This window comes from Paenibacillus sp. 23TSA30-6, assembly GCF_014858585.1.
Taxonomy (GTDB): Bacteria; Bacillota; Bacilli; order Paenibacillales; family Paenibacillaceae; genus Paenibacillus.
This window is the reverse complement of sequence record NZ_SLTL01000002.1, coordinates 173,015-288,357: the sequence shown is the minus strand read 5'-3', so window position 1 is coordinate 288,357 and position 115,343 is coordinate 173,015. Positions and strand designations below refer to the sequence as shown.

At 46.2% G+C, this 115,343-nt stretch carries 115 protein-coding genes and 3 pseudogenes (1 of these 118 cut by a window edge); 106 read left to right on the top strand and 12 right to left on the bottom strand.

Annotated features, from left to right (window positions below; translation table 11 throughout):
• Window positions 1–300: 300 nt before the first annotated feature.
• Window positions 301–858 carry a DUF1003 domain-containing protein gene (locus tag E0698_RS03195; protein WP_149095782.1) on the top strand — a complete coding sequence of 186 codons (558 nt, stop codon included), beginning with the start codon at window positions 301–303 and terminating at the stop codon, window positions 856–858.
• A 52-nt stretch (window positions 859–910) separates the two neighbouring features.
• Here the strand turns inward: E0698_RS03195 and E0698_RS03190 are convergent.
• Both E0698_RS03190 and E0698_RS03185 read right to left on the bottom strand, forming a co-directional pair.
• Window positions 911–1,093, bottom strand: a pseudogene (locus E0698_RS03190) (IS3 family transposase); the annotation flags it as partial.
• Window positions 1,094–2,073: 980 nt separating this feature from the next.
• The gene (locus E0698_RS03185) at window positions 2,074–2,643 is read right to left on the bottom strand and encodes a TetR/AcrR family transcriptional regulator (RefSeq protein ID WP_192510573.1); all 570 of its coding nucleotides are present in this window, start codon (window positions 2,641–2,643) and stop codon (window positions 2,074–2,076) included.
• Window positions 2,644–2,862: 219 nt separating this feature from the next.
• Here E0698_RS03185 and E0698_RS03180 point away from each other — a divergent pair, with 219 nt between their 5' ends.
• From E0698_RS03180 to E0698_RS26585, 4 genes and pseudogenes are all read left to right on the top strand, one after another.
• Window positions 2,863–3,219: an NAD(P)H-binding protein gene (locus tag E0698_RS03180; RefSeq protein ID WP_149095783.1), complete on the top strand. Its 357-nt coding sequence runs from the start codon at window positions 2,863–2,865 to the stop codon at window positions 3,217–3,219.
• A 95-nt stretch (window positions 3,220–3,314) separates the two neighbouring features.
• The gene (locus tag E0698_RS03175; RefSeq protein ID WP_192510572.1) at window positions 3,315–3,890 is read left to right on the top strand and encodes a VOC family protein; all 576 of its coding nucleotides are present in this window, start codon (window positions 3,315–3,317) and stop codon (window positions 3,888–3,890) included.
• Between the two features lie 17 nt (window positions 3,891–3,907).
• Window positions 3,908–4,588 (top strand): SDR family NAD(P)-dependent oxidoreductase, encoded by a 681-nt coding sequence (locus tag E0698_RS03170; protein ID WP_134910223.1) that lies wholly within the window; start codon window positions 3,908–3,910, stop codon window positions 4,586–4,588.
• Window positions 4,589–5,305: 717 nt separating this feature from the next.
• Window positions 5,306–5,383, top strand: a pseudogene (locus E0698_RS26585) (YjcZ family sporulation protein); the annotation flags it as partial.
• A 53-nt stretch (window positions 5,384–5,436) separates the two neighbouring features.
• On the opposite strand, the gene E0698_RS03165 reads toward E0698_RS26585, so the two are convergent.
• Together E0698_RS03165 and E0698_RS03160 are read right to left on the bottom strand one after the other, a co-directional pair.
• Window positions 5,437–5,796 (bottom strand): GNAT family N-acetyltransferase, encoded by a 360-nt coding sequence (locus E0698_RS03165; RefSeq protein WP_238353839.1) that lies wholly within the window; start codon window positions 5,794–5,796, stop codon window positions 5,437–5,439.
• 311 nt (window positions 5,797–6,107) lie between these two features.
• Window positions 6,108–7,142, bottom strand: a complete 1,035-nt coding sequence (locus E0698_RS03160) for a C40 family peptidase (RefSeq protein WP_192510571.1) — start codon at window positions 7,140–7,142, stop codon at window positions 6,108–6,110.
• A 250-nt stretch (window positions 7,143–7,392) separates the two neighbouring features.
• On the opposite strand from E0698_RS03160, the gene E0698_RS03155 reads away from it, so the two are divergent.
• The gene (locus E0698_RS03155; protein WP_192510570.1) at window positions 7,393–8,544 is read left to right on the top strand and encodes an iron-containing alcohol dehydrogenase; all 1,152 of its coding nucleotides are present in this window, start codon (window positions 7,393–7,395) and stop codon (window positions 8,542–8,544) included.
• 95 nt (window positions 8,545–8,639) lie between these two features.
• On the opposite strand, the gene E0698_RS03150 is transcribed toward E0698_RS03155, so the two are convergent.
• Window positions 8,640–9,236 (bottom strand): TetR/AcrR family transcriptional regulator, encoded by a 597-nt coding sequence (locus tag E0698_RS03150; RefSeq protein ID WP_192510569.1) that lies wholly within the window; start codon window positions 9,234–9,236, stop codon window positions 8,640–8,642.
• A 247-nt stretch (window positions 9,237–9,483) separates the two neighbouring features.
• Here E0698_RS03150 and E0698_RS03145 point away from each other — a divergent pair, with 247 nt between their 5' ends.
• The 3 genes from E0698_RS03145 to E0698_RS03135 all read left to right on the top strand — a co-directional run bounded on the left by E0698_RS03145 (window position 9,484) and on the right by E0698_RS03135 (window position 12,006).
• A complete protein-coding gene (locus tag E0698_RS03145; protein WP_192510568.1) occupies window positions 9,484–10,608 on the top strand; it encodes an NADH:flavin oxidoreductase in 1,125 nt (374 codons plus the stop codon).
• Window positions 10,609–10,929: 321 nt separating this feature from the next.
• Window positions 10,930–11,352, top strand: a complete 423-nt coding sequence (locus E0698_RS03140; RefSeq protein ID WP_192510567.1) for a MarR family winged helix-turn-helix transcriptional regulator — start codon at window positions 10,930–10,932, stop codon at window positions 11,350–11,352.
• Window positions 11,353–11,424: 72 nt separating this feature from the next.
• Window positions 11,425–12,006 (top strand): NAD(P)H-dependent oxidoreductase, encoded by a 582-nt coding sequence (locus E0698_RS03135; protein WP_149095791.1) that lies wholly within the window; start codon window positions 11,425–11,427, stop codon window positions 12,004–12,006.
• A 170-nt stretch (window positions 12,007–12,176) separates the two neighbouring features.
• On the opposite strand, the gene E0698_RS03130 is transcribed toward E0698_RS03135, so the two are convergent.
• Entirely contained in the window at window positions 12,177–12,644 is a 468-nt protein-coding gene (locus tag E0698_RS03130) for a GNAT family N-acetyltransferase (RefSeq protein ID WP_192510566.1), read from the bottom strand.
• A gap of 192 nt (window positions 12,645–12,836) precedes the next feature.
• On the opposite strand from E0698_RS03130, the gene E0698_RS03125 reads away from it, so the two are divergent.
• From E0698_RS03125 to E0698_RS27590, 3 genes and pseudogenes are all read left to right on the top strand, one after another.
• On the top strand, window positions 12,837–13,274 hold the full coding sequence (locus tag E0698_RS03125; protein WP_192510565.1) for a MarR family winged helix-turn-helix transcriptional regulator: 438 nt from the start codon (window positions 12,837–12,839) through the stop codon (window positions 13,272–13,274).
• Between the two features lie 21 nt (window positions 13,275–13,295).
• Window positions 13,296–14,126, top strand: a complete 831-nt coding sequence (locus E0698_RS03120; RefSeq protein WP_192510564.1) for a DegV family protein — start codon at window positions 13,296–13,298, stop codon at window positions 14,124–14,126.
• Window positions 14,127–14,384: 258 nt separating this feature from the next.
• A pseudogene (locus E0698_RS27590) lies at window positions 14,385–14,484 on the top strand (VOC family protein); the annotation flags it as partial.
• 185 nt (window positions 14,485–14,669) lie between these two features.
• Here the strand turns inward: E0698_RS27590 and E0698_RS27425 are convergent.
• The 3 genes from E0698_RS27425 to E0698_RS03100 all read right to left on the bottom strand — a co-directional run bounded on the left by E0698_RS27425 (window position 14,670) and on the right by E0698_RS03100 (window position 19,218).
• Window positions 14,670–15,464 (bottom strand): BclA C-terminal domain-containing protein, encoded by a 795-nt coding sequence (locus E0698_RS27425; protein WP_443146898.1) that lies wholly within the window; start codon window positions 15,462–15,464, stop codon window positions 14,670–14,672.
• Window positions 15,465–15,896: 432 nt separating this feature from the next.
• On the bottom strand, window positions 15,897–17,120 hold the full coding sequence (locus tag E0698_RS03105) for an MFS transporter (RefSeq protein ID WP_149095794.1): 1,224 nt from the start codon (window positions 17,118–17,120) through the stop codon (window positions 15,897–15,899).
• Between the two features lie 70 nt (window positions 17,121–17,190).
• Window positions 17,191–19,218, bottom strand: coding sequence for a beta-galactosidase (locus E0698_RS03100; protein WP_192510561.1), 2,028 nt, complete (start codon window positions 19,216–19,218; stop codon window positions 17,191–17,193).
• Window positions 19,219–19,357: 139 nt separating this feature from the next.
• On the opposite strand from E0698_RS03100, the gene E0698_RS03095 reads away from it, so the two are divergent.
• From E0698_RS03095 to coaD, 8 genes are all read left to right on the top strand, one after another.
• Entirely contained in the window at window positions 19,358–20,194 is an 837-nt protein-coding gene (locus E0698_RS03095) for an AraC family transcriptional regulator (RefSeq protein WP_149095796.1), read from the top strand.
• 192 nt (window positions 20,195–20,386) lie between these two features.
• Entirely contained in the window at window positions 20,387–22,204 is a 1,818-nt protein-coding gene (locus E0698_RS03090; protein WP_192510560.1) for an APC family permease, read from the top strand.
• Window positions 22,205–22,386: 182 nt separating this feature from the next.
• On the top strand, window positions 22,387–23,505 hold the full coding sequence (locus E0698_RS03085) for an acyltransferase family protein (RefSeq protein WP_192510559.1): 1,119 nt from the start codon (window positions 22,387–22,389) through the stop codon (window positions 23,503–23,505).
• 172 nt (window positions 23,506–23,677) lie between these two features.
• Window positions 23,678–24,310, top strand: a complete 633-nt coding sequence (locus tag E0698_RS03080; protein WP_192510558.1) for a hypothetical protein — start codon at window positions 23,678–23,680, stop codon at window positions 24,308–24,310.
• Window positions 24,303–24,818 (top strand): accessory gene regulator B family protein, encoded by a 516-nt coding sequence (locus E0698_RS03075; RefSeq protein WP_192510557.1) that lies wholly within the window; start codon window positions 24,303–24,305, stop codon window positions 24,816–24,818. The genes E0698_RS03080 and E0698_RS03075 overlap by 8 nt, the downstream gene beginning before the upstream one ends.
• A gap of 5 nt (window positions 24,819–24,823) precedes the next feature.
• A complete protein-coding gene (locus E0698_RS03070) occupies window positions 24,824–24,946 on the top strand; it encodes a cyclic lactone autoinducer peptide (protein WP_014281032.1) in 123 nt (40 codons plus the stop codon).
• 312 nt (window positions 24,947–25,258) lie between these two features.
• A complete protein-coding gene (rsmD, locus tag E0698_RS03065; protein WP_134910206.1) occupies window positions 25,259–25,897 on the top strand; it encodes a 16S rRNA (guanine(966)-N(2))-methyltransferase RsmD in 639 nt (212 codons plus the stop codon).
• Window positions 25,890–26,411 (top strand): pantetheine-phosphate adenylyltransferase, encoded by a 522-nt coding sequence (coaD, locus tag E0698_RS03060; RefSeq protein WP_044644909.1) that lies wholly within the window; start codon window positions 25,890–25,892, stop codon window positions 26,409–26,411. Before rsmD ends, coaD begins: the two co-directional genes overlap by 8 nt.
• Here the strand turns inward: coaD and E0698_RS03055 are convergent.
• Window positions 26,374–27,696 (bottom strand): nucleoside recognition protein, encoded by a 1,323-nt coding sequence (locus E0698_RS03055; protein WP_192510556.1) that lies wholly within the window; start codon window positions 27,694–27,696, stop codon window positions 26,374–26,376. The two genes, coaD and E0698_RS03055, sit on opposite strands and share 38 nt — an antisense overlap.
• Window positions 27,697–27,906: 210 nt before the next feature.
• Here E0698_RS03055 and E0698_RS03050 point away from each other — a divergent pair, with 210 nt between their 5' ends.
• Window positions 27,907–28,938, top strand: coding sequence for a SepM family pheromone-processing serine protease (locus E0698_RS03050; RefSeq protein ID WP_192510555.1), 1,032 nt, complete (start codon window positions 27,907–27,909; stop codon window positions 28,936–28,938).
• On the opposite strand, the gene E0698_RS03045 is transcribed toward E0698_RS03050, so the two are convergent.
• Entirely contained in the window at window positions 28,928–30,163 is a 1,236-nt protein-coding gene (locus tag E0698_RS03045; RefSeq protein WP_192510554.1) for a nucleotidyltransferase, read from the bottom strand. The two genes, E0698_RS03050 and E0698_RS03045, sit on opposite strands and share 11 nt — an antisense overlap.
• A 355-nt stretch (window positions 30,164–30,518) precedes the next feature.
• Between E0698_RS03045 and E0698_RS03040 the strand changes: the two genes are divergently transcribed.
• The 28 genes from E0698_RS03040 to E0698_RS02905 all read left to right on the top strand — a co-directional run bounded on the left by E0698_RS03040 (window position 30,519) and on the right by E0698_RS02905 (window position 56,898).
• Window positions 30,519–31,037 (top strand): YceD family protein, encoded by a 519-nt coding sequence (locus E0698_RS03040; protein ID WP_192510553.1) that lies wholly within the window; start codon window positions 30,519–30,521, stop codon window positions 31,035–31,037.
• A gap of 186 nt (window positions 31,038–31,223) precedes the next feature.
• The gene (gene rpmF / locus E0698_RS03035; RefSeq protein ID WP_007429979.1) at window positions 31,224–31,397 is read left to right on the top strand and encodes a 50S ribosomal protein L32; all 174 of its coding nucleotides are present in this window, start codon (window positions 31,224–31,226) and stop codon (window positions 31,395–31,397) included.
• Between the two features lie 275 nt (window positions 31,398–31,672).
• Window positions 31,673–32,269, top strand: coding sequence for a transcription factor FapR (gene fapR / locus E0698_RS03030; protein WP_134910201.1), 597 nt, complete (start codon window positions 31,673–31,675; stop codon window positions 32,267–32,269).
• On the top strand, window positions 32,253–33,245 hold the full coding sequence (gene plsX / locus E0698_RS03025; protein WP_192510552.1) for a phosphate acyltransferase PlsX: 993 nt from the start codon (window positions 32,253–32,255) through the stop codon (window positions 33,243–33,245). The genes fapR and plsX overlap by 17 nt, the downstream gene beginning before the upstream one ends.
• A gap of 8 nt (window positions 33,246–33,253) precedes the next feature.
• Entirely contained in the window at window positions 33,254–34,243 is a 990-nt protein-coding gene (locus E0698_RS03020) for a beta-ketoacyl-ACP synthase III (protein WP_044644902.1), read from the top strand.
• Between the two features lie 81 nt (window positions 34,244–34,324).
• The gene (fabD, locus tag E0698_RS03015) at window positions 34,325–35,266 is read left to right on the top strand and encodes an ACP S-malonyltransferase (protein WP_192510551.1); all 942 of its coding nucleotides are present in this window, start codon (window positions 34,325–34,327) and stop codon (window positions 35,264–35,266) included.
• Window positions 35,267–35,318: 52 nt separating this feature from the next.
• Window positions 35,319–36,068, top strand: coding sequence for a 3-oxoacyl-[acyl-carrier-protein] reductase (gene fabG / locus E0698_RS03010; protein WP_192510550.1), 750 nt, complete (start codon window positions 35,319–35,321; stop codon window positions 36,066–36,068).
• 109 nt (window positions 36,069–36,177) lie between these two features.
• The gene (locus E0698_RS03005; RefSeq protein WP_007429985.1) at window positions 36,178–36,411 is read left to right on the top strand and encodes an acyl carrier protein; all 234 of its coding nucleotides are present in this window, start codon (window positions 36,178–36,180) and stop codon (window positions 36,409–36,411) included.
• A gap of 225 nt (window positions 36,412–36,636) precedes the next feature.
• Window positions 36,637–37,875 carry a beta-ketoacyl-ACP synthase II gene (fabF, locus tag E0698_RS03000; protein ID WP_044644899.1) on the top strand — a complete coding sequence of 413 codons (1,239 nt, stop codon included), beginning with the start codon at window positions 36,637–36,639 and terminating at the stop codon, window positions 37,873–37,875.
• A gap of 12 nt (window positions 37,876–37,887) precedes the next feature.
• The gene (gene rnc / locus E0698_RS02995) at window positions 37,888–38,586 is read left to right on the top strand and encodes a ribonuclease III (RefSeq protein WP_014281046.1); all 699 of its coding nucleotides are present in this window, start codon (window positions 37,888–37,890) and stop codon (window positions 38,584–38,586) included.
• A 258-nt stretch (window positions 38,587–38,844) separates the two neighbouring features.
• Window positions 38,845–42,414 (top strand): chromosome segregation protein SMC, encoded by a 3,570-nt coding sequence (gene smc / locus E0698_RS02990; protein ID WP_192510549.1) that lies wholly within the window; start codon window positions 38,845–38,847, stop codon window positions 42,412–42,414.
• Between the two features lie 38 nt (window positions 42,415–42,452).
• A complete protein-coding gene (gene ftsY / locus E0698_RS02985) occupies window positions 42,453–43,469 on the top strand; it encodes a signal recognition particle-docking protein FtsY (RefSeq protein ID WP_192510548.1) in 1,017 nt (338 codons plus the stop codon).
• A gap of 137 nt (window positions 43,470–43,606) precedes the next feature.
• Entirely contained in the window at window positions 43,607–44,257 is a 651-nt protein-coding gene (trhA, locus tag E0698_RS02980; protein WP_192510547.1) for a PAQR family membrane homeostasis protein TrhA, read from the top strand.
• Window positions 44,258–44,423: 166 nt separating this feature from the next.
• Window positions 44,424–44,792 (top strand): YlxM family DNA-binding protein, encoded by a 369-nt coding sequence (gene ylxM / locus E0698_RS02975; RefSeq protein ID WP_192510546.1) that lies wholly within the window; start codon window positions 44,424–44,426, stop codon window positions 44,790–44,792.
• A gap of 52 nt (window positions 44,793–44,844) precedes the next feature.
• Window positions 44,845–46,221 carry a signal recognition particle protein gene (ffh, locus tag E0698_RS02970; protein ID WP_014281050.1) on the top strand — a complete coding sequence of 459 codons (1,377 nt, stop codon included), beginning with the start codon at window positions 44,845–44,847 and terminating at the stop codon, window positions 46,219–46,221.
• A gap of 67 nt (window positions 46,222–46,288) precedes the next feature.
• Window positions 46,289–46,561, top strand: coding sequence for a 30S ribosomal protein S16 (gene rpsP, locus E0698_RS02965; protein WP_014281051.1), 273 nt, complete (start codon window positions 46,289–46,291; stop codon window positions 46,559–46,561).
• Between the two features lie 23 nt (window positions 46,562–46,584).
• A complete protein-coding gene (locus E0698_RS02960; protein ID WP_013309863.1) occupies window positions 46,585–46,815 on the top strand; it encodes a KH domain-containing protein in 231 nt (76 codons plus the stop codon).
• Between the two features lie 97 nt (window positions 46,816–46,912).
• The gene (gene rimM, locus E0698_RS02955) at window positions 46,913–47,428 is read left to right on the top strand and encodes a ribosome maturation factor RimM (RefSeq protein ID WP_192510545.1); all 516 of its coding nucleotides are present in this window, start codon (window positions 46,913–46,915) and stop codon (window positions 47,426–47,428) included.
• Window positions 47,428–48,231, top strand: coding sequence for a tRNA (guanosine(37)-N1)-methyltransferase TrmD (gene trmD, locus E0698_RS02950; protein ID WP_192510544.1), 804 nt, complete (start codon window positions 47,428–47,430; stop codon window positions 48,229–48,231). Before rimM ends, trmD begins: the two co-directional genes overlap by 1 nt.
• A gap of 245 nt (window positions 48,232–48,476) precedes the next feature.
• Window positions 48,477–48,821, top strand: a complete 345-nt coding sequence (gene rplS / locus E0698_RS02945) for a 50S ribosomal protein L19 (protein WP_010346403.1) — start codon at window positions 48,477–48,479, stop codon at window positions 48,819–48,821.
• Window positions 48,822–48,922: 101 nt separating this feature from the next.
• Entirely contained in the window at window positions 48,923–49,549 is a 627-nt protein-coding gene (gene lepB, locus E0698_RS02940) for a signal peptidase I (RefSeq protein WP_134910184.1), read from the top strand.
• Between the two features lie 87 nt (window positions 49,550–49,636).
• Window positions 49,637–50,497, top strand: coding sequence for a ribosome biogenesis GTPase YlqF (gene ylqF / locus E0698_RS02935; protein WP_134910182.1), 861 nt, complete (start codon window positions 49,637–49,639; stop codon window positions 50,495–50,497).
• 192 nt (window positions 50,498–50,689) lie between these two features.
• Window positions 50,690–51,358, top strand: coding sequence for a ribonuclease HII (locus E0698_RS02930; protein WP_337916057.1), 669 nt, complete (start codon window positions 50,690–50,692; stop codon window positions 51,356–51,358).
• Window positions 51,359–51,449: 91 nt separating this feature from the next.
• Window positions 51,450–53,588, top strand: a complete 2,139-nt coding sequence (locus E0698_RS02925) for a DNA ligase (protein ID WP_192510542.1) — start codon at window positions 51,450–51,452, stop codon at window positions 53,586–53,588.
• Entirely contained in the window at window positions 53,585–53,884 is a 300-nt protein-coding gene (locus E0698_RS02920; protein ID WP_134910176.1) for an EscU/YscU/HrcU family type III secretion system export apparatus switch protein, read from the top strand. Before E0698_RS02925 ends, E0698_RS02920 begins: the two co-directional genes overlap by 4 nt.
• Complete coding sequence (locus E0698_RS02915) at window positions 53,884–54,267, top strand: YraN family protein (RefSeq protein WP_192510541.1); 384 nt, start codon at window positions 53,884–53,886, stop codon at window positions 54,265–54,267. Before E0698_RS02920 ends, E0698_RS02915 begins: the two co-directional genes overlap by 1 nt.
• Window positions 54,268–54,421: 154 nt before the next feature.
• A complete protein-coding gene (locus E0698_RS02910; RefSeq protein WP_192510540.1) occupies window positions 54,422–54,973 on the top strand; it encodes a nitroreductase family protein in 552 nt (183 codons plus the stop codon).
• 149 nt (window positions 54,974–55,122) lie between these two features.
• On the top strand, window positions 55,123–56,898 hold the full coding sequence (locus E0698_RS02905; protein WP_192510539.1) for a YifB family Mg chelatase-like AAA ATPase: 1,776 nt from the start codon (window positions 55,123–55,125) through the stop codon (window positions 56,896–56,898).
• 267 nt (window positions 56,899–57,165) lie between these two features.
• Here the strand turns inward: E0698_RS02905 and E0698_RS02900 are convergent, their stop codons facing one another.
• Window positions 57,166–57,594, bottom strand: coding sequence for an organic hydroperoxide resistance protein (locus tag E0698_RS02900; protein ID WP_149095819.1), 429 nt, complete (start codon window positions 57,592–57,594; stop codon window positions 57,166–57,168).
• Window positions 57,595–57,741: 147 nt separating this feature from the next.
• Here E0698_RS02900 and E0698_RS02895 point away from each other — a divergent pair, with 147 nt between their 5' ends.
• From E0698_RS02895 to proS, 57 genes are all read left to right on the top strand, one after another.
• Window positions 57,742–58,212, top strand: a complete 471-nt coding sequence (locus E0698_RS02895; protein ID WP_192510538.1) for a MarR family winged helix-turn-helix transcriptional regulator — start codon at window positions 57,742–57,744, stop codon at window positions 58,210–58,212.
• 332 nt (window positions 58,213–58,544) lie between these two features.
• Entirely contained in the window at window positions 58,545–59,705 is a 1,161-nt protein-coding gene (gene sucC / locus E0698_RS02890; protein ID WP_192510537.1) for an ADP-forming succinate--CoA ligase subunit beta, read from the top strand.
• Window positions 59,706–59,754: 49 nt separating this feature from the next.
• Window positions 59,755–60,684 (top strand): succinate--CoA ligase subunit alpha, encoded by a 930-nt coding sequence (gene sucD, locus E0698_RS02885; protein WP_192510536.1) that lies wholly within the window; start codon window positions 59,755–59,757, stop codon window positions 60,682–60,684.
• 229 nt (window positions 60,685–60,913) lie between these two features.
• Window positions 60,914–62,032, top strand: coding sequence for a DNA-processing protein DprA (gene dprA / locus E0698_RS02880; protein ID WP_192510535.1), 1,119 nt, complete (start codon window positions 60,914–60,916; stop codon window positions 62,030–62,032).
• 347 nt (window positions 62,033–62,379) lie between these two features.
• A complete protein-coding gene (topA, locus tag E0698_RS02875; RefSeq protein ID WP_192510534.1) occupies window positions 62,380–64,482 on the top strand; it encodes a type I DNA topoisomerase in 2,103 nt (700 codons plus the stop codon).
• 27 nt (window positions 64,483–64,509) lie between these two features.
• Window positions 64,510–65,850: an FADH(2)-oxidizing methylenetetrahydrofolate--tRNA-(uracil(54)-C(5))-methyltransferase TrmFO gene (gene trmFO / locus E0698_RS02870; RefSeq protein ID WP_134910158.1), complete on the top strand. Its 1,341-nt coding sequence runs from the start codon at window positions 64,510–64,512 to the stop codon at window positions 65,848–65,850.
• 26 nt (window positions 65,851–65,876) lie between these two features.
• A complete protein-coding gene (gene hslV, locus E0698_RS02865) occupies window positions 65,877–66,419 on the top strand; it encodes an ATP-dependent protease subunit HslV (RefSeq protein ID WP_014281071.1) in 543 nt (180 codons plus the stop codon).
• A 36-nt stretch (window positions 66,420–66,455) separates the two neighbouring features.
• Entirely contained in the window at window positions 66,456–67,856 is a 1,401-nt protein-coding gene (gene hslU / locus E0698_RS02860) for an ATP-dependent protease ATPase subunit HslU (RefSeq protein WP_149095822.1), read from the top strand.
• 407 nt (window positions 67,857–68,263) lie between these two features.
• Window positions 68,264–68,671: a flagellar basal body rod protein FlgB gene (flgB, locus tag E0698_RS02855; protein WP_134910154.1), complete on the top strand. Its 408-nt coding sequence runs from the start codon at window positions 68,264–68,266 to the stop codon at window positions 68,669–68,671.
• Between the two features lie 6 nt (window positions 68,672–68,677).
• Entirely contained in the window at window positions 68,678–69,130 is a 453-nt protein-coding gene (flgC, locus tag E0698_RS02850) for a flagellar basal body rod protein FlgC (protein WP_014281074.1), read from the top strand.
• A gap of 39 nt (window positions 69,131–69,169) precedes the next feature.
• Window positions 69,170–69,484 (top strand): flagellar hook-basal body complex protein FliE, encoded by a 315-nt coding sequence (gene fliE / locus E0698_RS02845; RefSeq protein ID WP_134910149.1) that lies wholly within the window; start codon window positions 69,170–69,172, stop codon window positions 69,482–69,484.
• Window positions 69,485–69,519: 35 nt separating this feature from the next.
• Entirely contained in the window at window positions 69,520–71,106 is a 1,587-nt protein-coding gene (gene fliF, locus E0698_RS02840) for a flagellar basal-body MS-ring/collar protein FliF (protein ID WP_192510533.1), read from the top strand.
• Window positions 71,107–71,117: 11 nt separating this feature from the next.
• A complete protein-coding gene (fliG, locus tag E0698_RS02835) occupies window positions 71,118–72,134 on the top strand; it encodes a flagellar motor switch protein FliG (protein WP_025684924.1) in 1,017 nt (338 codons plus the stop codon).
• Window positions 72,127–72,963 carry a FliH/SctL family protein gene (locus tag E0698_RS02830; RefSeq protein ID WP_134910145.1) on the top strand — a complete coding sequence of 279 codons (837 nt, stop codon included), beginning with the start codon at window positions 72,127–72,129 and terminating at the stop codon, window positions 72,961–72,963. The genes fliG and E0698_RS02830 overlap by 8 nt, the downstream gene beginning before the upstream one ends.
• Window positions 72,950–74,269 (top strand): flagellar protein export ATPase FliI, encoded by a 1,320-nt coding sequence (fliI, locus tag E0698_RS02825; protein ID WP_134910143.1) that lies wholly within the window; start codon window positions 72,950–72,952, stop codon window positions 74,267–74,269. Before E0698_RS02830 ends, fliI begins: the two co-directional genes overlap by 14 nt.
• A 10-nt stretch (window positions 74,270–74,279) precedes the next feature.
• Entirely contained in the window at window positions 74,280–74,723 is a 444-nt protein-coding gene (fliJ, locus tag E0698_RS02820; protein ID WP_149095824.1) for a flagellar export protein FliJ, read from the top strand.
• A gap of 47 nt (window positions 74,724–74,770) precedes the next feature.
• Window positions 74,771–75,754 (top strand): magnesium transporter MgtE N-terminal domain-containing protein, encoded by a 984-nt coding sequence (locus E0698_RS02815; RefSeq protein ID WP_192510532.1) that lies wholly within the window; start codon window positions 74,771–74,773, stop codon window positions 75,752–75,754.
• 27 nt (window positions 75,755–75,781) lie between these two features.
• Window positions 75,782–77,254 carry a flagellar hook-length control protein FliK gene (locus E0698_RS02810; RefSeq protein ID WP_192510531.1) on the top strand — a complete coding sequence of 491 codons (1,473 nt, stop codon included), beginning with the start codon at window positions 75,782–75,784 and terminating at the stop codon, window positions 77,252–77,254.
• An 18-nt stretch (window positions 77,255–77,272) separates the two neighbouring features.
• Complete coding sequence (locus E0698_RS02805; protein WP_192510530.1) at window positions 77,273–77,809, top strand: flagellar hook capping FlgD N-terminal domain-containing protein; 537 nt, start codon at window positions 77,273–77,275, stop codon at window positions 77,807–77,809.
• On the top strand, window positions 77,802–78,182 hold the full coding sequence (locus E0698_RS02800; RefSeq protein ID WP_134910133.1) for a TIGR02530 family flagellar biosynthesis protein: 381 nt from the start codon (window positions 77,802–77,804) through the stop codon (window positions 78,180–78,182). The genes E0698_RS02805 and E0698_RS02800 overlap by 8 nt, the downstream gene beginning before the upstream one ends.
• A 105-nt stretch (window positions 78,183–78,287) precedes the next feature.
• Window positions 78,288–79,097 carry a flagellar basal body rod protein FlgG gene (flgG, locus tag E0698_RS02795; protein WP_134910131.1) on the top strand — a complete coding sequence of 270 codons (810 nt, stop codon included), beginning with the start codon at window positions 78,288–78,290 and terminating at the stop codon, window positions 79,095–79,097.
• 60 nt (window positions 79,098–79,157) lie between these two features.
• Window positions 79,158–79,382, top strand: coding sequence for a flagellar FlbD family protein (locus tag E0698_RS02790; RefSeq protein ID WP_014281086.1), 225 nt, complete (start codon window positions 79,158–79,160; stop codon window positions 79,380–79,382).
• Entirely contained in the window at window positions 79,379–79,852 is a 474-nt protein-coding gene (locus tag E0698_RS02785) for a flagellar basal body-associated FliL family protein (protein ID WP_025684933.1), read from the top strand. The genes E0698_RS02790 and E0698_RS02785 overlap by 4 nt, the downstream gene beginning before the upstream one ends.
• Window positions 79,853–79,894: 42 nt before the next feature.
• Window positions 79,895–80,893 (top strand): flagellar motor switch protein FliM, encoded by a 999-nt coding sequence (gene fliM / locus E0698_RS02780; RefSeq protein ID WP_192510529.1) that lies wholly within the window; start codon window positions 79,895–79,897, stop codon window positions 80,891–80,893.
• Window positions 80,883–82,196 carry a flagellar motor switch phosphatase FliY gene (gene fliY, locus E0698_RS02775; RefSeq protein WP_192510528.1) on the top strand — a complete coding sequence of 438 codons (1,314 nt, stop codon included), beginning with the start codon at window positions 80,883–80,885 and terminating at the stop codon, window positions 82,194–82,196. Before fliM ends, fliY begins: the two co-directional genes overlap by 11 nt.
• A gap of 29 nt (window positions 82,197–82,225) precedes the next feature.
• A complete protein-coding gene (locus E0698_RS02770) occupies window positions 82,226–82,591 on the top strand; it encodes a response regulator (protein ID WP_014281090.1) in 366 nt (121 codons plus the stop codon).
• 12 nt (window positions 82,592–82,603) lie between these two features.
• Window positions 82,604–83,137: a flagellar biosynthetic protein FliO gene (locus E0698_RS02765; protein WP_134910123.1), complete on the top strand. Its 534-nt coding sequence runs from the start codon at window positions 82,604–82,606 to the stop codon at window positions 83,135–83,137.
• Window positions 83,134–83,889 (top strand): flagellar type III secretion system pore protein FliP, encoded by a 756-nt coding sequence (gene fliP / locus E0698_RS02760; RefSeq protein ID WP_134910122.1) that lies wholly within the window; start codon window positions 83,134–83,136, stop codon window positions 83,887–83,889. The genes E0698_RS02765 and fliP overlap by 4 nt, the downstream gene beginning before the upstream one ends.
• Before the next feature lie 37 nt (window positions 83,890–83,926).
• On the top strand, window positions 83,927–84,196 hold the full coding sequence (gene fliQ / locus E0698_RS02755) for a flagellar biosynthesis protein FliQ (protein WP_014281093.1): 270 nt from the start codon (window positions 83,927–83,929) through the stop codon (window positions 84,194–84,196).
• A gap of 9 nt (window positions 84,197–84,205) precedes the next feature.
• A complete protein-coding gene (gene fliR, locus E0698_RS02750) occupies window positions 84,206–84,991 on the top strand; it encodes a flagellar biosynthetic protein FliR (protein ID WP_044644860.1) in 786 nt (261 codons plus the stop codon).
• On the top strand, window positions 84,991–86,103 hold the full coding sequence (flhB, locus tag E0698_RS02745; RefSeq protein WP_192510527.1) for a flagellar biosynthesis protein FlhB: 1,113 nt from the start codon (window positions 84,991–84,993) through the stop codon (window positions 86,101–86,103). The genes fliR and flhB overlap by 1 nt, the downstream gene beginning before the upstream one ends.
• 23 nt (window positions 86,104–86,126) lie before the next feature.
• Window positions 86,127–88,160 (top strand): flagellar biosynthesis protein FlhA, encoded by a 2,034-nt coding sequence (flhA, locus tag E0698_RS02740; protein ID WP_192510526.1) that lies wholly within the window; start codon window positions 86,127–86,129, stop codon window positions 88,158–88,160.
• On the top strand, window positions 88,157–89,596 hold the full coding sequence (gene flhF, locus E0698_RS02735) for a flagellar biosynthesis protein FlhF (RefSeq protein ID WP_134910118.1): 1,440 nt from the start codon (window positions 88,157–88,159) through the stop codon (window positions 89,594–89,596). The genes flhA and flhF overlap by 4 nt, the downstream gene beginning before the upstream one ends.
• Window positions 89,593–90,480: a MinD/ParA family protein gene (locus tag E0698_RS02730; RefSeq protein ID WP_134910116.1), complete on the top strand. Its 888-nt coding sequence runs from the start codon at window positions 89,593–89,595 to the stop codon at window positions 90,478–90,480. The genes flhF and E0698_RS02730 overlap by 4 nt, the downstream gene beginning before the upstream one ends.
• Window positions 90,481–90,511: 31 nt before the next feature.
• The gene (cheB, locus tag E0698_RS02725) at window positions 90,512–92,026 is read left to right on the top strand and encodes a chemotaxis-specific protein-glutamate methyltransferase CheB (RefSeq protein ID WP_192510525.1); all 1,515 of its coding nucleotides are present in this window, start codon (window positions 90,512–90,514) and stop codon (window positions 92,024–92,026) included.
• Window positions 92,027–92,059: 33 nt separating this feature from the next.
• Window positions 92,060–94,159: a chemotaxis protein CheA gene (locus E0698_RS02720; protein ID WP_134910112.1), complete on the top strand. Its 2,100-nt coding sequence runs from the start codon at window positions 92,060–92,062 to the stop codon at window positions 94,157–94,159.
• Between the two features lie 60 nt (window positions 94,160–94,219).
• On the top strand, window positions 94,220–94,681 hold the full coding sequence (locus E0698_RS02715; RefSeq protein ID WP_014281101.1) for a chemotaxis protein CheW: 462 nt from the start codon (window positions 94,220–94,222) through the stop codon (window positions 94,679–94,681).
• Between the two features lie 3 nt (window positions 94,682–94,684).
• Complete coding sequence (locus E0698_RS02710; RefSeq protein ID WP_025684945.1) at window positions 94,685–95,311, top strand: chemotaxis protein CheC; 627 nt, start codon at window positions 94,685–94,687, stop codon at window positions 95,309–95,311.
• A complete protein-coding gene (locus E0698_RS02705) occupies window positions 95,304–95,801 on the top strand; it encodes a chemotaxis protein CheD (RefSeq protein WP_025684946.1) in 498 nt (165 codons plus the stop codon). The genes E0698_RS02710 and E0698_RS02705 overlap by 8 nt, the downstream gene beginning before the upstream one ends.
• 2 nt (window positions 95,802–95,803) lie before the next feature.
• The gene (locus E0698_RS02700) at window positions 95,804–96,226 is read left to right on the top strand and encodes a hypothetical protein (protein WP_025684947.1); all 423 of its coding nucleotides are present in this window, start codon (window positions 95,804–95,806) and stop codon (window positions 96,224–96,226) included.
• Between the two features lie 5 nt (window positions 96,227–96,231).
• On the top strand, window positions 96,232–97,020 hold the full coding sequence (locus E0698_RS02695) for a FliA/WhiG family RNA polymerase sigma factor (protein ID WP_134910108.1): 789 nt from the start codon (window positions 96,232–96,234) through the stop codon (window positions 97,018–97,020).
• A gap of 45 nt (window positions 97,021–97,065) precedes the next feature.
• The gene (locus tag E0698_RS02690) at window positions 97,066–98,475 is read left to right on the top strand and encodes a DUF342 domain-containing protein (RefSeq protein WP_149095833.1); all 1,410 of its coding nucleotides are present in this window, start codon (window positions 97,066–97,068) and stop codon (window positions 98,473–98,475) included.
• A gap of 76 nt (window positions 98,476–98,551) precedes the next feature.
• Window positions 98,552–98,872, top strand: coding sequence for a hypothetical protein (locus E0698_RS02685; RefSeq protein ID WP_134910106.1), 321 nt, complete (start codon window positions 98,552–98,554; stop codon window positions 98,870–98,872).
• Between the two features lie 40 nt (window positions 98,873–98,912).
• A complete protein-coding gene (locus tag E0698_RS02680) occupies window positions 98,913–99,536 on the top strand; it encodes a hypothetical protein (RefSeq protein ID WP_192510524.1) in 624 nt (207 codons plus the stop codon).
• Window positions 99,533–100,180, top strand: a complete 648-nt coding sequence (locus E0698_RS02675; protein WP_134910102.1) for an endolytic transglycosylase MltG — start codon at window positions 99,533–99,535, stop codon at window positions 100,178–100,180. Before E0698_RS02680 ends, E0698_RS02675 begins: the two co-directional genes overlap by 4 nt.
• Before the next feature lie 259 nt (window positions 100,181–100,439).
• Window positions 100,440–101,138, top strand: coding sequence for a 30S ribosomal protein S2 (gene rpsB, locus E0698_RS02670; RefSeq protein WP_013309916.1), 699 nt, complete (start codon window positions 100,440–100,442; stop codon window positions 101,136–101,138).
• 132 nt (window positions 101,139–101,270) lie between these two features.
• Complete coding sequence (gene tsf / locus E0698_RS02665; RefSeq protein WP_134910100.1) at window positions 101,271–101,918, top strand: translation elongation factor Ts; 648 nt, start codon at window positions 101,271–101,273, stop codon at window positions 101,916–101,918.
• A 125-nt stretch (window positions 101,919–102,043) separates the two neighbouring features.
• Window positions 102,044–102,772: a UMP kinase gene (pyrH, locus tag E0698_RS02660; RefSeq protein ID WP_013309918.1), complete on the top strand. Its 729-nt coding sequence runs from the start codon at window positions 102,044–102,046 to the stop codon at window positions 102,770–102,772.
• Window positions 102,772–103,326 (top strand): ribosome recycling factor, encoded by a 555-nt coding sequence (frr, locus tag E0698_RS02655; protein WP_025684954.1) that lies wholly within the window; start codon window positions 102,772–102,774, stop codon window positions 103,324–103,326. The genes pyrH and frr overlap by 1 nt, the downstream gene beginning before the upstream one ends.
• Before the next feature lie 84 nt (window positions 103,327–103,410).
• The gene (locus E0698_RS02650; protein ID WP_134910098.1) at window positions 103,411–104,178 is read left to right on the top strand and encodes an isoprenyl transferase; all 768 of its coding nucleotides are present in this window, start codon (window positions 103,411–103,413) and stop codon (window positions 104,176–104,178) included.
• A 17-nt stretch (window positions 104,179–104,195) separates the two neighbouring features.
• Entirely contained in the window at window positions 104,196–104,987 is a 792-nt protein-coding gene (locus E0698_RS02645) for a phosphatidate cytidylyltransferase (RefSeq protein ID WP_134910096.1), read from the top strand.
• Window positions 104,988–105,069: 82 nt separating this feature from the next.
• The gene (locus E0698_RS02640) at window positions 105,070–106,209 is read left to right on the top strand and encodes a 1-deoxy-D-xylulose-5-phosphate reductoisomerase (RefSeq protein ID WP_192510523.1); all 1,140 of its coding nucleotides are present in this window, start codon (window positions 105,070–105,072) and stop codon (window positions 106,207–106,209) included.
• 594 nt (window positions 106,210–106,803) lie between these two features.
• A complete protein-coding gene (locus tag E0698_RS02635) occupies window positions 106,804–108,936 on the top strand; it encodes a peptidase domain-containing ABC transporter (protein WP_192510522.1) in 2,133 nt (710 codons plus the stop codon).
• An 89-nt stretch (window positions 108,937–109,025) separates the two neighbouring features.
• Window positions 109,026–109,244 carry a hypothetical protein gene (locus E0698_RS02630; protein WP_192510521.1) on the top strand — a complete coding sequence of 73 codons (219 nt, stop codon included), beginning with the start codon at window positions 109,026–109,028 and terminating at the stop codon, window positions 109,242–109,244.
• 217 nt (window positions 109,245–109,461) lie between these two features.
• Window positions 109,462–112,605 (top strand): type 2 lanthipeptide synthetase LanM family protein, encoded by a 3,144-nt coding sequence (locus E0698_RS02625; protein WP_192510520.1) that lies wholly within the window; start codon window positions 109,462–109,464, stop codon window positions 112,603–112,605.
• Window positions 112,606–113,265: 660 nt separating this feature from the next.
• Complete coding sequence (gene rseP, locus E0698_RS02620) at window positions 113,266–114,537, top strand: RIP metalloprotease RseP (protein WP_192510519.1); 1,272 nt, start codon at window positions 113,266–113,268, stop codon at window positions 114,535–114,537.
• Between the two features lie 50 nt (window positions 114,538–114,587).
• Window positions 114,588–115,343, top strand: the 5' portion of a protein-coding gene (gene proS / locus E0698_RS02615; protein ID WP_192510518.1) for a proline--tRNA ligase. It continues 693 nt past the right edge of the window; only the first 756 of its 1,449 coding nucleotides appear in the window; it begins with the start codon at window positions 114,588–114,590; its stop codon lies beyond the right edge, outside the window.

Genomic DNA, 115,343 nt, shown 5'->3' with positions numbered 1-115,343 from the left:
TTATCTTGCATGCAGAACGACGCCCCTTCAGTTGAGCTGAGGGGCGTTTTTATTTCAATGTGTTAGGTATTGGCAGTGACATGGTTCCTGTGAGATAAGTAAAATATGGAGCCAACAATACGATATGGGAGAGGGGGGAACCATTCTATGAGTAGTCGAAGTTCGACTGAACCGGATCCAGAACCAGTGAGTCTATTGGCAGTCGGGTTAAAACTAGATCCCGTAATTGAGTATGGTTGTAACTCCTCTCCTACGGGGTAGTATTGGGCCTGACTGCCTTAAAACAAGGAGGCAGTCGACATGTCAAAAATGAATTTTTTTCAAAAAAAGCAGCAAAATAAAAGTGCTGCTCATATTCAAGGCTTTGATATTGAATTGAATCAGGAAAATACTCGTCGTATTGATCGGCTAGTCGATAGTTACGAAAATAGCATTCTTTCTCATTTAGATGAAGCGTACCAAAGAACGACAAGCTGGCAAGATCGTCTTGCGGATCGGATTGCATCATTCGGCGGTAGCTGGAGATTTATTACTTTTTTCGCTATCTTTCTGACCATCTGGATACTCTTGAACAGCTTGCCGTTTACTCGCTTTCATTTCGATGAACCTCCATTTATTTTGTTGAACTTGTGTTTGTCCTTTATCGCAGCATTCCAGGCTCCGGTCATTATGATGAGTCAGAACCGCCAAACTGCAAGGGATAAGCATGAATCGATCATTGACTTCGCGATCAACTACAAAGCCGAACAAGAGATTGACGATATGCAGAGCCACCTTCATCGGATCGAAGGCGAACTGATTGAGATTAAAAAACTCTTACTTGTTCTAAACAACCGAATGAATGAAGAACACAAATGACCCTTTGGATTATATGGAGGCCTCGTAGAAAAGTTGGATTGTCAACACTAAACTAGACAATTTTTTTGTGGTGCCTCTGCTTGAACTCAGCCGGACTCAAGTAATCCAGAGAACCGTGAATCCGAATATGGTTAAACCAGTGTACATAGTCATGTAATTCTGTGGTTAGCTCAGCAAGACTTTCAAAATGACGTTTCTTCACAAACTCCGTTTTGAAAATTTTAAAAGTAGCTTTGTTTATCACATCTACGTATGGAATAGCTTAGCGAGTAAGTCACTGGTTTATTCCAATTCACTGACGATTAATGCGAATATTAGTCAAATTCTTAGTTTCAACATCGTAGGTAATACTTCTTACGAAATTTCTTGTTACAGGCACGGTTCCAACAGATACAGTTATCACGGTATTCGGAACGGATTCATCTGGAAACATGATTCCACATCAAAAAGTGCTGCAAGAAGAACTCACTCAAATTGCCCAACTTAACCCTAAGTTGAAGTAGCCGCAGTTTCTTTAATATAAAAGAGGAGGTCACCATGGCAAACGTACAAATCTCGCCAAGTACTAGTGTTCAGTTTGAGCCAACCATCGCGATAAACTGGCTCACTGTTTAGTCTAGTCAATTTCTTTATTTATACATACTGTATACCGTATCTTATAAAAAGGAGGAGTTCATGTGAGTGAATGTGGACATGAGCATAAGGTAAAACATTTTGGTGCTTTCACATCGCCAGCTGCAATTTTGGTACTTTTTATCCTGTTGGTTATCATCACTAAAGCCTGTTGGATTTAATTTTTAAAGTATCGTGGCGGTAACGTCCAATCCTTGTTTCGGTATAAAAGGCTCTACTGGTATGTAACCGGTAGAGCCTTAGTAATGTTTACTTGTATGCCCTGTCCTCTGACGTATTTGAGCTTATATTTATGTTGTACTGCAAATAAAGGAGGTTCAAGCCAAGAGCGGATATGAAGGGTAATGTAGTTGCTAGATCAATCAAGCTTACAGGCCAGATCGACAGCTCAGAAATGAATGCTTCAGATATAAAGGCCAGTACAGTTAAAGCAAGTACAATACGAGGTAGCAAGTTAATCGGTAATGAGATCGAGGGCGGTATCATTACGGGAGCCTTGTTCCGAACTGCTATTCATTTATTCAGATAAGAATGATACTGCAACATACGAAATTTGATAAGTTAAAGAACGGGATAACTCGCTTAAGAACGGTAAATCTGATTCCTTTCAAACAATCCCCATACCTGCTCTGCCATGTATTTAGGTGGATGAGGCATGTTATTTAAAATCCACCATTCAATTACCCCGGTGAACGCAAAGGCCATAAATTGCGTAATCAATTGCTTGTCATGCCCCTTATTAAGGTCCTCCATATTGACCTGATCTTTTATGTTCCCTGCCACGATCTCCAACATATGCTCCCGAAAAGCAGGGATTCCTTTATTCGAAAGCATGGAAGCGTAAAACGTATGGTTCTGCTCAAAGTATTGAAAAACAGGTAACAATGAATGGATAAAATTAACTTTCTCTTGGTTTGGATCGGTCGAGATGCAAATAGAAATCATTTTGCTCAAATGCTCATCGATGCATTTGTTAAGAAGATCGTATTTATCGGTGTAGTGAAAATAAATGGTTCCCCTATTAACATTCGCCCGATCCGCAATCTCATTAATAGTTATTTCTTCAAAATCCTTCTCCGAGATCAAACCGATAAATGCATTAAATATGGCTTCCTTCGTTTTTAGGATTCTTCGATCGATTTTAACTCCCATAATGTATAGCCCCCAGAAGATATTTAACAAATCATTTGAATCCGTTGAATATTAAACAAAAATCACTTTATTAGCGATTGAAGCAATCATCATATTCCATATAATAATAACCAACGAACGTTATATATTCAACAAAAGTTCGATTAAGTTTTGCTGTAACCTTGATGTTTATTGGGTTAAAAGAGCAATTTAATAATAAAGCATCGAGGTGATCGACTAATGAACATAACGCTTTTTGGTGGTAGTGGTGCGATCGGGAAAATTTTGACTGAGGTAACAATTCAAAACGGGGATAACGTTACCCTTTATGTTAGAAATGCGGGGAAAATTGGACAGAAACATGAGAAGCTAAATGTTGTCGAGGGTCAATTATCTAATCAAGACTTGGTGGAAAAAGCAATATCGAATGCTGATATCGTCATTAGCACATTGGGACCCGCGCTCGATACGTCCAGAAAATTAAAAGGTACCCCTGTTGCGGATGGTCATGAGGTTATTGTTACACTTGCTACTCCAACCTTGAAATCTGATAAGGATCGGAATTTATGCACCATGCAGCTTCAAACCAATCCTTAATTCATCAGATGCCGATTGTATACAACAATTAAGAAAGCCTCCGTTAGGTAAAAAGTAGCTGATTTATTGAGGTCTAAAACTGAGGAGGTGTTCAAATGGCAGAAAGAAGTGAAGTAAAGCATTCCGCTCTACATCATGTCGGTATTACAACAGGTAAAATCGACGAAATGTTGTTGTGGTACAGTAAGGCGATCGGAATGAAAATCAATTTCGAGAAAGTTAATCCAGCAAGTAACCTTCCGGGCGTTAAAGCAGCATGGGTGACGAACGATAAAGCAAACCACCGAATAGCGCTTATTGAAATTCCCGGATTACCTGTCGCTGAAACGGGTAGGCCTCGCTCAAGCATTAGTCACTTAGCATTCGAATACGATTCTCTTGATGATCTTCTGGATACGTATATCCGGTTAAGAGATATCGGTATTAAGCCTGTTGTAACGGCAGGTCAGGGTATCAGTATTGCCTTCTACTATAAAGATCCCGATGGTAATACAGTTGAGCTTACCATGGATATGCTCGGAGATTGGGACAAGTCCACTTCCTTTATGAAGACATCACCTGCATTTGCGGAAATGCCTATGGGGAAATATGTGGATGTTGAAAAAATGCTCAAGGCCAGAGGGCCCCGTAGGCGACTACAAGAAACTGCAAAAGCAGCAGCTGAATTTTAACTAGGAGGATATACAAAATGAAAACACTCGTAATTGTCGGAGCAGGTCCAGGACTAGGTCAATCGTTAGCACGTAAATTCGGCAAAAATGGATTTCAGATTGCCTTGATATCTCGAAACCAGAGTAAACTGGTTGATCTAGTTTTGGAGTTAGAAGAACAGAACATCGCGGCAGCTGGCTTTGCAACTGATTTGTATAGTAAAGAACAGCTGGAGGGTGCTTTTGCAGCAATCAAAGAGAAGTTTGGTTCAATTGATGTCGTGGAGTTTAGTCCAACGGTTGGCAACTATCCACCTACTCCAGCTTGGCAGGTAACAGACGAGAATGCCTTAGACATCTTTAACGGCTTTATGATTGGTGCAATTCGAACCGTCCAATCTGTCTTACCTGATATGATTAAGGAGGGCGAAGGCGCACTCTTGTTTACGACGGGCCTATCTGCAATTTATCCGATGCAAATAATGGGGAACATCGGTATTGCTATGGCTGGTTTACGAAACTATTTGATCAATCTTCATGCTGATCTTGCGCCTAAAGGTATTTATGTCGGACATCTCTCTTTGGGGGTATTCATTAAGCAGGGAACGCAAACAGATCCTGACTACATTGCTGAGGCGTGGTTTGACATGTACACTAGACGAGACAAGGCCGAAGAAACTTTTCCGGTCGGTGTAACCCCAGAAACAATAGTATGGTGATTTGAACTCAGTCTATTTTTTAACGAATAACGATAGTTCAATTCCACTGTAAATTCTTAAGAGAAACGTTCTATTATATATTTGTACCAGTCAATCCCTGAGTCTAATGCGTAGCCTTATATTAAGGACTCCTAATAAGTATTTGAGGTAACTGGTACAAGATTGTGGTTGGATAGCCTGATACAGTCAAACGCGCGTGCCAACCGATGCAGCGGTGTGGAAGCCAACTTAGATGAGCAATACCTTAAAAAACGGGTAGAAATTCTTCTGGAGTGGAAATCAGTGTTATTATGTCTTGCAGAAGGTGAACTGTCCCCCTTTGATAAATGGTGCGCTGAAATAAACTTGTCAGGAAGACCCTGAAGTTGAAAACATATTGAAAAATATCAACAAGACAAACAACCAATCAATGAATGAATGGGACGCTAGAGAAGCTTGAAAAGCTGGCTGAGAGTAATAGGAGTATTGAGCTGAAAGAAAAGCTACTTGGTTAGTTATGGATTCTGAACGGAATAGGAACAAACAATCCCCGCTAACCTTAACTGGTCGGCGGGGAATTTTTTCGTCGAAGTAATTTCCGCTTAGCCTTGCCAAATTTATTGAATGGCACATACGGTGTACGGTATCTAAATAAAAGGAGGAATTCATGTGAGTGAATGTGTTGGAGGAGCTGAGCGTAGGGAAGAGCGTAGGGAAGAGCGTAGGGAAAACTGTTTTGGTGCTTTCACATCGCCAGCAGCAATTTTAGTACTCTTTATTCTGTTGGTTATCATCACTAAAGCCTGTTGGGTTTAATTTTTAAAGCATCGTGGCGGTAACGCCCAATCCTTGTTTCGGTATAAAAGGCTCTATCGGTATGTGATCGATAAAGCCTTTGTAATTATTACCTGTATGCCCTGTACTCTGACGTATTTGTGCATATATTTATGCTGTACTACAAATAAAGGAGATTCAAGCCATGGGTGGATATGAAGGTGGAGCAGGTTATGGTGGACATTTCCTTGATAATCTGGATTCAAAACGTAACCCAATTCTGCATTAGTATCTTTGACATGAATACCAATGCCGCCGATCAGGATTCCATCGTTTTTCAGACAAATGGCTAGTTCGTAATCTTGTCTTGACTGTTCCTGCTGTGAAGCTAGAACTTGTTCTATATACGCCTTTGTATTCGGTCCCCATGCTGTATGCCTGGTGACTTCAGGCAATGAAGTGTACGTATGTATACTTTCCCAATCGGATCTGCAAATATCACGAATGATGAGCCGATTTGTCTCAATTTGTATAACTATTCCTCCTGTCTATATTCAAAAGACTCTGCCTAGTATTTTAAAAGGCTTAACACCTTAACCAATCATTTATGCGTTCGTAGCCTTTAAACGTTATGACCTCCATTTTACAATGAACCCAGACCTTTTGCCGCCTGAACGCAAACCGCAAGGGTGCGTCCGGCAAAAGGCAATTAGAAGATAATGAATGTGGTACTGGAATCCTCCTGTTATTGGCTATCTGGTTCATCCTAAAACAGCCTGCGCGCTGTGACGAAACGTTTTTGCCATTTATCGTCAAACGTGTCAAAATGAACGCCGCGTTCTTTGGAGAAGGTATGCAGCAATGTGTTGTTCCCTGCATAGATCGCCACATGGCCGATCACCAGGCCGCGTGCGCTGAAGAACAGCAGGTCGCCTTTGCGCAGCTCGTTCAGCCCGACCTCCCGCCCTTCTTTAGCCTGATCGTAAGAGACACGGGGGAGGTCGATAGAGAGCGTATGCCGGAACACTTCCCCCACAAAAGAAGAACAATCAAAGGTCGATGTCTGTCCGGTTGCTGCGCCGAATTCATAAGGGGTACTGAGAAATTTCTCACCGTAGGCGATCAGTTCATCTCCCTGCCGTTCCGCCAGGGATGGGCTGGAATAGTTGCTGTATTTTGGTTTTGCCGATATGTATCCGGTCAGGTTGTCTTTAGTACGCACTTCCAGCCAGAGAGCATTGACCTCGCGGATGACATGAACCTTTTCGTCGGCTGGAATAAGCCGCAGGGAAGGGGAAGTTACCGATGAATCCGGTTTGCTGCGCAGGTTGACCCCGGAAAGAACCGTTGTGAAAAAATCGTCCCTGGAGGCAATTCGGATCGTCCGGGTCAAGGCATCCCACTTTACTGTGCTCCCAAGTGCTTCGCTTACAAAACGTAGTGGAATCATCGTGTTGCCCTTAACCATCTGTCCGGGAACATTCAGGGATAGCGTATTGCCATTTAAGGTTGCAGCGAGTTCCCCGATGCGGTAGGTCAGCACCGTGTCGTTTTTGGTTGCCGTTACGGTTTTGCTGGATCCATCCCAGGAAAGCCTGGCTCCTTGCGCCTCAAACAACTGGCGCATGGGGATGAGCGTTGTCCCGTCTAGCAGCAGCGGCTGGGCGGCAAGCTGAAGCGGGCGGTCATCTACATAAACGGTTGTCACCGGAGTCGTCCGTACCGACTTTGCATACGACGGGTTTGCTTGGAGCAGTGATACCGCTAGCAGAGCTAGAAATGCTTTCTTGTTGATTGTCATGCTGTTATCACCTCATTGTGAATGTGTTCATCTAAGTTGTACGAGACTGCATCCGATTAGTTGTGTACCAAATATTGTATTCATCCGAAAAACAAAACAAACAAAAATAAAACTAAATAATATCTGTGTTTTATCATTGACAACAAAATAAAATAAAGATAAAATTACATATGTGAAATATTTCACTTTATAAAATAGTTCCTTATTTAGCGAGGCATCAAGAAGTGAATCCTTTAGGAGGCCGATTTTTATGAGCGCACATGTATTTTTTGTACCGTCTATCAATCTAATGGGAAAAGGCTGTTTGCATGAAGTTGGACCCTATATAAAAGAACTGAATTTAAACAAAGCACTAGTCGTGACGGATAAGTTTTTGATGAAGAGCGGTATTGCAGGCAAGGTCACATCCTTGCTGGATGATATTGGCTTGGACTATGCGGTATACGATGAGGTCAAACCAAATCCGACCTGTAAAAATGTACATGATGGCGTTCAATTTCTGGAAGAAAACAGATGTGACTTTTTAATTTCCATTGGCGGAGGATCACCACAGGATACGGCTAAGGGAATCGGCATTATTGCTACCAATGGGGGACATATAACCGATTATGAGGGCGTTCATAAATCCAAGCATAAATCGCTACCTATTGTTGCTATTAATACCACGGCAGGAACATCCGCTGAAATCACGATCAATTATGTCATTACGGACGAAGAGCGCAAGGTCAAAATGGTTATGGTTGACAAGAATAGTGTAGCTACAATTTCGGTAAACGACCCTGTACTGATGGTAGACAAACCCGCCGCGTTAACGGCAGCTACAGGACTAGATGCTTTGACCCATGCCATTGAAGCTTTGGTTACTCCAGGTTCCTATCCTGTTACGGATGCGACCGCATTGGCAGCAGTAGAGATTATTTTTAATCATTTGGCCCGTACGGTGAGAAACGGTCATGATATAGAAGCACGTGAGCAAATGGTATACGCTATATTCTTGGGAGGACTTGCATTTAATAATGCTGGATTGGGTTACGTTCATGCGATGGCGCATCAGCTTGGCGGTGTATACGATTTGCCTCATGGTGTTTGCAATGCCATGCTGCTGCCGATTGTGGAGGAGGAGAATGCCAAGCATGTACCAGAGAAGTTTCGTGCCATCGCTAAGGTCATCGGTTTTGAAGATAAGGGGAAAACGGATAAGGAATGCGCAGACTATGTAATCAAAAGAATCAAAGACCTGTCGAAGGAAGTTGGGATTCCTTCCAAACTTTCTGAACTGGGTGTAAATGAAGTGGATTTGGATCTGCTTGCCGAGAACTCAATGAAGGATGCTTGCGCTCCGGGCAATCCGTTCATACCTAGCAAAGAACAAGTTATCGAGATGTTTAAGAAAATTCTTTAAATAAAAGCTGATATTATTTTGTTATATACTATAAGGGCTGTCCCAGGAACTGATCGAAGAATACTGGGAACGGCCCTTTTTATTCACATTTTCTGCTAAGAGATTTGTGAGACTAGAGATAAGACAACCCCATTGAATATTAAGGGCACTGCTTTTTCGGCTAAGGCTGCAGGGGACTCTTTTTTTCCTTCCACATTCCAGCGAAAGGTTACACCATAAATGGACCAGCTTAATATGTTCGCGGCAAGTTCTAACGTTCTTTGGTCTGTATTATTGGCTTCTCTTGTTATGAGTTGAAGTATGAATTGCTCTAATTGATTCTTAATATGTTCTTCCAGGATCGGTGCCACTGAATTATATTTATGAACGCATTGGTTACTTGAGTCATGATAGTCACATAACGAAAGAATAAGTTTCTGAATGGTCTCCTCCGACAAACGTGCCTCAGCATCAATCCTCTTGATAACATACTCCAAAAATGCGTCTGACAAAAGGGTTTCAAGCAGTGCATATTTATCTTGAAAATGTGCATAGAACGTGGCACGGTTAATGGTGGCCTTTTTGGTAATGTCATTGATCGTAATCGTGTAGAAGTCTTTCTTATTTAATTGGTCAACGAATGCGTCGAGAATTAATCTACGTGTTCGAATGACGCGCGGATCGTTTGGGTTGGGTGAAGTTACACCAGGCATCCTCAAGACACTCCTTTCAGGTAAATCAAATGATTCCCCCATTATAAACATGTGTTGTTTTGTCAACAAGTGAATTTAGATATACAACAATTTCATAACCCTTTTGGTTAAGCAACAGAATGAACATTTTGTCGGTTGAATGATAAATTAAACATTGCTAACATTTTACTTGCACCCCGTTTGATGATGCACGAGCCTTTTATATAATCCTTTTAAAACGATAAAAGAAAATGAGGAGGTACAATCCTTGAGTAATCAACCGCAAAATGTCCATTCAACAGAAGCTTTATTTCAACCTTATACCATTCATAATCTGACCTTACAGACTCGTATTGTAATGCCGGCAATGGGCCGCGCTTTTTCACCAAATGGTGTGCCAGGACCGGATGTAGCCGCTTATTATCGCCGTCGCGCAGAGAATGATGTAGGTCTTATTATTACTGAAGGCGCAGTGATTGACCATCCGGCTGGAACAAGTGAGCCGAGGATACCTAATTTTTATGGGGAAGCGGCTTTAAACGGTTGGGCTGAAGTGGTCAGACAGGTTCATGAGGTCGGAAGCAAAATTTTTCCACAGCTTTGGCATATGGGGATGGCTCGTCCTTTGGGATCTCAGCCGAACCCGGAAGCGCTGTCGATTGGTCCATCAGGGCTGGACCTGGAAGGAAAAAAAGTAACCGAGCCGATGACAGAAGAAGAAATCGTCAAGGTCATTGGGGCCTATGTCGATGCAACTGCGAATGCAAAACGACTGGGCTTTGACGGCGTTGAAATTCACGGAGCACACGGCTATCTGGTTGATCAATTCTTTTGGGAGAAAACGAACCAACGTACGGATCGCTATGGTGGCGATATCATAAAACGTGCTCAATTCGCCATTGAGCTTGTGGAAGCTATTCGTGCTGAGGTTGGCCCTGACTACCCTATTGCCATGCGCCTATCCCAATGGAAAATGAATGATTACAACGCAAAGCCGTTCGATACACCGGATAAACTGGAGCAATTCCTGAATGTATTAGTACAAGCGGGCGTGGACATCTTCCATTGCTCGGCACGTCGCTTTTGGGTACCTGAATTTGAAGGCTCCGATCTGAGTTTTGCCGGATGGGTGAAGAAGCTGACTGGAAAAACCACGATTACGGTTGGCTCTGTAGGCCTGGATGAGGATTTTGTAAGTCTCTATACGGAAGGGAAAGGGGCAGGACACCAAGATATTAATGAACTTCTGGAACGGATGGACAACAATGAATTTGATCTGGTAGCTGTTGGGCGTGCGCTTCTGGGCGATCCTGCATGGGCTACGAAAATACGTGAAGGCCGAATTCAAGATCTTCAAACTTTCACACCTGAGGTACTTAAAACGCTCAACTAAAATATCCCATGCTTCGAATATCTCTTCATTTCATAAATAAACAATGTAAGCCAAAATACTCAAAGTCATAGGAACTTCGGGTATTTTGGCTTTTTAATGTGTCTGCAACAGCAGTCCACCATCAACCATTTTGAATTAAGTCATCACAGATTCCCACTTGCTCACTTTTTTACTCAAGAACTTTTGAAGCTCCTCTTTATTGTTGCTTAGCTTATACAATAAAGAAAGGGCAACTTGAAGCATTCATACGTTAAACTTAGAACCAGATCAGGCTGACAAAAAATACTTGATATATATAGATGTCTATGTAATAATGCTTGTATGTTAAAAAATAATGCAGCTGCACTGATAGGAACCATTAGAGACTCGATCAATAAATTGATTGTGTCTGAGCTCGAATCGAATGGAATTGAAGGGATTGTACCTACCCATGGTGGAATCCTAATGTTCCTTTATCAAAAGGACGGGCTTTCCATTAAGGAATTGACGCAAAAAATTTCTCGTCAGCAGCCAACAGTTACTGTTTTGATCGACAAGCTAGTGAAGTTGGGGTATGTCGAAAGAAAAAAGGAAAGGGAGGATAGCAGAGTTACCCTGATATATCTGACCGATAAGGGAAGAAAGCTGGAGCCTGTGTTTGAGGCGATCTCCAATAGATTAAAAGAAACCATTTATGGTGGTCTCAAAGACGAAGAAAAAGAACAACTGGAATATCTGCTGGAACATGTAAAAAACAGATTATAAATTTTTTTGAGTAAATGCATAGATATCTATATTAATGTCAAAATAACAATAAAACATCTGGAGGTTATTAAAATGAAACATCTTATCATCTATGCTCACTCTAACGCTGAAAGCTTTAATCACGCGATACTGGAAACCGTTGTGAATACCTTGAAAGAAAAAGGTGACGAAGTCGTTGTACGCGATCTATATGCTCTTGATTTTCAACCCGTATTAAAACCTGAGGATACTGCTGCTATGAGAGCTGGGCAAACTCCGGCTGATATCAAAGTAGAGCAGGAATACATCTCACAATCGGATACGATTACATTTATTTCTCCTATTTGGTGGACAGGTCTTCCTGCTATCCTGAAAGGTTACGTTGATCGTGTATTTGCCTACGGCTTTGCATATACGTCTGGTCCGGAAGGGATTAATAAGCTGCTTACAGGTAAAAAAGGTTTTATTGTGAATACACACGGTACTCCCAACGCGATCTACGATGAAATCGGTATGACCGCAGGATTGAAGATCACTTCGGATACGGGGATTTTTGATTTCGTTGGGATTGAATCCGTCGGTCACTTGCTGCTTGGAAGTATCGGTTACCTTGATGAAGATGGCTATAAAGGACTATTGAAGCAGGTCCAAGACACCGTCAAATCGGTGTTATAACGAAACTATATTATCACATTGAAAGGCTGTTCTTACCGTTAAGAAATGTACGGCAGTCTTCAAATGATGAGGTCAACCAGCATTTACTGGTTGGCCTTTTCTTCTATATAAGCTGACTCCGAATGCGCAGTGGCAATACATGAAACCTTTAAGTTCAGTTTATATAGATGCTAATATCCTTCGACGGTTTTGGAATTTCCCTCTACGATTAAGGACATGTAAACGTCAATAGGATCCTCACTTTCAACTTTAAAACCAAACCGTTCATAAAGACGTCTGGCAGAGCTTCCTTGCAGGACATTTAAGGTTACACGGTTTCCTTTTACATCATTTTGTTCAAGTAGATTTCTTAATACTTGACTGCCGACCCCTTTACCTTGGTAATTGGGGTGAATATAAAAATGCTCCAATAAATAACCATCTAACGTCGGTTTAAAAGCTATGCAACCAACAAAAGAAGAATCCACTTCGATGATCCAGGTATGTACAGAGTCGAATGCATCACGGAAGCGTTGCCGAACTTTTTCTTCATCAAATCTTCCTAACCTGGTTAAATCGTTACGCAGTACAATGGCCCGTAAATGAGCTATGGTTTCAACATCGGAATTTTGGGATTGGCGAAGAGTAAAAGGTTTCATCTAATGTAACAACTCCTTTATCGTAAACAGGCAAGAGGTGACCAGCATATTTTTTTCTTATTCGACGCTGAGTTCTCATAACCCTTGTATTAAAATTCACAAATAATTCATTGTTATTATCGTCAGCAATTCATTATAGTACATAGTATTAATAGTTAACTATATGTATTATGTGTTCTACGGAGGTTCACTATGAAAGATTATGAACTAAGGGACGAATTGAGAGAATCCGTTAACCGGATTTATGACATGGAATTATTCGGTAGCCTGACGGAGCTTGTTCAGGGGGAAAACCACGTGCTTCAATATTTAGTTCAGCATCGAGATGATGAAATTAATCCATCCTTACTCAGTGACCACCTGCATGTATCCAGATCGAGAATTACGGCAGCGCTTACGGGATTAAGGAAAAAAGGCTATGTGACCATGGAAATGTCTGAGCATGACAGACGACGAATGTGTGTAAGGCTTACACCAGAAGGTGCATCCCTGATTAAACAGAAACAAAAGAGAATTGAAGGCTATTTTGAAGCGCTGGTAGGGGATCTGGGTGAGGACAATGTCAGGGAATTTATACGATTGATCGAGCTTTCCATTCGTATTATGAATGCGGAATCTACTGAAAAATAACATAATGTGAGGGTGTACAGGATGAAGTATAAAATAATAGCAGATAGCTGCTGTGATTTAACGAGAGAGCTTAGAGAAGAGATGCAAGTTACTACGATTCCGTTAAATATGACGCTGGGAGATAAATGCTTTGTAGATGATGAAACGCTAGATTTACCTCAGTTTATGGAAGAAATGAAAGCCTGTACAACCAAGATCGGATCGGCTTCACCGTCACCTATGCTGTATAAGGAAGCATTTCAAGGTGAGCATACTTCTTTCGCCATTACATTATCCAGCAATCTGTCCAGTTCGTATTCAAGTGCATTAGTTGGCAAGGATATGGCGGAGGAAGAAGGGGCTAATGTTCATGTATTCGATTCGAAAAGCGCGTCGGCTGGACAAATATTGTTAGCTCTAAAATTACGCAAGCTGATCGACGAGGGGTATCATAAAGGAGAGATTATTTCTTCACTGGAAAGCTTTATCACGAAGATGAAAACCTATTTTGTCCTAGAGAATCTGGACAATTTGGTGAAGAACGGACGAATGAATAAAATTACAGGAAAGATACTTTCATTCCTGCATATCAGACCCATTTTGGGTTCAGACAGTGACGGAAATATCGCATTGTTTACCCAAGCGCGTGGTCAAAATCAAATCATTGAAAAGCTGGCAGATACGATCGAAAAAAGTGGTCGGGCTACGGAGGGGGAAAGCATTGTGATTACCCACTGTAATAATCCCGGGCTTGCGGAGAAACTGGTGAATGCGTTGAAGAACCGATATCAATTTAAGGATATTCTGATTGTGCCCACCAGAGGAATCAGTTCGATGTATGCCAATGACAAAGGAATTATTATGGCGTTTTAAGCTATTGGAGTGAATGGTACTCTCTTATTAAATCAAGGTTTATGCCAATTCGAGCCTGAGTTGGTGTAAGCCTTTTTGACATGCTGATAAACACATTGAAATACTATGAATAATATGGAGCAGGGAAAAATATGACTCGTACGAGTACAAACGAAGTCATACGCAGGAATTTCAGATTCACCCGGAAGCACGGGTCGGTTGGATGACATTGTAACAGATGGAAAGCTGCCCTCAGGAACGGAAAAGTTTGATACCGCGTTATTTGTGCCCGCAGGCGGGTATCATCACCATATTGGCGGCAATGTATGGAATGGAGAAGGTAACCCCCATCCTCCCGCTCATGCGACAGGGGTTAAGGAAATTATACTGCTGCTTCCTGACGATGGATCTTTGTGGAAGCTAAAAAACACATAGAGCTTGACGGCCATGCAACCCATGGAGAAGTGAATGGATTTTCTGCCATGACCCAAGCGGGAAACAAGCTGGTGTTTGATATTAGCAGATGAGCAGGTCAGCCATACGTTAAACCGGATGTATCCATGTCTAACTTAATTTTTTAATAACCACGGAAGCATTTACGTTGGCTTGGGTACCTCCAGCCAAGGTTTGCAGGGTAACCGCAGCGGCAGAGCTATGATTTCGCAGGGTAAGGACATCACCGGATGCTAGAGCGAGGATGGCCTGCCCTGTGTTTTGCTGCGTACCAGCTCCTGAGCCGTATATGGTTCCTGCTGCCAGAGTGCCATTAATAAATATGGCAAATTGGCCTGGCTCTACACCCGATACTGAAAAGTTAACTTCATAGTTCCCCGCATCGGTAACTGCAATCTGCGTAGTACCGGGAGCATGGGTAATTCCAGGTGTAAGTATACCGTTCGTATCGAAAATGACATCTGCTTCTATTGGAACGACTTGGGATCCTAAGTTGTAGATATAACCAAACTGAGCTATTCCACCTGCGGTTCCTGTAGCTCCCGTAGCCCCGGTGGCCCCCGTCGCTCCTGCGGTACCCGTAGACCCAGTGGCACCTACCGCACCCGCAGGACCTGCTGGACCGACAGCCCCTGCAACGCCAGCAGGACCTGCTGGACCAACTGCCCCTGGAATGCCCGCAGGACCTACGGGACCTGCTGGTCCTACCGCACCCGCAGCTCCAACTGCGCCCGCAGTGCCCACAGCCCCCGCTGCGCCTACATTTCCGGCAGCCCCAACGGTGCCCGCAGTGCCCACAGCCCCCGCTGCGCCTACATTTCCGGCAGTCCCAACGGTGCCCGCAGTACCCACAGCGCCTGCAGCGCCCACATTTCCCGCAGTTCCGACGGCTCCAGCAGTACCCACAGCGCCCGCTGCACCTATAGCTCCAGTTGCGCCTGTTATACCTAAAACATTTTGGGGTATATTTACACGGACGATTTGCTTTCTGACGACGATTTCCTTGCAAAAGCACTTTCGTTTCGAATGGCATTTTCTCTTCGGACGTTTTTTACTAAACCAAGAGCGGATAAAAACGTCTTTTTTACGGCCTTTCTTTCGTTTCAATTCGGGACGACCCAATACAAACACCTCCATATCGATTTGTTGTATACTACTCCATTCATCCATGGCAGGCATGGACATCTGTCCTGTCGTTGATAGGCAATGATCTATTTTTGGATAAAAATAGGTCTTTGTACAGGTACATTCATCTAGTTATATAAAAATAGCGCCCCCGGCTGTTACCTTGGTTCACACCAAGGAACAGCCGGGGGCGCCAGAAGAAGCGCGCCGTAATTATGAAGCGGTTTGAAGCCGCTTTTTGCGCATGTATATAGCGTACAAAATGCCGCCTAGCAGGCACAAAGTACAAGCGAAGCCTGCCAGCAACCAGGCTGAATCGACAGCCCCGCCGCGATCCATGCTGTGTCCGAGCCATAATGGCAGCAGAGCGCCCCCGACTCCACCTGCGCCAATAAGCAGGCTGGTTGTGGATTCTTCTGTGCCGGGCATCATCTTGCTGGCAAAGACGAGTGCGATCGAAAAGATACCGGACATGCCTAGCCCTAGCAACGCGATAAGCACAAAGGCACCAGCAGTTCCCTTGACCAGCGGGAACACGCAGAGTAGCATAGTCGCAGCAAGCGAGCTAAGGGCAACAAAGACACCATAGCCGTATCGGTCGGCAATGTTTCCTGCGAACAGTCGCCCGGCCGCCATTGCCAGCCAGAAGCAGGTAACACTGAGTGCCGCCTCGGCTTGGGAAAGGCCCAGCCGTTCAATGAACATAGAAGGTAGGAAATTGGCAAGGCTCATTTCTGTCCCTACATAGATAAAGAAAAAGATGATAAACAGTGCCAGCAGCCGCCAATTTCCCGCAGCGTTCACTTTAGAAGCTCCCTTGGATGAAGAATGTGGGGCCGAGCCGGAATGCGTATGCCTTTCCCTGGGACGCCCATATTCGTCCAATACGGCATCCAGCTTGCCGAAGGACCCCCGTAGCCAGGCTACGACTGCCACCGCCGCACAGACGGAGATGACAGGGAAGGCCAACCGCCACCAGCCAAGGGCGATCAACTGGCTGGCAACCGCAGGCATAGCTAACGCGCCGATCCCGAAAAAGACCTCCAGACGGCTCATCGCCGCACCCGTTCCTTCGGTAATACCGCTAATCACGATGGTTCCGATGACCGCTTCCACCATGCCGAAGCCAAAGCCAGCTACCGCTCCGACGGCATATAGCCAACCCCATGGGGGCAGCAGTGAGTAGAGCACTTCCGCCGCACACAGCAGCAGCAAGGCGAATACCAGCGTCCGGCGTTTGCCAAACTGCCTTGCAAGCCATGGCGACAGCAGGACGCCAGCCAGAAAACCGGAAAATTGGGCGAAGATTAGACTTCCGCCCTCCGTATAATTCCGGCCATAGTGCTCCAACAGCACGGGCAGCAGAGATCCTACAACCACGTGCGCCAGGCCAATTAGAAAATAAGACAAGCTGCCAATGCATAGCAGTCGTTTCATGATGAACTCCTTTGATACCTGAAATTGCACTTATACCGTAAAGTGAACGACAATGTAAGGTATTAAATATTTATGATAATTCCAGCACGTGAAAGCCATAGCCTTCGATGGTAACATCTCCTTCCAGGAATTCGCCGCTGAGCAGCTCATGTCCTTTTTGTTCATCCAGATGATAATTCTGTTTCTCGGCGTTATGGTTCAAGATGAACAAATACGATTTTCCATCCTTGGAGCGAACGCTGGCCTCCACACCCGCAGGAGCACGCAGCAAGAACGGAATCTCTTTTTCCTCACAAATATAGACCAGCAGACCGTCCAGGAAAGCTTCTTCAGGGTCCGAAGCCACATACCATGCTTCACCTTGACCAAAACGATTGCGTGTCAGCACAGGCATTCCCTGATAAAAATCATCGCCGTACTCTGCCAGCACCTCGGCACCTTCGCTATGCAGCAGGTCGCAGAGTAAGCCGCATTCATATTCCCCTTGTAATGCTCCCACCTGTTCCTTCAATACGATCCGATTGCGTGACTCCGGCAGAAGTGCGTCAATTTCTTCTACCCAAACTCCGAGAAGCTTACGTAGCTTACCCGGATATCCTCCGGTTGTGACCAGATCGTTTTCATTCACAATTCCGCTGAAAAAGGTGGTGACAAAGGTGCCGCCATGTTCAGTAAATTGTTCCAGTTTTTCCGCTGTACCCGGCTTGACCATGTAGAGTACAGGCGCGATAATGAGATCATATTTCTGGAAATCTGATTCCACGGAAATCAAGTCTACCTGGACGTTACGGCGGAAGAGGGCGGCATAGTATTTATGCACCTGATCGACGTAATTCAGTGCTACAGAAGGACCGCTTGATTTTTCCAGTGCCCACCAATTATCCCAATCGAACAAAATGGCTACTTTTGCGTTCACGGTGGCATCCAGCAGCGTATTACCTAATGTGCCAAGCTCGCTGCCGAGCTGTGCCACCTCCCGGAATACACGTGTATTCTCATGACCGGCATGCTCAATCACAGCCCCGTGGAATTTCTCACAGGCTCCAATGGAACGGCGAAGCTGGAAGAACATGACCGTGTCCGCGCCATGCGCTACCGCCTGGTAACTCCATAACCGCATGACACCAGGCCGCTTGAGCGAATTGTACGCTTGCCAGTTTTGCTGGCTCGGTGTTTGCTCCATCAGCATAAACGGCTGCCCATCCTTTAGACCGCGCATCAGATCGTGGGCCATCGCGGTATAGCTCGGTGGGGTATTAGCCCGCGGATAGCTGTCCCAAGACACAATATCCATGTGCTTTGCCCATTTGAAATAGTCCAGTTGCTTGAAAAAGCCCATCAGATTGGTCGTTATGACAGCTTCGGGGATATGCTTTTTGATCGCGTAATACTCCAGCAAATAGCATTCCAGCATACTGTCTGAATTAAAGCGTGCGTAATCAAGGGAAATGCCCTGAAAGGTGGAGTGGTTTTCGCCCCAATGCTCGCTCAGATTATTGGGGGGTACAATTTCATCCCAATCATAGAAGGTGTGTCCCCAGAACGAAGTATTCCATACCCGGTTTACTTCTTCCAGTGTTCCATATTTTTGTTTGAGCCACACTCGGAATGCAGCAGCACAGTTATCACAATAGCAATCCCCGCCGTACTCATTGGACACGTGCCACACGAGGATCGCGGGATGGTTTTTGTAGCGTTCTGCCAATCGGTCAGCCATGCTCTCCGCATATTTGCGGTAGGTGGGACTGTTCGGACAGGAATTGTGGCGTCCGCCGAATTTTCGTTTGCGCCCGTCGACATCAACCCGGAGAATATCCGGATATCGAGTCGCCATCCAGGCAGGGTGAGCCGCAGTGCTGGTGGCAAGACACACAAAGACACCGCTTTCATATAAACTGTCGATGAATTGATCCAACCATTCAAAATGATATGTGATTTCATCGGATTGAATTTTGGCCCAGGAAAATACGTTGACTGTGGCGATATCAATTCCTGCCAGCCGGAACATCCGTAAGTCCTCCTGATGTGTGGTGTCATCCCATTGCTCAGGGTTGTAATCTCCGCCGTAAAATACTTTAGGCAGTTTACCGCTTATCATGCCAATCACCTCTATATATAAGAATAATTCTATCTTATAATACAAGTAAACGCTTTTAAATATAATAAAATGAACATGGATATAACAATATGGATCAACATTAAGGAATACATAACCGCGTGCGCCGGAGGTGCTTTTTATGATTTTAACTCCCCATCATTTGCGATTTTTTCTGACTACGCGTGAGCATTCTTTGCCGCTTTTTATCGAAAGTATCGGATTTAACAGCAGGCAGGAGGATGTATCCCGGCCGGAGGGATATCCCTGCTTTCACTGGATTCAGACGGTGTCCGGGGAAGGGGTATTCACGTTCAAGGGGGGCTCTTTCCGTTTGGGAGAACATGCCGGAGTTCTGCTGCTGCCGGGAGAGTCCCATGCTTACAGCCGGGCGACGAAAGTATGGCGAACGCTGTACATTACGTTTGATGGACCGATAGCCGCTGCTGTGCTGACCGAACTCGGATTGAAGCACACGCGCGGGTATCATTGGGACGCTCATAGTGAACTGCACAGCTTCGGAGAAAGTATGCTTCATTCTATGGCGAGTGAACGGGATTTATCAGGGCTGGACGCTTCGGCCAATATGTACCGCTTTCTAACTTTGCTGCGCAAACATGGTCAATACAGCTCTATGCCTTCCTTGTCTCATAATGTAGAACGTTTGGGGCCTGTGCTGGCTTTTATGGAAGAAAATTATGCCAGCCCGGATATCGGCCTGTCCGATATGGCGGTGATGATGAATGTCAGCGCCCGTCATTTGAATACATTATTCAAGCAGGCATTCGGTGTGACCTCTTACGCTTATCTGATCGTCATACGTCTGCGCAAGGCTAAGGAAATGATGACTGATTTCCCGCACTTAACGGTAAAAGAGATCGCCGAGCGGGTAGGGTTCCGTGATGTCAGTCATTTTGTGGCGACTTTCCGCAAGGCCGAAGGAATTACCCCTGAAAGATTCAAATTATTGTATTTATAAGGGTATTTTATCGAAATACTCTTTCTTACTCGGGAATGCTCATTATAGGAAGCATTCCTTATTGTTTTTTTCAGGATGAGGGAGTATAAAATAATAGTTCATTTGTTTCATCAATCTGATGTTCAGGTGACATAATAACATATGATCCAAAGTTCTTCTGCAAAACCCTCATCCAAAGAAGGAGTTAACGAAATGCTGAGTAAAGTCAAAAGATTACTAATCGGTCGTCCACGAAAATCGACGGCTCTTGAAGATGAGAAACTAAACAAGCTTAAGGCTCTGGCCATCCTGTCCTCGGATGCGTTGTCCTCTGTAGCTTACGGAACAGAGCAAATTCTGCTTGTTTTGATTACAGCGGGCTTCGCTGCCCTATGGTACTCCATTCCTATATCCATCGCGGTATTGGGGTTGCTGATCATTCTGATCCTGTCCTATAGACAGACCATTTTTTCCTATCCTGGTGGCGGGGGAGCATACATTGTTGCACAGGACAATTTGGGAAAGGCTCCGAGTCTGATTGCAGGTGGCTCTTTGCTGGTCGATTATATTTTGACGGTAGCAGTCAGCTCGTCGGCGGGTACAGATGCTATTACATCGGCGTTCCCATCATTGCATGATCATCGGATCGCGATTGCACTGATCATGATCATCTTTTTGACCATTATGAACTTGCGCGGGGTGACGGAATCCGCCTCGGTGCTGGCTGTACCGATTTACTTATTTGTTGTTGCCATTTTTGTTCTGATTATTAGCGGTATCATCCATTACGTGGCAGGAGGAGCCCACGCTGCGGCACCGCAATTTGGAGCTACGGTATCCAACGTCAGTCTGTTTCTGCTGCTGAAGGCGTTCAGCTCAGGTTGCTCGGCGTTAACCGGGGTAGAGGCTGTCTCGAATGCCATTCCGAACTTCCGCAAGCCTGCTGCCAAAAATGCGGCAACTACGCTGATGATGATGGGCTTGATTCTCGGGTGTATGTTTATCGGAATCAGCCTGCTGGCTTATTGGTACGGTATTCGTCCTAATCCGCATGAAACGGTCATTTCGCAAATTGCGAACGCCACTTTCGGGCGCGGTGTGATGTATTACATCATTCAAGGCGTGACGGCGATGATCTTGTTTTTGGCTGCGAATACAGCTTATTCGGCCTTTCCGTTGCTCGCATTTATGCTGGCCAAAGATAAATACATGCCGCATATGTTCATGGTTCGCGGAGATCGGCTTGGTTACTCGAACGGTATTCTGTTTCTGAGTATTTTCTCGGCATTGCTGGTCATCGTATTTGGCGGCAATACGGGAAATCTGATTCCGCTTTATGCTGTAGGGGTATTTATTCCGTTTACGCTTTCCCAACTGGGAATGATGATTCGCTGGATTCGTCTCAAGCCATCAGGCTGGGTCGTCAAGCTTGCTATTAATACCATTGGAATGCTGACCACGCTGTCCATTACGCTTATCTTTATTTTCACCAAGTTTAGTCAGGTGTGGATGATTTTTATCTTCCTGCCGCTGGTTCTGTATTTCTTTATGAAGATCAATAGACATTATAAAAATACGGCTGAGCAGCTGCGGATAGATATTACGAAGGATAAACCTATGGTCAAAGGCAATACAATCATTATTCCGGTAGCTGGTATTACACGGGTCGTGATGAATACCATCAGCTATGCCAAGACCTTGTCGGATAATGTGGTTGCTGTATATGTAGGTGTTGATGATGAAGCGATCCGCAAGATGGAGCAAAAATGGGAAGAGTGGGATGTAGGGATCCGATTGGTGGTGCTGAAATCCCGTTATCGGAGCATTATCAATCCGCTTCGCAAGTTCATTGATACGGTGGAGTGGAAAAAAGCGGACGAAGATCATATTACCGTCCTTATTCCGCAATTCATCACGAAGCACTGGTGGGAAAATATTTTGCACAACCAGACCAGCCTGCTGATGAGAGCTTATTTGATCAATTACAAAGACGTTATTGTAACGACTGTTCCTTTTCATTTAAACAAATAAATCGTATAAGAGTCCTTGCAAGGGGACAGGCGTTTATAACATGAAAAAATGAACATCTTTTGGCCGCATGTCGTTGCGGCTGGAGGGTGTTTTTTTCCATACCGACATATTTACTTTAACGATACGTTTTGTGTATTATAGATACAAAATGTATCATTAAAGAACCGATATGGAGGGATACGATGCCCGTAGCCAAGGGTGAAACGGAACATAACAAGCTGCAATTTGTAGATACGCTGAGAGCATTGGCGATTATGGGCGTGTTGCTTGTCCATGTCAGCCAGCACGTAGAGGGACTAAACGGATGGTTGCAAAAGGGTTTAAGTTTGGGAGCGAAAGGGGTCGCTTTATTTTATCTGGCTAGTTCTTTTACGCTCTTTCTGTCTTTGAGCAGACGTATGGGCGACGGGAAAGAGGGGGTCTCGGCGTATCTGGTGCGTCGTTTTTTTCGTATTGCCCCGTTGTATTACGTTATGCTAATCATCTATTTGGTTGTGAACGGGACAGGGCCCCGTTTCTGGCTTGGGGATCAGGAAGGGGTTACCGTTGCCAATATCGCAGCCCATATTTTGTTTCTGAATGGCCTGAACCCGTACTGGATCAACAGCATTATCGGTGTGGAGTGGTCCATTGCGGTGGAATGTATTTTTTATCTGTGCGTGCCGCTATTATTTAAGCTCATCCAATCGATTCGGCATGCTGCCTGGTTTGTGACCGACGCGCTTGTACTGAGCTTCGGACTGAATACGGTGTTTGCGTATGCTCCATGGATCAGTGATCACTCGTTATGGGGACATTATCTGTATTTATGGTTTCCCAACCAACTGCCTGTTTTCGGACTGGGGGTATTGCTGTTCTTCATATGGAAAGACGAGCGGCATTGGAAAAGTATGGATCGATTCAGCGGGGGATTGCTGCTTGGCTCCGTACTGTTTTCTCTTTGTACGGGGATGACGGATTATCTCATCGGTGTCCTGTTGCTGCTGGCAGCCTATGCTTTGTATCACTGGCAGCCTGTGTGGCTGCTAAACCGGGGATGGTCATGGATCGGCTGCCTTAGCTACAGTATGTATTTGACGCATCTGCTTGCTCTGGAGATGGTCAATCAGATTGAGCTACCCTTTTCCCCTGTTGTTAATATGACTCTGATGTTTATCATGACACTACTGTTGACTACAGGTCTGTCTTGGCTCACCTATTCTTGGATCGAGCAACCGGGCATACGTTGGGGAAAAAAGATCATATCACGTATGAAGTCTGTGCGCTCACAGAAAGATTCGGTCAAGGAAAGTGTTGCCTGAGCTGGAGCTTTTTTCTCCATCCGATAACATTTCGTTGAAGTGCTTAAAGAAATCTATCAAATCATTGAAAAGACCTCTTGAAAAGTAGGCCGCAGCCCTCTATATTCGATGTACATCCAAGTTTTTTGAAAACACCGATGAGATTTGTTGGAATTGAAAAGGAGATGCATGTATGCTTGTGAAGCCTTTCGGCTTTTTAGTATTTTCCACGTTTGAAGGAGTGGCAGTTTTTGCGCTCATTCTTAGTATTTTTAAAGTTAAAATGACTCCTTATGTATGGCAAGCGATTTTTGTGAACCTGATTATGAACTTGCAAAGTTATTTGCTGAGAGAGGAATTTTCCCTCGCTTATCTGGTGCCTGTCATTAACATGCTGCTTTTTATCTTTTTGCTCGCTACGATGGTGAAAATTCCGATTGTATGGTCAGGTATTATGACGGTTACCGGTTATTTTGCTTATGCGGTCATTCAGTCGGTGCTTTTAAAAGCGATGTTCGAGAGCCTGCCAGTCTCTGAGCTACAGGACGGTTCCCTGAAGGGCTATCTGCTGCAAATGGTAAGTGCGGTGGCAGGACTGCTCATTTCATTTATTTTGTATCGAAAAGGCATCGGGTTTGCCGTTAATTTCAAAAAGCTTAAATTTAGAGCTGAATACGGCATTGTGATTACACTCATTATTTTATCCTTCATATCCACCTCTATCGTGCTGTACTACAACGAGGTATGGTTAAATATGATGTTTTTTGCACTGGTATCGGGATTCTTCATCCATTATGCGGTTGGAAAGGAATATCGGGATGATTGAAACGATGGCTTTCAAGCTTGCTAACCAGATCAAACGGACTGTGCCGGATCATCCGGCTTCTATCCCGGTACTTAAATATGCACTGGCTCTTATTATAAATGCCTCCATGATTATTGTGCTGACGCTACTCGCCTCATTCTTCACCGGGCGGACGGCAGAGGCTGTGACGATTCTAGTGGCTTTTGCCTTGTTGCGCCAAATGTCAGGAGGGATTCATCTAAAAACAGGGATGGCATGTATTGTGGCGACCTCTGTAGCTTTTACAGCCATATCCTTTATCTCTTTACATAGTTGGTGGACAAACGTGTTCACCGGATTATCCCTGCTTCTTGTCTTATGCTTTGCCCCGTCCAGAATTGAAAAGCAGTCGCGCATTCCATCCCGGTTTTATCCCCTCCTGCGACTTTTAGCATCTCTGCTTGTATGTACTAATTTTGTAATCGGTTCCTCTGTAGTGGCTGTTGCTTTTCTAGTCCAGAGCCTGACGTTGATTCGGAAAAGGAGGTGAGGAAAATGGTGAAAAAAATCGTATATGGTCTGGCAACATCGTTGTCTATGTTTGCTGCATTTGCTGTGTCGGTAGCGAGTTATGTGTATGTCTATCAGGGAGATACGCCCGAGGAGCTGCTTAAATAGTATAACTTCATTTCCTTATATACATAGGCTGCCAGCGAGCAGCTTCTTTTTTTGCAAAAAAAAAATCAGGCGCTCCATTAAGAGCGCCCGAATGGGAGAGGAGAAACCGGACGAAGAGCTTATGGGGAAACGTAAGTCTTCTCCGCGGTTGTCTACGACATTGGTTGAATGCCGATATCTTAAGGATGCCCACGATATGGTTTTTTATACCTCCTCAAACCCTACATTTTTCAAACGGCTATGCATGTGGTACGATAACGTCATAATCTTTATATGGTTATCAACACATATAGAAAATAGGTGAGTTTCAGCGTGAGAGTGGTATCGGGTAGTGCCAAAGGAAGGCCGTTAAAGGCAGTTCCCGGCACAGGGACGCGACCAACCACGGATAAGGTCAAGGAAGCGTTATTTAGCATGATAGGTCCTTATTTTGATGGGGGAGTCGCGCTTGATCTGTTTGCAGGCAGTGGCGGCCTGGGTATAGAGGCGCTCAGCCGGGGAATGGACAAGGCAGTCTTTATTGATATGGAATCAAAAAGTATTGATGTCATTAAAGAAAATTTGCGAAAAACCGGATTGGAAGAACAGGCTGAAGTGTTCCGCAATGATGCCGGACGAGCGCTCAAGGTGCTGGCTAAACGTGGAGCTTTTTTTGATGCTGTTTTTCTGGATCCGCCCTATCGTCTCAAGCATGGTGATGAATTGATGAGCCGTATGGCTGAACTGGACTTGCTTCGTTCCGAGGCAGTCATTGTGCTGGAGTATGAGTCGGGACATAAGTACCCGGAAAGCTTTGGGCCGTTCGAACAGGTCAGAAAAGCGGTCTATGGCGAAACAACGTTATCTATCTACCGCTTTGCAGCAGAGCAACCGGACGATGCAGAACATACGGAGGCCGGAACGGAAACATCCGGTATAGCCGAATCAGGCGGGGAGGACCATCATGACTGAGCACAAACCACGTATTGCCGTATATCCGGGAACTTTTGATCCCGTGACGATGGGGCATCAGGATATTATTCAAAGAGCGGCGAGGCAGTTTGATCTGCTGATTGTCGCGGTACTTAACAATATTAGTAAAAATCCACTGTTTTCTCTGGAGGAGCGAATGGAGCTACTGCGGACGGTAACCCGCGATATTCCGAACATTGAGGTGGACAGCTTCCGTGACCTGACAGCCAATTATGTACGTGAAAAAGGGGCTCAGGTTATCGTCAGAGGAATCCGGTCGGTGACAGATTTTGAATACGAGCTGCAATTGGCTTCCACAAACCATAAGCTGAACCCGGATGCCGAAACGATCTTTATGATGACGAACCCGACTTATTCATATCTGAGTTCCAGTATGGTGAAGGAAATCGCCCATTTTGATGGCAAGGTCGTAGATCTGGTAGCCCCTGAAGTCGAGGATGCGCTGCGTGCCAAGGTCAACGCCAAGCGCGGCGACTCCACCATGAAGTCATAAAGGAAATGACGAGCAGTGTAAGTATAATCGCGCCTAGAAGCACAATAGACAACACGGTCAGTTGCCAGGGATACAGCGACGGACTTTCCAACTGTGTCCACAGGTTGCTGCTCTCTGCCATAACGGAATGCGCGGCTGGATCATAACCGCCTTCAGCGAAGGAAGAAACAGAGCTACGGCTAACATAAGCGGGAAGTGTATTGCTTGTCATACGGCTAAGAGGCGTCCATGCGACGAGTGTAAGGACAAAGGCGATGATGCCATGAAGCACCCTGGATATGGTGAACGTGATGCCTTTGTCCGATGGTTTGGTGACAGCTGTGATTTGGAGCCAGCCGCATAGCCCTCCCCAACCTAGTACGGCGCTGATCAGAGCCGCTTGTGTGCGGAGATCATACGGCAGGCGGCTGATTTCATAGGAACCGAGATGGATTTCCATCCACGCGGGCCATATGAAAGAAAATATTCCTTGGCCTGAGTACATGGATAGCAACCGAATCAGCACGGAAAAGAAAATAATGAATCCACCTGTCATCATAAGCGTCTGTACAGCATGGGATACGGTTTCGCCCAGCAGCTTTCCGAAGCTGCGGCCGTCCCGTTCTCTGGCAGAGCGTGTGGCGTCCCAAGCGGACCGGATGAGAGTGGTAGAAGTACGGGAAACAGAGGTTCGCCGGAGGGCAACTGGCGTTTCCCGTTTTTGCGATTCTTTTGAGGAAGCAGTCAGTCTGACTGTAATCCATCCCGCCAATAGGCCGGAGATCCAGTGAACGGCAAGCAGCATGACGCCTACAGCAGCATTATGCAACAATCCTGTTCCGATAACGAGCAGGATGGTAATCGGATTGCAGAAATGAGCGATAGCGGTCAGTCGTCTAAGCTGGCGCTTGGTCATATCTTCCTGCTGTGCCCATTGGCGCACAGCTTCCGCAGTAGCCGGAAATCCGGCGGTCAGGCCTAGGGCCAGCACCCAGCCGCTTCGCCCCGGAAGACGGAACCAGGAGCGCATGAACGGCTCCAGAAGGACGCCAAGCCCATGCACCAGACCAAAGGCGACAAGCATTTCGGACAGCATCAAAAAAGGGAGCATGGCCGGGAAAATAATGCTCCACCATAGCTTAAGCCCCTGGGCGGAGGCTTGAAATACCTCTTCCGGTGAGGAGACAACAGCCAGCACGAGCAGAATGGCACCAAGTCCTAGGAACAGGGTTGTCCAATAAGAAGCAGAATGGGCTTCCTTTTGTAGCAAAGGGTTCACCTTCTTGGAAGTGATTTGATTTAACATTTAAAAAACGAATCTCATCGTGCATAAATATAGTAGAGTTCACCGTATGTTGTTTCTAGCGCCTGTTCGCGTTTGTTTGTAATCGGCCGAGGTGCTCGTACGCGCTGTCGGTAATTAATGTATGCTTTTTTGTAAGAATTGAGAACAGGCAGGGCACAGGGTGGATTTGGGTGAGATAGGAAGAAGTTAAGGCTGTGAGGGGGAGAAGCGATGAAACGAATTAACCGGAACAGAGCTTTTTTTACAACCGGATATGTTCTGTTCCTGGCCGCTATGGTCTATGTGCTGGTATATATGCCAACCCCGTATCTGATCTATGGACCCGGCGGGGCGAATGAAATCAAGCCGATGGTTACCGTCCAGGAAGGCGACCGTAGCGAACGGGGAACTTTTATGATGACGACGGTATCGGCGCGTTATGCCAATTTCATTATGCTGGGTATATCGAAGCTGGATGCCAATTCGGAGATTCAGCGTAAGGAGGATCGACTGCACGGCAGGAGCGAAGACGAATATGCAGCAGAGCAGGTGTGGTATATGGGAGATTCCCAGTCTTCTGCGATGGAGGCTGCTTATACGCGGGCCGATATTTCTTATCGCATTGTGCCGGATTATGTGTACGTTTTTAAGGTGCCCAGTTCGAACAGTGTATTTCATCCCGGAGATGAAATTCTGGAACTGAACGGGGGAAGGGTGACAGATAATCGTTCCATTCGAAATGCCCTAGAGGATGAAAAGGCGGGAACGATGGCCAAAGTGAAGCTAAAACGTGATGGCAAGCTGCTGACGGTGCAAGCTCCATTAATGACCATCACGGACAGCGAAACAGGCAAACAGCGTCTCGGCTTTGGAGTCAGCATCGCTACCGTTCAGAAAGTAGAGCCGAAGGATGAACGTAAAACGATTCATTTTACGTCAACGGATGTGGGCGGGCCTTCGGCTGGTTTGATGTTTACGATGGAAATTTATAATCAGCTGACACCGGGCGATCTGAGCAAGGGATATCGTGTTGCCGGTACGGGTACGATTGATAAGAATGGTAAGGTGGGAGCTATCGGCGGTGCAAAGTATAAAATTGTCGCCGCTGACCGTCAGGGTGCTGAATTGTTTTTCGTCCCGACGGACAATTATAAGGAAGCCCAGGCCAAAGCCGAGCAAATCGGAACCCGAATGAAGCTCGTTCCGGTTCGCAAGCTTGACGATGCGTTAACTTATATGGAAAAGCTCCCGATCAAATCATGACGGGCGGCCGCAAGTAATCGGCATACATGTCACGGATGGCGGGACGGGGCATTCCGGCGGCGTGTATGGCGGCTGCTGCGGTGTCCCAGTCCAGATGAGGATGCGATCCGGCTGACGGCTTAACCCATACCGGTAGGGTCGCTGTCTGCTTCATTCGGGCCAGCAGCTCGCGTCCGGCACCGTTAAAGCCGAGCACGCGGATATAGCCGGGGCCTTTCGCCAGCTCGGAGGGGGCCATATCTGCTTTGGCATGATTCAGCAAAATATGGGTGAACATACGCTGAAGCTTCGTACGCGTGTAGCGCTTCGTCTTGACAGCGGTGAGTAATGCCTCTACGGAGGGCTGGGGCAGCGTGTACAGCGATTGCCGCAGGCGATGCTCCAGCCCTTCGGTCACCTCGTGCAGCTCCGCCAGCTGCTGCAGACTGCGCGTGATCAGGGCGTTCAGCAACGGTTGGCTGAACGCTTCCCAATGCAGCGGCGCGCGTCGGGCTTGCCATTCGCGCCGCAAAATCTCCAGTGTCGCCGCAGGCACGTACGGCGACGCGGCCTCCGGCCCGCCGTCGAGGAGGAGACGGCGGATGGCCGTGGCGCTGGCGATGACTCCGTCCGCGGGCGCCACGGCTTCGTGGTAGCCCGCTCCCGTGCGGGCTACGGTGAAGGGCTGGATTGCGCTGCCCAGCCGTTCCAGCGCAATCAAGTAATGCAGCCCCAACGTATTGTTGGGCTGCTGCATGAGGGCGGCGAGCGCAGCGCCGTCCGCCCCTTCGGCCGCCAGCTCGGCTGCGGCCCCCGCGTAGGCGGCGGGGTAGCTTGCGCCGCTGCTCAGGCGCTGCGCGATGCCGGCCTTGAGCTCGGCCGGCTCCGCCGCCAGCACGCGGGCCAGCGCGCGCAGTGGGGCGATGTCGCCGCTCTCGCTGCCGAAGCAGAGCGCGTCGACGACGCCCGTGGCGCGGAGCAGGGCGACCGCCCCGTGGGCAAACCATTCTGCGGGCTGGACGGCATAGGCCACAGGCAGCTCCAAAACCAGGTCCACACCCATGGCAAGTGCCATTTCGGTGCGGGACCATTTGTCCACAATTGCGGGTTCCCCCCGCTGGAGGAAGGGACCGCTCATCACAGCCACCGTGCGCTGCGCGCCTGTGATGCGAACAGACTCCTTCCAGTGATGCGTGTGACCGTTATGTAGCGGGTTGTATTCTACAATAATACCGAGGGTTTTCAAGGCTATACTTCGGCTCCTTTCTGATGTCGCCAATCTGGTGACTATCCTGAAAATGATGGTTATCCATCAGTTAATGATTGTTCTTAGGGGCAGCGATGCTGCTTTTTCGTGATGGAAATGAACAAGCCATTGAGACCTGAAGAAAAAAGCTTTATACTCGCATTATTGTACACGAAGAGTGGCGGGGGTACGAATACTCACAGGTACATGATCCATGCAACGTATTTTCGCTTTGGCATAAAACTTGCGGAACCATTGGAAAACCGATGGATTTGTGAGAGGTGTAAAGTGAAAGGTGTTGACAAACGACTCGATCAGTCGGTATAATAATTTTTGTTTGTTTGGAGTGATAGCGATGCAACTATTTTTTCGCAAAGTAGCAACAAGTGATGGTCCTTTTCCGATCCGTGAAGCTCTTAATGTGAGTGAATTGGTAGATGATCGTCCTGATGTTACGGCCGTTTCCCCGCTGGAGACCGATTTGGTCGCCGTTAGTCTGGGTCAAGGCTTAATGAGCGTGGAAGGCACGTTGACCGCAGGTCTGGACATGCTGTGCTCACGCTGTTTAAGTCCGATGCACGAGGATTTGAAGATTGAATTCCGTGAACGGTTTAAGCAAATCTCTTCGGTTGGCGAAGAGAAGGATGAAGATGGCGAATTTATCGCAGTGACGGGGGATTCCTTCGACATTGCACCGTATTGTGAAGAGCTGTTTGTACTGCACGTGCCGTTTGCGCCTGTGTGCAGTGAGGATTGTCAGGGGATCGCTCCTGCGGCCGGACAAAACTGGAGCGTTGGCTCCGAGGACAGTGACGATGGCGATACGAAAAAGATTGATCCGCGTCTGGCAGGGCTTAAGGATTTTTTTAAATGAGAATTGAGTTCAATTCTGACAAATCATCATCCACTTGTGCAGGGGAGTTACAGAACCGACACATGGATGTTGCAGGCTTGATTCACCGGCTGTGAGGTAGCTGCTTCCGGCAGTTTCCTTCAGTCTTGAATGAGATAAGAAGTCACGCCCGTTATACGGGTTGATCTGGTTAAGGAGGTGGGAATAATGGCAGTACCTCAACGGAGAACATCCAAAACTCGTCGCGACAAACGTCGTACTCACTTTAAACTGGCAGTACCAGGTATGGTGAAATGCTCCGAATGCGGCGAATTGAAACTTGCTCACCATGTGTGCAAAGTTTGCGGAACGTACAAAGCTAGAGAGATTATCTCTCAATAATGTCCGATAAGCGGATTCTTTGGAATCTTCGCAGGAAAAGTAGCGCTTCACTCTAGTGAGGCGCTACTTTTTTTGTCTTCATACTTTCTTTTTACGGCGGCATGCTATATACTGTTTTAGTACCAGGTTCTAAGAAGAAGGGCCGAAGGGGTTCTTTATACATACAAGATGACAAATCGGCATGAAGCATTCGCCGCTAGCACGTGAAGTAACCCGAACCGCCGGCTGAACGGTAATTTATTGCAGGGAAAGGAGGCGTCACTGATATCGAACGTTTGCCAAAGAGACAGAGACAGCAACGGCTGACTCAATTAATTGATGAGAATCCGTTCGTAACGGATCAGGAGCTGACGAGACAGCTTAAGGTGAGCATTCAGACGATTCGGCTGGATCGGATGGAATTGGGTATCCCGGAGCTGCGGGAGCGACTGAAGCTGATGGCTGAGCGTTCCTACGATCAGGTTCGCTCCCTGCCTTTACATGAAGTGATCGGGGATATCGTGGATCTCCAGTTGGACAGAAGCGGTATTTCCATTTTTGAAATTAAAGAAGAGCATATCTTTTCACGCACTGGCATCGCGCGGGGGCATTATGTGTTTGCCCAGGCCAATTCTTTGGCTATTGCCGTGATTAATGATGAGATAGCGTTGACCGCTTCGGCGGACATCCGCTTTGTCCGCCCTGTTCATTTGGGAGAAAAGTGCATTGCCAAAGCATATGTGCGATCAAATCCCGAGCAAAAAGGGAAAGCCAAAGTAGAAGTGTTTGCTTACGTGGGAGAAGAAATGGTGTTCCAGGGTAACTTTGTCATTTACCGCTCCACAGAGGAAGAGTATAGCGAAGGAGGAAGTCAGCATGCGGATCGCCATTGATGCCATGGGGTGGGACAATGCTCCCGAGGCGACAGTAGAGGGCGCGTTATCTGCGGCGGCGGAATGGAAGGATACAGACATTACGCTGGTTGGTGACCGGGAACGAATTGAATCGGTGCTGAACGGCAGAGCATTGCCTGCGAATCTCAACATTCGCCATGCATCCGAAACGATAGATGCGCAGGATGAGCCTGTGAAGGCAGTACGACGTAAAAAGGATGCCTCCATGGTCGTAGCTGGCCGAATGGTCAAAGAAGGCGAAGCAGATGCCATGATATCGGCAGGTAATACGGGTGCGCTGATGACAACAGGTTTGTTGGTGGTTGGGAGAATGGCAGGTATTGAGCGTCCTGCTCTTGCACCGATGATTCCAACGATTGACGATCAGGGTGTGCTGGCGCTGGACTTGGGAGCTAATATGGACGCCAAGCCTGAACATCTTGCCCAATATGCGCTGATGGGTAGCTTGTACCGCCAAAAGGTTCATGGTGTGGCTTCCCCCAGAGTGGGTTTGCTGAATGTTGGGACGGAAGCCGGGAAGGGCAATGAACTGACGAAACTGGCTTATCCTCTGATTGAGCAGTTGTCTGTTAACTTTGTAGGTAATGTGGAGTCTAGAGATGTGCTGACCGGGAATTGCGATGTGCTGGTGTGTGACGGATTCGCCGGAAACATCATGCTAAAATCGCTGGAAGGTACGGCGGGTGCGATATTCTCTCTCTTAAAGGAGCAGTTTAGTAAATCCTTAAAAACCAAACTGGCAGCGGCTCTGATTATGTCTGAGCTTCGCAGTTTGAAAAATAAACTGGACTACAAAGAGCACGGCGGCGCTCCCTTACTGGGACTGAGCGGACTCGTATTGAAAAGTCACGGTTCATCTGACGGCATTGCCGTCAAAAATGCAGTAAGACAGGCCCGTACGGCCTTGCAAAACCAGTTGGTGGAAAGTATATCCAAGGAAATCAGCAGGAAGTGAGTGACGATATGAATAATTTGCGGTCAGTTGGTGTTATCGGAACAGGGAAATACGTGCCTGAGAAAATATTGACGAACAAAGATTTGGAAGCAATCGTAGAAACAAGTGACGAATGGATTGTCAGCCGTACAGGAATTCAGGAGCGCCACATTGCGGCTCCAGAGCAGGCTACGTCCGATTTGGCTTATGAAGCAGCGATTAAGGCATTGGCATCCGCAGGTATGACGGCACAGGATTTGGATCTGATCATAGTTGCTACGGTTACGCCGGACATGGCATTTCCTTCGACTGCCTGCATTCTTCAGGACAAGCTCGGAGCCAAAGGCGCAGCAGCTTTTGATTTGTCTGCGGCATGCTCAGGGTTTGTATATGGGCTGGCAACTGCGACGAGCTTTATTAAGACGGGCATTTATAATAATGCGTTAATCATTGGGGCAGACTGTCTTTCCCGGATCACGGATTATACAGACCGCAATACTTGTGTTCTTTTTGGAGACGGTGCAGGGGCGGTAGTAATTGGTGAAGTACCTGAGGGTAGAGGATTCCAATCCTTTGATCTTGGTGCCGAAGGAGCAGGAGGCGGATTGCTTAAGCTGGAAGCTGGCGGTTCACGTTTGCCTGCAAGTGCGGATACCGTAGAAAACAAGCAACACTATATTTATATGAACGGACGCGAAGTGTTCAAGTTCGCGGTACGTGTTATGGGAACGGCAACTGTCGATGTGCTTGAAAAAGCGGGGCTTTCCAAAGATGATATTGATTTGTTCGTTCCGCATCAAGCCAATATTCGCATTATCCAATCGGCGATGCAGCGTTTGGATCTACCGGAAGAAAAGGTTATCATTAATGTTCATAAATATGCGAATACGTCCGCGGCATCGATTCCTCTTGCGCTTGTGGAAGCAGCCGAGGAAGGCCGCATGAAGGAAGGCGACCGGGTATTAATGGTGGGCTTCGGCGGCGGTTTGACTTGGGGCGCGTCGGTTCTTGTCTGGTAAGAAAGCGGCGGGTTTGATACAATATTGAATTTGTCTGGTACTTTACAAGACAAGCATTGGATACAGAGAGGTGCATACACGATGGGCAAAACGGCATTTATATTTCCCGGTCAGGGTTCACAAGCTGTAGGTATGGCTAAAGATGCTTATGAAGCAGTTCCTGCGGCAAGAGAAGTGTTCCGCCAAGCGGACGAACGGTTAGGTTTTGCGCTAAGCTCACTGATTTTTGAAGGTCCAGATACAGCCTTGAAGCAGACATCCAATACGCAGCCTGCGCTGTTGACGGCGAGCATTGCGTTGTATGAAGCGTTCAAGGAAAAGGGCATTTGCCCTGATTACGTGGCTGGGCACAGTCTTGGAGAATACAGTGCGCTCGTTGCTTCCGGCGTACTTGCCTTTGAAGATGCAGTTGAGATCGTTCGTACTCGTGGCGAGTTCATGGAACAAGCTATTCCTGACGGACAAGGAGGGATGGCTGCTGTATTGGGAGCCGACCGTGAAGCATTGGCGACACTATGCCGTGATATTACGGAATCCGGTCAATTGGTCGAATTGGCGAACATCAACTGCCCGGGGCAGATTGTCGTATCCGGTGCGAAGGAGGGCGTAGCCGCTGTTGCTGAACGCGTAAAGGAAGCAGGTGGCAAGCGTGCTATTACTTTGGAGGTCAGTGGTCCTTTCCATTCTTCGCTGATGAAGGAAGCAGCGACCAAGTTGTCCGGCAAGCTGGAAGACGTAGCTTTTTCCAAAGCTCAGGTTCCGGTTGTAGCCAATGTCACAGCGAAACCTGTGCGTGAGGGTGGCGAAATTCGCCAGCTACTGGTCGAGCAGGTCTATTCCCCGGTATTGTGGGAAGACAGTGTAGCATGGCTGCTGGAGCAGGGAGTTGACACTTTTGTTGAGTTCGGACCGGGCAGTGTTTTGACTGGACTGGTTAAAAAGATCGACAAAACGGTTAAGCTGTATAATATAAGCAGCCTGGAATCGCTTGTTTCGGTAACGGAAGCCTTGGAGGCCCGTTAAAAGTAGCAATTATCGCCTTAACGGTTATATACTTGCAAGGGGAGGCTGGATGATGTCTAAGCCATTAAGTGGAAAAACGGCGCTCGTTACAGGGGCGTCACGGGGGATCGGCCGCAGTATCGCATTGGCGTTGGCTGAAGCAGGCGCTAATGTAGCGGTAAACTACGCTGGTAGTGAAGCGGCTGCGGCAGAGGTTGCGGAGCAAATTCGTGCCAAAGGCGTGGAAGCTATTACGGTTCAGGCTAATGTCGGTCGCGCCGACGAGGCAGATCGGTTAATGAAGGATGTGATCGGCGCTTGGGGCAAGATCGATATTCTGGTGAATAATGCCGGAATAACAAGAGATAATTTAATCATGCGTATGAAGGAAGAGGAGTTCGATCAGGTGATCGAAACGAATCTGAAAGGTGTGTTTAATTGCCTCAAGGCAGCGACTCGTCCGATGATGAAGCAGCGTTCCGGTCGGATCATCAATATTTCTTCCGTTGTCGGCGTACTCGGCAATGCAGGACAAGCCAACTATGTGGCTGCCAAAGCAGGAGTGATCGGTCTTACCAAATCGTCCGCGAGGGAGCTTGCTTCGAGAGGTATTACAGTCAACTGCGTAGCCCCGGGATTCATTGATACCGAAATGACACAGGTGCTTGCTGATGATTTGCGTGACAATATGCTCAGCGGTATTCCGCTGGCCCGTCTCGGACGGCCTGAGGAAATTGCGGATGTGGTGCTATTTTTGGCCTCTGATGCTTCCTCATACATGACGGGCCAGACTTTGCATGTGGATGGCGGCATGTACATGTAGCTACATGTAGCTAATCCGCATGCCCCGAAGAAGAGTAGTGATTGAAAACTCTCTTCTATGGCATTTTAATTGTAATTTTCGTATAATACCTAAGGAGGAGGTGAGCCGGATGTCCGACGTATTGGAGCGCGTAAAGCGCATTGTCGTTGACCGTTTGGGAGCCGACGAAGCCGAAGTTACACTTGAAGCATCTTTCAAAGATGATTTAGGCGCTGATTCTCTCGATGTAGTTGAATTGGTTATGGAATTGGAAGATGAGTTTGATATGGAAATCTCTGATGAAGATGCAGAGAAAATTACAACCGTAGGTGAAGTTGTAAAGTACATACAATCTCATACCTAATTCAAGTCAACAAAAGTCCCGTTCTGTTACAGGCGGGACTTTCTCCTAATCATACAGATTGAACTAAAGACGGAATTGTCGCGTGTTCTTGAGCTTGGCTCGGCATGACTTAGTCAAGGGTGGGAGTATGTTGCATTACTAACTTTAGTTGATTCTATATTATTTTTGCACACAAGAGCGTACGGCTTGAAATACAATATGCAGTAGACATAGAGGTGATTATCTTTGAAACAACGTGTTGTCATAACAGGAATGGGTGTAATCACTTCGCTGGGACAGGATTTGAACACACTATGGGATAATCTGATGGCTGGAAAATCCGGCGTCAGTGAAATCGAAGCTTTCGATACCAGTGAATATACAACGAAAATTGCGGCTTCTATTAAGGATTTTAATCCTGAGGATTATATAGAGCGCAAGGATGCCCGTAAAATGGACCGTTTTGTCCAATTCGCCGTTGCCGCCAGTAAATTGGCACTTAAGGACAGCGGACTCGTAATCGGAGAGAATGCCGATGCCGAGCGTGTGGGTGTATCCGTTGGTTCCGGTATTGGCGGATTGGGTACCTGGGAGGATCAGCACAATGCGCTGATTGAAAAAGGACCTAAACGCGTAAGCCCTTTCTTTATCCCGATGATGATTGCTAATATGGGTTCCGGCCAAGTGTCGATTTCACTCGGCGCTAAAGGACCGAATACATCACCGGTTACGGCTTGTGCAACGGGTAGTCATGCTATCGGCGATTCGTTCCGCATGATTCAGCGTGGTGATGCTGACGCCATGATTTGCGGCGGGGCTGAGGCAACTATTCGTCCGATTGGCATGGCTGGCTTTTGTTCGATGCGGGCGATGTCCACTCGTAACGATGAGCCTGAGAAGGCAAGCCGTCCCTTTGATACTGACAGAGACGGATTTGTTATGGGTGAAGGCTCCGGTGTTCTGATTCTGGAATCGTTGGAGCACGCATTGAAGCGTGGCGCACGTATTTACGGCGAAGTGATCGGCTATGGTCTGTCGGGCGATGCACATCACATGACAGAGCCAGATCCGGATGGCGCGGCGCGCTGTATTAAAATGGCGATCCGCGACGCAGGGTTGAATCCTGAGGACATTGATTATATCAATGCGCATGGTACATCTACACCAGTCGGTGACAAATCGGAAACAGAAGCAGTTAAGAAAACGCTTGGAGACCACGCCTATAAGGTGGCCATCAGCTCAACCAAGTCAATGACTGGACACTTGTTGGGTGCAGCTGGAGGTGTTGAAGCCGTGATTTGCGGATTGGCTCTCCAGCATCAGACCATTCCGCCGACGATTAATCTGGATAATCAGGACCCGGCTTGCGATCTTGATTATGTACCTAACGAGCCGAGAAAAGCGAAACTGAATGTAGTGATGTCCAATTCCTTCGGTTTTGGTGGTCACAATGCTACGGTTATTCTAAAAAAATATGAAGCGTAAGGGGTCAGTTCGTTGAGTGGAGACTTGAAGCAATTACAGCAGAAACTTCATATTCAATTCAACAACCGGCAGCTTCTGAAGCAGGCCTTTACGCACGCTTCCTACGTAAACGAACATCGGTTCAGTCAGCATGCAGATAATGAGCGGCTTGAATTTTTAGGCGACGCAGTTCTGGAGCTGACCGTATCCGAGCAATTGTACAATCAGTACCCTAACCGGCCGGAAGGCGAGCTGACCAAGCTGCGTGCAGCCATTGTCTGTGAGCCTTCCCTGGTGAAATTTGCTGTCGGACTTGAGTTCGGGCAATATGTACTGCTTGGCAAAGGTGAAGAGCTGACAGGCGGACGTACTCGTCCGGCTCTGTTGGCCGATGTATTCGAAGCGTTCGTAGGCGCGCTATATTTGGATCAAGGTCTGGATGCCGTCCGGTCGTTTCTGGAACGTTATATTTTTCCTCAAATTGTATTAAACGGTAAGCTTCAGATGAGTGATTTCAAAACAGAGCTTCAGGAACTGACGCAGCATCATAACATGGGGATGCTTGAATACAAGATTGTGGAGGAGCGCGGACCTGCCCATGAGCGCGAGTTTGTAGCTGAGGTATATATGGACAGCGAACGGCTGGGTACAGGTACAGGACGCTCCAAAAAAGAAGCTGAGCAGCAGGCGGCGGCAGTAGCCTTAAACCGTTTGAAGCTGGCAGAATCGTAATCGGTACCTGAGCGGCCCGTACGGGTTACACGAGCAAGGGGACACAAAGTAAGAGCAAAGGGCAGTCCGCGGGGAGTCCCGGCCCGCAATGGCGAATGGACTGCGTTTTGCTCTTTTTTCGTGGCTTTGCTGCTGTAGCTCTGTATGTCGTTGCCTTGCTTTATCCGAAGTAGTCTTGTGCTACAATAGGAATAATTCTTGTGAGTCAGGTAAACGGTGGTGTACAAGCATATTTAAATGTTAGAGGTGAGATTGAGTATGTTTTTAAAGCGCATTGAGCTGGCGGGCTTCAAATCGTTTGCAGATAAAACGGAGATGGAATTTGTCCGCGGCATTACAGCGGTCGTCGGACCCAACGGAAGCGGAAAGAGTAATATATCCGACGGTATTCGCTGGGTGCTGGGTGAACAGAGCGCCAAATCACTGCGCGGCGGTAAAATGGAGGACATTATTTTTGCGGGTAGTGATGCTCGTAAGGCTGTTAATTACGGTGAAGTGTCGCTTACGCTGGATAATGAGGATCAGGCGTTGCCGCTTGATTTTGGAGAAGTCACGGTCACGCGGCGTGTGCATCGCAGTGGAGATAGTGAATATTTTATTAACCGACAATCATGCAGACTCCGTGATATTACCGAGCTGTTTATGGATACAGGTATTGGTAAAGAAGCATATTCCATTATCGGACAGGGGCGCATTGAAGAGATTTTGAGTACCCGTTCCGAGGACCGCCGGGGGATTTTTGAGGAAGCGTCCGGTATCGTGAAATATAAATCACGTAAAAAAGACGCGGTTCGCAAGCTGGATGACACGGAGCAAAATTTGCTTCGGATTCATGATTTGGTCAGTGAGCTGGAGGATCAGATCGGACCGCTCAAGGAGCAGTCGGAAAAGGCAATTCACTTTAAGGAGCTGCGGGGTGAACTGAAATCGAAGGAAATTTCGATGTATGTCCATCAGATTGAACAGATTCATACCTCGTGGAGCGATGCGACTTCCAAGCTGGCTTTGTTGCAGCAGGAGCAGCTACAGCTGTCTACAGTGGTGTCCCGTCATGATGCGATGCTGGAGAGCGATCGTAATGAGCTGCGTCAGCTGGAGGAGCAAGTGGAACGGCTGCAAAGGGATCTGTTGCAATACAGTGAAGCTACGGAAAAGAGCGAAGGCTACGGCGAATTGTTAAAAGAGCGCACACGCAATCTGGAGGCAAACCGGGAGCAGCTCATTTTATCGCTCAGCACAAGCGAATCACGTCATTCCGAGCGCAAAGGTGAGCTGGATCTACTGAACGAAAAACTGTCTGCATTGACTGTCGAACTTGACGAGCTACGTGAACGGCTATCCGACGAAGAGGCGAAGCTGATTGGTGTCACAGGTGGAATCAGCCAGGAGCAGGAGGAAAGCCTAAAGGGCGGACTGCTGGAGCTGATGAATCAGATGGCACAGGCGCGTAACGAAATCCGTTATACCGACCAGCAGAAGGAAGCGCTGGAACGGCGGGTGACTCGCGTAAGTGACGAATCTGGCAAATGGGAAGCCCAGAAAGCCGAACTGGAACAGCGTAAAAAGGGTTTGGAAACGGCTGTTCAGAAGCTGGGTCAGGAAATCAGCAGTCTGCGTAGCGGATATATTCAGGGAAGCGAAAAATACCAAGCGCTGCAAAAGCTGCTGGAAGAAAGCCAGGGTACTGTCCGCAAATGGGAACAAAAACGTGAGGCCCAAATTTCACGCCGAGATACGATGAAGGAAATGCAGGATGACTTCGACGGCTTTATGCTGGGCGTTAAAGAAGTGCTGAAGGCGGCACGCAAAGAAACCCTGCATGGCGTGCATGGAGCTGTAGCAGAGCTGATCCGGGTACCTGAGCATTTGGAGCAGGCGATGGAAACGGCTTTGGGCGCTTCGATGCAGCATATCGTGATGGAAAATGAATCGGTGTCCAGACAGGCGATCAGCTTTTTGAAGCAGCGTCAGCTGGGCAGAGCGACGTTTTTGCCTATGGATGTTATCCGTCCGCGTCAAATTGGGGCGGGTGAACGCCAAATCGTGGAAGGCGCCGAGGGTTTTGTCGGAATCGGTGCGGATCTTGTTCAGTATGACGAACGGTATGCTGGCATTGTAGGCAGCCTTCTGGGAAATGTGGTTATTGCCCGTACGCTGGAAGATGCGAACCGTATTGCGGCTCGTTGCCAATATAGATATCGCGTCGTGACGCTGGAAGGCGATGTCGTCAATGCAGGTGGTTCCATGACAGGTGGTAGCCAATTCAAGAAAAATGCCAATTTGCTTGGACGTAAACGTCAGCTGGATCAGCTTGATCAGGATATTATCGATACGGAGCAACAAATTGCGAGGCTGCGTCAGAGCGTGGTAGATGCAAAACGTCAGTTGGAAGAGACACAGACCCGTTTGGACGAGCTGCGTCAGGGCGGTGATGTGAAGCGCGGCGAAGAGCAGCAGGCAGCAATGGAACTCAAGCAACTGGAGCATGAGCTTCGTCATGTTCTGGAGCAGGTGGCTGCATCTGGTCAGGAGAAGAAGGGTTTTGATCAGGAGATCAAGGAACTGGAAGCTTCCCGTGAAGAGGCGTTGCTGAAATTAGCTGCACTGGAGGAAGAAGAGAAGAAAACCCACCAGGCTATCCATGCCGCTGAATTTGCCCGTAAGGCCAACGAATCTGCCAAAGAACAGCTACAGGGAGAACTTACGAATCTCAAGGTAAGAGAAGGAAAGCTGGATCAGGAGCGTTTTTCACTGGAAGAGCAGTTGCGTAGACTACGGGGCGATTATGATACCCTTGGCAAGGATTCCAGACAGAACAAGACCTTACTTGCTTCCATCGAAGCTGATCTGCTGACCAATGAACAGGAAAGCGTGAAGCAGATTGAAAACCTCAATCAGTATCGGCTTAAAAAGGAAGAGGCTTCGCAGCAATTGGAATTCAAGCGTGCTGCACGCAGTAGCTTGTCCAAAAAGCTGGAAGTGGCCGAAAATGAGACGAAAGAGCAACGCATTCAGCTCAAGTCGGTCGAGGAGCAGCTACGCCAGACAGAAATCGGAGTGAACCGGCTTGATGTAGAGCTGGAGAACGTCCTGAAAAAATTAAGTGATGACTATGAACTCAGCTATGAACTGGCCAAGCAGCGTTATCCGATACCGGAAGATATAGAAGGTACGCAGGCCGAAGTGCACAGGCTCAAACGCGGTATTTCAGCGTTGGGCGAGGTAAACCTGGGTGCCATTGAGGAATACCAGCGGGTGCATGAGCGTTATACGTTTCTCGATGAGCAGAAGTCTGATCTGGTCGAGGCCAAGACAACGCTCTATCAGGTCATTCGTGAAATGGATGATGAAATGTCCAAACGCTTCAAAGCCACTTTCGATGCCATCCGGCGCGAATTTGGTACGGTGTTCTCCAAGCTGTTCGGGGGCGGGCGTGCCGATCTGGTACTGCTTGACCCGGAACGTATGCTGGAGACGGGAATTGATATTGTGGCCCAGCCGCCAGGCAAAAAGCTGCAAAACTTGCAACTGCTGTCAGGAGGAGAGCGGGCGTTAACGGCGATGGCGCTATTGTTTGCCATTTTACATGTCAAGCCTGTCCCATTCTGTGTGCTGGATGAAGTGGAGGCCGCACTGGACGAATCCAATGTGGTGCGCTTTGCCCAATATTTGCGGGAATTTTCCGAGCAGACACAATTCATTGTAGTTACACATCGCAAGGGCACGATGGAAGAAGCCGATGTGCTATATGGAGTTACGATGGAAGAAGGCGGGGTTTCCAAGCTCGTATCCGTCAAGCTGGACAATGAGGAAGCCGAGATTGCCTGACATCAAATAACATACTTTCAGATCAACGGAGGGAACCTATGAGTTTCTTTAGGAAATTGAAGGAAAGCATTGCAAGCAAAACCGAATCTGTTACCAAACAGTTCAAGGACGGTCTGGAAAAAACACGCAAAGGTTTTGTTGAAAAAGTATCGGATCTGATGATTCGCCGCAAGAAGATTGATGAGGAGTTTTATGAGGAGCTGGAAGAAATTTTGATTGGTGCCGATGTTGGCGTCAACACAGTTATGAACCTTATTGAAGACCTGCGGGTAGAAGTGAAAAAACGCAAAATCGAGGACGCATCCGAGCTACAGCCTGTATTATCGGAAAAGCTGTCTGAGCTGCTGCGGGGCAATGACAACAGTCAGCTTCAAATGAGCCCTGACGGGATTACAGTCATTCTATTCGTCGGTGTCAATGGTGTCGGCAAAACAACAACCATCGGTAAACTGGCGCATCGTTTTAAACAGGAAGGTAAAAAGGTGTTGTTGGCCGCCGGGGATACATTCCGTGCTGGTGCGATTGAACAGCTGGAGGTATGGGGTGAACGGGCAGGTGCAGAGGTCATTAAGCAGCAATCCGGTTCTGATCCAGCGGCGGTTATGTTTGATGCGGTACAGGCTGCCAAGCAGCGTCAGGTGGATGTGTTACTGTGTGATACCGCAGGACGTCTCCAGAATAAAAGCAATCTGATGGAGGAGCTGAACAAAATTTTCCGCGTGATCCAGCGTGAAATTCCCGATGCTCCCCATGAAGTACTGCTGGTACTCGATGCGACGACCGGACAAAACGCGCTCAATCAAGCCAAAATGTTTGGCGAGAAAAGTGGCGTAACCGGGCTGGTGCTGACGAAGCTGGATGGTACAGCGAAGGGTGGTATTGTCGTGGCGATCCGCCAAGAGCTGAATTTGCCAGTGAAGCTGGTAGGCTTGGGTGAAAAAGTGAATGATCTCCAGCCATTTGATTCCGAGCAATTCGTTCATGCGTTGTTCGCTGGGTTGATTCAGGAAGAAGGCGTAGATGAAACCGCTCCGGATGAAGAAGAACAGGCCTAATCAGGCTTGGGGCTAAGTATGGTCTGGTTGCTGCGTGAGATCACAGGGATGTATAATGAAAGAAGAGGGTCTGTCGGCGCCGGATATGAATTTTTTTGGATGTAAAAATATTTCACAGGAAGCCGGGTGAAGAACCAATGGCGAATACCTATACTTATTCCCGCAGGGAAGAAATAGCCAATGCGATCACACATGGAATTGGAGCCGTTTTAAGTGTGGCGGCACTTGTGCTGCTCATTGTTTTTGCAAGCTTGAAAGGGACCACTTGGCATGTCGTCAGTTTCACGATTTACGGAATTACGATGCTGCTGTTATACACCAATTCCACGTTGCTTCATAGTCTGCGCGAAGGAAAATTGAAGGATTTGTTCGAAATATTCGATCATTCTTGCATTTACCTGTTCATTGCAGGCAGCTACACCCCGTTTATGCTCGTTGCACTGCGCGGGACATTAGGTTGGACGCTGTTTGGCGTTATTTGGGGAATCGCCCTGTTTGGTGTGCTATTCAAGGCATTCTTCACCAAGCGCTTCCTGTTCATGTCTACCGTGTTCTACATCGTGATGGGCTGGCTCATCACGATTGCCTGGAACCCGCTGGTGGCGGCTGTTCCCGCCGGGGGCATGACGCTATTGTTCCTGGGCGGTCTAATGTATACGTTAGGCACAATCTTCTATGTGTGGCGGGCGTTTCCGTATCATCACGCGATCTGGCATCTGTTTGTTCTGGCAGGCAGCGTACTTCATTTTCTGGCTGTTCTGCTGTATCTTACCCCGGTAAGAGTTTAAACCCTAGTAGGCAAAAAGCCGATTCGCACTTCCGTTTAAGGGCAGTGAATCGGCTTTTTTTTGGTTGACAAGGGATAACGCTTGACATCTTCTTTTCTTTTATGTATGATAAGGATCGTTGAAAAGAACTGTAAAGTGTTTTTCCTTGACGATGGAGGTATACGCGATGAGTCAGGAGAATCGGCTGGAAAAGACAAACCGGATTAACCGACTGTTTGACTTCTATGAACCTCTGCTTACGGAGAAGCAACAGATGTTTTTGAAATATTACTTCCATGATGATTTTTCTCTGGGAGAGATTGCTTCGGAATTTCAAATTAGCCGTCAGGCTGTGTATGAGCATATCAAACGTGCCGAGCAGGTACTGGAAATGTATGAGGAAAAGCTCGGGTTGCTCAGTAAACATGAGCGCAGAAGCCGAGATCTGGAAGAATTGAATATAGCGTTGTATGAGGCGTTCGGTAAAATCGGTAAACCCGATGAAGGCACTCTGCAACATGTTCATCAAATTGTAAATCGCCTGCAGGAATTGTAGGTCATATAGATTAGTAAACAAACAACCCTGGTAGACAAGGAGGTGCGAAAATATGGCATTTGAAGGATTATCGACCCGCTTGCAAAATGTATTTAGTAAACTGCGCGGCAAAGGAAAAGTGTCTGAGGATGATGTAGCTCAGGCGATGCGCGAAGTACGATTAGCTTTGCTGGAGGCGGACGTTAACTTCAAGGTTGTAAAGGACTTTATTGCCAAGGTGAAGGAGAAATCCGTCGGCAAGGAAGTGATGGACAGCTTCACGCCAGGTATGGTAATCATCGACATCGTGAACAAGGAACTGACCGAGTTGATGGGCGGCAGTCAGGCCAAGCTTGCCAAAGCAAACAAACCGCCTACGGTCATTATGATGGTGGGTCTCCAGGGCGCAGGTAAGACGACGACGTCCGGTAAGCTGGCGAAGTTGCTGCAAAAGCAAAATCATCGCCCCTTGCTCGTAGCTGGTGATATATATAGACCGGCTGCGATCAAGCAGTTACAGGTACTTGGCGAGCAGATCAACGCTCCTGTATTTACGCTCGGCGATCAGACAAGCCCGGTGGAAATTGCAAAACAGGGCTTACAGCATGCCAAGGATAACGGTAATGACTACGTTATTATAGATACTGCCGGTCGTCTTCACGTGGATGAAGAGCTTATGGAAGAGTTGCGCCAGATTCATGCGAATGTGAATCCTGACGAAGTTCTGCTGGTTGTTGACAGCATGACAGGTCAGGATGCGGTAAACGTTGCGGAGCACTTTAACACGAGCTTGGAGTTAACAGGGGTTGTACTGACGAAGCTGGACGGCGATACCCGCGGTGGTGCGGCCTTGTCGGTTAAGGCTGTGACTGGATGCCCGATCAAGTTTGCTACATTGGGTGAAAAGCTGGATGCAATGGAGCCGTTCCATCCGGAACGGATGGCTTCACGGATTTTGGGTATGGGTGACATGTTGTCCCTGATTGAAAAAGCGCAATCCAATATCGACGCGGATAAGGCGAAGGAAATGGAACGGAAAATGCGCAATGCTGAATTTACCTTCGAAGATTTTCTGGAGCAGATGGATCAAGTTAAAAAGCTTGGCCCGATCGACCAGATTCTCGATATGATTCCCGGCATGGGCAATATGAAGCAAATGAAAGATGTTAAAGTGGATGACAAGCAGATGGGCCGGATTGAGGCTATCGTTCATTCCATGACCACACAAGAAAAGCAAAACCCGGACATGATTAATCATAGCCGCCGTAAACGGATTGCTGTAGGCAGTGGAACATCACTGGCTGAGGTAAACCGCCTGATCAAGCAATTTGACGAAATGCGGCGCATGATGAAGCAGTTCTCAGACATGATGGGACCTAAGGGTGGCAAAAACAAAGCCCTGAAGCAGTTGAAGGGTATGGGTAAAGGTATGAAGTTTCCTTTCCGTTAAGGCCATTAGGCCGTTGGAATTATAGGATAACAATATACAGTCTACTTTTTGAAGGAGGTGAATTTTCGTGGCAGTTCGTATTCGTCTGAAACGTATGGGTGCACATAAAGCTCCTTTCTATCGCGTCGTGGTATCGGATTCCCGTTCCCCGCGTGACGGTCGTTTTATCGAAGAAATCGGTTATTACAACCCTATTACAGTACCAGCAGTTGTAAAAATTGATGAAGATAAAGCGTTGAAATGGTTGCAAGATGGTGCACAAGCATCCGATACAGTCCGCAACTTGCTTAGCAAAGCGGGCGTAATGAAAAAGTTTCATGAGCTTAAACAACAGAAATAAGGTGCTGATACGGAGGGTCAACCATGGAAGAATTAGTGATAATCATTGCTAAGGCTTTAGTCGATCATCCGGAAGATGTAACCGTGAAGACCTTGGAGAAGGATCGGCTTGTCGTATATGAGCTTAGCGTGCATCCTGAGGATGTAGGTAAAATCATTGGCAAGCAGGGTCGTATCGCCAAGGCGCTTCGCACTGTGGTTGCATCAGCAGCCGTTAAGATGGATAAACGGGTTACCGTAGACATCATATCTTAAAGATATACGAAAGTGGGTTAGGATGTATGTCCTAACCCTTTTTCGTACATGATGAAGATGATATGGAGCGGGACCGATTACATGCAGGAGGAACACGATGCAGCAATTGTTTAATGTCGGGAAAATTGTGAATACACATGGAATCCGCGGCGAGCTTAAAATATTAACGACGACTGATTTCCCGGAGGATCGTTTTGCCAAAGGCAGTGAGTTGTTGATCATTCCTGCGGATGGTAAAGCGCCGATCCCTGTAACTATTGAAATAGCACGTTTTCAAAAAAATATGGTTGTAGCCAAATTCAAGGAATATCATAACATCAATGATGTTGAAAAGTATAAAGGCAGCTTATTGAAGGTGTCCGCTGAACGGCTAGGCGAACTAGAGGAAAATGAGTTTTATTTTCATGAAGTTGTTGGCTTGGATGTAGTGACAGAAGATGGAGAAAAGCTTGGCGTGGTGAAGGAGATTTTGACACCAGGAGCTAACGATGTATGGGTAGTCACAATGCCGGATGGCAAGGAACTGCTGTTGCCGTATATAGAAGGTGTCATTTTGGATGTAAACGTGCCTGAAAAACGGGTTACGGTACGGTTGATGGAAGGACTACTATAATGCGGGTGGATGTGCTGACCCTGTTTCCCGAAATGTTTGACGGTGTATTTAATGCAAGCATTCTGGGAAAAGCAAGGGAGAAGGGAATCATATCACTGCAAGCGGTTAATTTTCGCCAATATGCTGGGAACAAGCATGGTCAGGTGGATGATACACCCTATGGCGGCGGGGGCGGGATGGTATTAAAGCCTGACCCGATTTTCGCGGCGGTGGAGGCGTTATTGGATGAGTCAGAGCGTCCAACCCTATTGGGGAACACAGACGAAGTTGTTCGAGGTGAAGAGGCCGGGTCGAGTGCAGGTTTGAAAGCACCACGTATTATTTTGATGTGTCCCCAAGGTGAGACTTTTACGCAAAAGAAAGCGGAGGAGCTTGCTAAAGAGGACCATCTTATTTTTATATGCGGGCATTATGAGGGCTATGATGAGCGTATTCGCGAGCATTTGGTGACGGATGAGCTTTCTATCGGAGATTATGTGTTGACTGGTGGGGAACTGCCCGCCATGGTCGCTATAGATAGTGTGGCACGGTTGCTGCCTGGAGTGCTGGGCAATGAAACGAGTGCGGTAACGGACTCTTTTAGTACAGGTCTGCTGGAGTACCCGCATTATACCAGACCTGCTGAGTTTCGGGGCTGGAAGGTGCCTGAGGTGCTGTTGTCAGGACATCACGTTAATATTGATGCATGGAGACGGCAGGAGGCACTGCGTCGTACGATGGAACGTCGACCGGATCTGCTGGAGCAGGCTGAATTGACAAGCAAGGAACGGCTATGGATAGAGGAACAGCGCAAGATGGATTGATCATGGGAAGAGTGTATTAAAGCGCTGTAGCAATAAGGGGAATTGAAAGCAGGTGCTAACCTGTTTTATAATGTAATTAATTAAATATAATGTTTGGTCAAATCCCTTTTCTTGTTGCAATGCGGTATCCTCCATGATACAATACATCTGTTGTGTGTAATACGGTGGTCCTCTGTGGATGATGAAGGAAACGGATGTGTTTCCAGAAGATGCATGAACACCTGTACGGAAGGAGGGAGTCATAGATGAATATCGTCCAAGCGATCACTGAAGAACAACTGCGTAAAGATTTGCCTAACTTTCGTCCCGGTGACACTTTGAAAGTGCACGTGAAAGTTATTGAGGGAACTCGTGAGCGTATCCAGTTGTTTGAAGGTGTTGTAATTAAACGCCGTGGTGGCGGAATCAGTGAGACTTTTACAGTTCGTAAAATTTCTTACGGTGTAGGTGTGGAAAGAACTTTCCCGCTTCATTCCCCGAAAATCGATAAAATCGACGTGGCTCGCCGTGGTAAAGTGCGTCGTGCGAAGCTTTATTATCTTCGTGAACTGCGCGGTAAAGCAGCGAGAATTAAAGAAATTCGTCGTTAATACAACGAATAACGAAAGGGGCTTGATTACAAGCTCCTTTCGTTTTTTCTACGTACATAGGGAACTGTGGATTATTGACCGTAAAGAGAGGACAGTGAGCTATGGAGCAAGAAGTAGGACAAGGAGCTATACAGCAGCCGACCGATCAGGATGGTACGCCCAAGCGTAAACCGAAAAATGAGATTTTTGAGTGGATTAAGGCCATCGTTATCGCATTAGTGTTGGTCTTTTTAATCCGTTGGTTTCTTTTTAAGCCGTTTATTGTGGATGGCCCGTCGATGCAGCCTAACTTTCATACCGGAGAACGTGTCATTGTAAATGAAATTTTGTATGATTTCCGTTCCCCAAAACCGGGAGAAGTAATCGTGTTTCATGTACCGGATGAAGGAAGAGACTTCATTAAGCGCGTCATTGCCGTTGAGGGCGATACGGTTAAGGTAGAAGGTGACACGATTACGGTGAATGGTAAACCTATTCAGGAGCCTTACTTGAAAACTCCGTTGGAGGAAGCGCATCAGAATGGTGAGCTTTACAACAAGTTTACAAATTTCCCGAATGAAAATTTTAAGGATGGTAAAGTTCCAGCAGGACATATTTTTGTTATGGGGGATAACCGTTCCAACAGTACAGACAGTCGGATGATTGGATATATTGATTTGAAAGAAATTGTCGGCCGTGCTGATGTTATTTTCTGGCCGGTGAAGGATATGAAGTGGATTAACCACTAGAACAACTAATATGCAGCATAGCTGCCGTAATCCTGACGCATAACCCTGTGGGAAACGTTAGGAGTTACGATCAATGAGGTGATGACGGTGACGATACAATGGTTTCCTGGTCATATGACCAAAGCGCGCCGCCAAATTGAAGCAAAATTAAAGCTGATTGATTTGGTAATTGAGTTGATTGATGCTCGATTGCCGCTTTCCAGCCGAAATCCAATGATTGATGATATTTTGCAGGGCAAGCCGCGAATGATTATTTTAAATAAGGCAGATTTGGCGGATCCGGTAGTATCACAGCAGTGGATTGCCTACTTTAAGGAGCAAGGGCATATCGCTTTTCAGGTGGATGCTACAACAGGCACAGGGATGAAAGAAATTCCGGTTCAGGCCAAGTTGCTGCTTAAGGAAAAGATAGATCGGCAGATTTCTAAAGGTATGAATCCTCGTCCTATGCGTGCTTTGATTGTTGGTATACCGAATGTCGGTAAATCGACCCTGATCAACCGTATGGCAGGACGTAGCATTGCAGCTACGGGCGATCGTCCTGGGGTGACGAAGGCACAACAATGGATCAAGATTGGTGAAATTGAGCTGCTGGATACACCGGGTATTTTGTGGCCCAAATTTGAGGATCAGAATGTTGGTTATCGTCTGGCGGTTACAGGCGCGATCAAGGAAGAGATTTTGAATGTTGAGGATATCGCTTTTTTCGCGACAAAATATTTGGTTCAATATTACTGGGATGAGCTGGCAGCGCGCTTTGAGCTGACTGAGCGTCCCGAGGATACGGAAAATGCTGATGAAATTGTCAGTGTCATGGAAGCGATTGGACGTAAACGCGGCTGTATTGTCAGCGGTGGACGTGTAGATCTCGAAAAGTCGTCAAAAATCATTTTACGAGAGCTGCGTGCAGGTAAGCTGGGACGTTTCAGTTTGGAAGCTCCTTACTGATTCTGCCAGATGTACCGGATACACAACATAGCATAATGTGGCAAGGAAGAACCTTCCCCATCTCTCCGGAGAGAGGAAGGTTTTTTGGTATGTGAAGGCAGGTTAACGAAAAGGGTTTTGGGATGGACAGGTCTGTGTTAAGCTGAATAAAATTGTGCAGAACTATGGCGTGAATTAAGCGCCAAACTACATATAGATAGGCGGGTATGGAGTATGGAAGAAAAAGTGGTAGCGGTAACGGACATGCTGCGCTATGAAAAAGAGTGCTGGGAGCAATCCTATGAGCGCATCGCTGGTATTGATGAGGTAGGCCGAGGGTGTTTGTTCGGGGATGTTGTGGCAGCGGCGGTCATTTTGCCGAATGGTGAGCTGCTGGAGGGCGTGGATGATTCCAAAAAGCTGACGGACAAGAAGAGGGAAACCTACTATGAGCTGATTATGGAGAAGGCCATTGCCGTAGGAGTTGGGTATGTGGACGCACGAACGATTGATGCCATCAATATTAAGCAGGCTGCTCGTTTGGCGATGAAGCAGGCAGTTGAGGCATTACGGGTATCTCCTGATTATTTGCTTGTAGATGCAGAAAAGGTAGACTTGTCTATTCCCCAGCTCTCTATTATTAAAGGAGATGCGAACAGCCAGTCTATTGCTGCGGCTTCTATCATAGCCAAGGTAACCCGTGATCGACTGTGCAAAGGTGAATGGGATGCAAAGTACCCGGAATATGGGATTGGCATACATAAAGGTTACGCTACCAAGCTACACAGGGAACAAATTTTGGCGCTGGGACCTACAGCGATGCATAGACGCAGCTTTCTTGGGAATTTGTTGATCGAGCAACCGACGTTGTTTGACCTGTAAATACTTATTATGAGTCGGGACTGTGCCGATATAATGTATACCCAATAAAATAGAGCCCTTGAATATGGGGCATAAAGAGAGGAGGGACCCTATGAATATCGGTTCTGTATTTCGAGGATTACTTGGTGATGCGAAGGCGGGAGAGACTAAAAAGCTCGATATGCAGCCAGGTCAGGTCGTTCGGGGCGTCGTATTAAAGGTGTCTGAGGACGGCGGTGAAGCTGTACTGCAAATTCAAGGTTCCCAGGTCAGGGCCAAACTGGAAACTCCTCTTCAACCTGGACAGTCTACATTACTTCAGGTTCAGCCAGCTTCGCCCAGCGGAATGACTGTGCTTAAGCCTTTGAACGATGCTGCCAACACAGGACAGCAGACTGTAGCGTTGGCAGATGTACTGGATTCGGTGGGGCTACCGGATACAGCGCAGAACAGAGAACTGATACAGGCGATGCAAAAGAATGGTGTACCGTTGACATCGGAAAATGCGGCTTCTTTACGGGACGCTTTGGCGAAGCAGCCGGGAAAAGTACAAATGGAGATGTTTGTACAGGCAGCAGCGGTTGCCTTTCAACGTGGCTTGCCATTGACGGCGGAAAGTATAAACGGTTTGCGACAGGCGATGTTTGGCCCTCCTTTAAATGATCTTTTGTCTTCGCTGGAGCAGGAGCTTGAAGCAGTATTCAAGCAGCAAGGACAAGGAGCTTCTGCTGACCGTACGTTGGGAGAAGCTACAGCCTTAAAGGCGGGTGATCGAGTGTCTCCTGCTCCATCAGGTGCTTCTTCGGCTGTTGTTGCAGATGCACCAGAAGGCCAAGTTCCTGTATTGTCCAAGGATGCCGCTGCTGTTGCTACAAAGCAGGCAGAAGCGGCACGGGCAGCAGGAGGCAAGGAGACACTGAAAGGGACTCAGGCGGCAAATCTTGCTGCTATGGTGGGTGAAGCGGGCGCTTCGGCGACTGACTGGGATGCTCCGACTGGAACTGCTGCACCTGTAGCTAAAGGTACGGTCTCTGGGGAAGCAACGGTAGCTAATGGGCGTGGAGCCATAGCCACGGAGGTGGTGGATTCTGGTGCAAATGTGCCTGAATCGGGCGCTGATGCACTAAGGGCTTCACGAGCCGGAGCGGAGCAGCCTCAAGCTGCTACGGCGGGTACACAACAGCCCAAGGGTGCCGAAGGCACTCCGACTGCGGCAACGGCGGAGCTTGCCGGGGCGAAGCCCGCTGCAAACGCCGCTACGGCCGACCGTGCCGCCGCGCAGCTAGCTGGCGGCTCTGCGCCGCAGGCCGCTGCGGGCAACGCGGCCACGCCGGAGGCGCCTCTCCAGCGGCTGCGCACGCTGCTGCAAGAGCTGCGCGCGGCGGTGCCCCCCGCGCTGGGCACGGCTGCGCCGGAACAGCCCGCAGTAGAAGCGCCGCAGCCTACGGCTGGCGCTCTGCGGGCTACGGACACCGCTGCTGCGCAGCCAGCGGCGTCCGTGGCGTCCAGCACGCAGCTCACCCCCACGGAGGACCCGTGGGTGGGCCGCGTGCTCAAGCTGCTCGGTGCAGAGCACGAACAGCAGGTACACCGCGCGGCTGCACAGACCGCGCAGGGAACGGCGGCGGCCCGTATGGAGCCGCCGGAAGGGACGCAGCCGCTGCCGGGATTAGCGGTTGCGGCGGGCGGTACGGTGTCAGCGGACGCCGACACCGTAAAGGGGGCGCTGCTCCAGTTGATGGGCAGCGATGACCTGCCGCCTGCCCTGAAAGAGGCGGCGCAGCAGGTCGTGCAGCACCTGACGGGTCAGCAGTTGCTGCTGAATACGGACCGTACGGCCCCTTTTGCACAGGTACACATGTTTATTCCGTTTGTCGGACCGGATGGTCGTGAAACAGCTACGATCCAGATTCAGTCTCGACGCGGTAAACGCGGGGAGCTGGATGCATCCAACTGCCGACTTTGGTTTGATTTGGACATGAAGGCGCTCGGGCCAACATTGGTGGATGTGCAAGTCGTGGACCGGATAGTGAGCCTCAAGCTCCATAACGATCAAGATTGGGCTGCTTCGCTGTTGACCAGCGGGCGTGAATCCATTCATACGGCGCTGGAATCGCTAGGCTATCAGCTTTTATCCCTGCGCACCGAACCGATGCCGGTAAGGACTGGACAGGAGAGCAAAGGTCTGGTCTCTTCGGAGGTACAAAGCTATGTGCCTCAGCCGTATAAAGGAGTCGATCTTAAAATATGAAAGAGCCGTTAGAGGCTCCTTCTCCTTCTAGGAAGAAGGCTGTCGCCCTTAAATATACGCCCGGTGAGAGCGAAGCCCCTATCGTCGTTGCCAAAGGCAGTGGTCGTATTGCGGATAGCATTTTAGAAAAAGCCAAAGAGCACGGCGTTCCCGTTCAAGAGGATGCCGCACTGGTTGAGGTATTGTCCAAGCTTGACTTGGATGAACAAATTCCTGCTGAGCTATATCAATTGGTGGCAGAGGTGCTCACCTATATATATCAAATGGATAAGCTTGCTCCAAGGGATGACACCTGATGAGGAACGACATGAGGACCGGAGGCAAGGATCAACGAAAAGCCAAAGGAGCTTTGGGTGAACATGCAGCGGCTTCGTTTTTGGAAAATCTGGGGTATCGTATCATAGAGCGTAACTGGCGATGTCGTAGCGGAGAAATGGATCTGATTGCCGCGCAGCATGATATTCTCGTGTTTATTGAAGTACGCAGCCGAAGTAGCTCCAGTTATGGAACGCCCGCGGAATCAATCACTGCACGTAAAATAACCCAAGTTCGCCAGACAGCCGCTGTTTATTTGCATATGAACGGAATTGAGGATGTTCCAATCCGTTTTGATATGATCTCTGTACGATTGATTGACGAAACCGCGGTCGTCACGGACCATATAATCGAGGCATTCTAAAAGAGCGATAAATTTTTTGAAGGTTCATTTCGAATTTCATATGCACAGGTTGACAGGAAGGAATGCTAAAGGTATATTTTATTGAGAATGGTTATCATTTCGTTTTATAGTTATAGTGAACATCCACGAGCTATTCCTACGAAGGAGGATATACGTGACAGAGCATACCTTTAGTGAACATGTCATAGATGTAATTCAGGAACGACGGACCATTAAACGGTTCAAATCCGACCCCATTCCAGTAGATACCATTAAAGAACTGCTGGACGTTGCTGTATGGGCTCCCAATCATAAAATGCGTGAGCCATGGCGTTTTCTCTTGTTTGCTGGCGACGGACGGAAAAAGCTCGCTAAAGCTATTGAAGCTGATATTGGCAAGGATAACAAATTCGAAAGCGGCATTTTACACAATCCGATTCAGCTTTTAGTTGTGTTGGAGGAAGACCCTCGTCAGGCAGTTTGGGATGAGGATTTTGCAGCGGTTAGTGCCCTTGTACAAAACTTTATGCTTGCCGCATGGAGTAAAGGAATCGGAACGTTTTGGGTCACAAAGCCTTTTCTTTATTCACCGAAATTCCGCAAACATTTGGGAATTCAGCCTGGTGAGAAGATCATCGGCATGGTGTATGCAGGTTATCCTGAAGTTATTCCAGAGCCAAGACCACGTATTCCAGCAGCGGATAAGCTAACCCTGTTTGACAAATAATCTTTTGTCGAATAACCTTGATTAGACAGTTTGGAAATTAAAGATGTAACATTATATTTGCAACAGATGAAAATTTGGAAGCACCTTTTTTCATATATGCAATGCTCCTAGGGGGAGACATTTCAGTATGAGGAGAGGTGTTTTTTGTTATGTATGGAAAATTACATGGAGCTTGTCTTTATGGAATAGACGGTGTTCTGATTGAGGTGGAGACGGATTTGTCGAATGGGTTGCCTCAAACTGCGATTATCGGATTGCCGGATTCGGCCATTCGAGAAGCCGTGGAGCGCGTAAGAGCAGCGATCAAAAACTGTGGTTTCAAATATCCGTCCCAGCGTGTAACCATAAATTTGGCTCCTGCTGATTTACGTAAGGAAGGCTCATCCTTTGACTTTGCTATCGCTTTGGGACTGCTGACAACCAGCGGACAAGTCGTTTTACCTGCGGGGGAACGGACGCTATTTATCGGTGAACTAGCGTTGGACGGCAGTATTCGCCCCGTGAACGGGGTATTGTCTATGGTTGATTTGGCCAAGCGAGAAGGATTTCATTCGGTACTGCTTCCCGAGGAAAATGCAGGTGAAGCACGCCTGATCACGGGTATACGTATTTACGCTGTTCGTCATCTGATGGATCTCATTCCAGCAAAAAATCACGGACAATACGCTATTGAAGGCCAATCAAAAGATCCGAATTCTAATTACCTATCTGATCTAATTAATGACGAGCTCACTAACCAAGTCACTAATCAAGTCACTAATCAAGTCACTAATCAAGTCATTAAGAAATCTAATGATCCAGCTCCTATTCCAGTCTCGAATCAAGCTGAAAATCATGATCAAGGCAAACGTATTACTGCTAGACAGCAGATCATTATCCATGCTTATGACCATTTGCCTCAGGCAGATCAAATACCTATGGGTGAGGTCAAAGAGATAATTGACGCTATGGAGGATTACAGCGATGTATTAGGTCAGCTACACGCTAAACGAGCGTTGGTTATCGCTGCTGCCGGGATGCACAATATTGTCCTTATCGGGCCTCCAGGTGCCGGAAAAACGATGCTTATCCGCAGGCTGCCATCCATTCTGCCGCCCTTGACCGAAAAAGAGGCACTGGAGGTTACCAAAATATACAGTGCTGCTGGAAAATGGAAGGAGTCGTCGCCTCATTTGATGAACATTCGCCCCTTCCGTTCACCTCATCATACGATTTCCGCCGCTGGGCTTGTGGGAGGAGGAGGAATACCCAAGCCAGGAGAAATTAGCCTTGCGCATCGGGGTATTTTATTTTTGGATGAGTTGCCTGAATTTAGTCGTCATGTGCTAGAGGTGCTGCGCCAGCCATTGGAAGACCGCAATGTGACAATCAGCCGTTCACGTGCAGTTTTTAAGTATCCTGCGCATTTTTTACTTGCAGCTTCTATGAACCCGTGTCACTGCGGCTTTTTCGGAAGTGATACGCAACATCAGCGTTGTACCTGCTCACCTGCTGCGGTAGCCCGCTATCGTTCACGTATTTCTGGTCCGTTGCTGGACCGGATCGATCTTCAGCTTGAGGTATCACAACCGAAGGATTGGCGGGAGGAAAAGGAGTCACTGTCTTCCGCTGAAATGCGAAGACAGGTACTAGCTGCTCAAGCGATACAAATCCATAGATACAGCAAGCTTCCTTTTTCATGGAATAGCGAACTATCCGGTCAAATGCTCCGTAAATATGCGGTATTAGAACATAACGCGGCAGAGCTGCTTGATCAGACGATGGATGCACTCGGTTTAAGCATGCGTGCGTATGATCGAATTCTCAAACTGTCACGCACCATTGCAGACTTGAATCAATCAGAGAAGATCACAATGTCACATGTAGCTGAAGCCATTCAATATCGGAATATGGACAGAGCACATGCCAGTTTTTCAGAAGAATAAAACGGTATAGAAATAACGCTATGTCCATATTTTTTACGTAAGACAAAAAAAAGCTCCAGACGCAAAGTTCTGGAGAAGAAAAAAAGATTATGACAACGTGATTATACACTAAGTATATCAGTTTCGTATATACGATTATGCATCATCTGCCATGTTACTTGATGGAAGAAAAACCAGCTGTCAATCCTTTGTTGTGAAGGTGTAGCTGAAAGTATACAAAGCCTCCGAACCAGAAACTGCTCGGAGGCTTTTTTTATATAATTCGGATTAGAGCACGTTTAGCTTCACTTCGATATTACCGCGGGTAGCGCGGGAGTAAGGACACTGTTCGTGTGCGCCTTCTACCAGTTTTACCGCTGTTTCATGGTCAACACCTTTCACTAGAACATCAAGGTTCACTCCGATTCCGAAGCCGCCGTCTTCAACTTTACCGAAATTGACCGTTGCTGTTACTTCGGTACCTTCATGTTTAATACGCTGCATGCGGGCAACCATATTCAAAGCACTGTCAAAACACGCTGAATAGCCTGCTGCAAACAATTGCTCCGGATTCGTACCCGTGCCGCCTGCACCCCCCATTTCTTTGGGTGTATCAATATTTAAACGAAGTTCAGGGGAAGAAGACTCGACATAACCATCACGTCCTCCAACTGCTTTCACTGTGGTTTCATACATTTTTTGTTGAATGGTCATCATAATTCAATCACTGCCTCTCGTTCAATTTGTATTTTACACAATTTAATTTATCAAAATAATTATTGTTTGTAAAGTATTTTGTGCAATTAGCATGCTTTTTGTTATATAATGTGATAAAATAATGGCGAAAGTAGGTGATCTGACAGCATGGACAACAATCATAATGAAGGCGCAACATTAAAACTTGATAATCAATTATGCTTTGCCATATATGCGTGCTCCAGAGAGATTACGAAGCTATACCAGCCTTATCTGGAAAAGCTTGGTGTGACATACTCACAGTATTTGGTGCTCATTGTGTTGTGGGAGCGCGAGGAATGTACAGTGAAGGAATTAGGCGAGGCGTTGTATCTGGACTCAGGCACACTAACCCCGTTATTGAAAAGATTGCAGAATGCCGGACTCATTGACCGGAAGCGTTCGACTCAGGATGAGCGTAAGGTGCTGATTTCTTTGACTCCTGAAGGAAGTACATTGCGGGAAAAAGCGCAATCTGTACCAGGATGTATTCAGGAAAAAACAAGCATGACCCACGATCAATTCGGCTCGCTCCTGCTTCAGTTCAACGATCTGCTGTACCGAGTTCATGAAGCGAATGTGCAGGTTGAAAAATCATAATAGGCATTTCCGGTTACTTTTAAGAATCTTATTGTTATGTAGCCGCCTGTAACTGGGTGAAGGAATGCTCGGATGAACTGAAGTACCTCTCATACGGATTTAATAAATCCCGAACTTGAAGAGGTACTTTTTTGTTTGTATTCTATTAAAATGAATATCCATTAATATCCAAGCATTCGATTTTGGGAATGATATTGATATCAAAATACTGTAATTCATAACGTTAAATTATAAGGAAAGCGTTTTAAAAACATGTTACAATGATGTAGGTTTAGTATAGATTTCCTTGTGAACCGCCCTTGTTGCAGTCATGTTGATAGGAGGATTCCAGAATGAATATCCATGAATATCAGGGTAAAGAAGTATTGAAGCAGTACGGAGTGGCTGTACCGAATGGTAAGGTTGCCTATACGGTGGAGGAAGCCGTTGCTGCGGCAGAATCGCTTGGAAGCGCTGTTACGGTGGTAAAGGCGCAAATTCATGCCGGTGGACGTGGTAAAGCGGGCGGTGTGAAGGTTGCCAAAAACTTGGATGAAGTGCGCACCTATGCTTCTGAAATTTTGGGTAAGGTGCTGGTGACACATCAGACCGGGCCTGAAGGTAAAGAGGTTAAACGCCTTTTGGTAGAGGAAGGCTGCGATATTCGTAAAGAGTATTATGTCGGTGTTGTCGTGGATCGTGCGACCGGACGTGTCGTGATCATGGCCTCGGAAGAAGGCGGTACGGAAATCGAAGAGGTAGCTGCGGCTACTCCGGAGAAAATTTTTAAAGCGGTTGTTGATCCAGCGATTGGGCTTCAGGTTTATCAGGCTCGTAAGCTGGCTTATGACATTAACATCCCCAATGAGCTGGTGAACAAGGCGGTTAAGTTCATGCAGGCGCTCTATGAAGCTTTTGTGGACAAGGATTGTTCGATTGCAGAGATCAATCCGCTGGTCGTTACAGGTGACGGGAATGTGCTGGCGTTGGACGCCAAACTGAATTTCGACTCTAATGCGTTATTCCGCCACAAGGATATTTTGGAGCTGCGTGATTTGGACGAAGAAGACGAGAAAGAAATAGAAGCTTCCAAATACGATCTGAGCTACATCGCATTGGACGGAAATATTGGGTGTATGGTCAACGGCGCAGGTCTTGCCATGGCGACGATGGACATTATCAAATATTACGGCGGCGATCCGGCCAACTTCCTGGACGTAGGGGGCGGTGCGACGACGGAAAAGGTAACCGAAGCATTCAAAATCATTTTGTCCGATCCGAAGGTAGAAGGCATTTTTGTGAACATTTTCGGCGGAATTATGCAGTGCGACATCATTGCGAACGGTGTGGTGGAGGCTGCCAAGCAATTGGGGCTGACCCGTCCGCTTGTTGTCCGTCTCGAAGGTACGAATGTCGAGTTGGGTAAACAGATTTTGGCGGAGTCCGGTTTGAATATCGTGGCGGCTGACTCCATGGCGGACGGTGCCCAGAAAATCGTCGAACTTGTTCAATAGCCTGTTTGCATTCCGATATGCCGAATAAACGATAGGGGATGTGAAGATCGTGAGTATTTTGGTCGATAAGCATACAAAGGTGATTACACAGGGGATTACGGGAAAAACGGCGTTATTCCACGCCAAGGGTGCGCTTGATTATGGCACACAGATGGTAGGAGGCACCTCTCCAGGCAAGGGCGGCACCGAGGTGGAAATTACGCTGGAGAACGGACAACAGGTCAAGTTGCCCGTGTTTAATACGGTGAGCGAAGCGAAGGCTGCTACAGGTGCGACAGCGAGTGTTATTTATGTGCCGCCTGCTTTTGCTGCGGATTCCATTTTGGAGGCTGTAGATGCAGAGTTAGACCTCGTCATTTGTATAACCGAGGGTATTCCGGTGCTTGATATGATTAAGGTCAACCGCTTTATGGAAGGTAAAAAGACCGTTCTGATCGGTCCTAACTGTCCAGGCGTAATTACACCGGGAGAGTGCAAAATTGGCATCATGCCGGGTTACATTCATCTACCGGGTCATGTAGGTGTTGTGTCACGTAGCGGAACGCTGACCTATGAAGCGGTGCATCAGCTGACTACCCGGGGCATCGGACAATCCTCTGCGGTTGGTATCGGCGGTGATCCGGTTAAGGGCTCGGAATTTATTGATATTTTGCAGCGCTTCAATGAAGATCCTAACACGCATGCTGTCATTCTGATCGGAGAAATCGGCGGTACGGCCGAGGAGGAAGCTGCCGAGTGGATTCGAGACAATATGACGAAACCGGTAGTCGGTTTTATCGGCGGTGTGACTGCGCCTCCAGGCAAACGGATGGGGCATGCAGGCGCCATCATTTCCGGCGGAAAAGGAACAGCCAAGGAAAAAATCGCTACGCTTGAAGCCTGTGGTATCAAGGTGGCACCGACTCCTTCGGAGATGGGCTCGACGCTGGTCAGTGTGCTGGAAGCACGTGGTATTTTGAATTTATGTACAACACATTAAATCGTGTTTCTTCATTAATATACAAGCTGTAAAATGGCATCGAAATTTGCCGCCTGCTAGTGTATAATGAAAGAAAGGTAAGCAACCTTTTTGTCTTCTGAAACAGGGGATGAAAAGGTTGCTTTTTTTTGCGTTGGGACAAGCTTTTCAGGGAAACGCTTGCAAAATGATACGTTGTACCACAAAATAAGGGAGGGTTCACTCTTCCCGTGAATGGGGGAATCGCAGTTTGGAAGAAAGATGGCTTTTGCTGGGTTTGCATGAATTAGAGGGTATCGGTAGAAAAACAATTCAGCGTATTTGGTCGAGTGACTACCAATTGCATGAACTGCTGCATTTTAGCGAGCAGAAATGGATTGAGGTAGGATTAAGTCCTGCTCAGGCCCGTGTAGCGATGCAACGTTACGACGAAGATTGGGTACATGAAAGATATCGGCGGGTTCAATCCGGCGATATCGGAGTGATAACTTATGTGGATGAAGATTATCCCCTATTAATGAAGGAAACGGTAGACGCGCCTTGGGTATTGTATACGAAAGGGGACATTTCACTTCTGCATACATGCTCTGTAGCTATGGTGGGGACCCGCATTCCTACGGCTTATGGACGCAGAGTGGCCGAAATGCTGACAGAGGGATTGTGTGATGCGGGTATTACTGTAGTCAGTGGATTGGCGAGAGGAATCGACAGTATTTGCCATGAAGCTGCTCTGCGCCGGGGAGGCAATACGATTGGGGTGCTTGGAACGGCGATTGATCAAATTTACCCGTCCCAAAATGCATCTTTATTTGCAGAGATGGCGAGCAAAGGCCTGATTGTATCTGAATATCCACCAGGAACCAGATCGCATCCGGGAATGTTTCCACAGCGTAACCGGATCATTGCCGGTCTGACACAGGGAACCGTTGTCGTGGAAGCAGATGTAAGAAGCGGTTCCCTAATTACAGCCGATGCTGCGTTGGAGGCGGATCGAGATGTGTTCGCCGTTCCGGGGCCGATTACATCACCGAAGAGTAGAGGTACGTTAAGCCTGATTAAGCAAGGCGCTAAAACGGTCACCGAAGCTTCAGATATTGTAGAGGAGTACGTAGCCGATTTGCGTATAAGGGATGTTTCTTCATACAATAGAGAGCAGGGTCTGGATGTGAATGGGGTCTCCAAAGCACCAGCGAGTGAAACACCCGAGGAAAAGCGTGTTGTGCTTTTGCTGGAACAAGGAACCATGACACTGGATGAACTGCTTGAAGCAACTGCATGGGATTTTGGACTTTTACACTCAGTTCTGTTATCGTTAATCATAAAAAAAAGGATCGCCCAGCTTACGGGTACAAAATACAAACTTATTTAATAGTTAATTTTGCAAATCCTTAATGTAGTAATTGTACAAATTCAATATTAAACATCCGGGGATGGGAGTTTAGATATTTATCCGCACAGCGGATTCCTGCTCCCTCCCTACTTCCTGAAATGTGTTGGCTTTATAGCTCGTAGCAGCGGAGCAAGGGATTTGAATCCGGAGAAGCGATAGCGCTCGCCTTTGCAACGGAATTCCAACCTTGTCACACTTTACTTATAAGGAATTCCGTTGCAACAGCGATTGTAGGATCAAATCCATTGCGGAGCGTCTCCGCGCTATAACTCACCACATTTCAGGAAGTCTATCCTATTGTACGTAATTGAGAGGAGGAAGAGCCTATGGCGGATTCACTCGTCATCGTGGAATCGCCTTCCAAGGCGAAGACGATCGGCAAATACTTGGGCAGTAAATATATCGTCAAGGCTTCCATGGGTCATATCAGGGATTTGCCAAAGAGTCAGATCGGCGTAGAGGTCGAAAATGATTTTAATCCCAAATACATTACCATTCGAGGTAAAGGCTCGATTTTGAAAGAATTAAAGGATGCCAGAAAAAAAGTAAAAAAAGTATATCTAGCGGCTGACCCGGATCGCGAAGGCGAAGCTATCGCTTGGCATTTGGCGCATGCGCTGGATCTGGACGATACAGCAGACTGCCGCGTTGTATTTAATGAGATCACAAAGCAGGCGGTTAAGGATGCATTTAAAACACCACGCAAAATCAATATGGATTTGGTCAATGCCCAACAGGCACGGCGGATCCTTGATCGGCTTGTCGGCTACAAAATCAGTCCATTGCTTTGGAAAAAGGTAAAGAAGGGCTTGTCCGCAGGGCGCGTGCAGTCGGTTGCCGTGAAAATTATCCTGGACCGGGAAAACGAGATTAATGAGTTTGTACCGGAAGAGTATTGGACGATCACAGCTAAACTGGCGATTAAGGACAGTACCTTTGAGGCGAAATTCCATCAGCTTCGTGGCAAAAAGAAAGAGCTCTCCAGCGAAGCGGATGTACAAGAAGTGCTGGAGACTATTGGCAAGTCGTCTTACAAGGTTCGTGATGTGAAAGAGAAAGAGCGTTTGCGCAATCCTTCTCCACCATTCACGACTAGCTCCTTGCAGCAAGAGGCGGCTCGGAAACTCAACTTCCGTGCATCCAAAACGATGTCCGTGGCCCAGCAGTTGTATGAGGGTGTGGACTTGGGCAAAGAAGGAACCGTGGGTCTGATTACGTATATGCGTACGGATTCCACACGAATAGCTGTTTCGGCCCAAGAGGAAGCGAAGGAATTCATTATTCAGAAATATGGCGAAGCTTTTGTACCTGAAAGTCCTCGTCAATATTCCAAAAAAGCGGCCAATGCCCAGGATGCGCATGAAGCGATTCGTCCAACCTCCGCGTTGCGTGACCCGGAAACGGTTAAGCCGTTTATGAGCCGGGATCAGTTCCGTTTGTACAAACTGGTATGGGAGCGTTTTATGGCCAGCCAGATGGCTTCCGCTATTATGGATACCTTGTCCGTTGATATTGAAGCGGGTGAGACTATATTCCGGGCAGCTGGCTCGAAGGTTCGTTTTCCAGGCTTCATGAAAGTGTATGTGGAGGGGAATGACGATGGAAAAACCGAAGAAGATAAGCTGCTGCCGCCGCTTAAACCGGGCGACAAGCTGAAAAAGGAATCGGTTGAGCCGAAGCAGCATTTCACGCAACCGCCTCCCCGTTATACAGAGGCACGACTGGTGAAAACGCTGGAAGAACTGGGTATCGGACGTCCGAGTACGTATGCACCGACACTGGAAACTATTCAGAAGCGTGGCTATGTCGCCATTGAAGAGAAGAAGTTCTTCCCTACAGAGCTGGGAGAACTGGTCATCGAGCAGATGGAGGAATTCTTTCCTGAAATTCTGAACGTGGAATTCACGGCTAATATGGAAGGTGATCTTGACCACGTAGAAGAAGGCGTAGGAGACTGGGTCAAGGTCTTGAGTGACTTTTACGAGTCGTTTGAGAAGCGTCTGGAAGTTGCAGAGGAAGAAATGAAGGAAATTGAGATCAAGGATGAAGAATCCGATGTCATTTGTGACAAATGTGGCAGCACGATGGTGTATAAGCTTGGCCGCTTTGGTAAATTTCTGGCCTGCTCGGCATTCCCGGATTGCCGTAATACGAAGCCGATTGTCAAGGATATCGGAATAAATTGTCCTACATGTGGTGAGGGCCATGTTGTGGAACGGCGGAGTAAAAAAGGACGCATCTTTTATGGATGTGACCGTTATCCGGAATGCGATTTTGTATCCTGGGATAAACCGTCCATTAAGCCTTGTCCAAGTTGTGGTGGCCTAATGGTCGAAAAACGTACCAAACAAGGAACGAAGCTCAACTGTACCGTCTGCGATCACAGTGAAATGTTGGAAGATAGCGACGAGGGTGTAGAGACTTCATAAGAACAACAATAGCAGGGGGATTTAAACGTGAGTGAACTACAAAAGGTAACAGTCATCGGAGCAGGTTTGGCGGGCAGTGAAGCTGCCTGGCAGATCGCAAGCCGTGGCGTGCCTGTCCAGCTATATGAAATGAGACCGGTTGTTAAGACACCGGCGCATCATACAGATAAATTTGCCGAGCTGGTGTGCAGCAATTCTTTACGGGCAAATGGTTTGACCAACGCGGTAGGTGTACTTAAAGAAGAAATGAGGATATTAAACTCCTTGATTTTGAATGCCGCAGACCGTCATGCTGTTCCGGCAGGTGGTGCGCTGGCGGTGGATCGTGATGGATTTTCCGGACATATTACAGATACTCTTCATCAACATCCGCTTATTGAGGTGGTCAATGAGGAGCTTCAGGAAATTCCCCAGGATGGGATTGTGGTCATTGCTACCGGGCCTTTAACTTCTCCGGCTTTGTCGGAGCAGATTAAATCGCTGATGGGAGAAGAGTATTTTTACTTTTACGATGCAGCGGCCCCGATTGTGGAAAAGGACTCTATCGACATGAGTAAGGTTTATCTTGCTTCCCGCTACGATAAGGGAGAAGCAGCCTACTTGAACTGTCCGATGAATGAAGCGGAATTTGATGCTTTTTATGAGGCGCTGATTACGGCTGAAGTGGCACAAGTTAAGGAATTCGAAAAAGAAATATATTTCGAAGGCTGTATGCCCATTGAAGTGATGATGCAGCGCGGTAAGCAGACGGCATTGTTCGGGCCGATGAAACCAGTCGGTCTAGTGAATCCACATACAGGAGAGTTGCCATATGCCGTTGTGCAGCTTCGACAGGATAATGCGGCGGGTACACTGTACAATCTGGTTGGCTTCCAGACTCATTTGAAATGGGGAGAGCAAAAGCGTGTATTTTCCATGATACCGGGTCTGGAGAATGCAGAGTTTGTACGTTATGGTGTGATGCATCGCAACACCTTTATTAATTCTCCACAGCAGCTTCATCCGACCTATCAGTTCAAAGGCAGAAGTAATTTGTTCTTTGCCGGACAAATGACTGGAGTGGAGGGGTACGTAGAATCTGCGGCCTCGGGTTTGCTGGCGGGGATGAATGCAGCGCGTGCGGCGCGTGGACAAGAAATGTTTGTATTCCCTGCGGAAACGACACTGGGCAGCATGGCCCGTTACATCACAACCGCTGATTTCAAGCATTTTCAGCCGATGAATGCGAACTTTGGTCTGCTGCCAAAGCTGGAGACGCGTATCCGCAACAAGAAGGAAAAGAACGAAGCGCTTGCTAACCGTGCGTTGGAAAGCTTGCGTGGTTATATTAACGAAGCGGAAGTTATGTCAGCCGAAGTACAGTCATAAGGATGAAGGAAAAGGAGGAGCGCGTTATGGATATGTCCTTTCATGCTACCACCATCTGTGCTGTACGCCACAATGGCAAGGGAGCTATTGCCGGTGATGGTCAGGTAACGTTCGGTAACAGTGTCGTCATGAAGCAGACGGCGAAAAAAGTACGCAGATTATACCGTGGTCAGGTGGTCGCAGGTTTTGCCGGTTCAGTGGCGGATGCCATCACATTGTTTGAAAAGTTTGAAAACAAGCTGGAGGAACATCACGGCAATCTTCAGCGGGCCGCGGTGGAACTGGCTAAGGACTGGCGGCAGGACCGTATCCTGCGTAAGCTGGAGGCTTTGATGATTGTTATGGATCAATCCGGAATGCTACTCATTTCCGGGGGTGGTGAAATTATCGAGCCGGACGATGATGTGCTTGCGATCGGCTCAGGCGGCAATTTTGCATTGGCGGCGGCGCGTGCATTCAAGCGTCATGGCTCCGGCATGGAGGCAAAGGATATGGCCCGGGAAGCGCTGGAGGTTGCGTCGGAGATATGCGTGTATACGAACAATCAGATTATCGTGGAAGAACTGTAAATCGGCTCTGAGTATTCAAGGGTGGAGGAGTGCAAAATGAATAATCAATCGTTGACGCCCAGACAAGTTGTATCCGAGCTGGATAAATATATTGTCGGACAGAAGCAGGCTAAAAAATCCGTTGCCGTTGCCTTGCGCAACCGTTATCGGCGCAGCAAGCTGCCGGACGATATCCGGGATGAAATTGTGCCCAAAAATATTTTAATGATCGGTCCGACGGGCGTGGGTAAAACCGAAATTGCACGCAGACTGGCCCGGCTCGTGGGAGCTCCTTTTATTAAGGTAGAGGCGACTAAATTTACAGAAGTGGGTTATGTCGGCCGGGATGTGGAATCCATGGTGCGTGACTTGATGGAAACCTCGATTCGCATCGTTAAAGCAGAGCGGACGGAGAATGTGAAGGACAAAGCCGAGGACATGGCGAATGAACGGATTGTCAGCATTCTTGTACCTGCGGAGAAATCAAATAAATCCCAACGTAATCCCTTTGAAATGCTGTTTGGCAATAACACCGGGAATTCGCCAGAGGAAGAACCCCCGCAACAGGACGCATCCTTGGCAGAGAAACGGCGTAAGGCTAAATTCGATCTGTTGTCCGGCAAGCTTGAGGATGAAGTGATTGAGATTGATGTGGAGGATACCGCACCCAATATGCTGGATATGTTTGCTGGGCAGGGAAATGAGCAAATGGGCATGAACATGCAGGAAATGTTCGGAAGCTTTCTGCCAAAGCGAACCAAAAAGCGCAAGTTGCCGGTGAAGGAAGCCCGCAAGGTGCTAATTCAGGATGAGGCTGCCAAGCTGATCGACATGGATGATGTCATTCAGGAGTCCGTGAAGCGTGCTGAACAATCCGGTATCATTTTTATAGATGAAATCGACAAGATTGCAAGCCAGGGCAAGGGCAGTGGTCCTGATGTGTCTAGAGAAGGTGTCCAGCGCGATATTTTGCCTATTGTCGAGGGTTCTACCATTATGACTAAATACGGCCCGGTAAGGACAGATTATATTCTGTTTATCGCCGCTGGAGCTTTTCATGTTGCTAAGCCTTCTGATCTGATCCCTGAGTTGCAGGGACGTTTTCCAATCCGTGTTGAACTGAGCAGTCTCACATTGGATGAATTTGTATCCATTTTGACAGAGCCCAAAAATGCGCTGACCAAGCAATACACGGATTTGCTTCGTACCGAAGAGATTGAAGTAGAATTTTCGGCAGAAGCCATCCGTGAAATTGCCAGCATTGCCGAGTCTGTAAACCGGAACACGGAAAACATCGGTGCACGCCGCTTGCATACCATTTTGGAGAAGTTGCTGGAGGATTTGTCCTTCGAGGCTCCGGAGCTTACTTTGGACCGTATGATCATTACCCCGGAATATGTTCGAGAGAAGCTGGGTGATATTGCCCAAAACAGGGACCTTAGTCAGTATATTTTATGAGTGGAAGCTTTTAAAATAGGATGCTTTGTCTAGAATAACACTATCTTGCACCGTCATATAGACCTAGATGAACCTCCCTTTGATGATTTTCCTGTCTATTCCAAAAGTAGGACGTATAATCTTTTACAGGTGCAAAGTGCTAAGAAAACATTCATTTTATTGAAAAAAACCTGAAAAATTTAACATTTTATGCATCGAAAGCCCTCTTTTTTAAAAAAGATAGGGCTTTTTTCTTATTGTAATTAGGTCCCAACTCTACGAAACTTAGAATATATGACACAAAGCAATTATTTTCTACTTAAGACCTAAGAGAAATGTATAATTATGAAATTTAATTGTCGAAAAAAAGTGAAAAATCTTGTTTTATTGAATCTTACTTTGGAGTAGACGCTGGAAGGAGGAGCTAAATGAATCTGCTGGGTGATATGAGCTTTCAAAAACTTCAGGCAGGTGTTCAGGCGGCAAATACGAGACAACGTGTGATGGCCAACAACATTTCCAATGAGGATACCCCGTATTTTAAGCGTTCAGAGGTCTCATTTGAAGAATTGCTTCAGCAGCAAATGGGTGGCGACGTGACACCATTACGTGGAAAAGTAACCAATGCGAAACATTTTCAAATAGGACCTGCGAACTCCATTCCAGATGCTGTCGTTACCAAAGATGGGTATTCTGTCATGAACAACAATATGAATAACGTGGATATCGACAGAGAAATGAGCCTTATGGCCGAGAATCAACTGAGATATAATACCTACATCCAAGAAATTATTGAACGCATCAAAATGATGAGAACAGCGGTAGAAGGGAGATAGGACCAGGTGAAGATTAACAACGGCTTTGATATCAGCGCATCTGCTCTTACGGCCCAAAGGTTGCGGATGGATGTCATATCAAGTAACATTGCCAACGCAGAGACAACACGGGCAAAAGTGGAGAATGGACAAGCGGTTCCATATCGGAGAAAAACGGTTGTTTTGGAGCCTAACCAATCTCGGTTTGCCGATGTTTTGCAGGCTCAAATGGAAGGAAATGGCACGGGCGCCGCTGGCGTCAAGGTTTCGCAAATACAGGAAGATCAGTCACCTTTGAAGCCTGTGTACAATCCGGGTCACCCGGATGCTGATAAAGATGGCTATGTATATATGCCTAATGTAGACATTATGAAAGAAATGGTAGACATGATTTCCGCAACACGCTCTTACGAAGCCAATGTAACAGCTCTGAATGCATCCAAGGCAATGGTTTCCAAGGCACTTGAAATCGGTCGCTAAGTTCCAGGACTACTAACTACAGAATAGGGAGAGTAAAACATGATCCAGAACGCCATGTTTAATGTACAGACACCGGTAATACAGCAAATTCAATCACCTAACAATGTGTTGACGAAATCAACGCCTTCCGAATCCTTGAAGGATTTTGGTTCGTTCCTAAAGGATGCGCTCAATGAAGTGGGGCAGCAGGAAGCCGCTACACACACGATGTCCGACCAGTTCATGGCAGGAAAAGTTGATGTTGATCAGGTCATGATCACATCCCAACAAGCGCTGCTTTCCCTGCAGCTTACTACTCAGGTCCGAAACAAAGCGATTGAAGCCTATCAGGAGATCATGCGTACACAGATGTAAAGAGGGTCTAGCAAAGTTTCGGATGGGGTGACGGAGTGAACGAGAGAATCGCCCAATATCGGGATAAGATTTCCGGGTATTGGAATAATTTTAGCAAAAAACAGAAGATATTACTTGTTTCGACCTTGGCATTCATCATCATTGCCATTGTAGTGCTAACGATGCAGTTTACCAAAACCGAGTATGAAGTGGCTTTCCGGGATTTAAACGCAAACGATGCTGCCGGGGTCATTAAATATCTCGATTCTGCGGGTATACCGTATCAGCTCAATGCTGGCGGGACGCAAATCGCAGTCCCAACCGCAAACGCGGATAAGGCAAAGGTAGATGTTGGGTCTCAGGGCCTAATTCAGAAGGGTTCAATCGGCATGAGTACCTTTGATCAGTCCTCCTCGGCAATTGGCATGACGGAGAACGAGTTCAATGTGAAGTACAATAACGCATTGAATGGCGAAGTACAGCAACTGTTGGAACGGATGGATGGTGTCCAAAGCTCCAAAGCTGTCATTAATATGCCGAAGGAAAACATTTTTGCCGGGCTTGAAGAAAAAGACAAAGCTTCTGCTTCGATTCAAATGGAATTCGAACCTGGCTTTACGCCAAATCAGCAAGCCATCGACGGATACTTTAATTTGGTAAAGACGGCTGTGCCGAATTTGCCTGTAGAAAACATTACGATCACCAATAAGGAGTATGAACTGATTCCAACGGCCAAGGGCGGTCAAGGAGGTCTCTCCAGTGGTGTTGAGGAAAACATGGCTCTGCAGAAGAAGTTTGAGAGCGATGTAAGGAATAATGTCCAACAATTTTTGTCGAAAATTGTTGGCGAAGACAAAGTGAATGTGCTGGTTATGTCACAGTTAAATTTCGACAAAGTAACCTCGAAAGAACAACTGGTCACACCGGTTGATCAAACGAAAATGAAGGGCATTGAAATCAGCGCCCAGCAAATTCAGGAAAGCTACACTGGCAGTAGTGGACAAACCGGAGGAGTCGCAGGCACAGGAACGCAGGATGTACCTGGTTACCCTGGAGGAAGCAATTCAGGCAACACAAGCTCAGACAAGAGCTCAAGCACAATTAACTACGAAGTTAACCGAATTGCGAAGGATATTATCCAAAGTCCGTACACTGTAAAAGATTTAACCATTAATGTAGCAGTTGAACCACCAACGGGGCAGCAAACTTTGGATGCTGCAACTCAGGCCGCAATCCAAAACATCTTGGTTAATATCGTAAGAGCTTCATTAGCGAATTCCGGCGTTACTATTACAGACGCTGATTTAGCCAAAAAAGTTTCAGTGTTCTCTCAAACCGTACCGGCGCCAGCGAACACCAACACGTTTTTCTCGGCTTCCAACCCTTGGGTATGGGGCATCGGGGCTGCTGTACTGGCACTGTTGGCAGGTGTAATCTTCTTGATTGTACGCGGTCGTCGTAAGCAGCAGGAAGAAGAACTGGAAGAAGATCTGCAACTTATGCCAACCCCGACGGAGTTCCCGTCCATTACCATGGAAAGTGTGACAAATGAAAGTCAAGTGCGTAAACAGCTTGAGAGTCTGGCGAAAAAGAAACCCGACGAATTCGTCAATCTGCTTCGTACATGGCTGGCTGACGAATAGAGGTGAGTTCATTGGCAAAGGCAAGCAGTCAAGGTTTAACGGGAAGACAAAAAGCGGCAATTCTGCTAATCACGATGGGGCCGGAAGTATCTGCTCAAATATTCAAGCATTTGCGTGATGAAGAGATTGAGCAACTTACATTGGAAATCGCCAATGTGAGGAAGGTTGATGCAACGGAAAAAGATTCGATTATGGCTGAGTTTCATCAAATTTGTTTGGCTCAGGAGTACATTTCCCAAGGCGGCATCAATTATGCCAAAGAGATATTGGAAAAGGCACTCGGGTCACAAAAAGCAGTTGAGGTCATTAACCGTCTGACGGCGACGTTGCAGGTGAGACCGTTCGATTTTGCCCGCAAGGCTGATCCAAACCAGATTTTAAACTTTATACAGAATGAAAATCCACAGACGATTGCTCTCGTGCTCTCGTACTTGCAATTTGAGCAGGCGGCAGCGATTCTGTCGTCCCTGCCACAGGAAAAGCAGGCTGATGTGGCCAGACGTGTTGCTGTAATGGACAGCACTTCGCCGGAAGTCATTTCACAAGTGGAACGTGTACTGGAGCAAAAGCTGTCGGCAACCGCGACACAGGATTACACGAATGCGGGCGGTATCGAGTCCATTGTTCAGATTTTGAATGGCGTAGACCGAGGAACCGAGCGTACGATTCTGGACTCGCTTGAAATTCAGGACCCTGAACTGGCCGAAGAAATCAAGAAAAGAATGTTCGTATTCGAGGATATCGTCAATGTGGACAACCGTTCCATTCAACGTATTATCCGCGATATCGACAATGCCGATTTGCAGTTGGCGCTTAAAGTGTCCAGCGAAGAAGTGCGCGATGTGATTTTCCGAAATATGTCGAAACGGATGGCAGAAACCTTCAAAGAGGAAATGGAGTATATGGGACCGGTACGGCTGCGTGATGTGGAAGAAGCGCAGACTCGCATCGTATCGACGATCCGCAGATTGGAAGAGGCCGGTGAGATTATAATCGCACGCGGCGGAGGAGATGACATCATTGTCTAACTTGATCAAATCTTTCCAATATGTGCCTGTTGAAGCTTTGAAAACCATTGATGTGGCACATTCGTATGCGCCTGAAACGTCGGAAGAGGAAGTCACAACTGAACATATGGAGCCGGAACCACAGAGAGATTACGAGACTGAACGGCTTCGGGATGAAATGCTGAATGATGCCAAGGATTTTGCTGAACGGCAGGTTCGTGAGGCGGCTGAAGAAGCGGAACGGATGCTTCAGGAGGCGCAGCAGCAGATAGAAGCCTGGTGGCAGGAACGCCGTGAGCAGGACGAGCAGTTAACAGAGGCCTTAAAGGCTGACGGGTTTCAGCAAGGCTATGAGGAAGGTCAGAAATTGGCTGAGGCTGAGCTTCAGGCGAAATCGGAACAGATGATGGTAGAGGCGCAGGATATTTTGCGTCAGGCTTATGAGACCAAGGAACAACTGATTCAGGAGGCTGAGCCTTTTCTGGTCGAGCTGAGTAGTGCTATTGCTGAGAAAGTCATTGAAAAACAGCTTAGCATAGAGCCGGAATATACAATTGAGCTCATTCGTAATAATCTGGCTCGTAAGCGGGAAAAAGGAACAATTACGTTGTGTGTGTCGCCTCAGCATTTCGCATTTGTGCAAGGAGCGCGCGAAGAATTGTCATTAACTGTCGATTCGCAGGCAGAACTGCAAATTATTCCTGATGGTACTGTGAAGGATCGCGGCTGTGTCATTCGTTCTTCCTTTGGAAGTGTGGATGCGCGGATAGATACACAGCTGGCTGAGATCAAAAAGGAACTGCTGCGTCTGGCACACGAGAACGAGGAGCGAAGACATGAAGGGGCTTAATGCGCAGCGCTACATGGATCATTTGCGACAACTGGACCCGGTTCGGGTAAACGGCAAGGTGACACAGGTTATCGGTTTGATGGTGGAATCGGAAGGTCCAGACGCCAGTATAGGGGACGTCTGTTACATTTATCCGGGTAAAACGACTAAGCCACTGCAAGCGGAGGTCGTAGGCTTTAGAGATAACAAGGTACTTTTGATGCCGCTTGGAGAACTGCAATCCATTGGACCCGGTTGTGATGTCGTAGGAACAGGGAAGCCATTGAACGTACAGGTGGGATCGGAGCTGTTGGGCAAAGTGCTGGACGGTTTGGGCCAACCTCTGGACGGCTCGTTGATTCCCTCACGGATGGCGAGATACTCGACCTTCAACATTCCATCCAATCCACTGAGTCGCCCACGTGTACAGGAGCCGATCAGTATCGGTGTACGGGCCATCGATGGATTGCTTACTATCGGTAAAGGACAGCGGGTCGGTATTTTCGCCGGCTCTGGTGTAGGTAAGAGTACCCTGATGGGAATGATTGCTCGTAATACGGAAGCAGATGTGAACGTAATCGCTCTGATCGGGGAACGTGGACGCGAGGTGCTGGACTTTATTGAACGGGATTTGGGTCCGGAAGGGCTTGAACGTTCAGTAGTCATCGTAGCCACTTCTGACCAACCTGCATTGATCCGCATTAAAGGTGCGCTCATTGCAACGACAATCGCTGAATACTTTCGGGACCGCGGCTTGAACGTCATGCTGATGATGGACTCGGTTACCCGGTATGCAATGGCGCAGCGTGAAGTAGGACTGGCTGTCGGGGAGCCACCAGCGATGAGGGGTTATACCCCTTCCGTATTCGCCAGTTTGCCCAAGTTGCTGGAACGTGCGGGAACCGGGCCAACCGGCTCTATAACCGCCTTTTATACGGTACTGGTTGATGGTGATGACATGAATGAACCCATCGCGGATGCGGTGCGCGGGATCTTGGATGGACACATTGTGCTCAACCGGGGAATTGCGAATAAGGGACATTTTCCTGCGATTGATGTGTTAGCCAGCATTAGCCGGGTCATGAAGGACATTGCACCACGTGATCAGATTGACGCTGCCGAAAATATTAAGCGCCTGATGGCGGTTTATAAAGATTCAGAGGACCTGATTAACATCGGGGCTTATCAGCAGGGTTCGAATGCAGAAATTGACGAATCCATGGAGCGTATACGGGATATATGGGATTTTACAAGGCAAAGAACAGATGAAAAGGCTGAGCTGGACGAGGTACGTGAGCGTTTGATTTCTGAATTTACGAGGAGATGAAGGTTGAACGATGAGATTTCAGTATTCCTTTCAGAAAGTTGTAGACTTGAAAACCAACGAAAAGTCACAGGCCGAATGGTTGCTTTCCAGTGCTGTTGGACAATTGCAGGTTGAGGAGCAAACATTGACACAGCTTGTAGGCGAAAGGAATCGGGTCATATCAGCCATTCAAAAGGCTGCCGAGGATTGCGCGCCGCTCTCTACCATTCAGGAATTACAGGCTTACGTCAACCATCTGGATCAATGTATTACACGCAAGCATAGAGATGTTCAATATGCGCAGCAAAATGTGCAAAGCAAACAAACCGTTTTGACCGATAAAATGCTGGATGAACAAGTTTGGCTGAAAGCGAGAGAGAAGGCCAACGTGAAATTCCAACAGGAAATGCTCCTGCGCGAGCAGAACGAGCTGGATGAAATGGCTTCCGTGAGATTTGCCATGAGAGCCCGGTAAGCGGAAAGTCACAGGATACGCATATCAGCTGCCTGAGGAGGAAGACGATGGCACGGAATTTAGCAGAAAATGAACTGGATATGGATTTGGAAAAAGAGTCAGGTGGGGGATTTGAACGGTTTATGTTTTTCCTGATTCCGATTGTTTTTACAATCGTTCTGGTGGGGGTCCTGCTTACGCTGTTCAACGTGGATTTCAGAAGTGAAATGATTTCATTGGGAAACAAGATTCCAATTGTGAAGAATTGGATTCCCGAACCGAAAGACAAGGTTGCCAAGAGCAAAGAGGCAGATCAGAAAGCCCAGTCCGTAAGCTCTGAAGCAACCATCCAGCAGCTTAAGACAGATTTGGCCAAGCAGACGGAGGAACTCAAAAAGGCTACCGCTGCCAGAACAACTCAGGATAAAAAGGTTACAGAACTGCAAAATCAGGTCAATACGCTACAAACGCAAACGCAACAACAGTCGCAGGACAGTCAGCAGGGACAGCCGGGTACACAAGCGGCAAGCGGAACAGCGAATGAAGACCCATATGTAAAACAGGCTAAAGACCTCGCTTCCATGTATGAAGGAATGACTGCAAGTAAGGCAGCACCGATTATGGCAAACTTGACAACCGAAGAAACGGTGCAACTGCTAAGCTATATGGACCCTGCAAATAGCGCGAAAATTTTACAAAAGATGGATGCTAAAAAAGCAGCCGATATCACTATGGCTTTGAAAAACGTGACACCATCTACTGATTTGTCAGTGGCTGCGTTGCAGTCCCGTCTGAAAAAGGATCAAAGCACTGCAGCGGGGACAACGAGCAAAAGTCTGCAAAACACTCAGATTAGCAGCACATTTGCTTCCATGGACAAGAAAAGCGGTGCCGAACTGATTTTACAAACTTACAAAATTAGTCCGGACAAGGTATTAAACATATTAAATACAGTAGATGATTCGACACGTGCTTCTTTACTGCAAAATATGTCTGCGAAGGACGCTGCACAAACGGCGAAAATTTTAAACAAGCTGATGGGCAGCAAGTGATTTGAATGAAGGGAGGTGAAAAAATAAATGACACTTATTTCTCAAAGTGTATCTCTCAGCAGTTCCAGTCAGACGGCTGGTAGCACAGCTAGTACAGCGACAACCTCAACAGCAGGGACGGCAGCAGCAGGAGCCACAGGCGGTGCTTTTAATCAGACGCTTACGCAAATGATGACTGGCGGGCAAACGGGCTCTACAAGCACAGATGCTGGGAAATCTCCATTAGTTATGGTGATGCCGCTGATTACTGCCGGAGAATCGACAGAAGCTTCAGCAGAGCCGCTTGTTGAGACGTTGGCTCCATTACTGCAAAACCTTGAAAAGTTGGATGATCAGGTAGCGTCTGACCCAGCCTTGTTCGCAGCTCTGCAATCGTGGGTCCAGCAAGTACAGCAGTTATTACAAGGTGACGGTGGTGCACAGGAGCAAACAGACGGTGGGGAAACGAATGCGGCGACAGGCTTAACGGCTTTGGCAGCACATCCGGCTACCATTCGGTTTGCATTACAGGATGCTTTGTCACAGCTTGCAAATGTAGTGAATCAGGCTACGGGAGACCAAAAGGCCCAGATTACACAGTTGCTACAATCGCTTCAAAATACGACAGCTGGTACGGGAGCTATTTCCGATGAGCAGTGGACCGGCGTACTGAAAGCTGTGGAGCTTGCTGATGGCGCAGATTCACAAGCAGTTCAGCCTTCCACGAATCGGGCGAATGGCACTCAGACATTAACGGCTGTTTCTACAGATAAACAGGTTGTTGCTACTGAGCAGCAGACGAGTCAAGGCGGGACAAACCAGCAAGGTGCAGAAGGACAACGTTCATCAGCTAATGTTCATGTTCAAGCCGCAGTTAAAGCAACTCCAACGGATGAAACTGGTGCAGTAGTGGACGTAACCGAGCAGGCTGATCCAGCAGCGACCGACAGTCAAACTCCTGTGATTACGACCGCAGGCCAGCTTTCGGTGCAGACCCAAGGCACAACTCCTTCGGCTCCGGCGCAGCCTGTCGTACATGTGCGACAATTTGCTAAGGAAATGACGGACTTTGTAGTGCAAAAGCTGGATATCGTGAAGCATTCTGGATTAACAGAAGCGACTATTATGCTTCGTCCAGATCATTTGGGACAGCTTGAAGTCAAACTGACGATGCAGAATGGGCACTTGGTTGCCCAGTTCATGACTGAGCACAGCGGAGCTAAAGATTTGCTCGAACAGCAAATGTCACAGTTGCGTGCAAGTCTTCAAAGTCAGGGAATTCAGGTAGATAAGGTGGAAGTAACGCAAAATGAATCACTTTCCTCCCATATGTATCAGGATGGCCGTGGATCAGGTGCAAATCAGCAGCAACAATCCGAGCAACGTTCCAAGTCGCGGAGCAGAGAAGAAGCCGAGGATGCTCTAAAGGTAGCTGAAATGGCGGAAGAACTCCGCAATTGGACAGCAGAACAACGCACAGATGATGTAAATCGGACAGGCTCCTTTACAGCACAAGCGTAGCATGGAGGTGAGAACACAATGACGACTGCGGACAATAATGTATCCACCAGTAACGTCTGGCCGAATTACAACGTGAATAACGTCAAAACGGCAAGCGCCAAGGATACCAAAACGATGGGTAAGGACCAATTTTTGAAAATTTTGATTACCCAGCTCCAAAACCAGGACCCAATGCAGCCTCTGGAAGATAAGGAATTTATCGCGCAAATGGCGCAATTTTCTTCCGTGGAGCAGTTGATGAACATTTCTACCCAGTTGAATACGTTGGGACAGTCTTTAGGAATATCCTCCGGTTTGATTGGAAAAGAAGTCAGCTGGATCGAGGCAGGTAAGAAGGATTCAATTACGGGTGAAACGGGCGCAGGTGCGGTGAAAAGTGGAATCGTGGATTCCATCGTTATTCGTGACGGTGTACAGTATGCCGAAATCGGAAAGTCAGAGGTAGCCCTGAAAGATGTGACATCGGTAAGCCAGGCTCAAACAGCGGCTTCCTCGGCAGGGACATCGGATACTACAACTTCTTCCTCTACTGGAAGTGGTGAGACACATGAATGACCGGATAACGGTCGGACGTCTTTTTCCCGCCAATGTTCCTCCGGCAGCAATCTCGCAGAACCGGGTAAATCCGGTACCGAAGGATGGTAGGCCATTCGGACAGGTGTTGCAGGATCAAGTACTCAAGCTGAGCAATCATGCAGCAAAGCGTTTGGAGCAGCGGGGGATAGAACTGAGAAGTGACCAGATGGCGAAGATTAACTCCGCTGTGGATAAAGCAGCTGCCAAAGGCGCCAAAGAATCATTGATTTTAATGCAGGATATGGCGTTGATCGTAAGTGTGCCCAACCGGACAGTAGTTACTGCGATGGATAAGCAATCCATGCAGGATAACGTATTTACGCAAATTGATAGTGCCGTTATTATTTCATAGAAAATTTAGCAAGAAGTGGCTGGCCCGAGCAGGAAAGCCATGAAGAAGCCGCGGATCGACTGATGCGGTTAATCGAGCAAGCATTCAGAGGAGGATTTATACTCAATGTTGAGATCAATGTATTCGGGTGTATCGGGTATGAAGGGCTTTCAAACAAAGCTGGACGTTATCGGTAACAACATTGCAAACGTAAATACAACAGGCTTCAAGTCCAGCCGTGTCATGTTCAAGGATATTTTGAGCCAAACGAGTTCGGGCGCAAGTGCGCCGGACGGAACGACTACTGCGGGACAAAATGCCAAGCAGGTCGGTTTAGGGGTATCGGTCAGTTCGATTGATACACTTCATCTTCCAGGTAGTGCCATGACTACGAACAATCCGACAGATTTGCGGATTAACGGTGACGGATTTTTCCTGGTCAAAATGAATGATGCACAGGAAGTTCCTTATCTGACTCGCGCGGGTGATTTTCACGTGGACGCAAACCGGAATTTGGTTACCTCAGATGGCTTTTTCGTAGGAGATGCGGGTGGAGATCCAATCACACTGGCTGACAATGTGACATCGTTCTCTATCTCGCAGGACGGTACGATTGTACAGCAATTGGATGATGGCACCGTAGACAATGGCACGCAAATTGGTATAGCCAGAGTGACAAACCCCGAAGGCTTGGAGAAAATCGGAGGTAGCTTGTACCGTACCACGGTTAACTCCAACATTGATGCACTTGAGCCTGGAGTAGCTAATTCGGAGGGCCGGGGCGCTATCATCGCGGGTCAACTGGAAATGTCCAACGTCGATTTGACAGGTGAATTTACCGAAATGATCGTAGCTCAGCGCGGTTTCCAGGCGAACTCGCGTATCATTACGACCTCGGATGAAGTGCTTCAGGAAGTTGTAAACTTGAAACGATAATCGCATCTAAACGCGGGGGAGTAAAGGCTCCCCCGTACCTATCAGGAGGATGGTGTTACGATGATCCCGTTAACGCGGCTAAACGGCTCGCCTATGTGGCTTAATGCTCTGCTCATTGAGACTGTGGAGGAAACGCCGGATACATACGTCACATTAGTGACGGGGAAACGGTTGATTGTATTGGAAAAAGCGGCAGATGTCGTCTCCTTGATCAAGGGTTACAGCCGTGAAATCGGCATACATGCCGCCACGATAAAAGTGCAACAAATGGAGGAAGACGAATGAAAAAGATGCTGCCATGGCTCATTACAATTTTACTCGCGATCACTTTGATTGCAGGTGCGGCCTTTGTACTTGTACCAGCGCTTAGCGGGAAAAAGTCGGAAGCCACTCCAAATGCGCAAGCCGCTCAAGCAGAACAGCTTCCCCGACTGTCAGCAGATGAATTGGTGGAAGTGAGTTCTGAAATTACTGGTATCAAAACCAATCTGGCAGACGCTGATTATATTGTCCAGATGAATCTTGCTTTTCAATTAAACGATGCCAAAGCAAAGGAATCTTTTGAAAAAATCAAGGACATCAGTATCAAGCCAATCGTTATTCAATTACTTGCAGACACCAAGCCTGATGAGCTCAGAACAGCCAAAGGCCGAGACCAGTTCAGTGACAAGCTGACGGATCTCATCAACAAGTCGCTCCCTGAAGGTCACCTGGGGAACGCCAAAATTACAGACTTTTTGCTGGCAGCCATTTGATTCCAGGTGAACTTGTCTGAACATGTAAGGGGGTGAATAACATTGGTGGATGTAATGTCGCAAGGGGAAATTGATGCCCTTTTAGCAGCTCTCTCGTCCGGTGAAATGGATGCGGAAGAACTTAAAAAGGAAGATACCCAAAAGAAAGTTCGCGCTTACGACTTCAAAAGAGCGCTTCGGTTTTCTAAGGATCACATTCGGAGTCTGACGCGGATACACGAAAATTTTGCACGGTATCTGACCACTTATTTTTCAGCACAGCTCCGGACGTTTGTCCAAATTAATGTCGTTCAGGTGGAGCAGCTTCCTTATGATGAATTCATTCGCTCCATTCCGAAAATGACCATTTTGAACATTTTTGAAGCCGAGCCGCTGGAAGGACGTATGGTGCTTGAGGTTCACCCGAACGTAGCTTTTGCAATGCTGGACAGGCTTCTCGGAGGGACCGGATCAGCGCCGTCCAAGGTTAACGCATTGACAGAAATTGAGACGACAATCATGGAGCGGATTTTTAGTCGTACCTTTGACAGCCTGCAAGAGGCCTGGAAAACGGTATTGGATATTGAACCGCGTTTGGAGGCAATGGAAACCAATCCGCAGTTTATGCAGATTGTTTCACCCAATGAAACGATTGCCCTAATCTCGCTTAGTACTAAAATTGGCGATACCACAGGGATGATTAACCTTTGTATCCCGCACGTGGTATTGGAGCCGATTATGGCTAGGTTGTCGACGCACCAGTGGTTTACATCCGAAAAGAAATCAAGGGCGCCTGAAGAGATTGACGCCTTGAGATTACGGGTCACGAAAGCACAGCTTCCCATTATTGCCGAGCTAGGTGAATCCCGAATAAATGTGGCCGAGTTTTTAGGCCTTTCGGTGGGGGATGTCATTTCATTGAACAAACCCGTCAAGGAAGGGCTCTCCATCCGGGTGGGCGAAAAACTGAAATTTTTTGGAAGTCCCGGCATGGTAAAAGATCGTGTTGCCGTACAGATTGATGAAATTGTCAGCGAAGGAGTTGAAGAAATTGACGAGTAAAGACTATTTGTCCCAGGAGGAAATTGATGCCCTGCTGAAACAGTCGGAGGCGGGCACGGATTCTACTCCCGCCAACAAGACCGTTGACGATTTTCTGACTCCTCTGGAGCAGGATGCTCTCGGGGAGATCGGTAATATTACGTTCGGCAGCGCAGCGACAGCTCTTTCCACACTGCTCGGTCAAAAGGTTGATATTACGACCCCTAAAGTTTCAATTATTACCCGCTCTGAATTCGAAACAGCATTTCCTAAGCCGCACGTAGCAGTACATGTGAATTATGTAGATGGATTTGAGGGTATTAACTCGCTCGTGATCAAAAAGCGTGATGCCCAGGTCATAGCGGATTTGATGCTTGGCGGTGAAGGAAATCCGGTAGATGAAGAATTGAATGAAATTCATATCAGCGCTGTGCAGGAAGCGATGAACCAGATGATGGGCTCGTCGGCAACCTCAATGTCTACCATGTTTAACCGTTTTGTTAATATTTCTCCGCCTGGAATTGATATTTTGGATCCAATGCATGGTGATGGAGTATCCAGCCTGCCAGATGAACAGACGCTGATTACAGTATCCTTCCGTTTGTTGATCGGTGACCTGATTGACTCTACATTGATGCAACTGTTGCCTGTGCATTTCGCCAAAAAGATGGTGAGCATTCTAATGAATGGCGGAGAGGATGACGAGCAACCGCAAGCGTCCGCTCAGCAAGTAGCAGCAACGGCTGCTCCAGAAGTGCCACAACAAACCGAGATTCCGCAACAGCAACCCGCACCAACGTATCAACAGCCACCGGTAGCCGCACAGGTGCCCGTACAGCCGCCGCAGGATGCAGGTTCAGGTTATGGACAGCAACCGCCTATGTACCCTCAAGACCCGGGATACGGTCAGCAGGGAGCGCCAGGTTATGGAATGCCTGGAGGTGTACCACCACAGGCCCCTTATGGAGCGCCTCATCATTATGGTTCGATACCGGGACGAAATGTAAATGTGCAGCCTGTACAATTTTCAAACTTGCAATCCGGTGCATTTGCGCAAGTGGATGAAAACAATTTAAATTTATTGATGGACATTCCCCTTAGAGTCACCGTAGAATTAGGAAGGACCCAAAAGCAAATTAAAGATATTCTAGAGCTCTCACAAGGTTCAATTATTGAACTGGACAAGCTTGCCGGGGAGCCGGTGGACATTCTGGTTAACAACAAACTGATTGCCAAAGGCGAGGTTGTCGTAATTGACGAGAACTTCGGCGTGCGTGTGACGGATATTGTAAGCCAATGGGACCGTATTCAGAAATTACAATAATAGCATAATTTAGGGAGGATTTATTTCAGATGGCAAACCGTATTTTGATCGTGGACGATGCTGCATTTATGAGAATGATGATTCGGGACATCCTGTCCAAAAATGGATATGAAGTAGTAGGAGAGGCCCAGGATGGATCACAGGCTATTGAAAAATTCAAGGAGCTTCGTCCGGACCTGATTACGATGGATATTACGATGCCCGAAATGGACGGCATTGCCGCTCTGAAGGAAATCAAAAAAATTGACGCGAACGCAAAGGTCATCATGTGCTCCGCGATGGGTCAGCAAGCAATGGTTATTGATGCCATCCAAGCAGGCGCAAAAGATTTTATCGTTAAGCCTTTCCAATCGGATCGGGTTATCGAAGCCATCAACAAAACATTGGGTGTGTAAGGCGCATCCGCTATGGATACAAAACAGGGTGCCTCTGACGCATTGAGTACATCCAGCAATATAGGCAACATTGCCTGGGTCCTTTTCGTGCTGATCTTTATCATCGTACTTATCGTGTACTTGATACGGTTTTTGAGTAAAAGAAATCAGAGCTGGTTCAGCAACCGCTCCGTTCGCATACTGGGAGGCGTGGGGCTGGGCCCTAACAAATCCCTTCAGCTTGTTGAAGTTGGTAGCAGTGTGTATCTCATTGGTGTGGGAGAAGATATCCGGCTTGTTGACAAAGTATCCGATCCTGAAGAAGTGGAGCAAATTTTGGCCGCACTGGAGCAGGAAGCTTCTCTGCAGCGCGGCCCGATTGCCCCGCTATTCGCTAAAATTGCGGGTAAGCTTCGCCGGAACACCGCGGCACAGCAGCAGCCTGAAGAGGAAACGTCTTTTCACGAGATGTTCGAATCCAAGCTTCGGCAAATGCCGAATCGCAAGGATAAACTCGAAAAGCTGCGCAATGAGGAGAATACTACAGATCGGTCGGGAGATTCATGAGAAAAAAGATTATACTTGCATGTTTGCTGCTCGTCTTGTTCAGCTTCATTTCGGTGACGGCGGCCTCTGCGGAACCGATCCCGAACATTGATATACAAGTCGGCAACTCGGACAAAGGACAGCCCGGTGCCACCTCGCTGTCTATTATTTTACTTATTACTGTCATCAGTGTAGCGCCCGCTTTGCTTGTGCTTATGACGAGCTTTACGCGAATCGTGATCGTGCTGGGCTTTGTTCGCACCTCGCTGGGGACCCAGCAGATGCCGCCTAACCAGGTGCTTGTCGGACTGGCCTTGTTTCTTACCTTATTTATAATGGCCCCGACGTTCTCCGCTATGAACGAGACTGCGCTCCAGCCGTATCTCAAGGGGGATTTAACGCAATCTCAGGCGCTGGACAAGGCTGCGGTACCAATCAAGACCTTTATGTTCTCTCATACACGGGAGAAGGATCTACTGCTCTTTATGAAATACACCAAGATGGAAAAACCGAAAAACTATCAGGATATCCCATTAACGGTGATGGTTCCGGCTTACGCTATCAGTGAGTTAAAGACAGCATTTCAGATGGGCTTCATGATATTTATACCGTTTTTGGTCATTGACATTGTGGTGGCGAGTACGCTCATGGCTATGGGGATGATGATGCTGCCGCCGGTGATGATTTCGCTTCCTTTTAAAATACTGCTGTTTGTGCTCGTAGACGGTTGGTATCTGGTCGTCAAATCATTGCTTCTAAGCTTTAACACATGAATATTTCCCACAGGGACAGCAATCAAGGAGGACGGCAATGACTTCGGAGTTTATTATTTCCCTTGCCGGACAAGCGGTGTACACAGTGCTTAAAGTTAGCGCTCCGATGCTGATTTTGGGACTGGTCGTCGGTTTGATTATCAGTATTTTTCAGGCGACAACCCAAATTCAGGAGCAGACTTTGGCATTTGTTCCGAAGATTGTCGCCGTATTACTGGCATTGCTCTTGTTCGGACCATGGATATTGACGACATTAGTGGATTTTACGTTTAACATTCTGGACAATTTGTACAAATATATAGGTTAGGCTGAAGTTATGGACATGTTGTTACAGAGTTTTCCTGTTTTTTTGCTGATTTTTTGTCGGATTACCTCGTTTTTTGTAGTAGCGCCTATTTTTTCAACCCGAGGAGTACCTAATATCTTTAAGGTTGGTATATCGGGATTTCTCGCATTGATCGTGTATCTCACTTATGGTACGCATCAGCAAGTACCGACGGATGCAGCGTATGTGCTGTTGGTGGGTCGCGAGGTGTTGATTGGGTTATTGCTGGGTTTTACCGCTTATTTATTCATGACAGCGATCCAAACCGCAGGTTCCTTTATTGATCTTCAGGTAGGTTTCGGGATGGCCAGTGTGTTTGACCCGATGACAGGAGCTTCGTCGCCTTTAACGGGGAATTTCAAGTTTGCGATAGCCGTGTTGCTCTTTTTAAGCTTAAACGGGCATCATCACCTGATAAACGCTATTTTATACAGCTATGATTGGGTGCCGCTGACGAATGATTTTTTTGTAAAGCTGTATGGAGGCAGTGTGACGGAATTTCTGATCCGTTCCTTTGCTGAATCTTTTATGCTGGCTTTTCAAATTGCTGCTCCTATAGTAGTAGCTACTTTTTTAACGGATGTGGGACTCGGATTTTTGGCTAAAACGGCTCCGCAGTTTAACATTTTTGTCATTGGTGTGCCGCTCAAAATTATTGTGGGACTGTTCATGTTATTGCTTCTTATGCCGAGTTTTGCTTTTATCTTTGAAAAATTGTTTACTGTGATGTTCGAATCCATGCGCAACTTGTTGGATATTATGGGTAACCGTCCTTAATGTCTGGTTTGGGGGAACGTAGTTTGTCATTTAAATATGCTATGAACCTGCAGTTGTTCTCAGGGGAAAAAACGGAAAAAGCCACACCCAAAAAGAAACAGGATGCCAGGCAAAAAGGGCAGGTTGCCAAAAGTATGGAGTTGCCCGCAGCGGGTGTCCTGCTGGTCACGTTTTTCTGTCTTATGATTTTCGGCGGGTATTTCAAGGATCATGCAGTTCGCTTGTTTCGGGATATTTTTGTAAACCGGTTATCGATGGAGGTAACGCCGAACACGACAATGCTGATGATGGGTGAGTATGGCGTGCAAATCATGATTATGCTGGCGCCTATTTTTATTGGGGCCATTGTCATCGGGGTAGCTGCGAATTACATGCAGATCGGTTTCTTGTTAACTGGAGAGGGGATTACGCCCAAGTTTAGCAAGATTGACCCGATTAAAGGATTTAAAAATATTTTTTCCATGCGGTCACTGGTTGAATTCCTGAAATCTGTTTTAAAAATGACCGTGATCGGTTATCTGGTGTACAGCGTGCTGTGGAAAACAAAAGCAGACTTACCCAAGCTGGCCGAAATGTCCGGTGACCAAATGTTGAACTTTACGGCTTCATTAACAATGGAGCTGGGACTCAAAATTGGTGTGGTTCTGTTCGTTTTAGCAGTATTGGATTATATGTATCAACGCTATGAGCATGAGAAAAATCTGAAAATGTCCAAACAGGACATCAAGGATGAATACAAGAAAATGGAGGGTGACCCGCTGATCAAAGGGAAAATTCGCGAACGGCAGCGCCGAATGGCTATGCAGCGCATGATGCAGGAAGTTCCCAATGCAGATGTCATCATTACCAACCCTACGCACTTTGCTGTGGCTTTGAAATATGACGGTTCGGAGATGGAGGCGCCGCAGATTATTGCGAAAGGGCAAGATTACGTAGCGCTCCGAATTAAGGAAATTGCCAAGCAAAACGGCGTTATAACGATGGAAAACAAGCCGCTGGCACGGGCGCTGTTTCAAAGAGCCGAAATCGGGGATGCGATTCCAGCCGATCTGTTCCAGGCTGTTGCCGAAGTGCTGGCGTATGTATATAAATTAAAAGGTAAAGTGAAATAAAGGGATCGGAGGCCAAGAGACCCGTGAAAATAAAAGAAATAACCGTCCTTGCAGGCGTCATCGGCATCGTTCTTATGATGATTCTACCGATCCCTTCATGGTTGCTCGACATTTTGCTCGTGATTAACATATCGATTGCTTTGATGATTCTACTCGTTTCTATGAGCACGAAGGAAGCTTTACAGTTTTCTATTTTTCCTTCATTGTTGCTCATCACAACGTTGTTTCGTCTGGCGCTTAACATTTCTACGACCAAGCTCATTTTAGGTGAGGGACATGCCGGAGAAGTCGTGGCTACGTTTGGTAGTTGGATTGCAGGCGGACAAATTGCGGTCGGTTTTGTTGTCTTCCTGATTCTCGTGGTTGTGCAGTTTATCGTGATCACCAAGGGCTCCGAACGGGTTGCTGAGGTAGGCGCAAGGTTTACGCTGGACGCGATGCCGGGTAAACAAATGAGTATTGATGCCGACCTGAATGCAGGTCTGATCAACGAACAGCAAGCCCGTGAACGGCGTAGTAAAATCGAACGGGAAGCGGATTTTTACGGAGCAATGGACGGTGCCAGTAAATTTGTTAAAGGTGACGCCATTGCGAGTATTATCATTTTGATTATCAACATGGTCGGCGGTTTCATTATTGGTATGGCTGTTCAGGGTAAAGGGTTTCAGGAGGCGCTGTCGACTTACTCCGTTCTGACCATTGGTGATGGACTGGTCAGCCAGATCCCCGCATTGCTCATATCCACGGCGTCAGGCTTGATCGTTACACGAGCTACGTCTGATGGAAACTTGGCGGATGATTTGACGGATCAGCTCTTTTCATATCCAAAGCTAATTTACATTGTGGCTGCCACGATTGCTTTGTTGGGCTTGTTTACTCCTATTCATATCATTACGACCCTTCCACTGGCTGTTCTGCTGTTTTTTGCGGCCCGAAGAATGCAGGGCAACATGGAACGTAAGCAGATTGCTGATGAGCAGATGGAAGAAGAGCAACAGATCGAAGAGGTTCGCAGTCCGGAAAGTGTTATTAATTTGCTTCAGGTGGACCCAATCGAATTCGAGTTTGGATACGGGCTGATTCCACTGGCTGATACACAGCAGGGCGGGGATTTGCTGGATCGGATTATTATGATCCGTCGTCAATGTGCGCTGGAGCTGGGATTGGTTGTGCCGGTCATTCGCATACGGGACAATATCCAGCTCAAGCCAAACGAGTATGTAATCAAAATTAAAGGCAATACGGTAGGCGGCGGGGAATTGCTGTTGAACCATTATCTGGCGATGAGCCCAGGATACGACGACGATTCCATTACGGGTATTGAAACGACAGAACCAGCCTTCGGATTGCCTGCGCTCTGGATTGATGAGAATACCAAGGATGTTGCGGAGCTGTCCGGTTATACGGTTGTGGACCCTCCTTCGGTCGTAGCTACTCATTTGACAGAGACGATCAAGAAACACGCCCACGAGTTGCTTGGCAGACAAGAAACGCGGTCGCTGGTCGACAATCTCAAGGAAAATTATCCAGTGCTTGTGGACGATCTTATTCCTTCCGTATTGGCGATTGGAGATGTACAAAAAGTGCTGGCCAAGCTGTTAAAAGAAAAAATATCCATCCGCGATATGGTGACCATTTTTGAAACACTGGCTGATTACGGCACTTATACAAAAGATCCGGACGTGCTGACTGAATATGTCCGTCAGGCGTTGTCCCGCCAGATTACGCAGCAGTTCGCCCAGCAGGGAGAGACACTACGTGTCATTACCGTGGGACCAGGGCTGGAGAAGAAAATTGCCGAAAGCGTGCAACAGTCGGAGCAGGGCAGCTATCTGGCTCTTGATCCGGTATCAACGCAGACGGTGTATCAAAGGATGATGGAGCAAATCAACCGTCTCATTCAATCCGGGCAGCAGCCTATCGTACTAACGTCACCGACGATTCGTATGTATTTGCGGCAAGTGATGGAACGGACGATGCAGGATGTCCCGGTACTGTCGTACAGTGAGCTAGAGCCGAACGTCGAAATTCAAAGTGTCGGGGTGGTGAACTTATGAGAGTGAAACGATATGTAGTGGATACAATGCCGGAAGCCATGATGCAAATCAGAGGTGACTTTGGAACGGATGCCGTCATTTTGAGCACCAAGGAAATGAAGATCGGCGGATTTATGGGTATGTTCGGTAAAAAGAAAATCGAAGTCGTCGCTGCGGTAGAGGAGCAGCAGCTTCAAAAACCACGACGGACTCAACCGTCACAGGAACCTTATGTTGAGGCTTTTCCACCCATGAATGCTCCTGAGCAGCAGGAAGCACCGTCGTCACCAGTGGTCCCCAGACAAGCCGCTCCAGAAGCCTATCGACGGGTAACGCAGATGACGAACGGTTCCAAAGAGGGATTGGCTGATTTGATGGCTGCGGCCGAACAAGTTGCCCCAGGCACAGAACGATCTTCATACGGAGCAGGTTATAGTGTGGAAGCTGAAAATGAAGCTTTCAACAACAAAGCAGCAGTTCCGAAAAAGGTAACATCCAACGAGTTGTTTAAGCAAGCGTCGGAGGCAAGCATTCCAGACAAGATGGGGGCAGAGGAAAATCAATCCCTGCTTTATGAATTACGGGAAATGAAAGCCATGATGACTCGAATTTCCCGTAATTCTACGATGGAAAACACTTGGCCGGAACCGTTACAAGAGATTTGTGAGCGTATGCTGGAGCAAGAAGTGGAACGCGATTTGCTGGAGCATTGGCTGGAACGGGTATATGAGCGCCGAAGTGAGCATCCATCTGATCCTGAATCTTTTGATTGGGAGCAGGCCCTTCGTGCAGAAGTGACCGGATTCATTCGGGAAAGGCTGGACAAGGGCATCTCGAAAGATACCAAAATTGTCTATGTGGCAGGTCCAACCGGAGTAGGAAAAACGACGACCATTGCGAAGTTGGCAGCGGAACAGTTGTTTAAGCATCACCGCAAAGTCGGATTTATTACCTCGGACACGTACCGTATCTCGGCCGTCGAGCAGTTGCGTACATATGCTACGATTTTGAATGTGCCGCTTGAAGTTGTGCAATCTCCCGGAGATGTTCACAGAGCCATTCAACGTCTGGAGCATTGTGACTTGATCCTGATGGATACCGCAGGACGAAATTATCGTAATGAGCTACTCGTTTCCGAATTGCAAAGTCTGCTTTCACCTATTAAGGAAAGTGAGACGTATCTGGTGCTTAGCCTAACATCCAAAAGCAAAGATATGCTCAACATAACTGGACATTTCAATAAGTTTGGCCTTGGTAAGGTTGTATTTACCAAAATGGATGAGACAGGTAGTTGCGGCGGTTTGTTTAATCTGTTGCACCAGTTTCCAATGCAGTTGGCCTATATTACGAACGGTCAAAATGTGCCTGATGATCTGCTGCATCCAGATACAGAAATGGTGACAAGCCTGCTGTTCGGAGCCACAGAATCGTCAGGAGATACCGGGGATTCTGTATGAGTGACCAAGCCCAATCTCTTAGACAAATGGCTTCTGCCCTGGATAAGTATCGACTACCTGCACGTAATCGCCATGCGAAAATCGTGACAGTCACCAGTGGTAAGGGCGGTGTGGGCAAGTCCAATTTCACCCTTAATTTTGCTTTGGCCTTGCAATCGCTTGGGCGAAAGGTACTCGTATTTGATGCTGATATCGGTATGGCCAATATTGATGTGTTGATGGGTGCCAACTCAAGATACAATCTTCTTCATCTGTTAAAACGTGAAAAATCAATGGCCGAAATTGTTCAAACGGGCTTGGGAGGCTTGCCTTATATTGCTGGAGGATCTGGCCTGAGCGAGCTGTTCTCGTTATCCGATGACGATCTGAATTACTTTGCCGATGAGGTGGAGAAAATTGCGGCAGATATGGATTATGTTTTGTTTGACACTGGCGCGGGGTTATCTAAAGAAAACCTGAAATTCATAACATCCGCTGACGAGTGTATGGTCGTAACTACGCCAGAGCCGACGTCTTTGACGGATGCTTATGCGCTGATCAAAGTCGTCAGTGGATTGCAAAAGGATACAGTATTCAAAATTATAGTCAATCGTGCCGATAACGATAATGAGGCCCGTCAAGTTGCCGATAAGATAGCTCTGGTTGCGCGACGCTTTTTGGAGATCGACATTCCGTTGCTGGGACATATCAGTGATGATACGCATGTCATGCAGGCAGTCAAAAGGCAGGTGCCTTTTTCAATTGCTTATCCGGGATGTACGGCATCCAGAGATGTGTTGAATCTGGCGCACCGTTTTGCAGCGATGCCACAGACTCCGCAATCAGGTACTTTGAGCGGAATCAAAGGGTTTATGCAAAAATGGTTGCGGCGTTCGGCACATTGATTTTGACTGAAAGGAAACAGAGGTGTTTAACATGTGTGCTTACCGGGTGCTGGTTGTGGATGATTCGGCCTTTATGCGCAAAATTATTTCAGATTTAATTGTAAAAGATGAGTCGTTCGACATCGCAGGTACAGCCGCCAACGGCAAAGAGGCTGTAGAGAAAGTGAAGGAGTTACAGCCTGACCTAGTCACAATGGATGTCGAGATGCCTGAAATGAATGGCCTTGAAGCGCTTCCTCTTATTATGGCGGCCCATCCGCTTCCGGTCATTATGCTCTCTGGTATTAATGAACAGGGTATGAAGGAGACCATTATGGCTCTGGAAGCAGGAGCTTTCGATTTTATACGGAAGCCCTCCATCTCTCACGCGCAGGATATCAAGCAGGTGGGCAAGGCGCTACTGGAGCAGATGCACACCGCTATGCTAGCAGTCCGCAGCCGATTGGAGCGCAAGGAAGCTAACGAACGAAAAGCAGCGCTGGAGCGGACTACAGAAGGACAAGTTTTAGCTGACATGGGAACGGAAGGTAAAGAAGCTACAGGCAAGGCTCTTATTGCAACTGCTGCACCGATTCCGCCGAAGCGGGATGCTGGCAAGTCCGTTCCGGCAGCCAAGTCGGCCGCGAAACGGCCGCAGACAGGAAGTTCTGTACCTGTCAGCCATTTAAGTAAGCCAGTCGCCCAGCCGCGGAAGACTGCCCAAGCACCTGCTACGCAGAAGAAGGAAGAGCCGCCCAAGGAAGTTGAACGTGCGACAAGGCAACTGAATACTTCGGGTACGTCCGCAGCTAAATCGCAGCACAGCACGGATAAGGCAGGGCTTATCAAACCTGAGCCCCGGAAAACGGTGTCTACACCGATTCCTTCGACTCCAGTTGCTTCTTCGGCTGTTACGCCCCCAGTGAGGGCACCCATTGTTCAGTCAGCGCCCAAGGGGTTCTCCCTTAAAAAAGGAGTATATTCGCCCAACTTCCGCAAGCTGGTCGCAGTCGGATGCTCTACCGGTGGTCCGCGTGCGCTCAAGACGTTGTTGGAACGCATTCCCGGGGATTTTCCCGCCCCGATTGTCATTGTGCAGCATATGCCGCCCAACTTTACCCGTTCGCTGGCACAGCGTCTGAATACGTTGAGTCCGCTCCGGGTGGTTGAAGCCGAGCAGGGGATGACGCTGGAGACTGGAACAGCTTATATCGCTCCGGGAGGATATCAATTGAGAATTGTGCCGGGAGCCAGTGGTAAATACACCGTGTCACTGAAGACGGAAGAAGCTCGTAACGGTCACCGTCCTTCTGTTGACACGATGTTCGAATCGTTACTCCCGTTAACCTCTCTGGAACGGCATCTGGTGTTGCTGACTGGCATGGGTAGCGACGGGGCTAAAATGATGAAAAAGCTTTTTGATGCAGGGGTACAATCCACATTTGCTGAAAATGAGGAAACTTGCGTAGTGTACGGAATGCCCCGCTCGGCCGTAGAGTTAAAATGTGTGCGCCACCTTCTGCCGATGCAGGAGATCGCCCCCAAGCTTGTACAAGTTGTGAAATAATCGGAGTGTAACTCATGGAGGAGGTGTCTCACAATGGACATGAACCAATATTTAAACATGTTTATTGATGAGTCGAATGATCATCTGCAATCTCTTAACGAAAAAATGCTTCAACTGGAAAGTAATCCTACCGATCTGGGCATCGTTCAGGTGATTTTCCGGTCTGCCCATACCCTCAAAGGAATGGCTGCTACAATGGGTTTTGAAGACCTGGCATCGCTCACTCACCAAATGGAGAACGTTCTTGATCTGGTACGTAACAACAAGCTTGCGATGCAGGAATTTATATTCGATACCTTTTTCAAAGGGTTGGATGCGTTGGAGTCCATGGTACAGAACATTACAGAGGGTGGCGATGGAAAAGCGGATGTATCCTCTATTGTAGCTTCACTGCAATCCATCGTGCGTGGCGATTTCCAAAAATCCGGCACAGATACTGTTACTGAGGCGGTTACGCCGAAAAAAGCGGCTGATAGCGAAAGCGCGGGTCTTGTGCTGGATCAATTCCAGTATTCTGTACTCGAGCAATCTATTTCCGAAGGTCATCGGGTTCACTATATACAGGTAACGATTAGCTCAGAAAGCCAGTTGAAGGCTGCGCGTGCCTTTATGGTATTTAATACGCTGGAGAACACTGGTGAAATCGTAAAAGCTTATCCGTCTGTGCAGGATATTGAGCAGGAGAAATTCGAACAAAATTTCTCGTTATATTACATAACGCAGAAAGAGGTAGGAGAGCTGGAAAAGGAAATCGCCAGTATTTCCGAAATTGAGTCCGTCTCCGTTGTACAGCTGGATCAGGAATCGCTTAAGCAAATGAGCGAAGTCAATGCCGGACTGGCAGAAACTGCTGCGGCGCAGGAAGCCCCGGTAGCTGTACAACAACAGTCCGCTGCATCCCAGCCGCAGTCTCCAACTGCGGCCTCCGGCGCTAAGCCAGCCGAAGGTAAAGCTCCAGTAGCCAAGCCAGCAGCGCCTACGCACAACCGTACGATTCGTGTCGACATTGAACGTCTGGACGTATTGATGAATTTGTTCAGTGAATTGCTCATTGACCGTGTACGGTTGGAGCAACTGGCGAGTGAGGCTTCCAATCCGGCATTGACGGAAACGGTAGAGCATATGAGCCGTGTAAGCAGTGATCTGCAAAATGTCGTGCTTAAATTGCGGATGGTACCCGTGGACACGGTTTTCAATCGTTTCCCGCGTATGGTGCGCGACCTGGCCAAATCGCTGGATAAAAAGCTGGATTTGGTTATTACTGGCGCGGACACCGAAATGGACCGTACCGTTATCGACGAGATCGGTGATCCGTTAGTGCATTTACTGCGTAACTCTGTGGATCACGGCATCGAGCCAGTAGCGACCCGTATTGCGGCAGGCAAACCGGAGACAGGAACAGTTCATTTACGTGCTTTCCACAGCGGCAATAACGTGTTCATTGAGATTGAAGATGATGGTAGCGGCATTAATCGCGAGAAGGTACTGAAAAGTGCCATTTCCAAAGGGATTATGACGGAGGAACAAGCAGCTGCAATGACCGATGAAGAGGCCCATCAGGTGCTATTCGCTCCGGGATTCAGCACAGCCGAGGTCATTTCGGACGTTTCAGGACGCGGCGTTGGACTCGATGTAGTTAAATCTAAAATCACTTCCCTTGGCGGTAACGTTACGATTCATTCTGTTCTGGGCAAAGGAACCAATTTTTCTGTACAATTGCCACTGACACTATCCATTATTGCGGCCATGATGATACAGATCGGTTCCGAAAAATATGCGATTCCGTTGTCTTCTATTGTGGAGACCGCGATCGTCAAACGGACACAAATCCGTTCTGTTCATGGCAATAAAATGATCGCTTTCCGCGAATCCCATATTCCGCTTATCTCCTTGAGTCAGTTGTTTGAAGTGCCAGACTTCAATGAGGATGAAGAAGAAGAGACAGAGGTTGTTGTTATTCGCAAGGGTGACCGTTTGGCAGCCCTTTCTGTTCAGGACTTTTTGGGACAAAGTGAAATTGTTCTTAAAAACCTGGGCAAATACCTTCCGAACATTCAGGGAATTTCAGGCGCCACGATTTTGGGTGACGGTCAGGTTGCTTTGATTATCGACCCTAATGTTTTCATTAAATAATGTCTTCATTAAATGAAAGAAATGTGAAATTGCTGACATCCATAAGGAGGGTTTTTAGACATGGGAGAAGAAATTAAAGTTATCGTATTTAAACTTGGTGAAGAAGAATACGGTGTCGAAGTAGAAAAAGTCCAATCCATTGAGCGCATGGTGCCGATTACACGTGTTCCAAGAACATACGATTTTGTCAAAGGCGTATTCAATATGAGAGGCGTGGTCATTCCCGTTATTGATCTGCGGGGTCGCTTTGGATTGTCTGAGGCGGAATACACCGATCAAACCCGGATTATCATCGTTGCAGTGGGTGAGATGCAAGTCGGCTTTATCGTTGATTCGGCGAACGACGTAATTGACCTGAATACCGACAACATTGAGACACCACCGGAAGTCGTTGGCGGAGTCAAGGCTAAATATTTGCGTGGAGTCGCTAAAATCGGTGAAGAGCGCTTGCTCATCATGCTGAATTTGTCTGAGGTGCTGAATCGGAGTGAAATGAACCAACTGGAAGGCTTAGAGGATTAGTTTATGGAGAATCTTGAGAATCTTGAAGATTTCAAGTTGGATGTTTTGAAGGAAGTCGGTAACATTGGTTCGGGGAACGCTGCTACAGCGCTCTCCCGACTTCTGAATAAACCCGTTGATATGGGTGTACCTAAAGTACAGATGCTGCCTTTTGAGGAGATTGCCGAAAAGGTTGGCGGGAATGAGCAACTTGTCGTTGCGATATTTTTCAGAGTCGAGGGCGAAGCTCCAGGCAATCTCTTTTTCATATTGCAACCTCATGCGGCAAAAAGTCTGCTTTCCCGGCTGGCGAATATTCCCTCGGATGATGAGGACAGCTTTAACGAAATGGAGCATTCCGCTCTGTCCGAAATCGGAAATATTTTAGCGGGTTCATACTTGTCCTCATTGGCCGATTTCACCCGGTTGTCCATGTATCCGACTGTTCCTGCACTAGCTTTGGATATGGCCGGTGCCATTCTCAGCTACGGATTGTTACAATTTGGTCAGATGGGGGATGCAGCCCTGTTGATTGACACATCGTTTCTGGAGGGGCAGAATCAGATTGAGGGTCAATTTTTCCTGATTCCGGATCCGGAATCGTTTGGTAAAATATTCAGGTCGTTAGGAGTCCCGATGAACGATGATTGAGGATAAAAGCATCATCAAAGTGGGCATGGCAGACTTGAACGTAACCAGCAATCCAAACTCCATTCGCACGACAGGACTTGGTTCCTGCGTCGGGTTGACCCTCTACGATCCTCATTTAAAACTGGCTGGTATGGCACATGTAATGCTACCGTCATCGGACATTGCACGTGAAGGGCAACTTAACATTGCTAAATACGCCGATACCGCGTTGCCAGAGCTATTTGAGCGGATGCTGAAATTGGGAGCCGAACGCCGCAGACTGGTCGCCAAAATGGCAGGGGGAGCGCAAATGTTCGCCTTTGCCGGCAGCGGGGACACCATGCGAATTGGTCCGCGCAATGTGGAATCATGCAAGGAAATGCTCGTAGATCTCGGTATTCCACTGCTTGCGGAGGATACAGGCGGTAGTTATGGCCGAACGATTGAACTGGACTGTGAAACTGGCGTTTTGAATATTCGAAGCGTACAAAAAGGTGTAAAGGAATTATAATTATGTTATTTGGCAGCTTACGCATTAATCTTTGGTCTGGAGTAGTCGGATTTATCCTGACTTTTGTGTTGTCCACTGGCAGCAATCTGCTGACCACGAGCTTAATTCGTGGCTTGATCGCCTTCGTTTTTTGGTTCCTGCTTGCATTTGTGCTGCGCTGGGCACTGGGTGTCGTAGCGCGGCCAGATCTGGGTAATGCCCAAAGCCGGGCAAGCTCTCAGGTGGATGGCGTAGGGGGGAATCTGGACCTGACGACACCAGACGAAGATGAAAACCTAAATGAATTGTTGAAGCCGAAACCAGAGCAGACGGACGGGAAAAACACCGGTTTTGCGCCTTTAAACCCGCCTAAGCTGGTTTCAAACAAGGACCCTGAAGAATTGGCCAAGGCCGTTCGTCACCTGACAGACAAACAAGGAGGGTGAAGCCGATGAACGAGCGAAAAGCCGCTCATTTAAACCATTCCGAACTGTGGGAGCAATGGAAAGAACACGGTGACAAGGAAGCAAAAAAGCAGTTAATTGAAAAGTACCTTCATATTGTGGAGTATGTGTCGGGACGCCTTGCAGTAGGTTTACCTAAAAATGTATCCAAAGATGATCTAGCCAGTAACGGGGTCATGGGCTTGATTGATGCTCTTGAAAAGTTTGACTATGAACGTGGTTTGCAGTTTGAGACTTATGCTTCCTGGCGCGTTCGAGGAGCGATTTTGGATGGTCTTCGCCAAGGAGACTGGGTTCCACGTTCGGTCAGGGAAAAAGCGAAAAAAATTGAGGATGCCTATCAGCATCTGGAGCAGAGATACTTACGCACGGTAAGTGACGAAGAGATGAGCCATTATTTGGACGTCTCTGAAAAAGAGTTTCAAACCATGATCCAGGAGGTCGCCGTTATGTCGATCGTTTCACTGGAGGACCCGATCCGCGAAGAAGAGTCGGAGACACGGCTTTCCCTTTTAGTCGATGAAAAAGCGAAAAATCCGGATCACAAGGTCAATGAATTTACACTTCGTGATGCGCTTGCACAAGGCATTGATAAATTGACTGAAAAAGAACGTATCGTTGTTTCTTTATTGTATTACGAGGATTTGTCACTCAGTGAAATCGCTGAGGTCATGTCGCTTTCACCCTCGCGAATTTCACAACTACATTCCAAAGCCATATTGCGGCTGAGAGCGACACTGGACAAACAGCGGGATCTGCTAATGCGTAAAGATTAAACGTACGGGAGGTTACAGTAACAGTTAGACGGAAGGAGCACCCCTGTGGAGAAGCAATATGCTTTGGACCAGTATTTAAAAGTGGTCGTCTCACCCGATAAACTTAGCGCTTATTTGGAGTTTGCCAAACGTGAAGAAGGCTTTTCCTGTTCTGTGGAAGAATTGGAGCGTTTCCTGAATAACCAAAAAATAAGTCATGGTTTGATTACTGATGCGATTCATACGTTTGTGGCAAGATCGGAAGATTATTTCTTCACCAAATTACTGATTGCTGAGGGAACACCGCCGATTCATGGCACGGACGGAAAAATTAATCTTGCTGAAGTTGTGACTGGTGAAGATGCACATAAGCCGCTCGAAACCATGGATGGACGAGTGGACTATAAAGAATTAACCCGTTTAAAGAATGTAAAGCGTGGACAACTGATTGCCGAGCGGGTTGATCCATTGCCGGGTGTACCTGGTATTGCTGTAACGGGAGAGGAAATTCCTTACCTTTCAGGCAAAGAGGCACGGTTTAAAATCGGGAAAAACGTAGTTGTTCATCCAGAGGGCGTTGCAATGTACGCAGCTATCGACGGACTGGTGACTACGACTGAAAAGGGTAAGCTCAATGTGTTTCCCGTATATGAAGTGAACGGTGATGTGGATTATAGCGTCGGCAACATTGACTTTGTTGGAACCGTCGTCATTCGGGGTAATGTCCTGACAGGTTTTCGTATTCGGGCGGCTGGCGACATTCGTGTCATCGGCGGCGTGGAAGGTGCTGAATTGGATGCGGAAGGCTCAGTCGACATCAGTGGCGGTATTATCGGTTACCACAAGGGGTATGTGAAAGCTGCACAAAATGTGAAATGTTCCTTTATCCAGGATGGTAACGTGATTGCAGGTGGCGAAATACTTGTATCCCAAAGCATCATGCACTCCCAGATCAAAGCCAGTAAGAATGTACTTTGCGGAGGGGCTAAAGGACTGATCGTAGGTGGTAGTGTACAAGCTGGCGAAAAGGTAGTGGCGCGCACCATCGGTAATACGATGTCCACGGCCACTATAATCGAAGTAGGTGTACTGCCAGAGTTGCGCGATGAGCTGACTGAACTCCGGGCACGTTTGAAGCAACAGACAGACAGCCAGGATAAGACCAATAAGGCCCTCACCATATTGGACCAGCTTGCTGCTGCTGGACAGCTTGCCCCTGATAGAATGGCGATGCGAATCAAGTTGACATCTACCAAAAAATCAAATGACAACGAGCTTCTGGAAACCAAATCAAGAATGCTGGAGATTGAACGAACCTTAGAAGATACAAGCCGCGCACGGGTAGAAGTCAAAAACGTTATTTACGGCGGCTCTAAAATAGTTATCGGCAGATATACAAAATTCATTAAAGATTCGGTGGAAAGAATGGCGTTTTATTATCATGAGGGTGACATCAGCATGTCCTCCTCCGTGTAATCTGGCACAGGAATAACAAGTTTTCTTATTCCTCGGAAAACAGATACGGATGCCCAATCGGAAAGGGTGTGGTCCAATGAGCCTGAAAGCTGTTGAATTACAAATCGCCGTACCTCGTACCAGTGAAGCGGGTAAGTACCAAAGCGAATACCAGCAACGTCCGATGAATGAGCAAGCGTTGTTAGGGCAAAAGACCGAGCAGGAGACAGAAAAGATTCGTCAGCGAAGCAGTGCGGTGGATGAATCTACGGAAACATTCGTCGGTGAGAGGGAAACTGGAGGGCAGGGCAGTCATTCTTCTGGACAGAGTCGATCTCGGTCCAGTGAAAATGAACTGCCAAAGGAGCATCCTGCAGAGCATCCATACAAGGGACATCATATAGATTTTTCGCTCTGATCCGACAGGTGGAAAGCGTTATAAAAGGAGACGATGGGCAGTGGATCAACCATGGATATATATTGTTCTGCTGGGTGCCGCAGCTGTTGTCTACGCCTGGGTGCTGCCCAAGCGGCAGGCAGGCCGGGGAACAGAAGAGGTCGTCGTCCAAAAGGTCGAGGCCACCTTGGAGCAATATATGGCCGATATTGAAAACGACAATGATGAGCTGATTGAGCTCGTATCCGGGATAAAGCAGGAACATGCGGTTAAACAGGCCTCATTGCAGGAGCAAGTGGCTGAGCTTCGGAACCGGATTGTGGAGCTTGAACGCCAGGCTGCGCTTGCTTCAGTTTCTACACAGTCAGTGTCTGGATCTGAGGTACTACATACAGGTACCCCGCATCAGGTGGTGGCGGCTTATGGTCAGTTCCGCAATACGCAGTCTGCTATTCCCATGCAGGCAGAGCAGTCTGACGCCTCTATTGTAGCTGTGGAAGTGCAGGCGCCGTTGCAAGAAGCTGAGCCGGAAGCTCAGCAGGAATCTATCCGTGAGCGTTATCAGGAACTGTTCTCGCTGTATGAGCAGGGCAAATCGGTGGATTACATTGCTAAGCAATCAGGCATCCAACGGGGCGAGGTACAGCTCATATTACAACTGGCGGAACGGGAGGATCTGACGTGATCAAAAATCGTTCATTCATGCTGGGTATGGGCACCGGACTTATTACAGGCGCACTGTTGCTGCAACTGGCGATGATCGGTCAGGGTCAATCGCAGCCGTCTTCAGTAGACCCGAAAAATATGACTCGTGAGCAATTGGAGGAGGCGGCAGCCGGACTGAATCTTCAAATCAGTGATAGTTCTGATCCGAAGATGACAGAAGAGGAATGGCGTAACAAGGTGATCAAGGAAGGCAATAAAACACCGGTTGCTCCCAAAAAGGCAGAAGCGGCGCAAATTCCATCGACACCAAAGAAACCTGCAAGCAGTACACCTTCGGCTGCTTCTAAGCCTTCAGCAAGCACGACTGCACTCCAAAGTCCGGATAAGCCGCAAACTAAAGGTTCGAGTGCTACGACTACTCCAGATATGCCTAAACAGCCAGCCACTCCGCAAGTGCAATATAGCATTGCATCGGGAAGCAATCTGAGGAGTGTGGCATCTGGTTTGCAGAAGGCGGGCGTCGTATCGGATGCCAGCGCGTTTGAGGCAGAGGCTAAGGCTCAAAAAATCAATACCAAAATCCGTACCGGTACCTATGAGTTTGCCAAGGGTGAGGATTTCGGTTCTATCATTACTAAAATTACAAAGAAGCCGTCCAACTGACCGTGTTATCGGGAAGTGGGCGGTTTTTATTTTTCGCTAGAAAGCTCTACGGGCGGGAATAATCAGTCACATTTCGCGCTAATCCTGCTTTTGTCGAAAAGTTGGTTGCAACGCTGCGGGTGTTATGGTATATTAATTGACGGTGTTAAAAACGCACGTCGATTAATTTTGTAAAGGGTGCTTTCCCAATGGAAAGTCTTTGCGAGAAATGATGTCGGCGGAGGACACACAAAAAACCAAACTTAGGAGGTGCGTGAAGATGGCAGTAATCTCCATGAAACAGCTTCTGGAAGCTGGGGTTCACTTTGGTCACCAAACACGTCGCTGGAACCCGAAAATGGATCGTTATATCTTCACTGAAAGAAACGGTATTTACATCATTGACTTGCAAAAGACAGTGAAAAAGGTTGAGGAAGCTTACAACTTCGTAAAAAGCATTGCAGCTGAGAATGGTACAATCCTGTTCGTAGGCACGAAGAAACAAGCGCAAGATTCCGTTAAAGAAGAGGCAGCACGCGCTGGTCAATTCTACATCAACCAACGTTGGTTGGGCGGTACGCTCACTAACTTCCAAACCATTCAAAAACGTATTGATCGTTTGAAACAACTGGAAGCTTGGGAAGAAGACGGTACTTTCGCAGTTCTTCCTAAAAAAGAAGTTATCATTCTCCGTAAAGAGAAAGATCGTCTTGAAAAATTCTTGGGCGGTATCAAAAACATGAAGGGCCTTCCAAGCGCTCTGTTCATCATTGATCCACGCAAAGAACGTATCGCGGTTGCTGAAGCTCGCAAATTGGGTATCCCAATCGTGGGTATCGTTGATACAAACTGCGATCCAGACGAAATTGACTATGTTATCCCAGGTAATGACGACGCGATTCGCGCTGTTAAATTGCTGACAGGTAAAATGGCTGATGCAGTTATGGAAGCTAATCAAGGCGAAGAAACTACAGCATAATATTTCCTTGCGGAAATACTTATATGAATTAAATGAAAAGGGTGGTTGGCAGGTGTATAACCTCTCACTACCCTTTTTTTAAGGGATAAAGCTTGTGTACACCACTGAAAATTAAATTTGGAGGGAAATAATATGGCAGTTAATGCTAGCGCAGTAAAAGAGCTACGTGAAAAAACAGGCGCAGGAATGCTGGATTGTAAAAAAGCGCTTGAAGAAGCAAACGGTGATTTGACAAAAGCAGTTGAAGTTCTGCGTGAAAAAGGACTTGCGGCTGCAGCGAACAAAGCAGGCCGTATCGCTACTGAAGGCGTTGTTGAATCCTACATCCATGCTGGCGGCCGTATCGGCGTACTGGTAGAAGTAAACTGCGAAACAGACTTCGTCGCTAAAACAGACCAGTTCAGAGATTTTGTACGTGACATCGCTATGCATATCGCTGCATCGAACCCTCGTTATGTTCGTCGCGAAGAAGTGCCACAGGAAGAGATCGAAAAAGAAAAAGAAATCCTGAAAGCACAAGCTTTGAACGAAGGCAAACCAGAAAAAATCGTTGAGAAAATGGTTGAAGGCCGCATCGGTAAATTCTATGAAGAGTTCTGTCTGTTGGAGCAATCTTTCATTAAAGATCCGGACAAAACAATCTCCACACTCATCAACGAAAAAATCAGCACCATTGGCGAAAATATTTCCCTGCGTCGTTTTGTTCGTTTTGAACTGGGCGAAGGTTTGGAGAAAAAAGAAGACAACTTCTACGAAGAAGTTATGTCTCAAGTGAAATAATAATTACCAACGAACGGTAATTGCATACGGAAAGAGCAAAGAATTGGAACACATCAGTGTTCCTTTTCTTGCAACAGGACATCTATCCTGTACATAATATATAGTCGATATTGGAGGGTGATCATTTGGAAAAACCTGTTTTTAAGCGTGTTGTTCTGAAAGTCAGCGGAGAGTCGCTGTCCGGCCCGAACGGTTACGGTATTGATGCGGATACAATTGCGTCGATCGCCGAGCAGGTCAAGGACGTTGTCGAACTGGGAGTAGAAGTTGCTATCGTGTGCGGAGGCGGCAACATTTGGCGGGGTATTGCCGGAAGCGCCAACGGAATTGACCGGGCAACAGCGGATTACATGGGGATGCTGGCAACGGTGATGAACTCACTGGCACTACAGGATGCTTTGGAACAAATTGAAGTTCCTACGCGTGTACAGACATCTATCGCAATGCAGCAAATTGCTGAGCCTTACATTCGTCGTAGAGCTATCCGCCATCTGGAAAAAGGCCGTGTTGTTATTTTTGCGGCAGGTACAGGGAATCCGTTCTTCTCAACCGATACTACAGCTGCTTTGCGTGCTGCCGAAATTGAGGCTGAAGTGATTCTGATGGCTAAAAATAAAGTGGACGGCGTGTATTCAGCTGATCCGTTTAAAGACAGCACAGCCGAGAAGTATGAGCAACTTACGTATTTGGATGTGCTCAACAAAAATCTCGGTGTTATGGACTCCACGGCTTCCTCGCTGTGCATGGATAACAATATTCCGTTGATTGTCTTTGCTATTACAGAGCAAGGTAACATTAAACGTGTCGTGTTGGGTGAGAAAATTGGCACGATCGTCAAAGGGAGTGTAAATTAATGCCACAATCTGTGAAAAAGAGCGCTGAAGAGCGCATGCATAAAGCAATTCAGTCGTTGCAACGTGACCTTGCATCTTTGCGCGCTGGTCGGGCGACGCCAGCTCTACTGGATCGCGTTCAGGTTGAGTACTACGGTGCAATGACTCCAGTCAATCAGTTAGCTAATGTAAATACACCGGACAGCAGGACTTTGATGATTCAGCCTTGGGATAAATCCTCCTTGGCCGACATTGAGCGTGCTATCCAAAAATCCGATCTGGGGTTGACTCCTTCCAATGACGGGAATACCATTCGCCTGAGTATTCCTGCTTTGACAGAAGAACGCAGAACCGATCTGGTGAAGCTGACGAAAAAGAACGGCGAAGAAGCGAAGGTCGCCATTCGTAACATTCGTCGCGATGCAAATGATGATATTAAAAAAATGGAAAAAACCGATATATCCGAGGATGAATCCCGTAAATATCAGGAAGAGATCCAGAAAACGACCGATAAATTCATCGCTGAAGTGGATAAAGTTTTGGCTGCAAAAGAAAAAGAAATTATGGAAGTATAAGAGACTGGTAGCCCCTCCCTTACGGTGGGGTTTGTCTCTTTTCAAGCCTGAGGCACATTTTCAGAGAATGCTGGAGGAACTGGAATGATCAAACGGGTTCGGTCTTGGTGGAACGGGGAACAAAAACAGCAAACACCGGCCATTTCAAAAGACAATATTCCGCAGCATGTTGCTGTCATTATGGATGGGAACGGCAGATGGGCCAAACGGATTGGAATGCCGCGGATTGTAGGGCATCAAAATGGAATGAAGGCAGTGAAGCGCACAGCAATTGCTGCGGATGAACTGGGCATTAAATATTTGACCTTATTTGCCTTTTCAACTGAAAATTGGTCGCGTCCCAAGGATGAAGTCGATTTTTTGATGCGGCTGCCGCAAGAATTTTTGGCTATTGAGCTTGACGAGCTGATTGAAAAAAATGTACAAGTACGTATGATGGGAAATAAGGAGCATTTGCCTTCTCATACCGTTGATGCGCTGACTGAAGCGACTCGGCGAACTGAAAATAATACCGGACTTGTTCTTAATTTTGCATTGAATTATGGAAGTCGGCTAGAAATCACTGAATGTATGCAAGCGTTGGGTCGTGAAATTGAGGATGGGAAGCTTAAACCCGGAGATATTACGCCCGAACTCATTGAGAACTCTTTGCTCTCCAGCGGTATGCCGGACCCTGATCTTCTGATTCGGACAAGTGGCGAGCTGAGACTCAGCAATTTTATGCTCTGGCAACTTGCTTACAGCGAGCTATGGTTTACTGATATTTATTGGCCTGAGTTTAAGAAAGAGCATTTATACGAAGCAGTGGTCGAATATCAGCGGAGATCACGGCGGTACGGCGGGCTGAAGTAAATGGAGGATGAAAGCCGTTGAGACAGAGATTGATTACCGGTATTGTGGCAGGCGCATTTTTTTTGGCGATGGTCCTGTGGGGCGGATTGGCCTACCATTTGCTCATTTTGGCCATGGCCCTAATCGGATTCTATGAATTCGCGCGGATGACCAATGTATCTCCTTTCAGCAGTACGGCGTTAGTTGGCTATGCAGGAATATTAACTTTTGTATTTCCTTATCAGCCCTTGGGTCTGCACTCACCATTACCGTCTATAAGTCTGCTTTGGCTGCTGATGATTATTTTTATGATCATTACGGTGGGAACGAAAAATAAAATCACAATTCAAACGGTGTCCATACTATTTCTCGGTACTGTTTATATAGGCTTTGGATTTTCGTATATTGCGGAATCACGCCATATGGAACATGGGCTTTTATGGACCTTTTTGTTGCTGGCTTGCATTTGGGCAAGTGATGCAGGGGCTTATTTTGTAGGTAAAATGGCGGGGAAGACAAAGCTATGGCCTGCGATCAGTCCAAATAAAACAGTCGAAGGGTCTATAGGCGGGATTGTTTTAGCGTTGGCTACAGCACTGATATTTGCCGGATTGTCAGAAGGGCTGCTGCCATGGGACAAAGCTTTCGCTATCGGTTTATCTTGTGCAGTTGTGGGTCAACTGGGCGATTTAGTGCAATCTGCGTACAAGCGGGTGTACGACATTAAAGATTCCGGTAATCTGCTGCCAGGGCACGGTGGTATACTAGACCGCTGCGACAGTTGGATTGTCGTTTTTCCATTTGTACATATGCTGATGCTGCTTCCATGACCCTTACTTGGTGGTTACAGATTATGCTCAGGTTAAAATTAGCTGCAGAGTAACGGTTATTTTCAAGATAGGAAGGTGCTTCATGAAAAGAATTACGGTACTCGGTTCAACCGGGTCTATTGGAACACAGACACTGGATGTCGTATCTATGCACCCGGATCAGTTTGCCGTAGAGGCTTTAGCAGGTGGCTCAAATATAAAGTTGCTTGTCGAGCAGGCGAATCTATACCAACCCAAGAAGGTGTCCGTTGGCACCAAGCAATTGGCGGAGGAAATCCGTCCTATGTTGCCTTCCGGAATGGAACTGCATTGGGGGAATGAAGGACTCGTCGAGCTAGCAGCGAATACGGATGCAGATATGGTTGTGACAGCTGTAATGGGCAGTGTCGGATTGCACTCCACGCTGGCCGCGATTGAGGCTGGAAAACAGATCGGTTTGGCCAATAAGGAAACACTGGTTACCGCCGGTCATCTGGTCACAGAACGGGCCCGGGCGAAAGGAGTGCCGTTGCTGCCGATTGACAGTGAGCATTCAGCTATTTTTCAATGCTTGAATGGTGAGCGTATGAAAGATGTGGCACATATTACTCTCACGGCATCGGGCGGTTCTTTTCGTGATTTGACAAGGGAACAGCTTCGTGAGGTTACGGTGGAAGATGCGCTCAAGCATCCCAATTGGTCGATGGGTGCCAAAATTACGATTGATTCGGCAACGATGGTAAACAAAGGGCTAGAGGTCATTGAGGCGCACTGGTTGTTCGGACTTGATTATGAGCGGATTCACGTGCTATTGCATCCTGAAAGTATCATTCATTCCTATGTAGAATTTGTGGATACCAGTATTGTCGCTCAACTAGGTAACCCTGATATGAGAGTTCCTATTCAATACGCCTTAACATATCCTGAACGGATGAAGTCTCCCGCCAAGCCGCTGTCATTGGCTGAGGTGGGAAGGCTCCATTTTAAGGAAATGGATTTTAATCGTTTTCCTTGTTTAAGGCTTGCCTTTGAATGTGGTAAAATGGGTGGTACAGCACCAACTGCATTTAATGCGGCTAATGAGATTGCTGTTGACCGTTTTCTGCGTGGAGAAATTCCTTTTCTGCATATCGAAGCCGTTATTGAGCGTGTATTGGAACGGCATGAAAACATTGCGCAGCCTCTATTGGAAAATATTGAACTTTGTGATAAGGAATCACGCAGGATTGCTAGTTTTCTTTAATTTCTTTAAAAAATATTACACACGTAAAAAACAAGCTGATAAATTAACAATTTATCAGCTTGTCAGGCTGTCGAGAAACCCCTGTTTTTTTGCAGGGGGTTTAAAACTGTCTTAGTGGTCTAAAAACTAGAGTCCTCAGATCGTTTTAAATCGATTTTTGTTTTAAAAGATGCGTCTACCCATATAAAAATAGAAGTGTCGAAAAGTCCTCTGGACTTTCTCGACACTCTGACAAGCTGATAAATTAACAATTTATCAGCTTGTTTTTATTATAATGGTAATTTTGAACATTAAATGATATAATTTTTTAGAAAAGGCGTATTTATCTATAATATAAAACTTGTTATTTATCTAAAAATGTATTGGGAAACATTCTGTTTTCAAGTAAATGGAAGAATGTTTCCTGGTATTGATAACATACCTCAGCAAGCGGGCTGGAGACCGTCTACTATTTCACATTTTCACCAAAGTAGATGGCATTCCAGAGGAGGGGATTTGTTTTGATCAGACAATGTCTGACTAAGGGGAATTCCCAAATTATAGCTAATAAACAAGCGCTTATAATACTTATTTTATTTAGGGGAGATTTAAATTATGAAGTTTAATAGGAAAGTTCCCTATATTGAGCAGATGGATCAAACGGAATGTGGTATTTGCTGTATTGCAATGATCTCGGCGTATTACAAAAAATATATTTCATTATTTGAGTTGCGTGAACGTGCAGGGAATGGTCGAGATGGCTTATCAATGTATCATCTCAAGGAACTGGCTGAGGAACTCGGATTCGAAACACATTGTTATAGAGAAACTTCAAATAACTTATCAAAATTTCACTTTCCTTTAATTGCATATTGGGAAAATAGACATTTTGTTGTGCTAGAAAAAAAGTTTGAAAACTACTACATAATTATCGATCCAGAATACGGAAGGAAAAAAGTTGGATTAGAAGATTTCGAACTCTCGTTTTCTAATTATATTTTAGAATGTCTTCCTGGACAAAAATTTCAGAAACAAGCTCCTTCAAAAATATGGGCACCTTTCCTTAAACTTTTTTTTGGCATGCGTAGATTGGTATGTTCTATTTTGATAGTTTCAATAATATTACAAATTTTAACTTTAGGGATGCCAATGTTGACGCAGTATATTATAGACTACATAGTTATTGCAAAAAATTTAGACTTAACTGAGACCTTACTTGTTGGTATTATTTCACTTGTTTTATTCCATATGCTCTTATTTTATTTGAAAGGAAGGGCATTGATTCTACTGGAGAATATGCTCGATACTAAAATGACAACCAATTTTTTTGATCATTTATTGGCACTTCCGTATGGTTTTTTTCAACTAAGATCTTTTGGTGATATTTTATTCAGGGCTAGTAGATTAAGAATTATAAGAGATATCTTATCTAATCAGATACTAAAAGGGACTTTAGATTTTAGTTTGTTAATAGTGGTTTTTATATATATTTTTTATAAATCAGTGCCTTTAGGGTTGTGGGTTATTTTTTTTGCGGCTGTTCATGTTTTGTTTGCAATATATAGTCGTAAGAAATTAATGCAAGTAAATCAGGAATCAGTCCTAAAAGAGTCTAGTTTAAATGGAATTCAAACAGAAATATTATACGGGATTATGGACATAAAAACATCTGGTGCAGAAAAAAAGATGTTTGAAAAATGGAATTATCAATTTAACAATTTTATTGAAGTACAAAAAAAGCATGGGTCAATTAGTAATATAATAAATACGGTTTTGTCTGGATTAAATCTTTTTGCTCCGATGCTCATATTATGGATTGGTAGTCAGAAAGCATTCTATGGAAATATAACAATTGGTGAACTTATTGCATTTAACACCATCGCAATACAATTTTTTGTATTGAGTACTTCGTTGACTCAGACAGTAAACTCTTTTTTTATAACAACAGTCCATCTTAGAAGAGTGCAGGATGTATTAAATACACCGAGGGAGGAAAACGGAGAAGAAACGATTCCTTTAGACATATTTTCTGGTGATATTACTCTTAAAAATGTCTATTTTAAATATTCTAGTTTATCTGATCCAGTCTTATCTGATATTTCTCTAAGTATAAAAAGTGGTCATAAAGTAGCTATCTTAGGGAAATCAGGATCTGGAAAAAGCACTTTGACTAAAATATTAATCGGCCTTAATTCTCCTTCAAGTGGTACTGTTAATTATAATAATTACAATATAGAACTATTTAATAAGAGCTTGTTAAGAGAGAAAATTGGGGTGATTTCTCAAGAGATAACTTTGTTTAATCGTACCATTTTTGAGAATATTACATTCAGTAATGATAATATATCTTTTCAAGAGGTAATTAAAGCTGCAAAAATAGCTCAAATCCATGATGAAATTATGAGTATGCCAATGAATTATAATACAGTAATTTCAGAGTTAGGAGCGAGCTTATCTGGAGGACAAAGGCAACGAGTAGCAATAGCTAGAGCTATTGTACATAATCCTAGTATTTTAGTGCTGGATGAGGCTACTAGTGCTTTGGATTATTATAACGAACAAAAAATTGACGAATATTTCCAAAACATGAATTGCACAAGAATAGTAATAACTCATAGGGTTTCTTCTGTTGTAAACTCCAATAAAATATTTATTATGGATAATGGAAGAATTGTTGAACAAGGGACACATACCGAATTACTGAATAATAATAATTTTTACAAAGAGTATTTCAATTTTATTACTTAAAATTGAAAATATATCAACTATTTGATATTATCCTTTTTTATGGTATAATGAAAATGTTCCAATAATTAAACTGAGAGGAGACGTTACAAATGAGTAAAAAAGAAATGATTCGCGCTTTAAGAGATCCTGAGTTTAGAAAGCAATTCGAAGATTTCAGTCATCCTTCTGGTGTTGTAAGTGAAGATGAACTTAAACAAGTAGTAGGTGGAGCAGAATTAACGCCAAATTCAATTATTGTTACTTTGGGAACTGGAAGTGGCTGTAAGACCTATTATGTATGCACCAAAACTAATGACTGCATAGCCTGAGTCTAGCAATGATATTTGCAATTCTATAATAGGGCCGTTTTCTCAAGTCGCATAAAGCGATTTCATGCAAAACGGCCTTCTTTTCTATAATGAGATTCTATTTTATACGAAGCTAAGATAACAAAATAATTTTTAGTCTATCATTTTCCTCATTGAGATACTCTAAACCAATTGTCTCATTTTTTATATAAAACTTAGTTAGAGAGGAGATAATATGTTGAATACACCTGATCATAAGAAATTACGTAAGAGTGCCTATCTTAATGAAAGATATCTGAATAAACCGGATATTAGTTTTGAAAATGAGTCTGATTTTTCTTTAACTTGGAAAGCTGCAGGTGAATTTGACCTAAATAAATTGAAAGTTAGAGCAGAAATTGACGGATTGACTGTTGATGAATTCAATCAGATTCTTGAAAATAAGGACAATTTCATTTTGAAAAAGGACTTAAAATGGATTCACTCTTTAAATAATATAATGAATTGTAAGTATAAAAGAAGTTCAATATATCGACAAGTAATTGATGGGAAATTATTTTCTACATTTTTCACTCCTTTTCTTAAATATGCAGAGATGCGTTTAATTCAGAGTGTTGATAGGTTTAAGGGCGAATATGCACACACAGATTATATTCAACTGCCAGAAATAATAATTAGATATCTAGAAAACTTGCACAGAATAATTTATAATTTAAGTATAAAAACTTTAATACAAGAACTTCATATTGCAAAAATTTCAAATGAGTTAATTGGTAATAATTCAAGGGAGAGATATGATTTTTTTGAAGTCGAAATTCTTTCAACTAAAAAATATTTATTTGAACTGTTTGAGGTTTATCCTGTTTTAGCTAGATTAATTGTTGAAAAAGTAATGAAATATATAGATTATAATTTAGAAATTTTATTAAACTTTTTGAATGATATAGAAAATATAGAGACACTTTTTGTTGGTAATTTTACTCAACTTATAGAAATTGAAGTTGGAGTTGGTGATTCCCATAATAATGGGAGGTCTGTAGCGATACTAAAATTCAAATCAGATGATCGATTGGTTTATAAACCACGTTCTTTACTTATTGATATGAAATTTGATGATTTTTTAAATTGGATTAATGATAAAGGCTTCAATTGCAAATTGAATTCCGCACGAGTTTTACCAAAAGAAAATTATGGATGGCAAGAGTATATATATCACAATGATTGCAATTCTGAATTAGAATTAGAAAATTTCTATTACAGGTATGGAGGTTACATAGCATTATTACGTTTATTCAACTCAAGAGATTTCCACCTGGAAAATATTATAGCGAATGGTGAAAATCCTATTTTAGTAGACTTGGAAACATTATTTAGTAATCAGCTTGATTTTTTAAGAGAAACAAATGGATTAATGAATCATTTTAATAAAGAGTTTGATTCATCTATTTTCAGTAGTTTATTAGTACCATCCAATATAAACGGAAATAATATTTCAGATGTAAGCGCATTAGGACAGAATGTTGCTGTGGAGAGTACAGCTTCAGTATGGTCAGTAGAAGAGGCATACACAGATAAGATACGATTAGTTAAAAAAAATGTAACTTTAAAAAAGAGTAATAATCAACCTACTTTATTGAAAAAAGAAATCAATATCTCTAATTATTTCAAGTTTATAGAATACGGTTTTAAAAGCATGTTCTTTTTATTGTATGATAACTGCGAAGAATTAATATCTCCAGCAGGTCCTATTGCTTCTTTTTCAGATGTGAAAGTAAGACAAGTTTTCAGATCTACTAGTGATTACGGAGCGTTTTTAGAATCAAGTTTGCATCCAGATTATTTACAAAATGGTTTAAATAGAGTTCAACTTTTTGATTATTTATGGAAGGAAGTTTCTCAACATAAGAATTTAAAAGAAATTATTTCTAGTGAGTGTTCTGAACTTGTTAATCACGATGTACCTATTTTTACTTTTAATTTTAATGGACAAGAAGTATATAACAGTCTAGGGCACAAATTAAATGTGAGCTTTCGTGAAGACAGTTTAAAAAAAGTAATGAATAACTGTAGAAATCTAAGTAAAGTTGACTATGAAAAGCAACTAAGATATTTAAAGCTTGCTTTTAAAATAGCGGATAAAAATTATGAAGGGGATTCTAATCATGAGATCATCACTTGTTATAATAAAGCAAAACAATTGACATCTAATGATTTTATTGAGTATGCAAGTTTTATTGGTGATTATCTAGTGAGGCATGCAGTTTGGGATAAGAAAAACAAACTTGTTACTTGGCTTGATCTTAAAGAAAATGATAGATCTGAAAAGTACATCTCTCCTCTTGGTGAGACACTTTATGACGGCTCCTTGGGAATTATTTTATTTTTAGCGTATCTTGCTCAAGAATCTAATAACTTTTTATATAAAGAACTAGCTCAAGATGCGCTCAATTCAACATTAAGTGTAATTCGTGACAACGAATATCAATCATTGTCTGCCTTCAATGGACTAGCTGCGGTATCTTATGTACTGGTTCATTTAAGTGAACTTTGGAGTGATGAAAATTTGTACTATGAAGCCCTTAAGTATATATATGAAGTTGAACCTTTAATTGAGAGGGATGAAGCCTTTGACATAGTGGGTGGTGTGGCGGGGGTTATAATAATTATTTTAAATCTATATAAATTAACACCCAACGAAAGGCTCATCAGCATTGCTGAAAAATGCGGTGATCACTTGTCCAATTATCTGGTTAAGAAAATGGCCGATCAATTTACGGAAGAAAGGCTTCTCACTGGTCTATCTCATGGAATAGCGGGCTATGCATGGGCCTTGTTGAAGCTTCATTCTGTTATACACAAAAAAGTTTACTTTGATACGGCTCAGGGAATCCTTAAAATTGAACGGGAATTATACAATGAGGAAAATAATAATTGGATAGATCTTAGAGACAGAGTTAATCCCCATTATAACTCAGTTTACTGGTGTCATGGGGCTCCAGGGATCGGATTAGGAAGAAGTCTTATTTCCGATTTTTATGAGGATGATTATTTACTTATAGAAATTAAGTTGTCAATGAAAAAAATGGTATCAAATGGTTTCGATTTTGGTAATTGCTTATGTCATGGGGGAATAGGAAATCTAGATATTTTATCTGTTATAAAAAAGAAGTGTAAATTGATTAGTCATGATTATAACTTTTTACTTTTTGGACAAGAAATTGTACAGGCTATGAAAGAATTTTGGTTAACAGGACAACTCAATGGAAATACTTCTTTGGGATTAATGAACGGTATAACTGGTATAGGGTACGGATTTTTAAGGATTTTTAATGAAGAACTACCCTCCGTGTTAGCATTGGAGTTGCCTCATACTAAAAATTAAAACACGCCATTTTACACTTTATTTTTGGACTAGTTATTCCCAGCAGTTGCATCGCCAAGGACTAAGCTGCATCAAACCGATGTATACATTAGCTCCGTCGATGAACGAAAAAGTGTCAGTTTTCAGCGGGAACTTTCCCTGATTGAAAAAACTATATAAGCGGAATTAGGGAGGAATTAGCATAAAAAAGAAGTTGTCTCAATAGTAATTTACAAGTGAAGCACCATCCGACTGTGCAGGGCAAGATATGAAACTTTTAGGTTCGGCTCATATAGTAAATGATGAAATTACTCATTTACTATATGAAGATGAATCGAAGGTTCGGATATACAAGCCATTCAAAGAAATGGTTTCTGCGTGGAAAACAGCGAATCTTTTTCAATCGACAAAAAAGATTCATGTGGAGTAGATAAATGAAAGTAGTTGCTGCTCGTTGAAGAACAATGGAAATTGGTTGAAATCATGAAGCTTCCTATATGTTGGCTGGTTGTTGCTTATGTATCAAGCTTTAAACAGGAATTCGCTTAAAATATTATATAGCTTCTACCTTTAGCGGGACAGGAGGTTAATGTCCAAAAGATCAATAGTGGGACTTGGTATTTGCTTAGAATAATGTTATTCTAAGAAATGCATATCGTATTTAAGGAGGTGTCAGAGAAAATGGAAATGCTAAAAATTGTTTTGTATATATTCTGCATGTTTTTTTTAGTTGTAGCAGTGCATGAATGGGGGCATTATTATTTTGCTCAACGAGCTGGTATTCTAGTTCGTGAGTTTGCAATTGGTTTTGGTCCAAAAATTTTTTCGTATAAAAGGAAAGAAACTCAATTTACTTTTCGTCTGCTTCCTTTTGGTGGTTTTGCAAGAATGGCAGGAGAGGATCCAGAACTTGTTCAAATTGAGCCGGGACAACGTATCGGCGTTAAAGTTTTAGATGGTCTGGTTCAAAAAATTTATGTAGATGAGTTGACTAACCCGAGAAATGTGATTTTTGGTGAAGTTGTACATATTGATCTTGAAGAACAATTATGTATTGAACTCAATGTTGAAGGAGATAGCTTTAAGTTCCAAGTAGACCCTCAGGCTATCATTGTGAATAAAAAAATTGGTACGCAGATAGCTCCGAAAAACCGACAATATGCTAGCAAGACGGTTGGACAGCGAGCATTGGCTATATTTGCAGGTCCGCTTATGAATTTCATTTTAGCGTTTTTATTGTTTGGCGTTTATGTGCAAATGACAGGTGTACCAGTAGACAATCCAACCTATATACAAGTAGGGGAAGTTACACAAGGCAAGCCTGCTGATGTTGCTGGTTTAAAAAAAGGTGATATTGTTTCAACTATAAACGGTGTGAGTGTACATGGTGATCAAGATAATATGATAAATATTATCACTCAATCAAAGGATGTACCCATGAAATGGGTTATTCTTCGAAATAATCAAAAGATGAACCTTACCGTCACTCCTCGTGCCATCGAAGGCCAAGAGGGGGGGAAAGTTGGAGTTGCTCTTGTCCTTCCTACAAGAAGCGCGGGTTTTCTTGAAACATTTAAAATGTCAGGTAAGTATACTTTTGAAACGTCAAAGCTTATTTTTTCAGGTCTTCACCAGATAGTACAGAATTTTTCCCTTAATGATTTGGGAGGACCAGTGAGGACGATTGAAGAAACCGGGAAAATTGCTAAATCTGGAATAGAGAAAATGATATTTTGGACAGCCATGATTAGTATTAACTTGGGAATCTTCAATCTGTTGCCTATTCCAGCCCTTGATGGCAGTAGACTTGTTTTCCTTGGTATAGAGGCGGTAAGGGGGCGTCCGATTGAGCCAAGCAGGGAAGGTATGGTCCATTTCGTTGGTTTTGCCATGTTATTCCTGCTCATGATTGCGGTCACGTACAATGATATTTTACGATTAATTAACGGTTAATTAGAGACGGACTTATATAAAAGGGTCTGTATGGGAGGACATGCGTTTCTATGTCGAACGATAAACAGTTTGTCGAGGAAATTACGCCACAGAGCGAAGATTTTTCCCGATGGTATATTGATGTTATTAAAAAAGCTGAACTGATGGATTACTCCCCGGTTCGCGGATGTATTGTGTTCCGTCCCGACGGTTTTGAAATTTGGGAACATATCAAGGAAGCCATGGATGTACGTTTCAAAGAAACAGGTCATCGCAATGCCTATTTTCCGATGTTCATTCCTGAGAGTTTTTTCCAGAAGGAAAAAGAGCATGTCGAAGGGTTTAACCCGGAGCTTCCTTGGGTAACCGAGGCTGGCGGGGAAAAGCTGGAGGAGCGCCTTGCGATCCGTCCGACTTCAGAGACAATGATCGGTCATATGTACTCCAAATGGATTCAATCCTATCGTGATCTGCCAGTGCTTATCAACCAATGGGCTAACGTGGTTCGTTGGGAAAAACGCACGCTTCCTTTCTTGCGTACGAGTGAGTTTTTGTGGCAGGAAGGTCACACTGCTCATGAAAATGAAGAAGAAGCACGCGAAGAAACGATGAAAATGCTGGAAGTATACCGCGAGGTTATTGAGGAAGTGCTGGCTATCCCGGTTATTACCGGGCAAAAAACGCCTTCTGAAAAATTTGCAGGTGCGAAGGATACTTTCTCACTGGAAGCGATGATGAAGGATGGGCGTGCGGTGCAGGCGGGAACTTCCCACTACATGGGAACCAATTTTGCCGTTGCTTTTGATATTAAATACTTGAGCCGGGAC

Bases quoted from the DNA above. Each gene is read 5' to 3' on its own strand.
- E0698_RS03195 (WP_149095782.1), top strand. From the start codon at position 301: ATGTCAAAAATGAATTTTTTTCAAAAAAAGCAGCAAAATAAAAGTGCT.
- E0698_RS03185 (WP_192510573.1), bottom strand. From the start codon at position 2,643: ATGGGAGTTAAAATCGATCGAAGAATCCTAAAAACGAAGGAAGCCATA.
- E0698_RS03180 (WP_149095783.1), top strand. From the start codon at position 2,863: ATGAACATAACGCTTTTTGGTGGTAGTGGTGCGATCGGGAAAATTTTG.
- E0698_RS03175 (WP_192510572.1), top strand. From the start codon at position 3,315: ATGGCAGAAAGAAGTGAAGTAAAGCATTCCGCTCTACATCATGTCGGT.
- E0698_RS03170 (WP_134910223.1), top strand. From the start codon at position 3,908: ATGAAAACACTCGTAATTGTCGGAGCAGGTCCAGGACTAGGTCAATCG.
- E0698_RS03160 (WP_192510571.1), bottom strand. From the start codon at position 7,142: ATGACAATCAACAAGAAAGCATTTCTAGCTCTGCTAGCGGTATCACTG.
- E0698_RS03155 (WP_192510570.1), top strand. From the start codon at position 7,393: ATGAGCGCACATGTATTTTTTGTACCGTCTATCAATCTAATGGGAAAA.
- E0698_RS03150 (WP_192510569.1), bottom strand. From the start codon at position 9,236: ATGCCTGGTGTAACTTCACCCAACCCAAACGATCCGCGCGTCATTCGA.
- E0698_RS03140 (WP_192510567.1), top strand. From the start codon at position 10,930: ATGTTAAAAAATAATGCAGCTGCACTGATAGGAACCATTAGAGACTCG.
- E0698_RS03135 (WP_149095791.1), top strand. From the start codon at position 11,425: ATGAAACATCTTATCATCTATGCTCACTCTAACGCTGAAAGCTTTAAT.
- E0698_RS03130 (WP_192510566.1), bottom strand. From the start codon at position 12,644: ATGAAACCTTTTACTCTTCGCCAATCCCAAAATTCCGATGTTGAAACC.
- E0698_RS03125 (WP_192510565.1), top strand. From the start codon at position 12,837: ATGAAAGATTATGAACTAAGGGACGAATTGAGAGAATCCGTTAACCGG.
- E0698_RS03120 (WP_192510564.1), top strand. From the start codon at position 13,296: ATGAAGTATAAAATAATAGCAGATAGCTGCTGTGATTTAACGAGAGAG.
- E0698_RS03105 (WP_149095794.1), bottom strand. From the start codon at position 17,120: ATGAAACGACTGCTATGCATTGGCAGCTTGTCTTATTTTCTAATTGGC.
- E0698_RS03100 (WP_192510561.1), bottom strand. From the start codon at position 19,218: ATGATAAGCGGTAAACTGCCTAAAGTATTTTACGGCGGAGATTACAAC.
- E0698_RS03095 (WP_149095796.1), top strand. From the start codon at position 19,358: ATGATTTTAACTCCCCATCATTTGCGATTTTTTCTGACTACGCGTGAG.
- E0698_RS03090 (WP_192510560.1), top strand. From the start codon at position 20,387: ATGCTGAGTAAAGTCAAAAGATTACTAATCGGTCGTCCACGAAAATCG.
- E0698_RS03085 (WP_192510559.1), top strand. From the start codon at position 22,387: ATGCCCGTAGCCAAGGGTGAAACGGAACATAACAAGCTGCAATTTGTA.
- E0698_RS03080 (WP_192510558.1), top strand. From the start codon at position 23,678: ATGCTTGTGAAGCCTTTCGGCTTTTTAGTATTTTCCACGTTTGAAGGA.
- E0698_RS03075 (WP_192510557.1), top strand. From the start codon at position 24,303: ATGATTGAAACGATGGCTTTCAAGCTTGCTAACCAGATCAAACGGACT.
- E0698_RS03070 (WP_014281032.1), top strand. From the start codon at position 24,824: ATGGTGAAAAAAATCGTATATGGTCTGGCAACATCGTTGTCTATGTTT.
- coaD (WP_044644909.1), top strand. From the start codon at position 25,890: ATGACTGAGCACAAACCACGTATTGCCGTATATCCGGGAACTTTTGAT.
- E0698_RS03055 (WP_192510556.1), bottom strand. From the start codon at position 27,696: ATGTTAAATCAAATCACTTCCAAGAAGGTGAACCCTTTGCTACAAAAG.
- E0698_RS03050 (WP_192510555.1), top strand. From the start codon at position 27,907: ATGAAACGAATTAACCGGAACAGAGCTTTTTTTACAACCGGATATGTT.
- E0698_RS03040 (WP_192510553.1), top strand. From the start codon at position 30,519: ATGCAACTATTTTTTCGCAAAGTAGCAACAAGTGATGGTCCTTTTCCG.
- rpmF (WP_007429979.1), top strand. From the start codon at position 31,224: ATGGCAGTACCTCAACGGAGAACATCCAAAACTCGTCGCGACAAACGT.
- plsX (WP_192510552.1), top strand. From the start codon at position 32,253: ATGCGGATCGCCATTGATGCCATGGGGTGGGACAATGCTCCCGAGGCG.
- E0698_RS03020 (WP_044644902.1), top strand. From the start codon at position 33,254: ATGAATAATTTGCGGTCAGTTGGTGTTATCGGAACAGGGAAATACGTG.
- fabD (WP_192510551.1), top strand. From the start codon at position 34,325: ATGGGCAAAACGGCATTTATATTTCCCGGTCAGGGTTCACAAGCTGTA.
- fabG (WP_192510550.1), top strand. From the start codon at position 35,319: ATGTCTAAGCCATTAAGTGGAAAAACGGCGCTCGTTACAGGGGCGTCA.
- E0698_RS03005 (WP_007429985.1), top strand. From the start codon at position 36,178: ATGTCCGACGTATTGGAGCGCGTAAAGCGCATTGTCGTTGACCGTTTG.
- smc (WP_192510549.1), top strand. From the start codon at position 38,845: ATGTTTTTAAAGCGCATTGAGCTGGCGGGCTTCAAATCGTTTGCAGAT.
- ftsY (WP_192510548.1), top strand. From the start codon at position 42,453: ATGAGTTTCTTTAGGAAATTGAAGGAAAGCATTGCAAGCAAAACCGAA.
- trhA (WP_192510547.1), top strand. From the start codon at position 43,607: ATGGCGAATACCTATACTTATTCCCGCAGGGAAGAAATAGCCAATGCG.
- ylxM (WP_192510546.1), top strand. From the start codon at position 44,424: ATGAGTCAGGAGAATCGGCTGGAAAAGACAAACCGGATTAACCGACTG.
- ffh (WP_014281050.1), top strand. From the start codon at position 44,845: ATGGCATTTGAAGGATTATCGACCCGCTTGCAAAATGTATTTAGTAAA.
- E0698_RS02960 (WP_013309863.1), top strand. From the start codon at position 46,585: ATGGAAGAATTAGTGATAATCATTGCTAAGGCTTTAGTCGATCATCCG.
- rimM (WP_192510545.1), top strand. From the start codon at position 46,913: ATGCAGCAATTGTTTAATGTCGGGAAAATTGTGAATACACATGGAATC.
- trmD (WP_192510544.1), top strand. From the start codon at position 47,428: ATGCGGGTGGATGTGCTGACCCTGTTTCCCGAAATGTTTGACGGTGTA.
- rplS (WP_010346403.1), top strand. From the start codon at position 48,477: ATGAATATCGTCCAAGCGATCACTGAAGAACAACTGCGTAAAGATTTG.
- lepB (WP_134910184.1), top strand. From the start codon at position 48,923: ATGGAGCAAGAAGTAGGACAAGGAGCTATACAGCAGCCGACCGATCAG.
- E0698_RS02925 (WP_192510542.1), top strand. From the start codon at position 51,450: ATGAATATCGGTTCTGTATTTCGAGGATTACTTGGTGATGCGAAGGCG.
- E0698_RS02920 (WP_134910176.1), top strand. From the start codon at position 53,585: ATGAAAGAGCCGTTAGAGGCTCCTTCTCCTTCTAGGAAGAAGGCTGTC.
- E0698_RS02915 (WP_192510541.1), top strand. From the start codon at position 53,884: ATGAGGAACGACATGAGGACCGGAGGCAAGGATCAACGAAAAGCCAAA.
- E0698_RS02905 (WP_192510539.1), top strand. From the start codon at position 55,123: ATGTATGGAAAATTACATGGAGCTTGTCTTTATGGAATAGACGGTGTT.
- E0698_RS02900 (WP_149095819.1), bottom strand. From the start codon at position 57,594: ATGATGACCATTCAACAAAAAATGTATGAAACCACAGTGAAAGCAGTT.
- E0698_RS02895 (WP_192510538.1), top strand. From the start codon at position 57,742: ATGGACAACAATCATAATGAAGGCGCAACATTAAAACTTGATAATCAA.
- sucC (WP_192510537.1), top strand. From the start codon at position 58,545: ATGAATATCCATGAATATCAGGGTAAAGAAGTATTGAAGCAGTACGGA.
- topA (WP_192510534.1), top strand. From the start codon at position 62,380: ATGGCGGATTCACTCGTCATCGTGGAATCGCCTTCCAAGGCGAAGACG.
- hslV (WP_014281071.1), top strand. From the start codon at position 65,877: ATGGATATGTCCTTTCATGCTACCACCATCTGTGCTGTACGCCACAAT.
- hslU (WP_149095822.1), top strand. From the start codon at position 66,456: ATGAATAATCAATCGTTGACGCCCAGACAAGTTGTATCCGAGCTGGAT.
- flgB (WP_134910154.1), top strand. From the start codon at position 68,264: ATGAATCTGCTGGGTGATATGAGCTTTCAAAAACTTCAGGCAGGTGTT.
- fliE (WP_134910149.1), top strand. From the start codon at position 69,170: ATGATCCAGAACGCCATGTTTAATGTACAGACACCGGTAATACAGCAA.
- fliI (WP_134910143.1), top strand. From the start codon at position 72,950: ATGAAGGGGCTTAATGCGCAGCGCTACATGGATCATTTGCGACAACTG.
- fliJ (WP_149095824.1), top strand. From the start codon at position 74,280: ATGAGATTTCAGTATTCCTTTCAGAAAGTTGTAGACTTGAAAACCAAC.
- E0698_RS02815 (WP_192510532.1), top strand. From the start codon at position 74,771: ATGGCACGGAATTTAGCAGAAAATGAACTGGATATGGATTTGGAAAAA.
- E0698_RS02810 (WP_192510531.1), top strand. From the start codon at position 75,782: ATGACACTTATTTCTCAAAGTGTATCTCTCAGCAGTTCCAGTCAGACG.
- E0698_RS02805 (WP_192510530.1), top strand. From the start codon at position 77,273: ATGACGACTGCGGACAATAATGTATCCACCAGTAACGTCTGGCCGAAT.
- E0698_RS02800 (WP_134910133.1), top strand. From the start codon at position 77,802: ATGAATGACCGGATAACGGTCGGACGTCTTTTTCCCGCCAATGTTCCT.
- flgG (WP_134910131.1), top strand. From the start codon at position 78,288: ATGTTGAGATCAATGTATTCGGGTGTATCGGGTATGAAGGGCTTTCAA.
- E0698_RS02790 (WP_014281086.1), top strand. From the start codon at position 79,158: ATGATCCCGTTAACGCGGCTAAACGGCTCGCCTATGTGGCTTAATGCT.
- E0698_RS02785 (WP_025684933.1), top strand. From the start codon at position 79,379: ATGAAAAAGATGCTGCCATGGCTCATTACAATTTTACTCGCGATCACT.
- E0698_RS02770 (WP_014281090.1), top strand. From the start codon at position 82,226: ATGGCAAACCGTATTTTGATCGTGGACGATGCTGCATTTATGAGAATG.
- E0698_RS02765 (WP_134910123.1), top strand. From the start codon at position 82,604: ATGGATACAAAACAGGGTGCCTCTGACGCATTGAGTACATCCAGCAAT.
- fliP (WP_134910122.1), top strand. From the start codon at position 83,134: ATGAGAAAAAAGATTATACTTGCATGTTTGCTGCTCGTCTTGTTCAGC.
- fliQ (WP_014281093.1), top strand. From the start codon at position 83,927: ATGACTTCGGAGTTTATTATTTCCCTTGCCGGACAAGCGGTGTACACA.
- fliR (WP_044644860.1), top strand. From the start codon at position 84,206: ATGGACATGTTGTTACAGAGTTTTCCTGTTTTTTTGCTGATTTTTTGT.
- flhB (WP_192510527.1), top strand. From the start codon at position 84,991: ATGTCTGGTTTGGGGGAACGTAGTTTGTCATTTAAATATGCTATGAAC.
- flhF (WP_134910118.1), top strand. From the start codon at position 88,157: ATGAGAGTGAAACGATATGTAGTGGATACAATGCCGGAAGCCATGATG.
- E0698_RS02730 (WP_134910116.1), top strand. From the start codon at position 89,593: ATGAGTGACCAAGCCCAATCTCTTAGACAAATGGCTTCTGCCCTGGAT.
- cheB (WP_192510525.1), top strand. From the start codon at position 90,512: ATGTGTGCTTACCGGGTGCTGGTTGTGGATGATTCGGCCTTTATGCGC.
- E0698_RS02720 (WP_134910112.1), top strand. From the start codon at position 92,060: ATGGACATGAACCAATATTTAAACATGTTTATTGATGAGTCGAATGAT.
- E0698_RS02715 (WP_014281101.1), top strand. From the start codon at position 94,220: ATGGGAGAAGAAATTAAAGTTATCGTATTTAAACTTGGTGAAGAAGAA.
- E0698_RS02710 (WP_025684945.1), top strand. From the start codon at position 94,685: ATGGAGAATCTTGAGAATCTTGAAGATTTCAAGTTGGATGTTTTGAAG.
- E0698_RS02705 (WP_025684946.1), top strand. From the start codon at position 95,304: ATGATTGAGGATAAAAGCATCATCAAAGTGGGCATGGCAGACTTGAAC.
- E0698_RS02700 (WP_025684947.1), top strand. From the start codon at position 95,804: ATGTTATTTGGCAGCTTACGCATTAATCTTTGGTCTGGAGTAGTCGGA.
- E0698_RS02695 (WP_134910108.1), top strand. From the start codon at position 96,232: ATGAACGAGCGAAAAGCCGCTCATTTAAACCATTCCGAACTGTGGGAG.
- E0698_RS02685 (WP_134910106.1), top strand. From the start codon at position 98,552: ATGAGCCTGAAAGCTGTTGAATTACAAATCGCCGTACCTCGTACCAGT.
- rpsB (WP_013309916.1), top strand. From the start codon at position 100,440: ATGGCAGTAATCTCCATGAAACAGCTTCTGGAAGCTGGGGTTCACTTT.
- tsf (WP_134910100.1), top strand. From the start codon at position 101,271: ATGGCAGTTAATGCTAGCGCAGTAAAAGAGCTACGTGAAAAAACAGGC.
- frr (WP_025684954.1), top strand. From the start codon at position 102,772: ATGCCACAATCTGTGAAAAAGAGCGCTGAAGAGCGCATGCATAAAGCA.
- E0698_RS02650 (WP_134910098.1), top strand. From the start codon at position 103,411: ATGATCAAACGGGTTCGGTCTTGGTGGAACGGGGAACAAAAACAGCAA.
- E0698_RS02640 (WP_192510523.1), top strand. From the start codon at position 105,070: ATGAAAAGAATTACGGTACTCGGTTCAACCGGGTCTATTGGAACACAG.
- E0698_RS02635 (WP_192510522.1), top strand. From the start codon at position 106,804: ATGAAGTTTAATAGGAAAGTTCCCTATATTGAGCAGATGGATCAAACG.
- E0698_RS02630 (WP_192510521.1), top strand. From the start codon at position 109,026: ATGAGTAAAAAAGAAATGATTCGCGCTTTAAGAGATCCTGAGTTTAGA.
- rseP (WP_192510519.1), top strand. From the start codon at position 113,266: ATGGAAATGCTAAAAATTGTTTTGTATATATTCTGCATGTTTTTTTTA.